This window comes from Humibacter antri (assembly GCF_054777235.1).
Genome location: NZ_BAAHAW010000028.1, coordinates 1 through 115343 on the forward strand (window position 1 = coordinate 1; position 115343 = coordinate 115343).

103 protein-coding genes (1 of these 103 running past the window's edge) are annotated in these 115343 nt (G+C 67.2%); 48 read left to right on the top strand and 55 right to left on the bottom strand.

The genetic code is table 11. From position 1 onward, the window contains the following. Positions 1 to 65 precede the first annotated feature (65 nt). From ACYVDK_RS12325 to ACYVDK_RS12340, 4 genes are all read right to left on the bottom strand, one after another. Complete coding sequence (locus ACYVDK_RS12325; protein WP_460522119.1) at positions 66 to 647, bottom strand: GNAT family N-acetyltransferase; 582 nt, start codon at positions 645 to 647, stop codon at positions 66 to 68. A 79-nt stretch (positions 648 to 726) separates the two neighbouring features. Then, the gene (locus tag ACYVDK_RS12330; protein ID WP_460522121.1) at positions 727 to 1416 is read right to left on the bottom strand and encodes a uracil-DNA glycosylase; all 690 of its coding nucleotides are present in this window, start codon (positions 1414 to 1416) and stop codon (positions 727 to 729) included. A 23-nt stretch (positions 1417 to 1439) separates the two neighbouring features. Beyond that, positions 1440 to 2219, bottom strand: coding sequence for a potassium channel family protein (locus ACYVDK_RS12335; protein WP_460522123.1), 780 nt, complete (start codon positions 2217 to 2219; stop codon positions 1440 to 1442). Between the two features lie 3 nt (positions 2220 to 2222). Beyond that, positions 2223 to 3005 carry an SDR family oxidoreductase gene (locus tag ACYVDK_RS12340; RefSeq protein WP_460522125.1) on the bottom strand — a complete coding sequence of 261 codons (783 nt, stop codon included), beginning with the start codon at positions 3003 to 3005 and terminating at the stop codon, positions 2223 to 2225. Positions 3006 to 3219: 214 nt separating this feature from the next. Here ACYVDK_RS12340 and ACYVDK_RS12345 point away from each other — a divergent pair, with 214 nt between their 5' ends. The 5 genes from ACYVDK_RS12345 to ACYVDK_RS12365 all read left to right on the top strand — a co-directional run bounded on the left by ACYVDK_RS12345 (position 3220) and on the right by ACYVDK_RS12365 (position 9140). Continuing rightward, the gene (locus tag ACYVDK_RS12345) at positions 3220 to 4548 is read left to right on the top strand and encodes an O-acetylhomoserine aminocarboxypropyltransferase/cysteine synthase family protein (RefSeq protein ID WP_460522127.1); all 1329 of its coding nucleotides are present in this window, start codon (positions 3220 to 3222) and stop codon (positions 4546 to 4548) included. Between the two features lie 157 nt (positions 4549 to 4705). Continuing rightward, the gene (metX, locus tag ACYVDK_RS12350; protein WP_460522129.1) at positions 4706 to 5911 is read left to right on the top strand and encodes a homoserine O-acetyltransferase family protein; all 1206 of its coding nucleotides are present in this window, start codon (positions 4706 to 4708) and stop codon (positions 5909 to 5911) included. Between the two features lie 218 nt (positions 5912 to 6129). Beyond that, the gene (locus ACYVDK_RS12355) at positions 6130 to 7296 is read left to right on the top strand and encodes a sensor histidine kinase (protein ID WP_460522131.1); all 1167 of its coding nucleotides are present in this window, start codon (positions 6130 to 6132) and stop codon (positions 7294 to 7296) included. Beyond that, a complete protein-coding gene (locus ACYVDK_RS12360; RefSeq protein WP_460522133.1) occupies positions 7293 to 8435 on the top strand; it encodes a hypothetical protein in 1143 nt (380 codons plus the stop codon). Before ACYVDK_RS12355 ends, ACYVDK_RS12360 begins: the two co-directional genes overlap by 4 nt. Before the next feature lie 48 nt (positions 8436 to 8483). Then, positions 8484 to 9140, top strand: coding sequence for a response regulator (locus ACYVDK_RS12365; RefSeq protein ID WP_460522135.1), 657 nt, complete (start codon positions 8484 to 8486; stop codon positions 9138 to 9140). A gap of 3 nt (positions 9141 to 9143) precedes the next feature. On the opposite strand, the gene ACYVDK_RS12370 is transcribed toward ACYVDK_RS12365, so the two are convergent. From ACYVDK_RS12370 to ACYVDK_RS12380, 3 genes are all read right to left on the bottom strand, one after another. After that, the gene (locus tag ACYVDK_RS12370; protein WP_460522137.1) at positions 9144 to 9473 is read right to left on the bottom strand and encodes a thiamine-binding protein; all 330 of its coding nucleotides are present in this window, start codon (positions 9471 to 9473) and stop codon (positions 9144 to 9146) included. Between the two features lie 64 nt (positions 9474 to 9537). After that, entirely contained in the window at positions 9538 to 10995 is a 1458-nt protein-coding gene (locus ACYVDK_RS12375; RefSeq protein WP_460522139.1) for a hypothetical protein, read from the bottom strand. A gap of 11 nt (positions 10996 to 11006) precedes the next feature. After that, positions 11007 to 11912, bottom strand: coding sequence for an ADP-dependent NAD(P)H-hydrate dehydratase (locus ACYVDK_RS12380; protein WP_460522141.1), 906 nt, complete (start codon positions 11910 to 11912; stop codon positions 11007 to 11009). 50 nt (positions 11913 to 11962) lie between these two features. Here ACYVDK_RS12380 and ACYVDK_RS12385 point away from each other — a divergent pair, with 50 nt between their 5' ends. After that, positions 11963 to 12577, top strand: coding sequence for an HAD family hydrolase (locus ACYVDK_RS12385; protein ID WP_460522143.1), 615 nt, complete (start codon positions 11963 to 11965; stop codon positions 12575 to 12577). 65 nt (positions 12578 to 12642) lie between these two features. Here the strand turns inward: ACYVDK_RS12385 and ACYVDK_RS12390 are convergent, their stop codons facing one another. After that, positions 12643 to 13680, bottom strand: a complete 1038-nt coding sequence (locus ACYVDK_RS12390; RefSeq protein ID WP_460522145.1) for a hemolysin family protein — start codon at positions 13678 to 13680, stop codon at positions 12643 to 12645. Continuing rightward, positions 13673 to 15142: a hemolysin family protein gene (locus ACYVDK_RS12395; protein WP_460522147.1), complete on the bottom strand. Its 1470-nt coding sequence runs from the start codon at positions 15140 to 15142 to the stop codon at positions 13673 to 13675. Before ACYVDK_RS12395 ends, ACYVDK_RS12390 begins: the two co-directional genes overlap by 8 nt. Positions 15143 to 15686: 544 nt before the next feature. Between ACYVDK_RS12395 and ACYVDK_RS12400 the strand changes: the two genes are divergently transcribed. Next, positions 15687 to 16643 carry a hypothetical protein gene (locus ACYVDK_RS12400; protein ID WP_460522149.1) on the top strand — a complete coding sequence of 319 codons (957 nt, stop codon included), beginning with the start codon at positions 15687 to 15689 and terminating at the stop codon, positions 16641 to 16643. A 371-nt stretch (positions 16644 to 17014) separates the two neighbouring features. Here the strand turns inward: ACYVDK_RS12400 and guaB1 are convergent, their stop codons facing one another. Then, positions 17015 to 18454 (bottom strand): GuaB1 family IMP dehydrogenase-related protein, encoded by a 1440-nt coding sequence (guaB1, locus tag ACYVDK_RS12405; protein ID WP_460522151.1) that lies wholly within the window; start codon positions 18452 to 18454, stop codon positions 17015 to 17017. Positions 18455 to 18612: 158 nt separating this feature from the next. Between guaB1 and ACYVDK_RS12410 the strand changes: the two genes are divergently transcribed. Continuing rightward, positions 18613 to 22566 (top strand): multifunctional oxoglutarate decarboxylase/oxoglutarate dehydrogenase thiamine pyrophosphate-binding subunit/dihydrolipoyllysine-residue succinyltransferase subunit, encoded by a 3954-nt coding sequence (locus ACYVDK_RS12410; protein ID WP_460522357.1) that lies wholly within the window; start codon positions 18613 to 18615, stop codon positions 22564 to 22566. Between the two features lie 55 nt (positions 22567 to 22621). On the opposite strand, the gene ACYVDK_RS12415 is transcribed toward ACYVDK_RS12410, so the two are convergent. The 3 genes from ACYVDK_RS12415 to ACYVDK_RS12425 all read right to left on the bottom strand — a co-directional run bounded on the left by ACYVDK_RS12415 (position 22622) and on the right by ACYVDK_RS12425 (position 23893). Further along, positions 22622 to 22828: a PIN domain-containing protein gene (locus ACYVDK_RS12415; protein ID WP_460522153.1), complete on the bottom strand. Its 207-nt coding sequence runs from the start codon at positions 22826 to 22828 to the stop codon at positions 22622 to 22624. Between the two features lie 106 nt (positions 22829 to 22934). After that, positions 22935 to 23180 (bottom strand): mycothiol system anti-sigma-R factor, encoded by a 246-nt coding sequence (gene rsrA / locus ACYVDK_RS12420; RefSeq protein WP_460522155.1) that lies wholly within the window; start codon positions 23178 to 23180, stop codon positions 22935 to 22937. Continuing rightward, positions 23177 to 23893 (bottom strand): sigma-70 family RNA polymerase sigma factor, encoded by a 717-nt coding sequence (locus ACYVDK_RS12425; RefSeq protein ID WP_460522359.1) that lies wholly within the window; start codon positions 23891 to 23893, stop codon positions 23177 to 23179. Before ACYVDK_RS12425 ends, rsrA begins: the two co-directional genes overlap by 4 nt. A 187-nt stretch (positions 23894 to 24080) precedes the next feature. Between ACYVDK_RS12425 and aroA the strand changes: the two genes are divergently transcribed. The 4 genes from aroA to bcp all read left to right on the top strand — a co-directional run bounded on the left by aroA (position 24081) and on the right by bcp (position 28515). Continuing rightward, complete coding sequence (aroA, locus tag ACYVDK_RS12430) at positions 24081 to 25463, top strand: 3-phosphoshikimate 1-carboxyvinyltransferase (protein ID WP_460522157.1); 1383 nt, start codon at positions 24081 to 24083, stop codon at positions 25461 to 25463. 16 nt (positions 25464 to 25479) lie between these two features. Next, positions 25480 to 26583, top strand: a complete 1104-nt coding sequence (gene rsgA / locus ACYVDK_RS12435) for a ribosome small subunit-dependent GTPase A (RefSeq protein ID WP_460522159.1) — start codon at positions 25480 to 25482, stop codon at positions 26581 to 26583. 118 nt (positions 26584 to 26701) lie between these two features. Further along, entirely contained in the window at positions 26702 to 28024 is a 1323-nt protein-coding gene (locus ACYVDK_RS12440; protein ID WP_460522161.1) for an alpha-L-fucosidase, read from the top strand. Beyond that, on the top strand, positions 28021 to 28515 hold the full coding sequence (bcp, locus tag ACYVDK_RS12445) for a peroxiredoxin (RefSeq protein WP_460522163.1): 495 nt from the start codon (positions 28021 to 28023) through the stop codon (positions 28513 to 28515). The genes ACYVDK_RS12440 and bcp overlap by 4 nt, the downstream gene beginning before the upstream one ends. Before the next feature lie 13 nt (positions 28516 to 28528). Here bcp and ACYVDK_RS12450 read toward each other — a convergent pair whose 3' ends face one another. Next, positions 28529 to 28966 (bottom strand): hypothetical protein, encoded by a 438-nt coding sequence (locus ACYVDK_RS12450; protein ID WP_460522165.1) that lies wholly within the window; start codon positions 28964 to 28966, stop codon positions 28529 to 28531. Positions 28967 to 29308: 342 nt separating this feature from the next. On the opposite strand from ACYVDK_RS12450, the gene ACYVDK_RS12455 reads away from it, so the two are divergent. Continuing rightward, positions 29309 to 29557 (top strand): WhiB family transcriptional regulator, encoded by a 249-nt coding sequence (locus ACYVDK_RS12455; RefSeq protein ID WP_146322482.1) that lies wholly within the window; start codon positions 29309 to 29311, stop codon positions 29555 to 29557. 280 nt (positions 29558 to 29837) lie between these two features. On the opposite strand, the gene ACYVDK_RS12460 is transcribed toward ACYVDK_RS12455, so the two are convergent. The 3 genes from ACYVDK_RS12460 to ACYVDK_RS12470 all read right to left on the bottom strand — a co-directional run bounded on the left by ACYVDK_RS12460 (position 29838) and on the right by ACYVDK_RS12470 (position 33508). Continuing rightward, positions 29838 to 31328 carry a sensor histidine kinase gene (locus ACYVDK_RS12460; protein WP_460522167.1) on the bottom strand — a complete coding sequence of 497 codons (1491 nt, stop codon included), beginning with the start codon at positions 31326 to 31328 and terminating at the stop codon, positions 29838 to 29840. Between the two features lie 195 nt (positions 31329 to 31523). Then, positions 31524 to 32771, bottom strand: a complete 1248-nt coding sequence (locus ACYVDK_RS12465; RefSeq protein ID WP_460522169.1) for an AAA family ATPase — start codon at positions 32769 to 32771, stop codon at positions 31524 to 31526. Beyond that, on the bottom strand, positions 32768 to 33508 hold the full coding sequence (locus ACYVDK_RS12470; protein ID WP_460522171.1) for a hypothetical protein: 741 nt from the start codon (positions 33506 to 33508) through the stop codon (positions 32768 to 32770). Before ACYVDK_RS12470 ends, ACYVDK_RS12465 begins: the two co-directional genes overlap by 4 nt. A gap of 227 nt (positions 33509 to 33735) precedes the next feature. Between ACYVDK_RS12470 and ACYVDK_RS12475 the strand changes: the two genes are divergently transcribed. Then, complete coding sequence (locus tag ACYVDK_RS12475; RefSeq protein WP_460522173.1) at positions 33736 to 34023, top strand: helix-turn-helix domain-containing protein; 288 nt, start codon at positions 33736 to 33738, stop codon at positions 34021 to 34023. A gap of 390 nt (positions 34024 to 34413) precedes the next feature. On the opposite strand, the gene ACYVDK_RS12480 is transcribed toward ACYVDK_RS12475, so the two are convergent. Continuing rightward, a complete protein-coding gene (locus ACYVDK_RS12480) occupies positions 34414 to 34905 on the bottom strand; it encodes a hypothetical protein (RefSeq protein WP_460522175.1) in 492 nt (163 codons plus the stop codon). Positions 34906 to 35098: 193 nt separating this feature from the next. Here ACYVDK_RS12480 and ACYVDK_RS12485 point away from each other — a divergent pair, with 193 nt between their 5' ends. Then, positions 35099 to 35587, top strand: coding sequence for an Rv3235 family protein (locus ACYVDK_RS12485; protein ID WP_460522177.1), 489 nt, complete (start codon positions 35099 to 35101; stop codon positions 35585 to 35587). Positions 35588 to 35946: 359 nt separating this feature from the next. Here the strand turns inward: ACYVDK_RS12485 and secA are convergent, their stop codons facing one another. The 6 genes from secA to mtrA all read right to left on the bottom strand — a co-directional run bounded on the left by secA (position 35947) and on the right by mtrA (position 45157). Then, complete coding sequence (gene secA, locus ACYVDK_RS12490) at positions 35947 to 38760, bottom strand: preprotein translocase subunit SecA (RefSeq protein WP_460522179.1); 2814 nt, start codon at positions 38758 to 38760, stop codon at positions 35947 to 35949. A gap of 320 nt (positions 38761 to 39080) precedes the next feature. Then, positions 39081 to 39782, bottom strand: a complete 702-nt coding sequence (gene hpf, locus ACYVDK_RS12495) for a ribosome hibernation promotion factor (protein ID WP_460522181.1) — start codon at positions 39780 to 39782, stop codon at positions 39081 to 39083. Between the two features lie 145 nt (positions 39783 to 39927). Continuing rightward, the gene (locus ACYVDK_RS12500; protein WP_460522183.1) at positions 39928 to 40668 is read right to left on the bottom strand and encodes a ComF family protein; all 741 of its coding nucleotides are present in this window, start codon (positions 40666 to 40668) and stop codon (positions 39928 to 39930) included. 262 nt (positions 40669 to 40930) lie between these two features. Beyond that, a complete protein-coding gene (locus ACYVDK_RS12505; RefSeq protein ID WP_460522185.1) occupies positions 40931 to 42655 on the bottom strand; it encodes a GerMN domain-containing protein in 1725 nt (574 codons plus the stop codon). After that, entirely contained in the window at positions 42652 to 44451 is a 1800-nt protein-coding gene (mtrB, locus tag ACYVDK_RS12510) for an MtrAB system histidine kinase MtrB (RefSeq protein ID WP_460522187.1), read from the bottom strand. The genes ACYVDK_RS12505 and mtrB overlap by 4 nt, the downstream gene beginning before the upstream one ends. 22 nt (positions 44452 to 44473) lie before the next feature. Further along, positions 44474 to 45157: an MtrAB system response regulator MtrA gene (gene mtrA, locus ACYVDK_RS12515; RefSeq protein WP_460522189.1), complete on the bottom strand. Its 684-nt coding sequence runs from the start codon at positions 45155 to 45157 to the stop codon at positions 44474 to 44476. Positions 45158 to 45359: 202 nt separating this feature from the next. Between mtrA and ACYVDK_RS12520 the strand changes: the two genes are divergently transcribed. The 5 genes from ACYVDK_RS12520 to ACYVDK_RS12540 all read left to right on the top strand — a co-directional run bounded on the left by ACYVDK_RS12520 (position 45360) and on the right by ACYVDK_RS12540 (position 51060). After that, positions 45360 to 46700, top strand: a complete 1341-nt coding sequence (locus ACYVDK_RS12520) for a hypothetical protein (RefSeq protein ID WP_460522191.1) — start codon at positions 45360 to 45362, stop codon at positions 46698 to 46700. Continuing rightward, complete coding sequence (locus ACYVDK_RS12525; RefSeq protein WP_460522193.1) at positions 46697 to 47413, top strand: DUF4129 domain-containing protein; 717 nt, start codon at positions 46697 to 46699, stop codon at positions 47411 to 47413. The genes ACYVDK_RS12520 and ACYVDK_RS12525 overlap by 4 nt, the downstream gene beginning before the upstream one ends. Continuing rightward, a complete protein-coding gene (locus ACYVDK_RS12530) occupies positions 47410 to 48579 on the top strand; it encodes a DUF4350 domain-containing protein (RefSeq protein WP_460522195.1) in 1170 nt (389 codons plus the stop codon). The genes ACYVDK_RS12525 and ACYVDK_RS12530 overlap by 4 nt, the downstream gene beginning before the upstream one ends. Before the next feature lie 152 nt (positions 48580 to 48731). Next, positions 48732 to 49721, top strand: a complete 990-nt coding sequence (locus tag ACYVDK_RS12535) for an AAA family ATPase (RefSeq protein ID WP_460522197.1) — start codon at positions 48732 to 48734, stop codon at positions 49719 to 49721. Positions 49722 to 49731: 10 nt separating this feature from the next. Further along, on the top strand, positions 49732 to 51060 hold the full coding sequence (locus ACYVDK_RS12540) for a DUF58 domain-containing protein (protein WP_460522199.1): 1329 nt from the start codon (positions 49732 to 49734) through the stop codon (positions 51058 to 51060). An 82-nt stretch (positions 51061 to 51142) separates the two neighbouring features. On the opposite strand, the gene katG is transcribed toward ACYVDK_RS12540, so the two are convergent. Beyond that, a complete protein-coding gene (katG, locus tag ACYVDK_RS12545; RefSeq protein ID WP_460522201.1) occupies positions 51143 to 53428 on the bottom strand; it encodes a catalase/peroxidase in 2286 nt (761 codons plus the stop codon). A 24-nt stretch (positions 53429 to 53452) separates the two neighbouring features. Continuing rightward, positions 53453 to 54025 carry a Fur family transcriptional regulator gene (locus ACYVDK_RS12550; protein ID WP_460522203.1) on the bottom strand — a complete coding sequence of 191 codons (573 nt, stop codon included), beginning with the start codon at positions 54023 to 54025 and terminating at the stop codon, positions 53453 to 53455. Positions 54026 to 54255: 230 nt separating this feature from the next. On the opposite strand from ACYVDK_RS12550, the gene ACYVDK_RS12555 reads away from it, so the two are divergent. After that, the gene (locus ACYVDK_RS12555) at positions 54256 to 55035 is read left to right on the top strand and encodes an MIP/aquaporin family protein (protein WP_460522205.1); all 780 of its coding nucleotides are present in this window, start codon (positions 54256 to 54258) and stop codon (positions 55033 to 55035) included. A 109-nt stretch (positions 55036 to 55144) separates the two neighbouring features. Here ACYVDK_RS12555 and ACYVDK_RS12560 read toward each other — a convergent pair whose 3' ends face one another. Then, the gene (locus ACYVDK_RS12560; protein WP_460522207.1) at positions 55145 to 56140 is read right to left on the bottom strand and encodes a stage II sporulation protein M; all 996 of its coding nucleotides are present in this window, start codon (positions 56138 to 56140) and stop codon (positions 55145 to 55147) included. Between the two features lie 45 nt (positions 56141 to 56185). Here ACYVDK_RS12560 and ACYVDK_RS12565 point away from each other — a divergent pair, with 45 nt between their 5' ends. Then, positions 56186 to 57112, top strand: a complete 927-nt coding sequence (locus tag ACYVDK_RS12565) for an RDD family protein (RefSeq protein ID WP_460522209.1) — start codon at positions 56186 to 56188, stop codon at positions 57110 to 57112. A 227-nt stretch (positions 57113 to 57339) separates the two neighbouring features. Here ACYVDK_RS12565 and ACYVDK_RS12570 read toward each other — a convergent pair whose 3' ends face one another. Further along, positions 57340 to 57573, bottom strand: a complete 234-nt coding sequence (locus ACYVDK_RS12570; protein WP_460522211.1) for a hypothetical protein — start codon at positions 57571 to 57573, stop codon at positions 57340 to 57342. 248 nt (positions 57574 to 57821) lie between these two features. Between ACYVDK_RS12570 and ACYVDK_RS12575 the strand changes: the two genes are divergently transcribed. Further along, positions 57822 to 58106, top strand: coding sequence for an SIP domain-containing protein (locus ACYVDK_RS12575; protein WP_460522213.1), 285 nt, complete (start codon positions 57822 to 57824; stop codon positions 58104 to 58106). Positions 58107 to 58322: 216 nt separating this feature from the next. On the opposite strand, the gene ahcY is transcribed toward ACYVDK_RS12575, so the two are convergent. Both ahcY and ACYVDK_RS12585 read right to left on the bottom strand, forming a co-directional pair. Continuing rightward, the gene (gene ahcY / locus ACYVDK_RS12580) at positions 58323 to 59876 is read right to left on the bottom strand and encodes an adenosylhomocysteinase (protein ID WP_460522215.1); all 1554 of its coding nucleotides are present in this window, start codon (positions 59874 to 59876) and stop codon (positions 58323 to 58325) included. Between the two features lie 78 nt (positions 59877 to 59954). Beyond that, on the bottom strand, positions 59955 to 60182 hold the full coding sequence (locus ACYVDK_RS12585) for a DUF3499 family protein (protein WP_460522217.1): 228 nt from the start codon (positions 60180 to 60182) through the stop codon (positions 59955 to 59957). 101 nt (positions 60183 to 60283) lie between these two features. Here ACYVDK_RS12585 and ACYVDK_RS12590 point away from each other — a divergent pair, with 101 nt between their 5' ends. After that, entirely contained in the window at positions 60284 to 60721 is a 438-nt protein-coding gene (locus tag ACYVDK_RS12590; RefSeq protein ID WP_460522219.1) for a metallopeptidase family protein, read from the top strand. A gap of 139 nt (positions 60722 to 60860) precedes the next feature. On the opposite strand, the gene ACYVDK_RS12595 is transcribed toward ACYVDK_RS12590, so the two are convergent. The 5 genes from ACYVDK_RS12595 to manA form a co-directional block, all read right to left on the bottom strand. Further along, positions 60861 to 62348 (bottom strand): DUF5719 family protein, encoded by a 1488-nt coding sequence (locus tag ACYVDK_RS12595; RefSeq protein ID WP_460522221.1) that lies wholly within the window; start codon positions 62346 to 62348, stop codon positions 60861 to 60863. Next, the gene (locus ACYVDK_RS12600; protein ID WP_460522223.1) at positions 62338 to 65571 is read right to left on the bottom strand and encodes a glycosyltransferase family 2 protein; all 3234 of its coding nucleotides are present in this window, start codon (positions 65569 to 65571) and stop codon (positions 62338 to 62340) included. The genes ACYVDK_RS12595 and ACYVDK_RS12600 overlap by 11 nt, the downstream gene beginning before the upstream one ends. Before the next feature lie 216 nt (positions 65572 to 65787). Continuing rightward, on the bottom strand, positions 65788 to 66111 hold the full coding sequence (locus ACYVDK_RS12605; RefSeq protein ID WP_460522225.1) for a WhiB family transcriptional regulator: 324 nt from the start codon (positions 66109 to 66111) through the stop codon (positions 65788 to 65790). Between the two features lie 174 nt (positions 66112 to 66285). Continuing rightward, positions 66286 to 67248 carry an NAD-dependent epimerase/dehydratase family protein gene (gene galE / locus ACYVDK_RS12610; RefSeq protein ID WP_460522227.1) on the bottom strand — a complete coding sequence of 321 codons (963 nt, stop codon included), beginning with the start codon at positions 67246 to 67248 and terminating at the stop codon, positions 66286 to 66288. Between the two features lie 259 nt (positions 67249 to 67507). Continuing rightward, complete coding sequence (gene manA, locus ACYVDK_RS12615; protein WP_460522229.1) at positions 67508 to 68731, bottom strand: class I mannose-6-phosphate isomerase; 1224 nt, start codon at positions 68729 to 68731, stop codon at positions 67508 to 67510. A 166-nt stretch (positions 68732 to 68897) separates the two neighbouring features. Here manA and ACYVDK_RS12620 point away from each other — a divergent pair, with 166 nt between their 5' ends. Beyond that, positions 68898 to 70076, top strand: a complete 1179-nt coding sequence (locus tag ACYVDK_RS12620; protein WP_460522231.1) for an acyl-CoA dehydrogenase family protein — start codon at positions 68898 to 68900, stop codon at positions 70074 to 70076. Positions 70077 to 70146: 70 nt separating this feature from the next. Here ACYVDK_RS12620 and ACYVDK_RS12625 read toward each other — a convergent pair whose 3' ends face one another. From ACYVDK_RS12625 to ACYVDK_RS12660, 8 genes are all read right to left on the bottom strand, one after another. Next, the gene (locus ACYVDK_RS12625) at positions 70147 to 71109 is read right to left on the bottom strand and encodes a GNAT family N-acetyltransferase (RefSeq protein ID WP_460522233.1); all 963 of its coding nucleotides are present in this window, start codon (positions 71107 to 71109) and stop codon (positions 70147 to 70149) included. 151 nt (positions 71110 to 71260) lie between these two features. Further along, entirely contained in the window at positions 71261 to 71713 is a 453-nt protein-coding gene (locus tag ACYVDK_RS12630) for a cupin domain-containing protein (RefSeq protein WP_460522235.1), read from the bottom strand. A gap of 45 nt (positions 71714 to 71758) precedes the next feature. After that, complete coding sequence (locus ACYVDK_RS12635; RefSeq protein WP_460522237.1) at positions 71759 to 73537, bottom strand: ABC transporter ATP-binding protein; 1779 nt, start codon at positions 73535 to 73537, stop codon at positions 71759 to 71761. After that, complete coding sequence (locus ACYVDK_RS12640) at positions 73537 to 74424, bottom strand: ABC transporter permease (RefSeq protein WP_460522239.1); 888 nt, start codon at positions 74422 to 74424, stop codon at positions 73537 to 73539. Before ACYVDK_RS12640 ends, ACYVDK_RS12635 begins: the two co-directional genes overlap by 1 nt. 12 nt (positions 74425 to 74436) lie before the next feature. Continuing rightward, on the bottom strand, positions 74437 to 75444 hold the full coding sequence (locus ACYVDK_RS12645; protein ID WP_460522241.1) for an ABC transporter permease: 1008 nt from the start codon (positions 75442 to 75444) through the stop codon (positions 74437 to 74439). A gap of 148 nt (positions 75445 to 75592) precedes the next feature. Then, positions 75593 to 77137 (bottom strand): ABC transporter substrate-binding protein, encoded by a 1545-nt coding sequence (locus tag ACYVDK_RS12650; RefSeq protein ID WP_460522243.1) that lies wholly within the window; start codon positions 77135 to 77137, stop codon positions 75593 to 75595. Positions 77138 to 77171: 34 nt separating this feature from the next. Beyond that, positions 77172 to 77633, bottom strand: a complete 462-nt coding sequence (locus tag ACYVDK_RS12655) for a hypothetical protein (RefSeq protein ID WP_460522245.1) — start codon at positions 77631 to 77633, stop codon at positions 77172 to 77174. Positions 77634 to 77662: 29 nt separating this feature from the next. Continuing rightward, on the bottom strand, positions 77663 to 78136 hold the full coding sequence (locus ACYVDK_RS12660) for a cupin domain-containing protein (RefSeq protein ID WP_460522247.1): 474 nt from the start codon (positions 78134 to 78136) through the stop codon (positions 77663 to 77665). A 221-nt stretch (positions 78137 to 78357) separates the two neighbouring features. On the opposite strand from ACYVDK_RS12660, the gene ACYVDK_RS12665 reads away from it, so the two are divergent. The 4 genes from ACYVDK_RS12665 to ACYVDK_RS12680 all read left to right on the top strand — a co-directional run bounded on the left by ACYVDK_RS12665 (position 78358) and on the right by ACYVDK_RS12680 (position 82535). Beyond that, a complete protein-coding gene (locus ACYVDK_RS12665) occupies positions 78358 to 79263 on the top strand; it encodes a helix-turn-helix transcriptional regulator (protein ID WP_460522250.1) in 906 nt (301 codons plus the stop codon). A gap of 221 nt (positions 79264 to 79484) precedes the next feature. Then, positions 79485 to 80819: an O-antigen ligase family protein gene (locus ACYVDK_RS12670; RefSeq protein WP_460522252.1), complete on the top strand. Its 1335-nt coding sequence runs from the start codon at positions 79485 to 79487 to the stop codon at positions 80817 to 80819. A gap of 165 nt (positions 80820 to 80984) precedes the next feature. Beyond that, positions 80985 to 81200, top strand: a complete 216-nt coding sequence (locus ACYVDK_RS12675; protein ID WP_460522254.1) for a hypothetical protein — start codon at positions 80985 to 80987, stop codon at positions 81198 to 81200. Positions 81201 to 81218: 18 nt separating this feature from the next. After that, complete coding sequence (locus ACYVDK_RS12680; RefSeq protein ID WP_460522256.1) at positions 81219 to 82535, top strand: O-antigen ligase family protein; 1317 nt, start codon at positions 81219 to 81221, stop codon at positions 82533 to 82535. Positions 82536 to 82675: 140 nt separating this feature from the next. Here ACYVDK_RS12680 and ACYVDK_RS12685 read toward each other — a convergent pair whose 3' ends face one another. Further along, positions 82676 to 85012, bottom strand: coding sequence for a hypothetical protein (locus ACYVDK_RS12685; protein WP_460522258.1), 2337 nt, complete (start codon positions 85010 to 85012; stop codon positions 82676 to 82678). 280 nt (positions 85013 to 85292) lie between these two features. Here ACYVDK_RS12685 and ACYVDK_RS12690 point away from each other — a divergent pair, with 280 nt between their 5' ends. Next, complete coding sequence (locus ACYVDK_RS12690; protein ID WP_460522260.1) at positions 85293 to 86432, top strand: NAD-dependent epimerase/dehydratase family protein; 1140 nt, start codon at positions 85293 to 85295, stop codon at positions 86430 to 86432. Further along, positions 86429 to 87619, top strand: a complete 1191-nt coding sequence (locus ACYVDK_RS12695; RefSeq protein WP_460522262.1) for an acyltransferase family protein — start codon at positions 86429 to 86431, stop codon at positions 87617 to 87619. The genes ACYVDK_RS12690 and ACYVDK_RS12695 overlap by 4 nt, the downstream gene beginning before the upstream one ends. Before the next feature lie 9 nt (positions 87620 to 87628). On the opposite strand, the gene ACYVDK_RS12700 is transcribed toward ACYVDK_RS12695, so the two are convergent. Together ACYVDK_RS12700 and ACYVDK_RS12705 are read right to left on the bottom strand one after the other, a co-directional pair. Beyond that, complete coding sequence (locus ACYVDK_RS12700; protein WP_460522264.1) at positions 87629 to 88597, bottom strand: glycosyltransferase family protein; 969 nt, start codon at positions 88595 to 88597, stop codon at positions 87629 to 87631. Continuing rightward, positions 88594 to 89307, bottom strand: coding sequence for a glycosyltransferase (locus ACYVDK_RS12705; protein ID WP_460522266.1), 714 nt, complete (start codon positions 89305 to 89307; stop codon positions 88594 to 88596). Before ACYVDK_RS12705 ends, ACYVDK_RS12700 begins: the two co-directional genes overlap by 4 nt. Positions 89308 to 89444: 137 nt before the next feature. On the opposite strand from ACYVDK_RS12705, the gene ACYVDK_RS12710 reads away from it, so the two are divergent. The 5 genes from ACYVDK_RS12710 to ACYVDK_RS12730 all read left to right on the top strand — a co-directional run bounded on the left by ACYVDK_RS12710 (position 89445) and on the right by ACYVDK_RS12730 (position 93605). Continuing rightward, positions 89445 to 90389 carry a glycosyltransferase family 2 protein gene (locus ACYVDK_RS12710; protein WP_460522268.1) on the top strand — a complete coding sequence of 315 codons (945 nt, stop codon included), beginning with the start codon at positions 89445 to 89447 and terminating at the stop codon, positions 90387 to 90389. A gap of 116 nt (positions 90390 to 90505) precedes the next feature. After that, a complete protein-coding gene (locus tag ACYVDK_RS12715) occupies positions 90506 to 91237 on the top strand; it encodes a glycosyltransferase family 2 protein (RefSeq protein ID WP_460522270.1) in 732 nt (243 codons plus the stop codon). Continuing rightward, on the top strand, positions 91234 to 91626 hold the full coding sequence (locus ACYVDK_RS12720; protein ID WP_460522272.1) for a DUF2304 family protein: 393 nt from the start codon (positions 91234 to 91236) through the stop codon (positions 91624 to 91626). Before ACYVDK_RS12715 ends, ACYVDK_RS12720 begins: the two co-directional genes overlap by 4 nt. A 168-nt stretch (positions 91627 to 91794) precedes the next feature. After that, positions 91795 to 92754, top strand: a complete 960-nt coding sequence (locus ACYVDK_RS12725; protein WP_460522274.1) for a glycosyltransferase family 2 protein — start codon at positions 91795 to 91797, stop codon at positions 92752 to 92754. Next, a complete protein-coding gene (locus tag ACYVDK_RS12730; protein WP_460522276.1) occupies positions 92751 to 93605 on the top strand; it encodes a glycosyltransferase family protein in 855 nt (284 codons plus the stop codon). Before ACYVDK_RS12725 ends, ACYVDK_RS12730 begins: the two co-directional genes overlap by 4 nt. Positions 93606 to 93635: 30 nt before the next feature. Here ACYVDK_RS12730 and ACYVDK_RS12735 read toward each other — a convergent pair whose 3' ends face one another. After that, positions 93636 to 95600: a DUF6541 family protein gene (locus ACYVDK_RS12735; RefSeq protein ID WP_460522278.1), complete on the bottom strand. Its 1965-nt coding sequence runs from the start codon at positions 95598 to 95600 to the stop codon at positions 93636 to 93638. Between the two features lie 230 nt (positions 95601 to 95830). Between ACYVDK_RS12735 and glf the strand changes: the two genes are divergently transcribed. From glf to ACYVDK_RS12755, 4 genes are read left to right on the top strand one after another with little or no spacing between them, the layout of a single operon-like run. Beyond that, positions 95831 to 97003, top strand: a complete 1173-nt coding sequence (gene glf, locus ACYVDK_RS12740; RefSeq protein ID WP_460522280.1) for a UDP-galactopyranose/dTDP-fucopyranose mutase family protein — start codon at positions 95831 to 95833, stop codon at positions 97001 to 97003. Continuing rightward, positions 97000 to 97872 carry an ABC transporter permease gene (locus ACYVDK_RS12745; RefSeq protein WP_460522282.1) on the top strand — a complete coding sequence of 291 codons (873 nt, stop codon included), beginning with the start codon at positions 97000 to 97002 and terminating at the stop codon, positions 97870 to 97872. Before glf ends, ACYVDK_RS12745 begins: the two co-directional genes overlap by 4 nt. Beyond that, entirely contained in the window at positions 97856 to 98608 is a 753-nt protein-coding gene (locus ACYVDK_RS12750; RefSeq protein ID WP_460522284.1) for an ABC transporter ATP-binding protein, read from the top strand. The genes ACYVDK_RS12745 and ACYVDK_RS12750 overlap by 17 nt, the downstream gene beginning before the upstream one ends. A gap of 26 nt (positions 98609 to 98634) precedes the next feature. Further along, positions 98635 to 100692 (top strand): glycosyltransferase, encoded by a 2058-nt coding sequence (locus ACYVDK_RS12755; protein ID WP_460522286.1) that lies wholly within the window; start codon positions 98635 to 98637, stop codon positions 100690 to 100692. A 58-nt stretch (positions 100693 to 100750) separates the two neighbouring features. On the opposite strand, the gene rfbA is transcribed toward ACYVDK_RS12755, so the two are convergent. Continuing rightward, the gene (rfbA, locus tag ACYVDK_RS12760) at positions 100751 to 101620 is read right to left on the bottom strand and encodes a sugar nucleotidyltransferase (RefSeq protein WP_460522288.1); all 870 of its coding nucleotides are present in this window, start codon (positions 101618 to 101620) and stop codon (positions 100751 to 100753) included. Positions 101621 to 101622: 2 nt separating this feature from the next. Continuing rightward, a complete protein-coding gene (locus tag ACYVDK_RS12765) occupies positions 101623 to 102231 on the bottom strand; it encodes a dTDP-4-dehydrorhamnose 3,5-epimerase family protein (RefSeq protein WP_460522290.1) in 609 nt (202 codons plus the stop codon). 71 nt (positions 102232 to 102302) lie between these two features. On the opposite strand from ACYVDK_RS12765, the gene rfbB reads away from it, so the two are divergent. The 4 genes from rfbB to ACYVDK_RS12785 are packed head-to-tail and all read left to right on the top strand — an operon-like array spanning position 102303 to position 106105. Next, positions 102303 to 103298 carry a dTDP-glucose 4,6-dehydratase gene (gene rfbB / locus ACYVDK_RS12770; protein ID WP_460522292.1) on the top strand — a complete coding sequence of 332 codons (996 nt, stop codon included), beginning with the start codon at positions 102303 to 102305 and terminating at the stop codon, positions 103296 to 103298. A 2-nt stretch (positions 103299 to 103300) separates the two neighbouring features. Then, positions 103301 to 104167, top strand: a complete 867-nt coding sequence (gene rfbD, locus ACYVDK_RS12775; RefSeq protein WP_460522294.1) for an SDR family oxidoreductase — start codon at positions 103301 to 103303, stop codon at positions 104165 to 104167. Beyond that, the gene (locus ACYVDK_RS12780; RefSeq protein ID WP_460522296.1) at positions 104142 to 105278 is read left to right on the top strand and encodes a glycosyltransferase family 4 protein; all 1137 of its coding nucleotides are present in this window, start codon (positions 104142 to 104144) and stop codon (positions 105276 to 105278) included. The genes rfbD and ACYVDK_RS12780 overlap by 26 nt, the downstream gene beginning before the upstream one ends. A gap of 44 nt (positions 105279 to 105322) precedes the next feature. After that, positions 105323 to 106105 carry an HAD family hydrolase gene (locus ACYVDK_RS12785; RefSeq protein WP_460522298.1) on the top strand — a complete coding sequence of 261 codons (783 nt, stop codon included), beginning with the start codon at positions 105323 to 105325 and terminating at the stop codon, positions 106103 to 106105. On the opposite strand, the gene ACYVDK_RS12790 is transcribed toward ACYVDK_RS12785, so the two are convergent. From ACYVDK_RS12790 to ACYVDK_RS12805, 4 genes are all read right to left on the bottom strand, one after another. Then, on the bottom strand, positions 106074 to 107330 hold the full coding sequence (locus ACYVDK_RS12790; RefSeq protein ID WP_460522300.1) for an acyltransferase family protein: 1257 nt from the start codon (positions 107328 to 107330) through the stop codon (positions 106074 to 106076). The genes ACYVDK_RS12785 and ACYVDK_RS12790 overlap by 32 nt on opposite strands. A gap of 200 nt (positions 107331 to 107530) precedes the next feature. Next, positions 107531 to 108202: a transcriptional regulator gene (locus ACYVDK_RS12795; protein WP_460522302.1), complete on the bottom strand. Its 672-nt coding sequence runs from the start codon at positions 108200 to 108202 to the stop codon at positions 107531 to 107533. Between the two features lie 11 nt (positions 108203 to 108213). Further along, positions 108214 to 109422: a sensor histidine kinase gene (locus ACYVDK_RS12800; RefSeq protein WP_460522304.1), complete on the bottom strand. Its 1209-nt coding sequence runs from the start codon at positions 109420 to 109422 to the stop codon at positions 108214 to 108216. Next, positions 109419 to 110084: a DedA family protein gene (locus ACYVDK_RS12805; protein ID WP_460522306.1), complete on the bottom strand. Its 666-nt coding sequence runs from the start codon at positions 110082 to 110084 to the stop codon at positions 109419 to 109421. The genes ACYVDK_RS12800 and ACYVDK_RS12805 overlap by 4 nt, the downstream gene beginning before the upstream one ends. 307 nt (positions 110085 to 110391) lie before the next feature. Here ACYVDK_RS12805 and ACYVDK_RS12810 point away from each other — a divergent pair, with 307 nt between their 5' ends. The 4 genes from ACYVDK_RS12810 (at position 110392) to ACYVDK_RS12825 (ending at position 114063) form a co-directional block, all read left to right on the top strand. Then, positions 110392 to 111324, top strand: coding sequence for a glycosyltransferase family 2 protein (locus ACYVDK_RS12810; protein WP_460522308.1), 933 nt, complete (start codon positions 110392 to 110394; stop codon positions 111322 to 111324). Positions 111325 to 111488: 164 nt separating this feature from the next. Further along, positions 111489 to 112628 carry a DegT/DnrJ/EryC1/StrS family aminotransferase gene (locus ACYVDK_RS12815; RefSeq protein WP_460522310.1) on the top strand — a complete coding sequence of 380 codons (1140 nt, stop codon included), beginning with the start codon at positions 111489 to 111491 and terminating at the stop codon, positions 112626 to 112628. 53 nt (positions 112629 to 112681) lie between these two features. Continuing rightward, positions 112682 to 113620, top strand: a complete 939-nt coding sequence (locus tag ACYVDK_RS12820; RefSeq protein ID WP_460522312.1) for a Rossmann-fold NAD(P)-binding domain-containing protein — start codon at positions 112682 to 112684, stop codon at positions 113618 to 113620. After that, positions 113620 to 114063 carry an acyltransferase gene (locus tag ACYVDK_RS12825; RefSeq protein ID WP_460522314.1) on the top strand — a complete coding sequence of 148 codons (444 nt, stop codon included), beginning with the start codon at positions 113620 to 113622 and terminating at the stop codon, positions 114061 to 114063. The genes ACYVDK_RS12820 and ACYVDK_RS12825 overlap by 1 nt, the downstream gene beginning before the upstream one ends. A 49-nt stretch (positions 114064 to 114112) precedes the next feature. Here ACYVDK_RS12825 and ACYVDK_RS12830 read toward each other — a convergent pair whose 3' ends face one another. Together ACYVDK_RS12830 and ACYVDK_RS12835 are read right to left on the bottom strand one after the other, a co-directional pair. Next, the gene (locus tag ACYVDK_RS12830) at positions 114113 to 115069 is read right to left on the bottom strand and encodes a Gfo/Idh/MocA family protein (protein ID WP_460522316.1); all 957 of its coding nucleotides are present in this window, start codon (positions 115067 to 115069) and stop codon (positions 114113 to 114115) included. Continuing rightward, positions 115069 to 115343, bottom strand: partial view of a DegT/DnrJ/EryC1/StrS family aminotransferase gene (locus ACYVDK_RS12835; RefSeq protein WP_460522318.1) — the 3' portion only. It continues 817 nt past the right edge of the window; the window shows 275 of its 1092 coding nt (coding positions 818-1092); its start codon lies off the right edge, out of view — the gene reads right to left on this strand; it ends in the stop codon at positions 115069 to 115071. Before ACYVDK_RS12835 ends, ACYVDK_RS12830 begins: the two co-directional genes overlap by 1 nt.

Below are 115343 nucleotides of genomic sequence, written 5' to 3' on the forward strand. Positions count from 1 at the left end.
TCCCACTCGGAGGTTCTCGTTCGTTCAACCAGGCTCGCCGCCACCAACGTCCTGGCCGGGTACAACTAGTCCTTGAGGCTCTTCTGCATCAGAATCGTGCCCAGCCACCGGCCGAACTTGTAGCCGACGTGGCCCATGCTGCCGATCTCCTTGAAGCCGAACGCCTTGTGCATGGCGATGGAGGCATCCGCTCCCTGATCGGCGATCACGGCGATCATCTCCTTGAGCCCCGCCTGTTTCGACCGCTCGATCAGCGCCTGCATGAGCACCGTGCCGAGCCCCTTGCCGGTGGATGCCTGCCCCAGGTAGATCGAGTTCTCCACCGTGAACCGGTACGCCTTCTTCTGCTTCCACGGCGTCACCAGTGCATAGCCGAGGATCTGTCCGTTCGGCGACTCCGCGACGAGGAAGGGCATGCCGAGCTTCGTCAGGTAGGCGTACTTCGACTTCCACTCCTTCAGCGACATGACGTCTTCGTCGAAGGTGACCGTGCTGTTCGTGACGTAGTAGTTGTATATCTCACGTACGTGCGGAAGGTCGACGGGTCGCGCATCGCGGAGCGCGTAATCGAAGGACGACTCCGGCGGCACAGGCTTGCGCAGATGCTGCGGGAGCACGCGCCTGGCCTGGTATTCCTCTTCCAGCACGGCGACTAGCGTAACCACGACGTGTTGCGCAGTTGTTTCGTGCATCGGATGACGGCCGCGGTCGACGTCGGAAGCGGGATCAGCCCAGCGACCAGTCCACCGGCCGCCCGGCCTGGCGCACGAGCAGCTCGTTCGCGCGGCTGAACGGCTTCGAGCCGAAGAATCCGCGATCGGCGGAGAGTGGACTGGGGTGGGGCGACGTGATGACCGGTGTCGTGCCGAGCAGGGGTTGCAGATTCGCGGCATCCCTTCCCCACAGGATGGCCACGAGGGGCGTACCGCGCGCCACGAGAGCCCGGATCGCGTGCTCCGTGACCCGCTCCCACCCGGCACCGCGGTGCGACCCCGGCGCTCCAGGGCGCACGGTGAGCACGCGGTTGAGCAGCATGACGCCGTGCTCGCTCCACGCCGTGAGATCGCCGTGGTCAGGCGTGGGCAGACCGATGTCGCTGCGCAGCTCCCGGTAGATGTTCTGCAGACTGCGCGGTACGGGCCGCACGTGCCGCTCGACGGCGAACGAGAGGCCGATCGGATGCCCCGGTGTCGGGTACGGATCCTGTCCGACGATGAGCACCCGCACATCGGCCAGCGGATACCGGAATGCGCGCAGCACGTTCGCCCCCGTGGGCAGATACGGTCGCCCGGATGCCACCTCGCCGCGCAGCCAGTCGCCCATCGCACCGATGTCGGAGGCGACCGGCTGCAACGCCTGGGCCCATCCCGGATCCATCGCGCCGTCAGCGGCCAGCTCGACGAGCGTCTTCGCCATCTACCGGATGCTCCTCGCCTTGGTCACGCCTCATCCTGCCGCCCCGGGCCCTTCTGGCGATCGATCGGCTCGGGTTCGGCGCCTTCGCGATCGATCGATTCGCCATCGGCGCCCTCGCGGTCCTCCCCGCCAGGGGCATGGCGCCGGATCGTGTCATTGAAGTACGAGACGACGGTGGCCGTCGTGACACCGACGATGACGATACCGCTCAGCATGAGCATGATCGCCAGCACTCTGCCGAGCGTCGTGACCGGAACCATGTCGCCGTATCCCACGGTCGCCATCGTCACCACCGCCCAGTAGATGGCGTCGCCCAGGTTGAGGATCGTTGCCCCGTGTGCGCCGCGTTCGGCCGCGACCTCGGTCACCGCGATCGTGTAGAGCCACAGCACCACGAAGAGCAGCGCGTACGTGACGACGCGGGCGCGAACAGCCGTTCCGCTGCGTTGCCGGAAGAACGGGATGCGCCGGAGTTCGCGCAGTGCACGGAACGGCCGGAAGATCGGCAAAAGCGCCGCCAGCAGGTCCGTCACATTGGCTCGAACGAACGGCCACTTCTGCGGCGACAGCAACAACCGCCCGACGTAGTCGGCGATGAAGACGGCCCAGATGACGCCGAGCACGGTGGCCAGGATCGTGCGCTCGACGAACGGAATCGTGGGGTCGAGGCAGCGGATGCTGTACACGACGATGAAGACCAACGACAGCACCAGGAACGGCCAGGTGCTGATCCGCTGCCAGCGCTGCACCGCACGAGCGCGCCGCGCGGAGTCGCGCGTCGAACGTTCGCCGGCCGCGGTCATCCGTCAGTCCTTGCCCGCCACGCGCAATGGACCGCGGTGAAAACGGTGCGAGGCGGCCTGCGCCACAGGTTTGACGACGATCAGGTCGAGGTCGACATGCGGCGGCCGCTCGAGTGCGTCGACGATCGTGTATGCCACGTCGTCGGCCGTGAGCGGCTCGGGCACGTTCGCGTAGACGGCATCGGCTCGCTCCCTGTCTCCGCCGAAGCGCGACAGCGCGAACTCCTCGGTCTGCACCATTCCCGGTGCGACCTCGATGACGCGCAACGGCTCGCCGTTCAGTTCGAGCCGCAGCACCTCGGTGAGCGCTCGCTCGGCGAACTTCGCCGCGTTGTAGCCGCCTCCGCCGACGTAGGCGTTATGACCCGCGATCGACGTGACGTTGAGGATGTCGGCGTGACCGTCGGCATCCGCGGCCTCGCGCAGCAGCGGGAGGAATGCCGAGATCATGCGCTTGGTGCCCAGCACGTTCACCTCGTACATCCACGCCCAGTCCTGAACGGACGACTTCTCGACGGAGTCGAGGCCGCGTGCCCCGCCCGCGTTGTTGACGAGCGCGTGCACACCGCCGGCGGATGCCACGTGATCGCGCAGCGCGTCGACGTCGGCCTGCACCGTGATGTCGGCGGCGAACGCTTCAGCGCCGGTCGCTTCGGCGAGGGCATCCAGACGCTCGGCGCGCCGCGCGACGGCCACCACGTCCCATCCGTGCGCGCGCAGCAAGCGCACCGTCGCCTCGCCGATGCCCGTGCTCGCTCCCGTCACCACTGCCCGTCTGGATGCCATGTGCACCATTCTGGCGGCCGGGCGGCACCGCCGTCGACCTACGGGCCGCTTCGCTCCTGCGCGCCGTTACGCCGTGTTGCACTCCCCTTGGGCGCCGGATGCGGCGCGCCTAGCCTGTACAGATCGACGGCGCGCCAGGCGTGCCGAACCTGAAGCAACAGAACCCATCACGACGTGCCGATGGCACACCCGAGTACCGATCGGAATGAGAATCATGACCGACGCCGCCACGTGGCAATTCGAGACCAAGCAGATTCACGCGGGCGCCGCCCCCGACCCGGTGACCAACGCCAGGGCGACGCCGATCTACCAGACCACCTCGTACGTGTTCAACAACTCGGACCACGCGAAGAACCTCTTCGCCCTGGCCGAATTCGGCAACATCTACACGCGCATCCAGAACCCGACCCAGGCCGTGGTCGAGGAGCGGGTCGCCGCGCTCGAGGGTGGAACCGGAGCGCTGCTGCTGGCGTCGGGACAGTCCGCCTCCACCTTCGCCGTGCTCAACATCGCCCAGGCCGGCGACCACATCGTCTCGTCGAGCTCGATCTACGGCGGCACCTACAACCTCTTCAAGTACACGCTCGGAAAGCTCGGCATCGAGACCACGTTCGTGGAGAACCAGGACGACCCAGAGGAGTGGCGGCGCGCCATCCGCCCGAACACGAAGCTGTTCTTCGCCGAGACGGTCGGCAACCCGAAGGTGAACATCCTCGACATCGAGACCATCGCCGGCATCGCACACTCCAGCGACGTTCCGCTGATCGTCGACAACACGATCGCCACGCCCTACCTCATTCGCCCGTTCGAGCACGGCGCCGACATCGTGCTGCACTCGGCCACCAAGTTCTTGGGCGGCCACGGCACCACCATCGGCGGCGTCATCGTCGATGGCGGGCACTTCGAGTGGTCGAAGCACGTCGACAAGTTCCCCGGCCTCACCGAGCCCGACGAGTCGTACCACGGTGTCAGCTACACGCAGGCGGTCGGCGACGGGCTGGCGTACATCATCAAGGCCCGCGTTCAGCTGCTGCGCGACCTGGGTGCCGCGATCGCACCGAACAGCGCCTGGCTGCTCATTCAGGGCATCGAGACGCTGTCGCTGCGGGTCGAGCGTCACGTGCAGAACACGCAGGAGATCGCGGAGTTCCTGGAGAGCCACCCCGATGTCGCGTCGGTGAACTACGCCGGGCTGCCGACCAGTCCCTGGTACGCGGCAGCGAACAAGTACGCGCCGAAGGGTGTCGGCGCCGTGCTGTCGTTCGAGCTGAAGGGCGGAGTGGATGCCGGCCGCGCGCTGGTCGACAACCTCACCCTGTTCAGCCACCTCGCCAACATCGGCGACGTGCGCTCGCTCGTCATCCACCCCGCCTCGACCACGCACTCGCAGCTGTCTCCGGAGGAGCAGCTCAGCGCGGGCGTGACGCCCGGCCTCGTGCGCCTCTCGGTCGGACTGGAGAACATCGACGACCTGAAGGCCGACCTCGAGGCCGGCCTCGCCGCAGCCCGCGCCGTCGCGCAGGCCGACACGGTCACCGCCTGATCGCACCGTCGACGCGAAGGGACCCGGCTCGCGCCGGGTCCCTTCGCTCGTCTCACCCCGACGCCTGTTCAGTCGGAGGATTCCGACGGGCGCGGCGCTGAACCGTGTCGTAACACTGCGCGGTCGAGACTCCGGCACGGGCGAGAATTGAGCCACCATGGACTGGCAGACCTCCGAAGACACCGTGCCGTCGAGCTTCATCACCGACGCGCAGGCGCGCTCACTGCTCGGCAAGCCCCGCGCGACCGGCGCATGGCGCGAGGGCGACCCGGTCGGCGAGCGCCGGTTCGCCCGGATCGGGCCGGTGTCGTTCGAAAGCGGCCGAACCGTCTCCGGCGCCGTCGTGGCGTACGAGACGTGGGGCACCCTCGCGAAGGACCGGAGCAACGCCGTGCTGGTGCTGCACGCGCTCACCGGGGACAGTCATGTGGCGGGCGAGGCCGGGCCGGGGCATCCGACCTCCGGCTGGTGGAACGGCATCGTCGGGCCGGGGCTCGTCGTCGACACCGACAAGTGGTTCGTGGTCGCGCCGAACATGATCGGCGGATGCCAGGGGTCGACGGGACCGGCATCTCTCGCCCCCGACGGCCTCGAGTGGGGTCCCCGCTTTCCGTTCACGACCATCCGCGACCAGGTCAACGCGCAGGCGGCGCTCGCCGACGAACTCGGAATCGCCCGGTGGGCTGCCGTGATCGGCGGTTCGATGGGCGGCATGCAGTCCCTGGAGTGGGCGGTCGCCTTCCCCGAGCGCATGGAGCGGGTCGCAGTGATCGCCGCTCCCCCGTTCTCCACGGCCGACCAGATCGCCCTCAACTCGGTGCAGATCGAGGCGATCCGCACCGACCCGTTGTTTCGTGCCGGACGGTACTACGACGCCGACGACGGCGACGGTCCGCATGCGGGGCTCGCTCTGGCGCGCCGCATGGCCCTCCTGAACTACCGCAGCGCGAACGAGCTGAATGAGCGTTTCCAGCGCAGCTGGCAGAGCGGAATCAGCCCGCTAGGCGCAGGAGGACGCTTCGCCGTGGAGTCGTACCTCGACTTCCACGGCAACAAGTTCACCCGCCGCTTCGACGCCAACAGCTACATCACGGTCGTGAACGCCATGACCTCGCACGACGTCGGGCGGGGCAGGGGCGGCGTGGATGCCGCGCTCGCCCGTGTCACCGCACGCTCGCTCGTGCTCGGCATCGACAGCGACCGGCTGTACAGCGTCGAGGGCCAGCGGATCATCGCGGCGGGCCTGCCGAACAGCATCCACGGCGCACATCCGATCGTGATCCATTCGCCGTTCGGACACGATGCCTTTCTCATCGAGGACGACCTCATCGGGGCGCCCCTGCGACGCCTGCTGGAGTCCTGAACAACGCCTGGCGCTGTTGTATGCGCGCCCGCCGCTGTCCTGGGCGCGCCCGCCGCACCGGCCCGTGCTCGCAGGGGAGACCCGGGACGAGCCGGCATCTCCCCCGGTGTCCTAATCTGTCTCCAGGGTCGTGTTTCACGACACGGACGAGCGCCCGGTCGCGTAACGGGCACTGTCGGGTGTTGCGCATCTCGGGCGCACCCCAACCGGAGGGTCTTGTGACGCGCACCGTCGAAGAACGCGACCGCATGCTCGGCTTCGCGTCGAGCACGGCGAGCGCTCTCACCGCCTCCGTGGCGCTCGTGTGCTCGCTTGTTCCCGGTGCGCTGGGCGACATCGAGAACGAGGCCTGCCTGGTGGCCCTGTGCCTGCTCATCGTCGCTGCAGCGTTCGCGATGCAGCGACGCACGTCACCGATCCCCGTCGTGGTCACCCTCGCCGCCTCGGTGGTCGGCATCGGTGTCGTCGGACTGGACGGCGCGGCCGACGGTCTCGCCGCGACGGCCGTGGTCTCGATGCTGGCCGCGGCATCGGCAAGTAGCGCCTTCCTCCTCGGCGCCGAGCCACGCCGGCGAGTCATCCTCGGCATCGGGTTCGTCGTCGTCATCGCGGTACTGGTGCCGACCGTGCTGACGGTGCGCGGTCAACTCGTGACGGCTCTGCTCATCGCCACGGGCAGCTGGGCGTTCTGCACGGGCATCTCGGTGTGGGTGGCGCGCATCGTGCCGCAGACCGTCGACCGCATCGAGGGCATGAGCGATGCGTACCGCACCGAGCGTCAGGCGAGCGAGTTGGAGGCCCGACGCAGGCAGAGCGCGCGCCTGCTGCACGACACGGTGCTGGCCACTCTGACGCTGCTCGCGCACTCGGGTCGCGGCGTCGGCGAGCAGGCGCTGCGCGCCCAGGCCGCAGAGGATGCCGCACTGCTGCGGCAGCTTCGGCTCGGCTACACGCCCGATCCGGCGGCATCCGGCGACTATCGCCTGCGTCAGGTTCAGGAGTCAACGCTGGGCAACACGCTCGAGACGGTCAAACAGCGCTTCGAGCGCATGGGGCTCGATGTCGCCTGGCACGGCACCGGCCACGTGCTGCTGCCTGCCGAGACCCTGGACGCCTTCCTTCTCGCGCTCTCGGAATGCCTCGAAAACGTGCGCAGGCACTCCGGAGAGACACAGGCTCACGTCACCATCACCGACGACGATGTGACGGTACGGGCCATGGTCACCGACTCGGGCGTGGGCTTCGACATGGGAAGCGTGTCGCCTGCCCGGCTCGGGTTCACCGAGTCGATCGTGGCCCGCGTGCGCGACGTGGGCGGCAACGCCCGTCTCTTCAGCGCGCCCGGCTCGGGCACCACTGTGGTGTTGGAGGTACCGAAGGCATGAGCACGCTCGATGCCCGCGCCACTCACGTCTACACCGGCGTCGGCCGCCTCAAGGTGGGCACGTTGGTGATCGCCGACGTGCTGGTGGCCGCTTCGGTGCTGCGATTCCTGTCGTGGGGCGATCTGTATTCGGTGATGGGTCTCGGGATCGCCGCCGTCGTGCTGCTCGTCGTCGTCGCCGTGCTGATGTGGATCGTGCCGGCCGCACGCGAGGCGCAGATCGAACAGGGCCGATTCGCCGGGTTGATGGCAGCCTGCGCGATCATCGTCGGGCTCGACCTCGCCGGGTCGTTCAACCCCGGATCCACCATCGCGCTCCCGGTGACGTGCATCGGAGTCGGCGGCCTGCTGGCCGCTGCCGTGACCACCCGACCGCCGCGAGACATCCTGCTCGCCACCGCAGTCTTCGCATTCGTCCTGATCGTCGTGCTCGGACTGCAGGTGCGAGAACCGCTGGCCATCGCACCCCGCCTCGCGTTCGTGGCGATCGCCTGCGCTCCGCCGCTCGTGGGCGTTTCGCTGGTGCGCTCGTTCCGCTCGATCGTGCAGTTTCATTCCGAGATCGCCCAGACGCAGAGCACCACGACCAGCGACTACTCGATGGGGATGCTCGCCTCGGAGGAGCTCGAACGACTCGACTTCGCCGCCGAACGGCTGCTCGACGACGTCGCAGCGGGGCGCGCTGAACTGCCGCTCGACCAGGCGACGGCGGCGCGGGCATCCGCCCTGGCCACGCAGCTACGGCTGCACCTGGTCGAAGATCGAAGGCAGACCTGGCTACACCACGCCGTCACGGAGTCGGCGGTTCTCGACCCGGTGACCCGGATCGACGACGCCGACGGCCTGGCCGCCTCACTCTCGTCCTGGCAACGGGACGGACTGTTCTCGGCCATCTGGTTGCTCGTCGGGAGCTCGGCGAAGGCGTCGTCGCTCGTGATCCACATCGCCAGGGGCTCGGATGCCGGCCCTCACGTGCACGGTCTGCAGATCAGGATCCAGGCCACGGGCATCCCGCGACGGCAGATCGACCCGGCGACGTGGCAAGCTATTCGCAGAGTGGGGCGGTACACCGAGACCGGGCAATCGGCTATGGTGCGCATTGAGGTGGACTGCCTTGTCGACGCCTCGGCCGATCGATGAGGTCGCTCATCGATCGAGGCGCACGACGAGTCGAAAGAAGATGCCAAGGTGAAGCAAACCGAAGAAGACCCGATCACGATCGCCATCGTCGACGATCACCGGATGCTCCTGGCCGCGCTCACCGAATGGATCAGGAGCGCCGCCGATGACATCGAGATGGTCGCCGCCGTGCCCACCTGGCCCGAGCTGCTCACTCACGAGCGCTTCCCGGTCGATGTCGTGCTGCTCGACCTCGACCTGAAAGACAACATCCCCGTCTCCATCAAGCTGCAGGCCCTCAAGGCCGCTGGCGTGCGCACCATGCTGATGAGCGCGTACTCCGACCCGAACGTGGTGCGGGAGGCCCTTGCCGCCGGGGCCCAGGGGTACATCGTCAAGAGCGAGACGGCCGACATGATCGTGGAGGCCATCCGCACGGCGATGCGCGGCGACTCGTTCATCTCCGAGGAGCTCGATGTCGCCCTCAGCCAGACCACGACGGGCTCGCCGAAGCTGAGCGCGCAGGAACGCCGTGTCATGGCGTTGTACGGCGCAGGCGAGCCGGTGAAGTCGGTCGCGTTCAAGCTCGGCATCTCCGACGAGACCGCGAAGAGCTACCTCAAGCGCATCCGCGAGAAGTACCGGGTCGCCGGCTTCGACGTCGGCACCAAGGTGGCGCTGCGCAAGCGCGCCATCCTCGACGGAATCCTGCTGCAGAACGACTGACGTTCAGCGTTCCTGCGACTGGAGCGCGGCTTCGAGCCGTTCGACCTTGCCGGTCAGCTCGCCGGTGCGACCGGGACGGATGTCCGCCTTCAGCACCAGCGCGACGCGCGAGCCGTACGCGCCGACGGCATCCGTAGCGCGCTTGATCACCTCGAAGACTTCGTCCCATTCACCCTCGATCGTGGTGAACATGGAGTCGGTACGGTTCGGGAGTCCGGACTCGCGCACGATGCGAACGGCGGCCGCGACCGCGTCGTGCACCGAGTCGTCCGTGCTGCCGGCACCGCCGGCGGCGGGAGCACCGCTTGGGGCGACGGAGAATGCGACGAGCATGATGTTTCCTTTCGCTTGACTTCGACAAGTCGCTCGGCCTGAGCCGGGCACTCGGCGGAACAGGTCACTTGCCCTGCTCGGGGAAGAGCTCCTCGACAGGCGGCGGAGCGGGCGACGCATCCGGCGCAGGCGCCTCCACGCCGTCGGCGAGGGGCCATGAGCCGGTTCCCGATCCGCTGGCGGCGACGGCTTGCGCGGGCTGCCGCCGGGCAGCCATCGTTCGCGCGCTTCCGGTGCACCACAACGCGACGACGGCCCAGCCGAGCAACACGAACAGCATGACGTTGCGCGCCGTGACGGCCGCGATCATCCAGGCGTTGAGATACAGCACCTGCAGGTACAGGTACGGGTAGAACAGCTGGGTGAGCGCCGCCGTCACCCCGACCAGCACAGCCGGCGTGCGGAAGCGCCTGCCTGCCGTCAGGATGCCCAGGATGACCGGCACGGCCAGCCAGTCGATGTACTGCGGCGACCCCACCTTGTTGAACGCGATGAGCGCCGTCACGATCGCCAGTGACAGCTGCGGCAGCACGAGGGCCGACGGCGCCTTGCGCACCACGGCACGCACACCGATCAGGGTCACGACGATGACGGCGATCGCGAGGGCGGGCGTCATGGCCGCGCTCGCGGCGGTGATCCAGCGGCTTCCGGTGAGCTGGAACGTCAACAACTGCTGGTCGTAATAGACGATGATGCCGGGCGCGTGCAGCGCTGCCGCCCACAGCCACGGCGCACTGATCGGCGCCTCGATCTGAAGACCCCGCCCCGTCTGCTGCGTCACGAAGCCGAACAGATCGGATGCTCCGCCGAACGCGATCGCCACGATCGAGATGACGGCGCTCGTGATGAACACGTAGCCGACCACGAGCCAGCGCCGCCGCATCGCCACGACGGCGGCCAGCACGATGCCGGCCGGCCACACCTTGATCCACATGGCCACCGCGAGCAGCACGGATGCGACGCGCGGTCGGGCGGCAAGCCAGACCACCGCGACGATCGCGATCGCCACCGACACGGCATCCAGCCGGCCGACCGCGATCGGACCGAGCAGCAGCAGGAACGCGAGCCACCACCATGCTGCCGTCAGAGCGCGACCGTGCCCCCGAGCGGTCAGCACCACGAAGGCGACCACGTCGACGATGGTCACCATCGCGAGCCACGCGACGACGTAGCCGCCGGCACCCGCGATCAGTGGGATGAGCACAGGCACCATGGCCAGAAGCGGATACACCCACGGAGCGGTGACACCCATGAAGGCATAACCGTGCTGGGCCAGTTGCGCCCACGGCAGATACACGATGGTCACGTCGCCGAGCGGCATGCCGTCGCCGAACAGGGCGAGCAGCCACAGCACCACGTGAACGAGCAGGAACGCACCCCAGAGCGCGTACACATTGCCCCTGATCCGTAGCAGCGACTGCCCCGGGTTCAGGCGTTGCGACGGTGCTCCGCCTTGCCGCTCATCGCTCTGCGCCTCGGTGGCGGCGGGGCCTGCGGCATCGGTCGCGGTGTCGGTCGCCATAGTGATTCATGCTATCGATCCGAAGCGTGCCGGCCCCCAGGATCCCCTCCGCGCAGCGTTCGGCCCACGACCGCCGGCAGCGCTTCGGCGAGGTCGAGTGCCATCAGCGGCCCACCGTCGCGGGCTCCGGTCACGGCCTTCGCTGCGGCTCCGTGCAGGGCCGCGGCCGTTGCCGCGAGTGCGGCGAGCACGTCGTGTCCGTCACGGGCGATGGCGGCCGCGTGCGTCGCGACGAGAGCGCCGAGGATGCCGCCCAGCACGTCGCCGCTGCCCGCGGTGGCCAACCATCCGGCGCCCGGCCCGGTCGAGACGTCGATCGAGTCGCCGCCGGGAGCGGCCACGTGCGTGATGTGTCCCTTCAGCAGCACGGTGGCGCCGGTGGCGCCGGCAGCGCGAACGGCCCAAGCGCGGGCATCCGCCGAGACCTCCTCTGCCGACGCCGTCACGCCATGCGCCTCGAGCACCCTGGCGAGCTCGCGGTAGTGCGGGGTGATGACGACAGGGCCGGTCGCCGAGCCGATCAGGTCGAGAGCGCCGGCGTCGACGACGACGGGAACATCCTGCTCCAGCGCCGCGTGCAGTCGGTGCGTGTTGGCGCGGTCGCGGTGCGCGGCATCCATTCCCGAGCCGAGAAGCCACGCCTGCACACGCCCCGACGCGGTCACCGTCTCCGGCCTGCACTGCAGCACGAGGCGCGCCGGAACCTCGTCACCCAGGTAGCGGACCATGCCGACCCCGGTTCGGGATGCCGCTTGCACGCCGAGGACCGCGGCTCCCGGGTATTCGTCCGAACCGGTGACGACGCCGAGCACGCCTCTGCTGTACTTGTCGGCATCCGCGCCGGGAACGTCGATCCACTGTTCGCAGTCCGGGAGGGTCCAACGCTTGCCGGGCACCGATTCCCCGTCGTCGCTCATGCCTTCACGATAGGTTGGCAGGCGTTCGAATGAACCCGAAGGAGAGCCGAGTGTCCCTTTCCCTTCCCGGCCGAGTGGTCATCTTCGACTATGGCGAGGTCATCTCGCTCACGCCGACCGCGGCGGATAGGGAGGCGCTGATCGAGATCGCCGGGGTCGATCGTGACGCGTTCTGGCCCTCGTACTGGAAGTACCGCGACGAGCTCGACCAGGGCACGCTGAGCACCCACGATTACTGGCGACGCGTTCAGGCGGACACCGGAGCGCGCTGGTCGGAGAGCACACTGCATCTGCTCTGGGTGACGGACTTCCGGGGCTGGCTCAGCGTGGACACCGGCACGATCGACGTGCTCGTCGACCTGCGCGACGGCGGCACGCGCCTGGCCCTGCTCTCCAACGCCGGAGCCGACTTCGGCAGCTATTTCCGGCGGGGGCTCATCGGGTCTCTGTTCGAGCGCGTGTTCGTCTCCGGCGAGCTGCTGCTCGTGAAACCGGATGCCGCGATCTTCCAGCACGCATTGGATGAACTCGGCATCGCCGCCGCGGACGCCGTGTTCATCGACAACAAGCCGGAGAATGTCGAGGGCGCCGAAGCGCTCGGCATCACCGGTCACGTCTTCACCGGTGCGAGCGGTCTGCGCGCGTTCCTCGAATCACTCGCATAGGCGGGAGCAGGGCAGGCATCCGCGGTCGTCGCCTCCGCACACGGATGCCGTCTCGCTCGCTTCGCTCACGACCGCCGGGTCGCGTCCTGCACTTCCCCCACGAGCTCTTCGATGATGTCTTCCAGGAACACGACGCCGAGCGTCTCGTCGTCTTGTCCGATCGTGCGACCGACGTGTCCGCCTGAGCGACGCATGATCGCGAGCGCGTCTTCGATGTCGGATTCGGGCTTCAACGGCAGGAGCCGGTGGAACCGCCAGGCGGGAATGGGCTCGTTGTACCCGTCGAGTTCGAGGTCGAGAACGTCTTTGAGGTGCACGTACCCGATCGGCTCGCCGGTGGAATCCACGATCACATAGCGGGAGAAGCCGTGCTTCGCCACGGCGCGATCGACGTCGGACGGGGTCGCTGTCTCGGGGAGGCACACCAACGTCTGCAGATCGAGTGCGACATCCGCCACCTTCTTGGCAGAGAACTCGAAGGCATTGCTGAGCGTGCCGGTGCGGTCGGTGAGCACGCCCTCCCGAGTGGACTGGTCGACGATGGTGGCCACCTCGTCGAGCGTGAACGTGCTGACGGCTTCGTCGACGGGTGTGACGCCGAAGATGCGCACGATGCCGTTCGAGAGGGAGTTCAGGGTGACGACGATCGGCTTGAAGACGCGCGCGATGCCGACGAGCGGCGGTGCCAGCAGCAGTGCCGCGCGGTCCGGGAGCGAGAACGACAGGTTCTTGGGCACCATCTCTCCGAAGACGACGTGCAGGAAGGTGACCAGCACCAGGGCGATCACGAACGCGATACCTGCGATCCAGTCATCCGAGAGTCCGGTGAGCTTCAGCGGCTCCTCGAGCACGTGGTGGATGGCCGGCTCGGAGACGTTCAGGATCAGCAGCGAGCAGACGGTGATGCCGAGCTGGGTCGTGGCCAGCATGAGCGTGGCGTGCTCCATGGCCCAGAGCGCGGTGCGGGCGGCGCGGCCGCCGTGCTCGGCCTGCGGCTCGATCTGCGAGCGGCGCGCCGACATGACGGCGAATTCGGCACCGACGAAGAACGCGTTGCCCGCCAAGAGCACGAAGAGCAGCACGATGCCCACCCAGTCAGGCACGATCAGCCTCCCGTCCGTGTTCCGGAGCTCGGTCAGCGGGTTGCTCGGCCGTTCGGTCGGTAGGGTGCTCGGCGCCTCGCCCGGCGCGTGACTCCCTGATCGCGTTCTCGCCGGGCTCCTCGGCGCGCACGGCAGCATTTCGGCGCTCCGTGTAGCGAGCCGGATCGGTGCCGGGGTCCGGCGTGAACCTCAGCTGGTCGACGCGTCTGCCCTCGAGTCGCTCGACTCGGAGCGTTCCTGAATCGACGCGCACCTCGTCGCCGACCACCGGCAGCCGGTCGAGCTCGTTCATCACGAACCCGGCGACCGTCTCGTACGGTCCTTCCTCGGGAATCTCGATACCGGTGCGATCCTCGAGTTCGTCGGGCCGGAGCATCCCGGAGATCGTTATGGATCCCGCGCCGCGCACGATGTCGGCTCGAGCATGATCGTGCTCGTCGGCCACGTCGCCGACGAGCTCCTCGACGAGGTCTTCGAGGGTGGCGACGCCCGCCGTTCCGCCGTACTCGTCGACGACGACGGCCATCTGATAGCCCTTGCCGCGGAGCTCCCCGAGCAGGGTGTCGAGGGTCATCGTCTCCGGCACACGCACGGCATCCGTCTGCAGAGCGGATGCCGGCACCAGCGCCCTGCGCTCGATCGGCACCGAGACGGCCTGCTTCACGTGCACGATGCCGACGATGTCATCGAGGCGACCGTCGATCACCGGAAAGCGCGAGAACCCTGTGCGCCGCGCGAGCGCGAGCACCTCCGTCGCCGGATCGGACCTCTGCACGCTGGCGACGCGTGGGCGCGGGGTCATGACGTCGGATGCCGTGTGCTCGGAGAACCGGAGCGTGCGGCCGAGCAGTGTGGCCGTGTCCGACTCGAGAAGCCCGGCGCTGGCGGAGCGCCGCACGAGGGATGCCAGCTCTTCCGCACTGCGTGCGCCGGACAGCTCCTCCTTGGGCTCGACACCGAACAGTCGCAGCACCCCGTTCGCACTCGCGTTCAGCACGAACACCGCAGGCCGGAACACGGTCGTGAAGGCGGCCTGGAACGGGATGACGACCTTGGCCGTCGCCCGCGGAAGCGCCAGCGCGAAGCCCTTCGGCACGAGCTCGCCGAGGATCATCGACACGAGCGTGGCGATGAGGATGCCGATGATGGTTCCGATCGCCGGCACGGCGCCGGACGGAATCCCGACCGAGGAGAGCGGCCCGGCCAGCAGCGACGAGATGGAGGGCTCCATGAGATACCCGGTGAGCAGCGTCGTGAGCGTGATGCCGAGTTGCGCACTGGAGAGATGCGTCGAGGTGATCTTGAGCGCAACGATCGTCATGGCGAGCCGGGTCTCGCCGCGATCGCGCCGCGCCTCCAGGTCGGCCCGGTCGAGGTTCACCAACGCGAATTCGCTGGCGACGAAGAACCCGGTGCCGATGGTGAGCACCAGCCCGGCGGCGAGCATGAGCCATTCCGACACGGCCGTCACCGCCTCCGACCGCGCCGCTCACCGGCGCTCGACATCCGGTGGCTCGAAAACGTGGGCGAACTGGCAGAAGGAGGGTCGTCCATTGTCCTCGAAAGTATACCGGCGGGCGTCCGGTGCACCCCGTGCGCGTCCCGGACGAGGCCGCGCTACGCCGTCCGTGCTGTCCGCATTGTCCCCTTCTGCGCTGTCCCGGCTCCCGTTGTGCCCATCCACGCGGACCCGGCGCGCACGGTGCCCATCCATGCGGACCCGGCGCGCACGGTGCCCATCAGTGAACCGCTACCGGAATCGACATCCGCTACACGAAAAGCCTGTGGCGAACGCCGATAGATGTAGCGGATGCCGATCCATGTCACGGTGGCGGGCGCCGAAGCCTAGCGCGGATGCCGATTCGTGCAGCCTCTGGCCAGGATCCATCCCCCGGGGGTGCGCCTGGTGATCACACTCGCCCTCCCCAGCCCAGCGAAGTCGCTCCACATCCACAGAGCGACGTCACGCAATCTGGGACGGCACGGCCCTTGGGCACCATATGCGTGTGTCCCTTACCGAACCGAACAATCTGACGATCGTGCGACGACGCGACCAGCTCGATCTCACCGACGACCGACGACGCCGGCGATCGATTGCGTCGGGCGCCTGGGCTCGGATAGCCGCGGGCAGTTACGTACGGACTGCCGAGTGGAGGGCGCTGCGGCCCATCGAGCAGCATCGGATACGCGTGGGCGAGGCACTACGACGCATCCGGCCGGGTGCCGTGATCTCCCACCGAGCGGCGGCCGCACACCACGGCATCGACGTACTCGGCGCCTGGCCGGACTTCGTCGACGTCATCGTCGACCACGCATCCGGCGGTCGGTCGACCGGTGCGATTCGCCGGCACGCGACGGGGCTGGCAGGCGTTCGAACGGAACCGATGGGCGAGCACGAGGTGACCGCTCCGGCCCAGACAGCACTCGACCTGGCTCGCACACTGCCGTTCGTCACCGCAGTGACCGCAGTCGACCAGGCGATCTGGACCGGGCGATCCGGCGGTCCGCTGACGACCCTCGGCGAGATCGTCGAGCTTCTGGATGCCGATGGGCCACGGCGCGGGGATGCAAAGGCCCGCCGCGTGCTGGAGTTCGGCAATCCCCTATCCTCGAATGTCCGTGAGTCGCAGAACTTCGTCGTCCTTGTGGCACTGGGCTTTCCTCGACCGATTGTGCAGTACCGGCGCGTTTTGCGCAGCGGCCGGCTCGCGATCGCCGACCTCTACTTCGAGGAAGCGGATCATTGGAGCGAGATCGACGGCCGTGGCAAGTACCTCAGCCCGGAATTCGGCGCTGAACGCGATCCCGGAGAGATCGTGATCGATGAGAAGAACCGCGAGAACGAGATCCGCCGCGAGGTTCGCGGGTTCTCCCGGTGGGAGGCGACCGAGGCCGACCGGCCGCGTGCCATCTACGACGTCCTCACGCAGGACGGGCTGCGCTCGTCCAAACCCCGTCCGTGAGTGCACCACTCGGTCGCGGTCCTGCGCACTCGTCTCGCGTACGGACGTCGTCCATCACTCAGCATCGAGTCCCCGCTACACGAATCGGCGTACGCCACAGAAGCGCGACCGTCTCCCGCCACAGCAATCGGCATCCGCTACACAGATCGGCACCCGCCATAGGAACAACCTGTCGCGGATGCCGATCGGTGTAGCGCAAAGCTCTCGCGTTCGTCCCGCGCACTCTGACGAGAGGAGCACCGAGATCGCGCGGCCGAGCGGAGCGAGTCCGGCGGCCGGGCGGAGCGAGTCCGGCGGCCGAGCGGAGCGAGTCCGGCGGCCGGGGCACAAAGCCCGCGATCGAGCGGCACGAAGCGCTCGACGACGCGGTGTCACCAGCTGACGGGGAGCGCCTTGCCCTCCTCATAGCCGGCCGCGGACTGGATGCCCACCAGCGCGCGGTCATGGAACTGCTTCAGCGTGCGCGCGCCCGCGTACGTGAACGAGCTGCGCAGCCCGGTCGTGATCATGTCGAGCAGGTCTTCCACCGAGGGGCGCAGCGGGTCGAGGTAGATGCGCGAGCTGGAGATTCCCTCTGCGAAGAGCTCCTTGCGAGCGCGCTCGTAGGGGTCGAGCCGCTCGAAGCGCTGCTGTACGGCCTTGGTGGATGCCATCCCCCAGCTCTCCTTGTAGAGCCCGCCCGTCTCATCCGCCTGAAGTCGCCCAGGCGCCTCGACCGTGCCCGCGAACCACGACCCGATCATGACGGATGCCCCGCCCGCCGCCAGCGCGAGCGCCACGTCGCGCGGATACCGCACGCCGCCATCCGCCCAGACGTGCGCACCGAGCTCGCGCGCCGTCTCCGATGTCTCCAGCACGGCGGAGAACTGGGGCCGGCCGACCGCCGTCATCATGCGTGTCGTGCACATAGCACCAGGGCCGACGCCGACCTTGACGATGTCCGCCCCCGCCGAGACCAGATCCCGCACCGCCTGGTCGGTCACCACGTTGCCGGCAGCGATCGGGACGCCCAGTCGAAGCTTCGCAACGGCGTGGATGGCCCTGCGCATCGCATCCTGGTCGCCGTGCGCCGTATCGAGCACCAGTACGTCCACGCCCGACGACACGAGCGCCCGTGCCCGGCCGGTGACGTCGCCGTTGATGCCGATCGCCGCGGCGATGCGCAGCCTGCCGTGCGCGTCCAGCGCCGGCCGGTAGATCGTGGAGCGCAGCGCGCTCGTCCGGCTCAGGGTGCCGACGACACGGCCGTGGTCGAGAACGGGCGCGAAATCCAGATCGGCCGCCTCCAGCAGGTCGAACGCCGCACGGGCATCCGGAACGTCTTCGGCGTCGATCGACGGAAGCGAGCCGTGCAGCAACTCGCCCAAACGGGCGTCGGGAAGCGCGCCGGCGAGGTCGAGGGCTGCGAGGCAACCGATGTACTTGCCGGTGTCGTCGTGGAGCACGATGCCGTGACCGGGCAGCGGCGGAACGACGGCCAGCGCCTGCTCGACGGTCTCGTCGGGGCTCATCGCGAACGGCGAGTCGAAGATCGCCGGCTGCGCCTTCACCCAGTCGATGGCCGCTTCGAGGTCTTGCGGATGCATGTCCTGCGGCAGCACCGCGAGCCCTCCGCGTCTCGCGAGGGTGGCCGCAAGGCGCGGCCCGGTGACGGAGTTCATGTTCGCCGAGACGATCGGGATGCTCGCACCGGTCCCGTCTTCGGGAGCGAGTGAGACATCCATACGGCTTGTCACATTCGAGCGGCTGGGCACCAGGAACACGTCCGAGTAGGTCAGGTCGTGCGTCGGGGCCGTTCCATAGAACTGCATGAGGCCAACGTTACGTGTCTCATTGCCGCGCGGGCAGACACGGTACGGAGACGATTCGATTAGGCTTGATCCCTGGCCGGAACGGCCGTCACCTGTGCCCTCAGCGACCGTCGTTCCGATGCAGATTGCCATCAACGAAGAGAGTGGGCGAAACGGCTGTGTCGAGCCAGTTGACCGGTGTAGGAACAGACGAGGGAGCGTCGGGAGAATTCGGAGCCAACGAGTGGCTCGTCGACGAGTTGTACGAGCAGTACATCGCCGACAAGAACTCGGTGGACAAGTCCTGGTGGCCCATCCTCGAGACCTACACGCCCGGCAAGACCGCCGCGGCCGCCCCTCCGGCCGAATACGCCGGGCCCACTGAGACGGAGCAGGCGAAGGTCCCCGCTCCGACCCAGCAGCCTGCGACTCAGCCGCCTGCGACCCAGCAGACGGCGACCCCGCAGGCTCCCCCCGCACCCGCGGCGCCTTCGACCCAGCAGGCTGCAACCCTGCAGGCCCCACCGGCACCGGTGGCGCCTCCGCCCGCGGCACCGGCAGAACCCGTGGCACCGGCAGCCCCCGCTGCATCGGCAGCCCCCGCTGCATCGGCAGAATCCCCGGCTCCGACGGCACCCGCCACGCAGCCCGTCGCCCGCACCACCTCCATCGCGCCGCGGCCCGCGCCCGTGCCCGCCGATGCTCCGGTCACCGCCCCGCAGGGGGTCGTGCGTGATGGCGAGAAGGCTCCCGACGAGCCGAAGCCGGTCGTGACGCCGCTTCGCGGCATGGCCAAGACGCTGGCCGGCAACATGGATGTCAGCCTCACGGTTCCGACGGCGACGAGCGTGCGCACCATCCCGGCGAAGCTGATGATCGACAACCGCATCGTCATCAACAACCATCTCGGGCGCACCCGCGGCGGCAAGGTCAGCTTCACCCACCTCATCGGCTGGGCGCTCGTGCAGGCGCTCAAGAACTTTCCGAGCCAGAACGTCTTCTACGACGTGGTGGACGGCAAGCCGTCGGTGGTGTCCCCCGCGCACATCGGCCTCGGCATCGCCATCGACATCCCGAAACCGGACGGCTCGCGAGCCCTGCTCGTCCCGGCCATCAAACGCGCCGAGTCCCTCACCTTCGGCGAGTACCTGGCGGCGTACGAAGACCTGGTCAAGCGCGCCAGAGCCAACAAGCTGACGGCGGATGACTTCAGCGGCGCCAGCATCTCGCTCACGAACCCCGGCGGCATCGGCACGGTGCACTCTGTTCCGCGTCTGATGAAGGGTCAGGGCTGCATCATCGGTGCCGGAGCACTGGAGTATCCGGCGGAGTTCCAGGGGTCGTCCCTGAAGACGCTGACCACGCTCGGCGTCGGCAAGACCATCACGCTCACCAGCACGTACGATCACCGTGTCATCCAGGGCGCCGGGTCTGGAGAGTTCCTGAAGATCGTGCACGAGCTGCTCATCGGCCAGCGCGACTTCTACGAAGACATCTTCGCGGCGCTGCGCATCCCGTACGACCCGATCCACTGGGCTGAGGACATCAGTGTCGACCTCGCCAGTTCGGTCGACAAGACGGCGCGCGTGCAGGAACTCATCAACGCGTTCCGCGTGCGCGGTCACCTGATGGCCGACATCGACCCACTGGAGTACAAGCAGCGCACGCACCCCGATCTCGACATCGCCACTCACGGCCTCACGTTCTGGGACCTCGACCGGCAGTTCGTCACCGGGCGCTTCGGCGGTGACAAGCGCACCATGCTGCTGCGCGATATCCTCGGCGTACTTCGCGACTCGTACTGCCGCACCGTCGGCATCGAGTACATGCACATCCAGGATCCGGCCCAGCGCAAATGGGTTCAGGATCACGTCGAGGTGCCGTACGAGAAGCCGACGCACGACGAACAGCTGCGCATCCTGGGCAAGCTGAACGAAGCCGAGGCGTTCGAGACGTTCCTGCAGACGAAGTACGTCGGGCAGAAGCGATTCAGCCTCGAGGGCGGCGAGTCCACCATCGCGCTTCTGGATGCCGTGCTGCAGGAGGCCGCGCAGGACGGACTCGACGAGGTCGCCATCGGGATGGCGCACCGCGGCCGGCTCAACGTGCTCACCAACATCGCAGGCAAGACCTACGGCCAGATCTTCCGCGAGTTCGAGGGAACCCAGGACCCGCGGACCGTCGGCGGGTCAGGCGACGTGAAGTACCACCTGGGCACCGAGGGCACCTTCACAGGCGCGAACGGCGAGGAGATCGCCGTCTACCTGGCCGCCAACCCGTCGCATCTCGAAGTGGTCGACGGCGTGCTGGAGGGCATCACCCGCGCGAAGCAGGACCGCCGGCCGGCCGGCACGTTCCTGACGCTGCCGATCCTGATTCACGGAGATGCCGCGATGGCAGGGCAGGGCATCGTCGTCGAGACGATGCAGATGTCGCAGCTGCGCGCGTACCGCACAGGCGGCACGATCCACCTCAACATCAACAACCAGGTCGGATTCACCACGCCGCCGAGCGAAGGCCGCTCCTCGGTGTACGCGACCGATGTGGCGAAGGCGATCCAGGCGCCCATCTTCCACGTGAACGGCGACGACCCCGAGGCCGTCGTGCGGGTGGCCCAGCTGGCCTTCCAGTTCCGTCAGGAGTTCAAGAAAGACGTCGTCATCGACCTCATCTGCTACCGCCGCCGCGGGCACAACGAGGGCGACGACCCGTCGATGACGCAGCCGCTGATGTACAACCTCATCGAGGCGAAGCGCTCCGTGCGCCGTCTTTACACGGAGGCGCTGGTCGGCCGCGGCGACATCTCCGAGGAGGAGTACGAGCAGGCGCACAAAGACTTCCAGGAGCGTCTGGAACGTGCGTTCGCCGAGACCCACGCCGCGCAAACCGGTTCGATCCCCGTCGTCTCCGGCGACCCGGAAGCCATCAACGACCTGGAGCGCCCCGATTCGCAACAGGATGCCGCGCGTGGCGAACTCGCGACGACCGGCGTCTCCGATGCGGTCATCCAGACCATCGGGCAGGCGTTCGACAACCCGCCGGCCGGTTTCACGGTGCACACCAAACTGCAGCAGTTGCTCGCCAAACGCTTCGAGATGACCAAGAGCGGCGGCATCGACTGGGCGATGGGCGAACTGCTCGCCCTCGGATCGTTGCTGCTGGAAGGCACCCCGGTGCGTCTCGTCGGCCAGGACTCGCGCCGCGGCACGTTCGTGCAGCGCCAGGCGGTTCTGCACGACCGGGTGAACGGCCAGGAGTGGCTGCCGCTGGCCAACCTCAGCGACAACCAGGCCAAGTTCTGGATCTACGATTCGCTGCTCAGCGAGTACGCCGCGATGGGCTTCGAGTACGGCTACTCCGTGGAGCGGCCGGATGCCCTGGTGGCGTGGGAGGCGCAGTTCGGCGACTTCGCCAACGGCGCGCAGACCGTTATCGACGAGTTCATCTCGTCTGCAGAGCAGAAGTGGGGCCAGCGCTCCTCGCTCGTCCTGCTGCTTCCGCACGGCTACGAGGGCCAGGGACCCGACCATTCGTCGGCGCGTATCGAGCGCTACCTTCAGCTGTGTGCCGAGGACAACATGACGGTCGCGCGTCCCTCGACGCCGGCGTCATACTTCCACCTGCTGCGCCGGCAGGCATACGCCCGCCCGCGCCGTCCGCTGATCGTGTTCACGCCCAAGGCCATGCTGCGTCTGCGCGGCGCGACGAGCGACGTGGCCGAGTTCACGTCTGGCTCCTTCCGTCCGGTGATCGACGACCCGCGCGCCGTGGACAAGAACGCCGTGAAGCGCGTTCTGCTCATGGCGGGCAAGGTCTACTACGACGTCAAGGCGGAGCTCGAGAAGAACCCCGACGACCGCGTCGCACTGGTGCGGGTCGAGCAGTACTACCCGTTCCCGGGTGACGAGCTGAGGTCGGTTCTGGCGTCGTATCCGGGTGCCGAGTTCTTCTGGTTGCAGGACGAGCCGGAGAATCAGGGCGCCTGGATCTACATGGCGCTGTCGGCCGCGCAGGCCGGACTGCCGCCGTTCGGCGTCTTCTCGCGGGCGGCATCCGCATCCCCCGCCACGGGTTCGGCGAAGCGTCACGCCCAGGAGCAGTCCGACCTGATCAAGCGCTCGGTCGCCTTGTAACGTGAATGCCCGCTCGGCAACGGGCGGGCTTTCACGTTACTCGACGCGACGTCCGCTACTCGACAGGAACAAGGAACGCCTGGTCGTCGTGCGCTTGGGCCAGTCCGGCATCCATGGTCGCCAGAACCGCAACGGGTCGCCCCGATGCCAGGGCCACGAGATAGGCGTCGGTGACCTGGCGGTGACCCGTCACGGTGTTCAGGGCTGCGTCGACGTACGACACGTCATCTGGCCAGAAGACGCAGCGGGGATGCTCGCGCACGGCGCGCCTCATAGCTGAATCACGCATGATTCAGCGGAGACCGCTCCCTCGGACGGGATCCCCGCGCACCCGACGCCTTACACTTCGGCCGGTCCGGCCGACGCGTCTACAGATGAGTCGACTGAATGCTCCGCAGTCGCGCCAGCACCTGCACGCGCAGTTGCTCGGGTGCCGTCTCTTTGCACGCCCGCTGCACGACCTCGGTGAGCACCATGCCCACGTGCACCTCGCCCTGGCAATCGCTGCAGTTCTCCAGGTGCTCGCGGATGTCGGCGGCATCGTCGGCCTGCAGCTCGTGGTGCAGGTACTCCTCGATGTCCTTCTTGGCTTTGTCGCAGCCGCAGTCGCTCATGTGGTGCTCCCGGTGTTCTGCACGGCGTCGGCCTTCTGACGGGCATCCTTCTCGGAGGCCCGAACGGCGCTGTCGTTACTCACAGCACCGCCGTTCCTCACAGCACCGTCGTTCCTCACGGCCCTGAGGCCGCGCTCGTGCGCGTAGTCCGTCAACAGCTCCCTGAGCATCCGCCTGCCACGATGCAGACGGCTCATCACGGTGCCGATAGGGGTCTTCATGATGTCAGCGATCTCCTGGTAGGAGAAACCCTCGACGTCGGCGAGATACACCGCCAGGCGGAAGTCCTCGGGGATCGCCTGCAGCGCGTTCTTCACGTCGGAGTCGGGAAGGTGGTCGATCGCCTCCGCCTCAGCTGAACGTGATGTCACCGACGTGGCCGATGCAGCGCCGCCGAGCTGCCAGTCCTCGAGCTCATCGATCGGGTTCTGGTAAGGCTCGCGCTGCTTCTTGCGGTACGTGTTGATGAAGGTGTTCGTCAGGATGCGGTACAGCCAGGCTTTGAGGTTGGTGCCCTGCTTGAACTGACCGAACGCCGCGTACGCTTTGACGAACGTCTCCTGCACGAGGTCCTGCGCATCTGCTGGGTTGCGCGTCATGCGCAACGCCGCCGCGTACAACTGGTCCATGAACGGGATCGCCTGCTCTTCGAACAGGGCGGCGACGTCCTGGACTGATTCGTCGCGAGTGTTTTCCTCGTGTGGAGTCGACATCACGGCCCAGTCTAGGACGGGCATCTGCACGATCCGTCCGGGACTCGAGACGTCGATCGCGGCACGCATCCGTTCATCGGTGGCGGAACACAGCGACGGAGTCGTCAGCGGGGCTTCCAGCAGCGCCTGCGCCATCCGTGCATTCACCTCCGCGATTCATCCGGCCGATCGATACTCTTGACAAGCGATGTTGATCTCGAAATATTCCGCACCGGACTTCGATCCCTACGGTGACCAGAAGCCCGAGGAGCCGGATGCCCTCTGGGCGGCCCCCACGGCCTCCGGCCCCCTGAGCGCGCGCCTCGCACTGCCAGGCTCGAAGTCCATCACGAGCCGGGAACTCGTGCTGGCGGCCCTTGCAGATGCCCCTTCGCTGCTGCGTGCCCCGCTGCGCTCGCGCGACAGCGCGAACATGATCACCGCACTGCGCGCCCTCGGCGCCCGTATCGAAGAACGAGACGGTGCAGGACAGTTCGGTCCCGACCTTCTGGTCACGCCCGGCGAACTCACCGGGAGCACCACGATCGACTGCGGGCAGGCCGGTACGGTGATGCGCTTCGTGCCTCCGGTCGCGGCGTTGGCGCTCGGTCCCACCACGTTCGACGCCGACGACTCCGCACGGGGGCGCCCGATGGGCGGTGTCGTCATGGCGCTACGCGCCCTGGGCGTCGACATCGACGACGATGGCCGCGGCGGGCTCCCGTTCACCGTGCACGGCACGGGCGGGGTGAACGGGGGCGCGATCGAGATCGATGCGTCGGCATCCAGCCAGTTCGTCTCGGCTCTGCTGCTGTCGGCCGCGCGATTCGACGAGGGCCTCCGGCTCACGCATGTCGGCGACCGGTTGCCGAGCCTTCCGCACATCGAGATGACGATCGACGCGCTCACCCACCGCGGAGTGGCGGTGCAGAGCACCCGTGCGGGCGAATGGGTCGTGGAGCCGGCCCTCATCGGCGGCCGCGACGTCGACATCGAGCCCGACCTCTCCAACGCTGCACCGTTCCTCGCCGCAGCCCTAGTGACCGGAGGCAGCGTCACGGTGACCGGGTGGCCGGATGCCACGACGCAGGTCGGTGCCGACCTGGCGGGCATCCTGCCGGCGTTCGGTGCCACCGTGGAGCATTCGGACGGCACGCTGACCGTGCGCGGCGGCGACGGCATCCGCGGCGTGGAACTCGACCTGACGACCGGCGGCGAGCTCGCTCCGACCGTCGCGGCCCTCGCCGCACTGGCGGACTCCCCCAGCACCATCACCGGCATCGGACACATCCGCCATCACGAGACGGACCGGCTCGCGGCGCTCGGCACCGAGATCCGCGCACTCGGCGGCGAGGTCGACGAGCTGGAAGACGGGCTGAGGATCACGCCGCGACCTCTGCACGGTGGCGTCTGGCGCAGCCATGACGACCATCGCATGTCGACCAGCGGCGCCCTCATCGGGCTGGCCGTGCCGGGCATCCGCATCGAGAACATCGAGGCGACGCACAAGACGCTTCCGCAGTTCACCGAGCTGTGGCAGGGGATGGTCGGCCGTGCCATCGTCTCGGACGCACGGCCGGCGACGACGTGAGCGGAGTGCACGCCGCGTGAGCTGGTGGGACACCGACGACGACGACGAGCCGTACGGCGAGTACGACGAGTCGTCGGTACGGGTTCGCCCCAACCCGAAGGGCAGTCGTCCGCGCACGAAGACCCGCCCGGAGCACGAGGACGCCGTCGTCGGCCGCGTGCTGGGCGTCGATCGCGGACGCTACACGGTGCTTATCGACGAGAGCACGACCGGCGAGCACGAGGCGATCGCAGCCCGGGCGAGCGAACTGCGCAAGCAAGCCGTCGTCACCGGCGACCGCGTCGATCTGGTCGGCGATGCCAGCGGGGAGGAAGGGACGCTCGCCCGTATCGTGCGCATCCGCGATCGCAGCACGCTGCTGCGCCGCAGCGCCGATGACACGGATGCCGTGGAGCGCGTCATCGTCGCGAACGCCGACCAGATGCTCATCGTGGTGGCCGCAGCGAACCCCGAGCCACGCACAAGGCTCGTCGACCGCTACCTCGTCGCCGCGTACGACGCCGGCATCTCTCCGCTACTCGTCGTCACGAAGACGGATCTCGCCGATCCGGCAGCGTTTCTCGAGAACTTCGCAGGGCTGGACCTTCCGGTGTTCCTCAGCTCATCGGCCGGGGAACGCGACCATGCACGCGGCGCACCCGCAAGTGCTGCGCAGACCAGGGCCACCGCCGACGGCATCCCACTCGATGAGCTGTTCCACGCACTGGCCGGCCACGACACCGTCGCCGTCGGGCACTCCGGCGTGGGCAAGTCGACGCTCGTCAACGCACTCGTGCCGGGGGCAGACCGTGCCATAGGCCACGTGAACGAGGTGACCGGAAGGGGCAGGCACACATCGTCCTCGACCGTATCGCTGCGCATGCGCTCGCCCCACGGCGACGGCTGGATCATCGACACCCCCGGCGTGCGCTCGTTCGGGCTCGGTCACGTCGCCCCTGCCAACATCCTGCGCTCGTTCACCGACCTGGCCGCGATCGCAGAGAACTGCCCGCGCGGCTGCACCCATCTACCCGACGCGCCGGATTGCGCGATCGTCGAGGCTGTGGATGCCGGTGAGCTCGGCGAGCGCGGCCACGCGCGTCTCGACTCGCTGCAGCGGCTCCTGGCCACGTTCGCCTGAGCAAGCATCCGCAGATTGGCAATATGTCTGACCAATAGTGCATCGGATTGCGATCAGGCCGCGACGTCGTGGCAGGATTGGGCTTAAACATCCGACCAATCTTCACGTCTGGAGTGTCATGCACGAGCGCTTCGCCCGTTCCGAGTGGTTCCGTCACGACCGGTTCGGCCTGTTCATCCACTGGGGCGCATACGCCGTTCCGGCACGCGGCGAGTGGGTGCGCTCGTTCGAGCGGATCAGTGTCGAGGACTATCAACGGCACGTGGACGCGTTCCAGCCCGACTCGTTCGATCCCGGCGCGTGGGCCGATGCCGCGGTGGCCGCGGGCATGAAGTACGCCGTGCTCACGGCCAAGCACCACGACGGATTCTGCCTCTTCGACTCGCAGCTCACCGACTACAGCACCGTGCACAACGGGCTCGGTCGCGACGTCGTGGCCGAATTCCTCGATGCATTCCGCTCGCGCGGCCTCAAGGTCGGGCTGTACTACTCACTGCTGGACTGGCACCACCCCGACTACCCGGCGTACGGCGACGCGCATCATCCGATGCGCGAGGAGGCCTCGTGGAAGGACCGCACGTACGACTTCGACCGCTATCTGGAGTACCTGCACGGCCAGGTGCGTGAGTTGTGCACACGGTACGGGCAGCTGGACATCTTGTGGTTCGACTTCTCGTACGACGACATGACGGCCGAGAAGTGGCGGGCGAAGGAGCTCGTCGAGATGGTGCGCGAGTTGCAGCCGAACGTGCTCATCGACAACCGGCTGGAGGCATCCGGCTCGCAGAAGGGCAGCATCGTCACGGATGCCCCCACGCCGTTCAGCGGAGACTTCGCGTCGCCCGAGCAGATCATTCCCACCGATGGCGTGCGCACCGACAGCGGCGAACCCGTTCCGTGGGAGGCGTGCGTCACGCTGAACAACCACTGGGGGTACAACGCGTTCGACTCGCTCTGGAAGCCGTCTGAGCTGGTCGTGCGCAAGCTCGCGGAGTGCGTCTCGAAGGGCGGCAACCTGCTCCTGAACGTCGGACCGGATGCCCGGGGCCGCTTCCCGCAGCCGGCCGTCGACGTCCTGCGCGAGGTCGGCGCATGGCTGCGCGAGAACGGCGAGAGCATCTACGGAGCGGGCGCCAGCGCGTTGTCGAAGCCGGAATGGGGCCGCTACACGCAACGCGACGGCACCGTGTATGCGCACGTGCTGGAGGCGCCGGTCGGCCCCCTGGCGCTCAGCCCGCTGCGTCCGGATCAGGTGGCGGACATCCGCCTCGTCGCCGACGGCACCGACCTTCCGCTGGCCGGCGGGTGGCACTCCCCTGAGCTGAACGAGCACGCGATGGTCGCGTTCGGGCCGGACCAGACCGCCACGTACCCGCTGCCCGATGCCGTCGACACCGTTCTCGCCATCGGCACGACGGGCGTTGATACCGTGAAACCATGAGCGACGCTTCCACCACCCCGTCTCCCCGACTCGCCGCAGGCGAGACCGCGCCGGACTTCACGCTTGAAGACCAGGACGGGGCCGCGGTGTCGTTGCACGACTATGCGGGTCGGAACGTCATCGTGTACTTCTACCCGGCCGCGATGACGCCAGGCTGCACGAAAGAGGCGTGCGACTTCCGTGACAACCTGAACTCGCTGGCGGCGGCCGGCTACCAGGTGCTCGGCATCTCCAAGGACGCCCCTGCCACGCTCGCGAAGTTCCGCGAGCGCGACAACCTCAACTTTCCGCTGCTTTCCGACACGCACCTCTCGGTGCACAAGCTGTACGGCGCATACGGCGAGAAGTCGCTCTACGGCAAGGTGGTCACCGGGGTGCTGCGATCCACGTTCGTGGTCGATGGCGATGGGAGCATTCGCCTCGCGCTCTACAACGTGAAGGCCACCGGCCACGTCGCCTCGCTGCGCAAGAAGCTCGGTCTCGCCGCCTGACAGGTGGCGATCGTCAGTTCTTCTTGCGGTCGGACGCCTGCGCGCGCTTCGATGACACCTCCGTCGAGGGCCCGTTCGCCGGGTCGTCGGCAGCCGGCGCAGACTCGCGCGCCGTCACCCGTGTCACCTGAGGGGCCACCACCAGGCCGATGCCGACTGCGGCGACCACCAGCAGCCCCCAGCCGGCCTGGGGCACCGCTGTGACGCCCGTGAAGCATCCGACGGCGATGGCCAGCACCAGCAGATGCCAGGTGATCACGGATGCCCGCATCCACGACCTCCTGCGTGCCGCTGCGACCGTCGTGAGCACGAGCCACACGGCGCACAGCGCGGCGATGATGAGGAGGGCGATGCCGCTCGCGATATCGCTTGCCGTGGCCTCCGCGGCCTGCGCCGCAAGCCAGATCACGAGCGTTACCAGGGCCAGCGACTCCAGCGCGAGAAGTGCCACGAGGCATCCGAGCAGCGCCGGAAACGACTTTTCGGGCCGGTCAACGCCGATATCAGCGATATGTTTCCGGTCTGTGTTCACAGCGTTATCCCAATCGAAACCCTTGATTTGCCACTACCAGTATGCGAGCATTTCTTGGTCGAGTTGTCGCTCACAGGGTGGTGGGCAGGTGTCCATCTGAAGAGGAACACAGTCCACCAGGCGCAACGGTCCGCTAGGAGCCGAGCCCGTCGGTACGGGGTCCGCCAAGATCATCACCCTGACTCGTCGCTTACCCGAATTCACGACCATTCGGTCATGCCCGGGCGTCGCACGACGCACGCAACCTAAAGGAGCACCCCCATGGATTGGCGCGACAAAGCCGCCTGCCTGACAGCCGACCCGGAACTCTTCTTCCCGGTGGGCAACACGGGGCCGGCTGTCGAGCAGATCGAGAAGGCGAAGGCCGTCTGCGCCCGGTGCACCGTGACCGAGACCTGCCTGCAGTACGCCCTGGAGACCGGCCAGGACTCGGGCGTGTGGGGCGGTCTCTCCGAAGACGAGCGGCGCGCTCTCAAACGACGCGCCGCGCGAGCGCGCCGCGCGAGCTGATTCAACCGCCGGCCGAGACGAGCGGCGGCGCTTGGTCCCCATCGGCGGTTCCGAGCGAGCTCGAGCAGCGGATCGATCGGCTCTGCGATCGCTGCGCTCGGGAGCGTTCTGCGATCGGGAGCGTCAGGGCGAAGGCCGGAAATGGCCTTCGCTCCAAACTCCAGCGTGCGGCGACACACACCCGCCGCGAGCTGAAGCGGCCGCATCCGCGCGGGTTGAGCCTGCCCGGCCCTGAGCGTGTCGACGGGTCGAAACCGGCAGCCTGCGCAGTCTCCCGATGTCAGGCCTTGCGCAAGTAGCGCAGCGGCATCTCGATCGTCACCTCGGTGCCCGTGCCCACCATGGTGTGCCAGTCGATAGTGCCGCTCAGTTCACCCTGAATGAGCGTGCGCACTATCTGCGTGCCGAGTCCGTCGCCGACCTTGCCTTCCGGAAGGCCGGAGCCGTTGTCCTTCACCTTCACCGTCAGCATCTCGGGCGATCGGTGCGCGATGATCTCCACCTCGCCGGAGCGCCCGGCGAGTCCGTGCTCCACGGCGTTCGTCACCAACTCGGTGAGCGCCAAAGCCAGCGGCGTGGCGTACTCGCTGGGCAGCTCGCCGAAACTGCCCGACGACTTCGGATGCACAGTCGTGTTGTGCGTGCTCGCCACCTCCGCCACGAGCAGCAGCACCCGGTCGAAGACGTCGTCGAAGTCCACGATCTGGGCGAGGCCCTCCGAGAGCGTGTCGTGCACGACCGCGATGGCCGAAACCCGGCGCATCGCCTGCCCGAGGGCATCCCGCGCCTCCTCGGAGTGCGTGCGCCTGGCCTGGATGCGCAGCAGGGATGCCACGGTCTGCAGGTTGTTCTTCACCCGGTGATGGATCTCGCGGATCGTCGCATCCTTGGTGATGAGCTCCTGCTCCTGGTGGCGCATCTCCGTCACATCGCGGCACAGCACGATCGCTCCGGTGCGTTCGCCGTGCGTGCGGATCGGAATGGTGCGAAGCGACACCGTCACTCCGCGGGCCTCGATGTCGGTGCGCCACGGCGCGCGTCCGGTCACCACCAGCGGCAGCGACTCATCGACGACCGAGTTGCCGGTGAGGAGCCTGGTGGTGACCTCGGCAAGGGATTCCCCCTCGAGCTCCTCGGTGAAGCCCATGCGGTTGAAGGCGGAGAGCGCATTCGGGCTGGCGAACGTCGTCACCCCATCCACGTCGAGGCGAATGAGCCCGTCGGATGCCCTCGGCGCACCTCTACGGGGGCCTGCCGGTGCTCCCAGGTCGGGAAAGTCACCGGTGGCGATCATGCCGAACAGGTCGTTCGCGCAGGCGTTGAACGTGAGTTCCTGACGACTGGGCGTGCGAGCCTCGCTGAGGTTGGTGTGCCTGGTCATGACGGCGATCGGCGCCGGCACCACCCGGGCACTGGATGCCGACACCCTGCGGAACACCGGAACGGCACGCACTCGAGTGGGCATCTCCTCGTACCAGTCCGGGGCGTGCGAGTCCACGATCGCGCCCGCTTCGAACGCCTCGGTGGCAAGGCCTCTCCATTCAGAGCGGATCGACTGGCCGACGAAGTCGCGATAGAACAGCGTGGCCGCACTGGAGGGGCGCGAGTGAGCCACCGCGATGAACCCGTCGTCCGTGGGAACCCAGAGCACGATGTCCGCGAACGCCAGGTCGGCCAGCAGCTGGCAGTCGCCGACCAGCAGGTGCAGCCACTCGATATCTTCCGGGGTCGAACGACCGTGCGCGACGACGAGATCACTGAGCGTGGACATCGCTTCAGTCTATGAGCGCGCTGGGGCTGGGAGAGACGGCCCGGTGAACCGTCGCCGCCGGCACCTCTCGTGCGGCCGTCACCCCGCCGCGAACACAGGCAGGAATGCGCTTGCCCCACGAGAACAGGCAGAATCTGCCTGTTCTGGATGTGTCTGCCTGTTTTCACCGACGGTCGATCGGGAGGATCGGCGTACCTACGCAGGCTCCGTGACCGGTCGCGGCCGCGCCATATGCCGGCGGCGGCCGTGCAGCGGTTCGGGTTCGGGCGCAAGCTCCCGCTCGACGAACCTGCGTACGGCCGCACGCGCCGGTGACTTCGGCGAGGCATCCCGCAGCGTGCGCCCGGTGAGCACGGCGAGATCGAAGCCGGCCGGGTCGTCCGGGATCAAGGCTGCGGGTTCAAGGCCGCCGAAGCGCCGCAGGGTGGCGGCGACCTGCACGAACGGATTCGCTCCCACTGCAGATGCCCGCACCCGGTTCACGAGCGCGTACGGGGACGCCTCCGGCGCCGCTTCGACGAGGTCGCCGAACGAACGGAGAAACCGGGAGAGCCCGACCGGGTCGGCCAGACCCAACGCGACGACGTCGTCGGCACCGTGCAACACAGCCAACGTCGCCGCGTTGCGCCTCGGCGCGAACATGTCACTCGTGATCTCTTCGTCGGTCTCGAGGTTGAAGCCCACGTCGACGACCGTGTAGTCCACCCAGGTTCGGCACTGGGCGAGCACCCGCTCCACACGCTCCGAGGTGAGCTCCGGCCAGCGCGTGGCACGGCCGATTCCGGTCAGCACCCAGAACGCTCCACGCGGGCTCGCGTATCGCTGAGCGACGCGCACCAGCTCGTCGTGCGTGAGCGAGCCGGATGCCGCGAGACGGCAGGCAGCGGCGAAGCCGGGCGCCTCGTCGAGCAGGCCGAGCGCCGGCGCCGTGGCGCCGCCGTAAGGGTCCGCATCGGCGAGCGCCACACTGTGCCCGAGGGCCGCGAGCTCAGCGGCGATCGTGATCGCGACGGACGTACGTCCCGGCGCGCCCGACGGCCCCCAGACGGCGATGACGCGTGAAGCATCCTGTGCACCGAGTGGACCACCGGCACGGGACGGAATGGCCCGTACGCCGCGCAGGCTCGGCTCCAGTTCGGTCCAGTCGGCCGTGGCGTCCAGAGAGTCGTACACACCGAGCGCGAGGGCGTGCCTCCGCTCCGACTCCCCCACGGCCAGAACGACGAGCCGGATGCCGGCGCGATCGCATGCAGCGACGACCTCGGCTGTAAGGCGCCCGCGTCCGGCACCGACCACGGCCACGTCGATCTCACGGGTGGCCAGCGCCGAAAGGAGTTCCTTGCCTGCCGTGGTGCGCACGGTGACCAGGTGCCCGGATGCCGTCGCCGCAGCGCTCACGCGCTCCTGGGTGCGACGGTCGAGGCAGAGAGCGATGGAGGTCATCCGTTGCCTCGCGCAGAGCTGTGAGGTGCGGCATGGTCCGTCCCGCCTCCGGCATCGGTCGGCTCCGGTGTGCTCGGCTTCGTCGGCGCCGAGCGGGAACCTGCGGGACCGGGACTCGCCGCGTCGGCACTGGCCGGCACCACCGAGATCACTTGTCCGTCGGCGATCGCCTGCAGGATCGACGCGACCCTACCGGCCGGAACACGCAACTCGACGGAGACGGAGCCGCGGTCGGCGACGAGGGCCTCGTCGTGCACGATCGAGACGACGATGGCGCCGGAGACGAGCACGGCCGGTGGTGTGTAGTTCTTGTCGTTCGCAGAGTGGGCGGCCCAGACATCCGCCGTCGTGCCCGCCGCGACCGCCGCCGCCACCGGACCGGATGCCTTCACCACCACGCTCGTCAGCGAGGCGTCCGAAGCGCGACTGAGCGCCGATACCGGAACGAGCTCACCCTTGGGCACCGAGCGCACCACCACCTCGTCGGACTGCAGTCCGCCTGCGGCGAGATAGCGATCCGACCGCGGCACACGCACACTCACCAGCTCCACGTCGCCCGGAGACACCCGGTCTCCGGTCACGAGCGTGGCGCGGGCGACGTACACCTGAACGCTGCGGTTCTGCGCGCTCAGCAGAAGGCACACGCCCACCACCGACGCGACGATGAGCAGGATGCCCACCGCGAACCTCGGGTCGAACCAGAACCTCCTGGCCTTGCCATCCGCTGCCGCGACCATGCGCCTCCTCGCTTCCGCTCTCTCGTTTCGCTTTCCTGCGCGCCTCCCGGCGGCCGAATCCACCGCGTTTCCCACCTGCGGAGCACCGCGGTCCTGAACGCCTTCTCAGTCGTCCGGGCCGCGTTTCTGCGGCAGCGCGTGAGTCCATCGTGCCGATCCTGGACAAGTCGTAGGAAAGTTATCCACACCGTCGGGGCGGCAAAGCCGCTCCCGCCATAATCGAAGGCATGACCGCCGCCCGATCGGATGATGTGACGCGTTTCCTGACGGTCGGTGACGCCGCCGAACTGCTCAACGTGGCACCGGGCGATGTCGTCGGCCTGATCGAGACCGGCGAGTTGCCCGCCATCCGGGTGGGGCGCCCGGGAGCGTGGCGCATCGAACGCGTGCAACTCGAGGCCTACATCACCGCGATGTACGAAGAGACGCGCCGGCGTGCACTGTGGGAGCAGTCCGATCTGGCTTCGATCCCCGAGCTCTCCGGCGGTCGCGTCATCTGGCCCGATCGGGACTGACACCGCACGACCCGCAGAGTTCGGCCCACGGACCTTCACCCCACGCGCTTTCGGCTAACGACGTGCCGGCCCACTGAGTTCCGGCCACTGAGTTCAGGCTCACGGAGTTCTGGCTCACGGAGTTCAGGCTGACGGAGTTCAGGCTGACGGAGTTCAGGCTGACGGAGTTCAGGCTGACGGAGTTCAGGCTGACGGAGTTCAGGCTCACGGAGTTCAGGCTGACGGAGTTCAGGCTCACGGAGTTCAGACGCGCACCAGGATCAGCGACGCCATCGGGACGATGCGGATGCCGCGCACATTACTGGGCCGCCGCGGCGACCCGGGATCGTGCAGCGCCAGGTCGAAGTGATCCCTGGCCACTCGATCGATCGTGCCGTGCAGCACTCCGGATCAGGTGGTGACCGTGAGCGGGCTGCGTCGCCTGGAGAGGTCCCGCAGCGCGAAGGCGAGGCCGAGCCTGTCGATGAGGCGCGGCGCGGCATCCGGCGTGTGAGCGGCATCCGGGTCCGGCTCGGCATGCAGGCTGTCCGCGAGCTGATCGTCGTCGAGACCCACGGAGGAGATGGCGTGCAGCGGCACGAGCGCCCGGGCGGATGCCGCAGGCACACCGGTCTCCTGGCGCTCATGCGTCGCGAGATCGCCGGACACCCAGTCCCGGCCGAACGTCGCCGGAATCAGGCGCGCGGTGCTTCCGTCTGCCAGCCAGAGGCGCAACGGAGCGTGTCGCCCGTGGTCGACACCGGAAACCGCGCGCAGCCGGTTGCGCAGCGAAAGGCGACCGAGTCTCAGCCGCTCCTCTTCGACACGGAGTTCGAGGTCTTCGACACCGAGTTCGTGTTCGAGCTGGCTCTCCAGATCGTCGAACAGGTTGTCCCAGCGCATGAGGAGCCAAGATAGCGCGGCCGAGTGCCCGAGCGAAGGGATTATCAACAGGGCACGAACGCCGTGGACCGGATTGTCTGGCCACTGGTTGAGTGACATCCCAAACACCCCCGAAGGCGGGGGTCAGGCGCATCCGACGGGTCGTCTCACCCGCCTTCGTGATCACCACGGCATCCGACCGCAGGGAGTACCGATGAGCCAGGCAACGCTGCCGCTTCCGCCGAACGACGGGTCCGAGAATGCGTGGCGGGCGTCAGCGAGCGCGGCGACGCACGGTCGGGTGGCCCTCAGCCACGGGCTGGGCGACGACTTCTTCATGGCTCAGCCGTCGCGCAGCGCCGAGTTGCCCGATCCCGAGCCGCTGCTGACGAACCTCGCGCGATGCATCCTCGAGGTGCTGGCAGGCGCGCGCGAGCTGGATCAGCTGAACCGGTGGGTCACCGACGAGGTGTATGCGACGCTCCTGCACCGCACAGTGCTCGCCGAACGGGCGCGGCGGGTGAAGGGACTGAAGGCGGTGCGGCCTGCGCTCAGCGTGTTGAGCACGCACATCAGCGAACCACGCGACGGCGTGGTCGAGGCGACTGTGGTCGTGCGCAACCCGGTCAGGGTGCGCGCCGTGGCCATCCGTCTCGAAGGTCTCGACCGGCGCTGGCGCGCCTCCGCCGTCAGCGTGCTCTAGCCGTCAGCGTGCTCTAGCCGTCAACGTGCTCTGAGCCGTCAGCGTGCGCTGAGCCGCCAGCGTGCTCTGAGGCGTCAGCGTGCTCCGAGACGCCACCGCTCATCAACGTCTTGCCCCTACCCTCGGCGCCAACATGACGTTCGCCCCGCAACAGGACAATTCGGCATGTTTCCGGCATGAGAGCGCGATCTGTCATGTTAGGCGCGAGTGAGAACTCCTGCCGGAAGCACACCCGGGCATCCTGTCGGCCAGCGCCGGCACCGGGCATCCTGTCGGCCAGCGGCGGCACCGGGCACCCTGTCGGCCAGCGGCGGTACCGGGCACCCTGTCGGCCAGCGCCGGCACCGGCGCCCCGCCCGTCAGCGACGGCGGCGCTCCTGGGCGCGACGCTCAGCGCGGTTCATCGGCTCCGCCTCCGCCTCGGCGCGCTGACCGAACGCCCCACGTGAAGCGCTCTGCTGCTGTTGCTCGACGACAGCCTCGTCCTGAGCGGCGAGCTGGCGGCGACGAGCGCGCTCCGCACGCTCGGTGGCGGCCTGCTCCACCTGCCCCCGCTGGTTGCGCACCTCGACGCTTCCGTCGTCGCTCGGAGCCGAGTAGCTGAGACGCTGCTGCTCGTCAGCGGCAGGCGCCAGGCCCTTCGCCTCCACCTCGGTGACCTCGCCGGCTGCCTGCGTCACCTCGACCTCGAGATTGAACAGGAATCCGACCGACTCCTCGCGGATCGCACCCATCATCTGCTGATACATCGCGAAGCCCTCGCGCTGGTACTCCACGAGCGGGTCACGCTGCGCCATGGCGCGCAGGCCGATGCCGTCTTTCAGGTAGTCCATCTCGTAGAGATGGTCACGCCAGCGGCGGTCGATCACCGAGAGCACGACCCGGCGCTCGAGCTCGCGCATGGCCGGAGAGCCGAGCTGTTCCTCGCGGCCCCCGTAGGCGAGCCGGGCGTCCGAAAGCACCTCGCGCTTCATGTATTCGCGGTTGACCCTGCCCTTGTTGCCCACCTCGGCGATGACCTCGTCGATGGTGATCCCCACCGGGTAGAGCACCTTGAGGTCGGCCCACAGTGCGTCGAAGTCCCAGTCATCGGCGTTCGCGTCCGCCGTGTGCTGATCGATGACCTCGGTGATCACATCGTCGAGAAACTGCTGCACTCGCTCGTGCAGGTCGTCGCCCTCGAGGATGTGCCGGCGGTCGTTGTAGATCGCCTCGCGCTGGCGGTTGAGCACGTCGTCGTACTTCAGCACATTCTTGCGGATCTCGGCGTTGCGCGCCTCCACCTGTGCCTGGGCGGAGCGGATGGCGCGGCTCACCACCTTGGATTCGATCGCAAGATCGTCCGGCACGGTGCTGCGCCCCATCAGGTTCTCGGCGGCACCGGCGTTGAACAGCCGCATCAGGTCGTCGGTGAGCGAGAGGTAGAAGCGGCTCTCACCCGGGTCTCCCTGGCGCCCGGAACGTCCGCGCAGCTGGTTGTCGATGCGCCGGGACTCGTGCCGCTCGGTGCCCAGCACGTAGAGTCCGCCGACTTCGATGACCTTCTCGGCCTCTTCGGCCACAGTGGCCTTGACGCGCTCGAAGACGGCATCCCACTCCGCCTCGTACTCCTCCGGAGTCTCCACCGGGTTCAGGCCGCGGGCGTTCATCTCGGCGACCGCGATGAACTCGGCGTTGCCGCCGAGCATGATGTCGGTTCCGCGGCCGGCCATGTTCGTGGCCACCGTGACGGCGCCGAGCCGTCCGGCCTGAGCCACGATCGCGGCCTCACGGGCGTGGTTCTTCGCGTTCAGCACCTCGTGCCGCACGCCCTTCTTGGCCAGCAGGCGCGAGAGGTACTCGCTCTTCTCGACGCTCGTCGTACCGACGAGAACGGGCTGCCCCTCCTTGTTGCGCTCCTGGATGTCTTCGGCCACCTGGAGGAACTTGGCCTCCTCGTTCTTGTAGACGAGGTCGGACTGGTCCTTGCGGATCATCGGCTTGTTCGTCGGAATGACCACGACGCCGATCTTGTACGTCGACATGAACTCCGCCGCCTCGGTCTCGGCGGTACCGGTCATGCCGGAGAGCTTCTTGTAGAGACGGAAGTAGTTCTGCAGCGTCACCGTGGCGAGCGTCTGATTCTCCGCCTTGACCGGAACGCCCTCCTTCGCCTCGATGGCCTGGTGGATGCCTTCGTTGTAGCGCCGCCCGACCAGGATGCGGCCGGTGTGCTCGTCGACGATCAGCACCTCGTCGTTCATCACGACGTAGTCCTTGTCGCGCTTGAACAACGCGTTCGCCTTGATCGCGTTGTTGAGGAACGAGATCAAGGGCGTGTTGGCGGACTCGTAGAGGTTGTCGATGCCGAGGTAGTCCTCGACCTTCTCGATGCCCGGCTCGAGCACGCCGACCGTGCGCTTCTTCTCGTCGACCTCGTAGTCGGTCTCCGGCTGCAGCCGGGTGGCCAGCCTGGCGAACTCGTTGAACCACCGGTTGGCCTCACCGCTGGAGGGACCCGAGATGATGAGCGGGGTGCGCGCCTCGTCGATGAGGATCGAGTCCACCTCGTCGACGACGGCGAAGAAGTGGCCTCGCTGCACCATGTCGGATGCCTGCCAGGCCATGTTGTCGCGCAGGTAGTCGAATCCGAACTCGTTGTTCGTGCCGTATGTGATGTCGGCCAGGTATTGTTCGCGGCGCTCGTCGGGCGTCTGCCCGGCCAGGATCACACCGGTCGTCATGCCGAGGGCGCGAAATACGCGACCCATCAGCTCGCCCTGGTAGCTGGCCAGGTAGTCGTTGGTGGTGATGATGTGCACGCCGCGGCTGGCGATGGCATTGAGGTAGGCGGCGGTCGTGGCGACGAGCGTCTTTCCTTCACCCGTCTTCATCTCGGCGATGTTGCCGAGGTGCAATGCCGCCCCGCCCATGATCTGCACGTCGAAGTGCCGCATACCCAGAGTTCGCACCGCGGCCTCGCGCACCGCGGCGAACGCCTCCGGCAGCAGGTCGTCGAGCGACTCGCCGTTGCCGTACCGCTCGCGCAGCTCTGAAGTCTCGTTGCGCAGATCCTCGTCGGTGAGGGCTTGGAAGTCTTCTTCGAGCGCGTTCACAGCACGGGCGTATGCCTCGAGCCGCCTGAGCGTGCGGCCCTCGCCGACACGCAGCACCTTTTCGAGAACTGAGGCCACTGATGCGCTCCAAGTGTGTTCGCGGCGAATGCCGTTCGAGGCATCCGTCGTCCCGGGTTGACGGTGCCGTCCCGCCGGACGGCAACGCCACTCATGTTACCGGGCTGTGACCTCGCGATGCCGGATACCATCTGCACGGTCGCTGGAGGTTCGCCCCGACCCGACCGTGGGCGGATGCACGCAGACGCGGGTTGAGCTCGTCGAACCCCGTGTCTGCACGGGACGGGGTTCCTCATCCATGGTGCACGGCGGTCACGTCGCTGAATCGACGCGCCGGAGCCGGCACCAAGGCCCAAGCTCAACCCGCGGTGGTCGCGCGCCTACGCGCGACCCAGCTTGCGCGAGGCGGTGGCGACCTCCTGCAGCTCATCGGCGTTCTCGTCGAGTGCGATCACACCGTAGTCCCAGCCCTTGCGGCGGTACACCACGGAAGGGCGGCCCGACTCCTCTTCGATGAAGAGGTAGAAGTCGTGCCCGACCAACTCCATGTAGTAGAGCGCATCGTCGACCGACATGGGAACGGAGGCGAACACCTTCTTGCGGATGACAACGGGGCAGTACTCTTCGGCTTCCTCCGCCGCAGCAGCCTCCTCCACAACGGGGACGGAGCCGGTGCGCACCTGCTCGAGAACCGTGACCGGGGCGGGCGTGACATCCACTCGGCCGAGGCCGACCGTCGACGCCTCGCGCACCGATGGCGGCCTGTGCAGCCCACGGTGGATCTTGCGGCGGTCCTTGGCGCGTCGCACGCGCTCCAGCAGTCGTCCGATCGCCAGGTCGAACGCCGCGTACTTGTCGGCGGCTGTGGCCTCGGCGCGAACGACGGGTCCCGGGCCGACGAGCGTCAGTTCAACTCGATCGTCGCCGTTCTGACCTCCGGACTTCTCGTTGTGGCGGGAGATCTTGATCTCCAGCGAGAGCGCTCGCTCAGCGAGCGAGCCGACCTTGGCGGCTTTCTCCGTCGCATATTCGCGGAAGCGATCGGTGATGCCCACGCCGAGTCCGAAGATGTTGATTTCCATGGCGACCTCCTGCTTCCAGTGCGGCCGTCACCCGTACGTAAGGGGCGGCTGGACCGACACCTTTTTCCCTACCGTAGACCGGGCCCCTGCAGATGTCACGAGCCACTTCGCGGGTGTCCGCCATGCTCATGGATTCTGCCGACGATCAATCCGCCGGCGACCTCGGAAGGGCCCGCACGCTCTCGCGAGATGGGTGGCGACGCGGCGTCCTGGCCAGCACTGCGGCACCGATGACGTGGGCGCCGACGGATGCCAGTGCCCGCCTCGCCTCCAGCAGTGTCGCCCCTGTCGTGAGGATGTCGTCTACCAGCAAGACGCGACGACCCCTGACCCAGCCGCGCGGCTCGAGCCACGCGGAGCGATTCCGAAGGCGCGATTCCGCCGTCAGTCCCGACTGGTCTGCAGCCTGGCGTCTCGCCCGAAGCGCCGGCTCCGCCCGGAGCCCCGCGTGTGCCAGCAGCAGCCCGACCGGGGTGTAACCGCGAGCGCGGAACGCTGTCCGCGACGATGGAACCGTCACCAGGTGGAGCGCCTCCTGCACCTTCCCGTCAACGGGGTCTGCTCGCGCGCCGATCGACGGATCTGCGACATCCAGCGCGTTCGCGATCGCCGACGCGAGGGACGGCGCGAGGCGCGAACCGGCATCCGTTCGTCCGCCGTCCTTGTAGGCGGCGAGCGCGGAGCGAACGACGCCGTCGTAGTCGTGAGCGTAGGCCACGCGTAGGCCGTCGAGGTCGATGGCGCGCACGAGCGGACGCAGAGCCGCGTCGCACGCGTCGCAGAGGGAGCGGTCGTGCTCGCCGCAGCCCGCGCAGGTCGTGGGCGCCACGACGGCGAGTGCATCGAGCAGAGCGGGCCGCAGTCTGCCCGGGGTGTGCGTAAGCATCCCTCCACTGTGGGCCGGTGGAGACAGCGCGCACGGCCCATCGGCCATCGCTGTGGATTCCGCCTCACGGGATCCACCTGTACCCGGAGAGAGTGCCCGCCCCGCGTACGGACGCGGGCACGGACACGGAATTGCGGTCCCCTTCAGTCGCTTCGCCGTGGGCATAGGGAACAGATGGGACAGCAATTCGCCGGGCGAGGTGCCGAGCTGGAGGAGCTGCCGGAGGTGCCGAGCGGGCGGAGCCGCCGGGTCGCCAGGCCGGCTACTGCGGCTTGCCGAGCTGCTGCCCGATGAACTGCACGCCGTCTGCACGCTGCTGCCAACCGGTTCCACGCGGCCACTGCAGCGAGCCGCTGGAGGTGAGCACCCAGTAATACGGTGTGGAGCCCACCGGACCGATGCTGGCGCCGTTGCTCGGTCCGGGAGCCGGCTGCGAGGCACCACCGACCGCCTGCACGTCGATGGAGCTCTCGCCGCCGGGTCCGGTGGCCAGGGCACCGAGCGTCAGGTCGTCTAACCAGCTGAGGGAGGTCGCCGACCCGCCGGCCACCGGCCCCAGATCGATCGGGGTGGATACGCTCTCCGGCCGGCCGCTGGAGGTGCGCACCACACCGGCCACCATGATGTGGGTTCCCGAGTCGATGCGCACGAGTGCGGCCAGACGCGTGCCGTCGCGCGACATCGCGATCGCCACGAGCGAGCGGGCGTCCGGCCAGGTGGCCGTCAGCGTCACCGGTGCACCCGATGCGCCCAGCACCACGAATTCCGACGGCGATCCCGTCGTGGCGCTCCAGGCGTAGCCGTCCGGATCGAGCGTGGGAGCCACGAGGCCTGGCCTGGCGTCGAGCTCTATCGGATCATTCGCGTCGGCACGCACCACCCAGCCGGCGTTCGCACCCAGCACGACGGCCGTGCGGTGGTCGGCGGAGAGCGTTGCGGCACGCGGGGCGAGCTGTTCGACCTTGGGCGAGACATCCGGAATCTCCGTGACACCCGCGCCGGAGAGCAGCCCGAACTTGCCGCCGCGCAGCACGAGCGCGTTGGAATCCACCGCCGGGTTCTGAATGGGCTGCGGGGAGAGCACGTTCGACGCCGGTCGCTGCACACCCTCGATCGAGATGCGCACGTCGTTGATCCCGGCCACCGACGACAGCGACTGCGAGAGCTGGAGCTGCATGCGGGCGAGAGTGATGGCATCCACCGCTCCGGCCGTGCTGTTCAGGTCGACATCGGCCTCACCGCCGTTGACGGTGACAGAGTCGGAGGTGAGCTGCGATCCCTGCGGGAACGCGCTGACGTACGCGCCCGACAACCAGCTTGCCGGTCCCTGCACGAGCTCCTTGACCACGCGGGTCTGCAGCGAAGCCGGCGAGTTCGGGAACCACCGCTCGTCGGGCACGAGATAGGTGAGATCGGGACTGAAGAAGTAGAGAGCGTGCGGCGCGAACACGCTCGGGAACCGGGAGCTGTCGATGATGACCCCGTTCGGCGCCTTCGAGATTCGCCACTGCCCGTCGCTTTTGACGAAGGTGTACTGCTGCTGGATGCCGGTGGACGATTCGGCTCTGCTGTAGGTGCCGTCGGAGTCGACGAACGCCACAGGGGTGAGCGTGAGCATGATCTGGTTGCCGCCGGCCGGCTCGTAGTCGCGGTCGGAGCCGGTGTCCACCGTGACGGAGGCGTCGGCGTTCCACCTGCTGCGGAAGTTCGTCGCGAGAAAGTCACGGGCCACCTGGTAGTCGTTCTGCGGCGACACCTGCGCCTGAATGAATCCCTTCAGGATTTCGTCCTGTGTCGCCCCTGGCTGCGGACCGCTGGGGAGGAAGTCGACCTGGCCCAGCCCGTCGTTCTGCACGCTGATCGGGCCGACCTCTTTCACGGCGCTGGTGCGCGGTATCTGCGCGCACCCGGCGATGAGTGCGAGCACGGCCATCGCGACGACGGATGCCCGCAGCCCGCGACTGCGCTTCGCCCTGTCGGCTCTCATGCTTTCGCCGCCCCCTCGCGCCCGTTTCCTCGTCCGTCGCGCCCGGTTCCGCGAGCGTCCTGCTTGCGGCCGTCACCGCGCCACCAGGCGTTCCGCCGGTCACGACCGGCTCCCCGCCCGTTTCCCCGGGTTCCAGACGCTCCGTTCCCTGTGTCGTCGTCGTGCTGGGCGCCGATCAGCTCGTGACCGATGGGCCGGTCCTCGGCGTCGCGCGGGGCATCCGAGGGTGCGAGCGGGATCGGAGACGACGCGATCGGTTCGCCGGGCACGCGAGGAACGGTGAGGCGGAAGTTGGACCCCTCGTGGGGGCTGGACCAGACATCCAGCCATCCGTCGTGCTTCGCCGCGTCTTCGAGCGAGATGGCCAGTCCCAGCCCCGTTCCGCCTATGGTGCGCTTGCGCGACGGGTCGGCGCGCCAGAACCGATCGAACACGTGCGCGACCTCGCGCTCGGTCATGCCGAGGCCATAGTCGCGAACCGAGAGCGCAAGGGCGGATTGGTTGCTGTCGACGGTCACGACGATCTGTTTACCCTCACCGTGCTCGATGGCGTTGCCGAGAAGGTTGCGCAGCACGCGGCGAACGCGTCTCGGGTCCATCTCCACCTCGAAGTAGCCGCCCGGCGCATCCAGACGCACCTCGGAACCGTTCGTCACGGCGAGGGGCCGCATGTCTTCGACGGTGTCTTCGGCAAGGCGCACCAGGTTGGTGGGCTCCAGTTCGAGCACCACGGATCCCGCGTCGTACCTGCTGATCTCCAGCAGGTCGGAAAGAAGCCGGTCGAATCGCTCCACCTGCGCGTGCAGCAACTCCGCAGTGCGGGCGGTCGCCGGCGGGAAGTCCTCGCGCTGGTCGTAGATGACGTCGCCCGCCAGGCGGATGGTGGTGAGCGGAGTACGCAGCTCGTGCGAGACGTCGCTGACGAAGCGCTGCTGCAGCTGCGAGAGCGTCGCGAGCTGGGTGATCTGCCGTTGCAGGGCGTCCGCCATGCCGTTGAACGAGCGGGCCAGTGTCGCGAACGCGTCTTCGTTGGCGATCGGCATGCGCACCTCGAGGTCACCGTCGGCGAGGCGCTGACTGGTCTGCGCGGCGACTCTGATCGGGGTGACGATGAGGCGAACCACCAGGTAGGTGATGCCCGCGATGAGCAGCAGCAGCACGAGGCCGACGATGAGCAGGGTGTGCTGGACGAAGAGCAGAGTCTGCTCCGAGTCGGAGAGGTCGTAGCCGATGTACAGTTCGTAGCGGCCCGCGGTAGGCAGCTGCAGCTGTGATCCGACCACGATTCCGGGGTCTGTGGATCCGTTGGACGATGGCAGTGCGACGGACTGGGCGAACACCGAGTGCGGCGCCGATTGCACCGCCTTGCTCAGGTCCTTGGTGATCACGTCACGACCGGAGCCGAACGTGGAAACGCCGACCGGCGCTGCGGCGTCGATGCCCTGGCCGGGAACGCGGAAGGATGCGACGAGACCGCTCGTCGTCGAGTTCTTGATGTCGCCGAACACCTGGAGGAACAGGTTGTCGATGGCCTCGGGATCGGTGGCGTCGGACGCATCGAGCTTCTTCTGCGCCTCGGTCGTCGCGCGGGCCGAGTCGTGATAGGCCTGCTCGAGACGCGATTGATAGAGGCCGTTGCCCACGATGAAGGAGACGAGGAACCCGGCGACGAGTACGGCGGCTCCGGTCAGCGCCACGGTGAGCAGCACTGTGCGGAACTGCAGCGAGGTGCGCCACACGTGTGCAAAGCGGGCAGGCCACTCCCGCCACCGCCGCCAGTCGACGCCGAAGAGCATCAGGTGCTCGCTCGGTCGTCTGTCACGGGGTGGCGCCGGCGCGGTAGCCGACGCCGCGAACGGTCATGACGATCTTGGGGTTGTCGGGGTCTTCCTCCACCTTCGCCCGCAGCCGCTGCACGTGCACGTTCACGAGCCGGGTGTCGGCCTTGTAGTGGTAGCCCCACACCTGCTCGAGCAGCATCTCGCGAGTGAACACCTGCTGTGGCTTCGAGGCGAGTGCGATCAGCAGATCGAACTCCAGCGGGGTGAGATTGATGCGCGAGTCTCCCCTGCGCACCTCGTGCGCGGCCACATCGATCTCGATGTCGCCGACGCGCAGGGTGTCGTCTGCGGGAGTGGCGGCATAAGGCCGCAGCCTGGTGCGGATGCGCGCCACCAGCTCCTTCGGGTTGAACGGCTTCACCATGTAATCGTCGGCACCCGACTCCAGGCCTTTGACCACGTCGGCCGTGTCGGACTTGGCCGTGAGCATGATGATCGGCACCCCGGATTCGGATCGGATGTGCGAGCACACCTCGATGCCGTCCATTCCGGGCAGCATGAGGTCGAGCAGGATGAGATCGGGTTTGGTCGCATGGAAGCTGTCGATCGCGATGGCGCCGTCGGCGCAGAAGCTCGGCTCGAAGCCCTCGGTGCGCAACACGATGCCGATCATCTCGGCCAAGGCGGTGTCGTCGTCGACCACCAGGATTTTCGCGTTCATGCCAGTCAGGGGTCCTGATTCCTCTTGTGTGCTCGCGGTAGGCGACCACGCGGGCGAGACCATGGCACAAGAGTAGTCGACACGGTGCAGCGGTTCGCCGGAGCTCGCATCGGGTCCCCGGGTTCGAGTCCGTCGCCCCTGTTCGGGCGTTGTGCCAGGATGATGGGATTCCAGCATCGACTTCGGCGACAGGTAATCAGCGGTGAGCGACTCCCACGACCCGGTTGCGCCCGATGCGGACGATCAGGGGCCGCGGGTGCACGGCGAATCGCAGCCCGCGTGGACAGCGCCCGCCTCATGGGCACCTCCGGTGGTGCCCCCGGCATATCCACAGCCGCCCGAGTGGCGGCAGCCCGGTTGGCAACAGCCGACGTGGCAGCAACAGGGCTGGCCGGAGCAGGGCTGGCCGGAGCAGGGCTGGCAGCAGAGCGCGTGGCAACAGCCCGCGTGGCAACAGAGCGGCTGGGATCAGCAAGGTCGGCAGCAAGTCGGATCTGCCGCCTGGACGCCCCCGCCGAAGCCCGGACTGTTCCCGCTGCGTCCCCTCCCGTTCGGAACGTTGTTCGGAACCCCGTTCAGGGTTCTGCGGCACAATCCGCGAGCGACCGTGGGCGGCGCGCTCATCGTGCAGCTCATCTCCACGTTCGCGACGGTGCTCGTCGTGGGGCTTACGGCGTTCTTCGCCATCCTGCGGATCTCGACGACCGATCAGAGCTCTCCCTCCGACGTGCAGCTCGTCACCGCCGGAAGCATCGCGATGCTGATCGCAGCCCTGCTGGTCTCCGTGGTGATCTCGCTGATCGGCACGGCGCTGGTGCAGGGGCTGGTGGCATCCGAGGTGTCGCGGGGAGCGCTCGGCGAAAGGCTGACCCTGCGTGCGCTGTGGCGGGCGACCCGAGGTCGCCGGTGGCGCCTGATCGGCTGGACGGTGCTGCTCGCGGCGGCGGTGACGGCATCCTTCGCGCTCGTCGCCGCGGCGGCCGTCGCATCCGCCGCGGCAGGCGGCTGGCTGGCGACGGTGCTCTTCGTCGTGTTCGCCCTGTGCGGGCTCGCCGCGGTCTGGATCTGGATCGGAACCAAGACGGCGCTGACCCCGAGCGTCATCGTGATCGAGAAGGCGACAGTTTTCGCCGCTGTCGCCCGCTCCTGGCGGCTCACCCAGCGATCGTTCTGGCGCACCTTCGGCACACTCGCCCTGGTCGCCGTCGTGTGCGCGGTCGCCAGCTCGGTCGTCACCATTCCGCTGCAGACCATCTACTACATCGTGATCTCGGTGATCAGCCCGACCGGGTCGATCCAGGCGGGGAACGCGATAGTCGTGACCGTCGTCTACTACGTGATCTCGCTGATCATCGGAACGCTCATCGGCTCGGTCACCGCCGTGGTCGAGGCCGCGACCGCGACGACCGTGTACCTCGATCTGCGGATGCGCCGCGAGGGGCTCGACGCTGATCTGCGCCGGGTGGTCGACGAGCGCGCTGCAGGCATCCAGGATGCCGGCGACCCGTTCTCGACGCCCGTGTGGGCCGCAGCCCGGCCGTGATCGACGCCATCATGCAGTTCGTGCCGGCCGCGGTGCTGGTACGGCTTGCGGATGCTCCACCGCTGAACCCGGACGGACCCACCGCACAGCAGTGGCTGCGGCGCGAGCTGGCGAAGCCGGAATACCAGGCCGCGAAGCCGACCTGGTTCGATCGACTGGCCCAGCAGATCGCGGAGTGGTTCAACTCGCTCGGATCGAACGTGAGCGGCAACGCGGGCTGGATTCTCGCCGGCATCGGCATCGCCGTCATCGCGGCGCTCCTGGTCGGCGCGTTCGTCGTGTTCGGGCTTCCGCGGCTGCGGCGGCGAACGACTGCTCCCATCGGGTTCGATGAGGATGACGGCCGCAGCATCGCCGACCTGCGCAGGGATGCGGCCGTGGCGGCGAACGGCGGCGGTTACGAGGCGGCGGTGCGCGACCTTTTCCGTGCCATCGCGCGCTCCCTCGGCGAACGCACCATCGTGCTGCTGCTACCGGGGACCACCGCACAGGAGCTCGCCGTCGAAGCCTCGCGCGCGCTGCCCTCGTACGCTGAGCGGCTGCACGGCGCCTCGATGCTCTTCGACGGCGTGCGGTACCTGGGCCGGCGGGCCCGCGCCGAGGACTACAACACGCTCGTCGCGCTGGACCACGACCTCGCCAGGGCCGCCCCGGGGCTCACCGCCCCCATGGGTTCGGGCCGGTCGGCCGAAGCACCTGGGGCCCGACGATGACGACCACGGCGCTCTCGCGCACACCACGGCAGAGCCTGAAACGGGCGCGCGGCTGGATCGTCCTCGTCGCCATCCTCGTGATCGGTGCCGGGATCGCGGCGGTGGTTCAACTCTCACTGGCGTCGACGTCGACGGACCCGATGGGCGCCTCGAACCCTGCACAGCAGGGTGGCCAGGCGCTCGCCCGGGTACTGGCCGAGCAGGGCGTGGACGTGCGCCCGGCGGGCTCGCTCGCCGCGGCGCGACAGGCGGCGTCCGGCAGGGGCGACACCACGGTGCTGCTCTCGGATCCGAACGACATCCTGGATGCCTCCCAGCTGCGCTCCGTGCTCGCACTCGGCTCCGACCTGGTCGCCATCGACCCCGGATACCAGCAGCTGACGACGATGGCGCCGGGCGCGTCGCCTGCGGGCGAACGGGCATCCGTCTCGAGTTCGCCCCATTGTTCCGTCGCGGCGGCGCAGAACGCCGGATCGGTCTCGGGCGTTCGCGCGGCGTTTCGCGCAACGGGCGCTGCGGTGGGATGCTTCCCCGTCGGCGCCGGGGCATCCGCCGTCGTGCAGACCAGCACTGCAGGCACCACGGTCAGCGTCGTCGGCGCCGGGCTGTTCGACAATGAGGGCATCGCGCGGTCCGGAAACGCGGCGCTCGCGATCGGGCTGCTCGGCCAGCACCACACTCTGGTCTGGTACCTGCCCTCCGAGGCGGACGCCGGCGCCGCCGGGCCACCGACCCTCGCGGAGTTGACGCCCGGCTGGCTGACTCCGGCGATCGTGCTGCTCATCGCGGTGACGGTCGGCGCCGCCATCTGGCGCGGGCGGCGCTTCGGCCCGCTGGTGATGGAGAACCTGCCCGTGGTGGTGCGCGCGGGCGAGACCGTTCAGGGGCGGGCGCGGCTCTATCGCACGGCATCCGCCCGCACACACGCTCTCGATTCGTTGCGCGTCGGTGCGCTGCGCCGCATCGCGTCCCTGTGCGCACTGCCGCGGAGCGCGCACGCCGACCAGGTCGCGGCATCCGCCGCAGCGCTCACCGGATGGCCCGCCGAACAGGTGCGCGACGTGCTGCTCGACGGGCGCCCCGAGACGGACTCCGCCGCCCTCGACTACGCGACACGCCTGGCCGACCTCGAGCAGGCGGTGCGCGCTGCGGTCCGCGCGGCCTGAGCCAACGTCTCACCGCCGTCTCATCCCCCGTTCAGGTCGCGAACTGCGCCCTTATCGAGCTCCACAGGGGCCCATTTCGCGACGTGAATGCGTTCTGACATCCGCGGCTAGGCTCACAACGGAAACGCCCGACCATCGTGAGAGAGACACGGATGACCGATCCGACCATTATCAGCGCCGACACCGCGGCAGGCGGCGAGACGCGAACCGCGTTCGCCGCTGTGCGCACTCAGGTGGCGAAGGCGGTCGTCGGGCAGGACGACGCGGTCACGGGTCTGCTCGTAGCGCTCCTCACCGGCGGACACGTGTTGCTGGAGGGCGTGCCCGGCGTCGCGAAGACGCTCCTGGTGCGCGCGCTCGCCGCATCGCTGTCGCTCGACATGAAGCGGGTGCAGTTCACGCCCGATCTGATGCCGGGCGATGTGACCGGGTCGGTGGTGTACGACGCGAAGTCGGCCGCCTTCGCCTTCCGGCACGGGCCGGTCTTCACGAACATCCTGCTCGCCGACGAGATCAACCGAACACCGCCGAAGACACAGGCGGCCCTGCTGGAGGCCATGGAGGAGCGCCAGGTCAGCGCCGACGGAGAGACCATGCCGCTGCCCGACCCCTTTCTGGTGGCCGCGACCCAGAATCCCATCGAGTATGAAGGCACGTACACGCTTCCCGAGGCCCAGCTCGACCGGTTCCTGCTCAAGGTCGTGCTCGAGATGCCCGATCGCGACGCCGAGTTCGAGGTGCTTCGACGGCACTCGGCCGGGTTCGACCCCCGCGCGCTGGCGGCCGCGGGCATCCGCTCCGTCGCAGACGCCGACGGCGTGCTTCGGGCGCGTGCCGACGTGCGCCGCGTGGAGGCCGGGGCCGACGTGCTGGCCTACATCGTCGATCTGGCCAGGGCGACGAGGCGGAGCCCTTCGGTACGGCTCGGCGTGAGCCCGCGCGGCGCCACGGCACTGCTGGCCGCAGCGAAGGCGTACGCCTGGCTGAGCGGATACGCCGGTGTCACCCCCGACCACGTTCAGGCGATGGCGCCCGCCGCGTGGCGGCACCGCATGCAGCTGCAGCCGGAGGCTGAGCTGGAGGGCGTGACGACCGACGGCATCCTGCGCTCCGTGCTGCAGCAGGTGCAGGTTCCGCTGTAAGGCGAAACAGATGGCCATCACCGGGCGCTTCGTCGCCCTTCTCGTCGTGGGACTCGTTCCCGTCGTATTGCTCGGTGCGAGCGCACCAGGCGCATACCTCGCGCTCGCGTGCTGGCTGGTGTTCTGCTGCATGCTGGGCGCGATCGACCTGGCGGCTGCATCCTCCCCCCGCCGCGTGCTCCTTGCCAGGATGCTGCCGGCCGGTGTGCGGCTCGGCGAGACCGTGGTGGCGCAGCTGCTGGTGACGAACCTGGGTTCGCGGCGACTGCACGGCAGGCTGCGCGACGGTTGGGATCCGTCGGCGGGTGCATCGCCCACGCGACTGGGCCTGGATGTTCCGCCTGGCGAACGACGGATGCTCACCCTCGCCCTCACCCCGCACAGGCGCGGCACACGCCGTGCGGCGTTCGTCGCGATCCGTGCCGCCGGCCCACTGGGGCTGTGGTCGCGGCAGGCCACGCTCGCCTCACCCGCTGAGCTGCGCGTGCTGCCGCCGTTCCATTCGCGCAGGCACCTCGCCTCCCGCATCGCGCGGCTGCGCGAACTCGAGGGGGCGACGCCTGTCATGGTGCGCGGTGAGGGCACGGAATTCGACTCGCTGCGCGAGTACGTGGCAGGCGATGATGTTCGGTCGATCGACTGGCGTGCCACGGCGCGCACGCCGACCGCAGCCCGGGCCGGCTCCGGCATCATGGTGCGCACGTGGCGTCCTGAACGCGACAGGCGCATCGTGATCGTGATCGACACGGGGCGGGCCTCGGCCGCCCGCATAGCGGACGAGCCCCGGCTCGACACGGCCTTCGAGTGCGCGCTGCTGCTGGCCGCTCTCGCCGATCGTGGCGGCGACCGCGTCGACGTGGTCGCTTTCGACCGCCGAGTGCGGGCGCGCGTGATGGGCGCCAAGGGTGCGCCGCTGCTCTCCCGGCTGGTGACCGCGCTGGCCGATGTGCAGCCGGAGCTGATCGAGACCGATTGGTCCGCCGTGCCGGCTCAGGTGCGCGCGATCACGCACCGGCATGCGCTCGTCGTGCTGCTCACGGATGCCTCGGCGCCCGGCTCCTCCTCGGGCCTCCTCGCCGCCCTCCCGCAACTCACCGCAACGCACACCGTTGTGGTGGCATCCGCGCGCGATCCGCGAGTGGCGGAGCTCGCCGCTGAGCGCGACGGCGTCGAGTCGTTCTACGGCGCTGCCGCCGCCGAACGCGCGCTGCTCGACACGGCGCGCGTGGCGGAGGCGGTCCGCCTCAGCGGAGCGGACGCCATCAGCGCACCACCTACCGAGCTGCCGCCCGCTCTGGCCGACCGGTATCTGCAGCTGAAGGCATCCGGCCGCCTCTGATCGTGCGCCTTCACGGGTTCACGCGGATCGCCTGCGCAGGCATCCTCTCGAGTGTCTGCGCAGGCGATCCTTCGACTGCGCCCTATCGCTCCAGGTCGAAGCGATCGAGCTCTGCGACCTTGGCCCACGCCGCGACGAAGTCGTTCACGAACTTCTCGGCCGCGTCGTCTGCCGCGTACACCTCGGCGACGGCACGCAGCTCGGAGTTCGAGCCGAACACGAGGTCGGCGCGGGTGCCCGTCCATCTCCGCTCACCGGTGGCCAGGTCGCTGCCTGCGAAGGCGTGCGATCCCGGATCGATCGACGCCCACTCGGTGCCCATGTCGAGAACGTTGACGAAGAAGTCGTTCGTGAGCACGCCGGGGCGATCGGTGAACACTCCCAGGTTCGATCCGTCCCAGTTGGCGCCGAGGGCGCGCAAGCCGCCGACGAGCACCGTCATCTCCGGTGCCGTCAGGTTCAGCAGGCTCGCCTTGTCGACGAGCAGCGCCTCCGCCGGCAGGTCGGATGCCGCCGCCAGCGGACCGACGTAGTTGCGGAATCCGTCTGCGATCGGTTCGAGATAGGCGAAGGAGTCGACATCGGTCTGCTCGGGCGTGGCGTCAGTGCGACCGGCGCTGAACGGCACGACGATGTCGAATCCGGCATCCTTCGCGGCCTTCTCGACCCCCGCGTTTCCCGCAAGCACGATGAGGTCGGCCAGCGAGACCCGTTTGCCGTCCGCGTCGTGCGCATGCTCGAAGTGCTCCTTCACGCTGCGCAGCGCCGTCAGCACCGTGGCGGAGCGCTCGGGGTTGTTGGCCTCCCAGTCCTTCTGCGGTGCAAGGGCGAGGCGTGCGCCGTTCGCGCCGCCGCGCTTGTCGCTGTTGCGGTAGGAGGCTGCAGAGGCCCACGCCGTCGCGACGAGCTGCGACACCGTCAGACCGGAGGCGAGGACCTCGGCCTTCAGCGCCGCCGCATCCGCCGCATCGATCAGCACATGGTCGAGCGCCGGAACCGGGTCCTGCCAGATGAGCTCCTCCTTCGGCGCCAGCTTGCCGAGATACCGGCTCGATGGTCCGAGATCGCGGTGCGTGAGCTTGAACCAGGCGCGGGCGAACGCGTCGGCGAAGGCCTCAGGATCATCCTTGAACCTCTTCGAGATCGGCCCGTAGACCGGGTCGAACCGCAGCGACAGGTCGCTGGTGAGCATGCGCGGCTCACGACGCTTCGACGGGTCGTGCGCCATCGGAACCATGTCTGCCCCTGCGCCGCCCTTCGGGCGCCACTGCTTGACGCCCGCGCCGCTCTCCATGAGCTCCCACTCGTACGCATACAGAATGTGGAAGAACTCGTTGTCCCAGCGGGTGGGGTGATACGTCCAGGTGACTTCCGGACCGCCCGCGGTCTGGTCGTCGCCCATGCCGGTGCCGTAGGCGTTCTTCCAGCCGATGCCCATCTGCTCCATCGGGGCGTCTTCGGGCGCGGGGCCGACCAGATCGGCCGGCCCTGCGCCGTGCGTCTTGCCGAACGTGTGGCCACCGCCGATCAGAGCGACGGTCTCCTCGTCGTTCATCGCCATGCGCTGGAACGTCTCGCGGATGTCGCCTGCGAGTTCGAGCGGGTCCGGGTTGCCCCCGACGCCCTCCGGGTTGACGTAGATCAGGCCCATCTGAACCGCGGCCAGGGGAGTCTCCAACTCACGTTTCCGGCCGGCCTCGTAGCGTTTGTCGTCGGCGAGCCACGTGTTCTCCGAACCCCAGTACACGTCGTCGTCCGGTTCCCACGAGTCCACTCGCCCACCTGCGAAGCCGAAGGTGGCGAACCCCATCTGCTCGAGGGCGACATTGCCGGCGAAGATCATGAGATCGGCCCACGAGATCTGCTTGCCCCACTTCTTCTTGACCGGCCACAGAATTCGACGGGGCTTGTCGAGGCCCGCGTTGTCGGGCCAGCTGTTCAGCGGCGCGAAACGCTGCTGACCGCTGTTGCCGCCGCCGCGGCCGTCGGTGACCCGATAGGTGCCTGCACTGTGCCAGGCCATCCGGATCGCCGAGGGACCATAGTTCCCGAAGTCGGCCGGCCACCAGTCCTGGCGACTGGTCAAGACCTCTTCGATGTCTTTGCGCAGTTCGTCGAGGTCGACGTTCTCGAAGTTGGCACGGTAGTCGAAGTCCTTGTCGAGCGGGTTGGTCTCTGCACTGTCCTTCGCGAGGATGCGCAGGTTCAGCCGGCTCGGCCACCAATTGCGTGCACTTGATCCGCCTGCGCGGCTCACACCGTGCGCGACAGGGCATGTCGCCTCATCCGCCGCTATGGTCTGCTCCTCGCGCGTGGGGGCGTCGATGACTCCCTCCGGCTCCTCGATGACGTTGTCGGTCATATTCATCCCTTCTCCGTGATGATGGACATCTCAGTCAGCGGTTGCGGCTGTGTCTGTGCCTGCGGCTGTGCCTGTGCCTGCGGCTGTGCCTGTGCCTGTGCCTGCGGCTGTGCCTGTGCCTGCGGCTGTGCCTGTGCCTGCGGCTGCGGCTGCGGCTGCGGCTGCGGCTGCGGCACAGTCGGCGCACATCCCCCAGAACGTGACCTCGGCCTGCTGCACGAGGAAACCGTGGTCATCCGACGGCGCCAGGCACGGGGCCTCGCCGGTCACGCAATCGACGTCTTCGACCCGACCGCACACCTGGCAGACGAGGTGGTGGTGGTTGTCACCGACACGCACCTCATACCGGGCCAGCGAGCCGGCGGGCTGGATGCGCCGCACGAGCCCGGCTTCGGTCAGGGTGCGCAGACCGTCGTAGACGGCCTGGTGCGACACGTTCGGCAGCTGGGAGCGGGCAGCGATGAGGATCGTCTCGGTGTCCCCGTGCGGATGCGATTCCACGGCCCTGAAGACGGCGACACGCGGTTCGGTCACGCGCAGCCCCAACGAGTGCAGGGCACTTTCGAGCGCTTCGTACACGTCAGGATCGACTGGTGAGGACATCATCGCCTCCGCGTTGTTTTGATTGATTCAGGATAACACTCGGACTCAGTCGGACTGGTCGACCGATCGGCCCGGCCCTGGCTCCCGGTCGCGAATTCCAACAGGTGTGCAACATGCGGCCGAATCGACGCGACCGAACCTGGGAAACCCCTTAGCGTCGCTGTAGGCGCCGGGACGCATGTCCTCGTGCAGAGTCTGCCCGGCATATCGATCCGCAAAGGAAAGTGAACATGTCTGAGTCAACTCCCGCGGCGGCCTCACCGGAGGCAGCCGTCTCACCGTCCATGGGCGCCCGCCTCGCGGCCGAAGCCTTCGGGACGTTCCTGCTGGTCTTCTCCGTGGTCGGCACCGCGATCTTCGCCGCAGGCTTCGAACAGGGCAAAGGCGGGCTGAACGTCGGATTCCTCGGCGTCTCGATCGCACTCGGCCTCTCCGTCGTGGTCGGCGCCTACGCATTCGGGCCCATCTCCGGCGGCCACTTCAACCCGGCCGTCACGCTCGGCATGGCCGCCGCGAAGCGCCTGCCGTGGCGCGACGTGATCGGCTACCTCATCGCCCAGTTCGTCGGTGGCATCGTGGCATCCAGCATCATCCTCTGGATCCTCGCAGGAGCCAAGGGCGCCAAAGGCGACTTCCTGACCGTGCAGTTCAAGGGCGCCTCCACCGGCTACGGCGTGCTGTCCCCCGGCGGCTACGGGTTCTGGTCGGTGTTCATCATCGAGATCGTGACGACCGCGTTCTTCCTGTACGTGATCATCGGCACGACCCACGTGCGCGCGGCCGCCGGCTTCGCACCCCTTGCCATCGGCCTCACGCTGACCTTGGTCGCGCTGATCGCCATTCCGGTGTCGAACGGTTCGTTCAACCCGGCACGTGCGCTGTCCACCGCGATCTACGGCGGGCCGGATGCCATCGGTCAGGTGTGGGTCACGATCGTCGCGCCCATCATCGGCGCCCTGATCGCCGGATTCACGTTCAAGCCGCTGTTCGACGGCCTGCTGAAGCGCTGACGAACTCCGGCGGCGCATCCAGACTGCACGCCCGCCCCGAAACTGCGGTGTTCATCGGCTGTTTCGGTGCGGGCGTGCAGTCTCGCGATGGATCGCGTGCTCTCGAGACTCAGCCGGCGACGAGGCGGCGAGTGCCGGCATCCGCGTCGTCGAGGTCGCCGGTCTCCCCGGCCAGAACGGCACGACGGCCGAGCACCAGCATGTAGACGAGGAAGGCGGCCAGCGCCAGAGCGCCGATCGCGATCTTCAGCCACACCGGTAGCGCGGACGGCGTCACGAAGCCCTCGATGAGCCCCGAGCAGAACAGGCTGATCGCCGTGCCGACCGCCACCGCGAACAGCGCGCGACCCTCCTGGGCGAGGGCCTGACCGCGGGTTCTGACGCCCGGTGCGATCCACGCCCAGAAGATGCGCAATCCTGCAGCGGCGGCGACGAACAGTGAGGTGAGCTCGAGCATCCCGTGCGGAAGGATGTACGAGAACAGCACGTCTGTGCGGTCATAGTGCACGAAGATGCCGGCCGCGACCCCGAGGTTCACCGCGTTCTGCAGCAGAATGTACGGCACGTACACGCCGAGGATGCCCGTGGCAATGCTCTGCGCCGCCAGCCAGGCATTGTTCGTCCAGACCTGGCCTGCGAACGACGCAGCGGGGTTGCGCGAGTAGTAGTCGATGAAGTCGTGGTTCAGGTACTGCTTCAGGTCCATCGTGCTGCCCACCGCGGCGAGCGCGCGCGGATCGCCCACCAGCCACCACGCGGCCAGGGTCGCCACCAGCACGGTGCCCAGAGCGACGCACAGCGTCACCCAGCGCACCCGGTACAGCGCAGCGGGCAACGAGATCACGAAGAATCGCGCGACTGAGCCGGCCGCGCCGGACCTCGCCCCCGTGAAGCGCAACCTCGCCCGTGCGATCACGGTGGCGAGTCGGTCGGTGTGGGCGCTGTCGCCGTCCGCGGAACTCAGCGCCGACAACTGCGTGGTCGCCACCTGGTACGCGGCGATCAGCTCGTCGGACGCCTCGCCATCGAGCCGCCTCCGACGCGCGAGCGCGCCGAGCCGATCCCATTCGGCGCTGTGGGCTGCGGCGTACGCGTCGGCATCCATGCTGGTTCGATGCTAGCGATCACCGGGCGAGCGATGACTGTTTAGATGGAAGCCATGACGGGCGAGGTGGCGGGCACGCCGGATGACACCGGCCTGGCACCGGGGCATGCCACCGCGCTCCTGCCGGAGCGTTACACCGACACAGCGCTGGCGCAGTACGGTGACGACGATCGGCAGCTCATCGGCGAGGCCGTCGGCGTGGATGCCCGCGCTGCGAGCTTCGTGCTGCGCGCAGCGGGCCTGATCATCGACGTGATCGCCACGTACGCCGTGGTGCTGCTGTTGTTCTGGGCACTGTACGCGGCCGGCAATGTGCTCGACACGGCGGCGACGGCGGCCATCCAGGTCGTGATCGTCGCCGTCATGTTCGTCGTCGTGCCCACGACCGTCGAGACGCTCAGCCACGGCCGCAGCCTGGGCAAGCTCGCCATCGGCGCACGCATCGTGCGCGACGACGGCGGCGCCGAGCAGTTGCGGCACGCGTTCGTGCGCTCGCTCGCCGGATCCATCGAGATCTACCTCACGTTCGGCGGCATCGCCGCCGTGACCGGGCTGCTCAGCCCGCGCTCGAAGCGCATCGGCGACCTCCTCGCCGGCACCTACTCTCAACTCCAGCGGATGCCCGCCCCGCCGCCTGCACCGCTTCCGCTGCCCGGGCACCTGACGGGCTGGGCCACGGTGGCCGACGTCGCCGCTCTGCCACCACGGCTCGCCCGGCGCATCGCGGAGTTCCTCCGGCATGCCGCAACCCTGACCCCGGATGCCCGTGCCCGCGTCGCCACGGACCTCGCCCGCGAGGCTTCCCGGTTCGTCTCCCCGCTCCCGAACACCGATGCGGAGTCTTTCCTCGTCGCGGTCGCCGCACTGCGCCGCGACCGCGAGTACGCCGCACTGATGGGCGAGCGCGCGCGGCTCGCGCGCCTCGAGCCGGCCCTCACCGCCCTCCCGCCCGGCTTCCCGCACCGGGACTGACGCCCGAGCGGTCTGCGGTTGATCCAGAGCCCCGGTTGATCCAGAGCCCCGGTTCACCCAGCGCCCCGGTTCACCCAGCGCCCCGGTTCACCCAGCGCCCCGGTTCACCCAGAGCCCCGGTTCACCCAGAGTCCCAGTTGGCCCAGAGCCGCGGTTGACCCAGAGCCCGGGTTCACCCCGAATCGCGGTTCGGTCCGCGCGTCGCCTCGCGGTACGCCTATCGGCATTCACGACAGGAGCTTCCTGGCGTCGATGCCGATCTCGGCGACGAGTGCCGTTCCCTGCAGCGCATCCGCTCCCGTGGCGGCTGCGACGCCTGCGGCGGATGCGGGCTCCGGTGGCGCGAGCGACTCGGCTTCGCGGGCGATCGATCCAGGGGCTGGACCGCTCGCCTCCTCCTGGGTTAGGGTTACCTGCGTTAGGTAAGCCTTACCTACTACTGGAGATCGCGCCCCGGCCACGGGCGACGGCTCCGACGAAACGGGCACCGCCGCCCGACGGCCGGTTCGGCGGCCGTCTCTCGGCGGGCATCCGCGTGGCCGTCGGCCGCGCCCGCCGATCCTTGCGACCCGCCAGCCCTGACCCGGCTCACGCATCCGGATCACCCGACCCGAAGGACCCCGCACCCCGACGACCTCGCCGCCCCGGCCGGCCTTGATGTCAGGTTCTCGGCCCGTGCGGGCGCGCCGGGCGAGCGCTTGCCGCCGCGGTGTGCCAGTCTTTTCCGCGGCGCACCGGTGGCGCCGCGACCGGCGGCGCGGAGCGTGACGACGGCGACATCGAGACAGAGGTGCTGTGGGAGGTTCCGGGCGCCGACCCGCTCACCGGCGGCCGCATCGGCGGCGACGCGCGACGGGCATCCGCCTACGTGTGGCTCGCCGGTGAGGCCGCGGCGATCAAGCGCATCCGCCGTCACCTGGTGCGCGAGGTCGGCTTCGACCGCCAGGCGGTCTCGTTCATGGGCTATTGGCGCAAAGGCCGCGCCGAGTACTGACGACGCCGGTCCGCACGGCGGACGATTGCGCCAGGTTCTCGCAATTGCGCCACAACGAGTGGCGCAATCACTGAGAGGTGGCACGGTCGCGACCTCGATCACCAGTGTTCGCGGGCGCGCCGCGGGCCAAGTCGTCAGTGATCGCGGGCTGCGCCGCTCAACTGACTCCATCGGCTCGGCCATGCGAGCAAGCTCGCATTGCTCTCACCTCAGTCGTCAGTACCGGTACTGATCGGGCTTGTACGGGCCATCGACGGGCACGCCGATGTATGCGGCCTGCTCAGGCGTGAGCGTCGTCAACTCAACCCCTAGGGAATCCAGGTGCAGCCTCGCCACCTTCTCGTCGAGCGCCTTCGGCAACGTGTGCACGCCCAGCGGGTACGCGTCGCGATTCGTGTGCAGCTCGATCTGCCCCAGCACCTGGTTCGTGAACGAATTGCTCATCACGAACGACGGATGCCCCGTCGCGTTCCCCAGGTTCATCAGCCGGCCCTCGCTGAGCACGAGCACGCTGCGTCCGTTCGGCAGCCGCCACTCGTGCACCTGCGGCTTGATCTCGACCCGCTCCGCACCCTCGAGCGACTCCAGCGAGGCCATGTCGATCTCGTTGTCGAAATGTCCGACGTTGGCGACCACGGCGAGGTGCTTCATGGCCAGCAGATGCTCGAGCCGCACGACATTCTTGTTGCCGGTGCCCGTGATCAGAATGTCTACCTCGCCGATCACCGACTCCAGTCGCGAGACCTGGAATCCGTCCATCGCCGCCTGCAGCGCGTTGATCGGATCGACCTCGCTGACGATCACGCGTGCACCCTGGCCGCGCAGCGCCTCGGCAGCTCCCTTGCCCACATCGCCGTAGCCTGCGACGAACGCGACCTTGCCGCCGATCAGCACGTCGGTGGCCCGGTTCAGACCATCGGGCAACGAGTGACGGATGCCGTATTTGTTGTCGAACTTCGACTTGGTCACCGAGTCGTTGACGTTGATCGCCGTGAAGAGCAGCTTTCCGGCGCGCTCCAGCTCGTAAAGCCGGTGCGCGCCGGTCGTCGTCTCCTCGGTCACTCCGACGATCTCGCCCGCGATGCGGGTCCACCGGTCGGAGGATTCAGCGACGGATGCCCGCAGCACGTCGAGGATGACGCGATACTCGTGCGAATCGTCGGGCGCGGCATCCGGAACCCGCCCCTCCCGCTCGAACTGCGCTCCGAGGTGCACGAGCAGCGTCGCGTCGCCGCCGTCGTCGAGGATCTGGTTCGGCCCGATGAAGTCCGCACCCGCCGCATCGGCCTCCGCGCTCCAGTCGAACACGCGCGACGTGCACCACCAGTACTCCTGAAGGCTCTCGCCCTTCCACGCGAACACCGGAACGCCCTGCGGATGCTCCGTCGTGCCGTGAGGCCCCACGACCACAGCAGCGGCGGCTTCGTCCTGGGTGGAGAAGATGTTGCAGCTCGCCCAGCGCACCTGCGCGCCCAGCGCCACGAGCGTCTCGATCAGCACGGCCGTCTGCACCGTCATGTGCAGGGAGCCGGCGATGCGTGCCCCGGCAAGCGGCTGCGCATCCGCGAACTCCGCCCGAAGGGCCATCAATCCGGGCATCTCCTGCTCGGCCAGGCGCAGCTGGTGACGCCCCGCTTCGGCGAGCGCGAGGTCGCGCACCTTGTATTCGAACGGCGTGGTCCCGGTCGGGAGCGACTCGGTTACTGCCGCCGCGTTGTGCGTGTCGACGCCGGCAGCGGGCTCGGTGCCGAGGGAACTCAGGGAAGTCATGTGCACCATTGTCGCAGGCGGCCGGGTCGTTGCCTGGCCCCCGACTATGTCGCACGCGCGACGTCGTGCGGCCCGTGTTCAGAGCCCGCCGAGACCCTGTGGTTCGCCGATCACCTGGTGACGCACCACTTGCCAGCCCTGCGGAGCGGACATCCGGTCGGCGTGGATGGCGCACAGGTCGTACGTGTGCGGCTCGTGCGCCAGCGATAACGGTCCCAGCACGACCATGGAGTCGGCGTAGTCGTACGTCAGGGTCGCCACGGCATCACGCGAGCACGCGACCTTGGAGCACGTTCGGGCCGTCATCAGGGCACAACACTACTCGCCGGCAGACACAGGGCGCTGCTTCAACAGCGGCGATCCCAGCCGCGATTCCGGCGTCGGGCAGACACCCTAATATTGACGACATGCCTCGATCCCGGCCGGTGCGCTACGCGACGGCGGTACGCCGCTCGGACCGCCACGGGCGAGGCGCGCGGGGCCCGGTCACCGGGCCGCACCTGCCTCTCCTGCAGGACCGCATCGACGTGTTCGAGATGACAGTGGCGAGCGCCGCCGACTTCCTCAAGGGGCTCTGGCCGGAGCAACTGTCCGACATGCGCGTGCAGATCGCGGCGGCACCCGCCGGCGCGCTCGGCTACGACGTGGTCGAGCGCTGGGGCGTCGACCACGCGCACAAGGCGATCACGCTCTACCGGGTGCCGATCGAGCGCCTGGCCAAGCTGCACCGCGACGACGATCTGCACCGCAAACTGCTCGTGGAGAGCTGCGTGTTCCGCGCGGTCGCGGAGTTGCTCGGCCGTGACCCGTGGGACCTGGCGCCCGGCCACTTCGGCCACTTCTGACAGTCGTCCCCGAGAGCGCCCGGCTACCACCCGCCCGCAGAGACACGGGGCAGCGGGAGCGGCGGAGGGACGGCGCAGCCTCGGTGGAGGTCGTCGGCCTCGCAGGCCGGACATGGCCGACGCTTTCAGCTCGGGCGCGCTACTTCGGGTAGACGGTGATCGGCTGGGCGAGCGGTCCAGCCGGGTTCAGCGCGAACGACGACGACGAGGCATCCGCCGTCAGACTCACGGATGCCCGCAACCCGTCGACCCCGTCGAGAGTGTACGAGGTTCGCGCGGCCAGCGGCACCGCCACGGCCTTCCCCGCGGGAACGGACACCGTCGTGGCCGCCCCGTGCTTCGGCGTCACCGTGACGGAGGCATCGGTACGCCCACCGTTCGCCAGGTGCAGAGTCGGTGCCGGTCCGGACGGGACGGCCAGCAGTGCCTTCTGCGGGAGCGGCTCACTGGCCACGAACCAGGCGAAGTCCTGCGTGGCCGCCTCGGCCTGGGCGGTCGCGGACTCGCCGGCGCTCGGAGCGGCTGCGACGTCGATGGTGCGGGCGGCGGCGACCACCGGGGTGTCCGAGGTGATCTGCACCGTGTAGGCGCCGTCGATCAGATGGTCGAACGTCACCTCGCGCACCGTGCCGCCCTGCAGCGTGATGCGCGAGGTGGCACCGACACCGGCGGTCGTCTCCGACGTGGCGGTCACCGTCACGTGCGCGACCGTCGTGCCTGGGGCGAGAAGCCGCACGGCCGGCAACTGGTTCGAGCCGCCTTCAGCGCCGCCGGAGAGGCGGGCGGTGTTGGCCACGGTCACCCCTGGGATGACGAGGTTCTGCGCCGGCTCCGCGGTGGGCCCGACCAGCTCGACGCCTTGCGGCGCCAGTCCTTGCACGCTGCTCTGCTGCAGCGACGCGTAGACGCTGCCCCCTCCGGCCTGCACGTGCACGACGGATGCTTGCGCATTCGGCACGATTCCCGCCAAAGGCACCACGAGTTGCGAGCCGGCACGCACGATGAGGCCGCGTGCTCCTGGCGCCTCCGCGCGGCCGCCCTCGGTGTAGACGGTCAGGTCGACCGTCGCCTGCACCTTCGACGGGTTGCTCAGCAGCACCAGGCTCGTCGATCCGAGCGTCGTCGCTCCGGCGACGAGCCAGCTGTCGGAGGTCGCCTCGCCGCAGGCCGCGGCTGCAAGTCCCGCGACGTCTGACGCGCTCGCCTTCTGCGACTGAGCACCTGCTATCAGTGGTCGCCTCGCGGATCCCTCCGTCTGTGCACCGTGCGTCTGTGTGCCGATCACGCGCGGCGCTCCGCCACCGCCGTGCACGCTCGGCGTCTGCAGGCTGCGCTGCTGAACCGGCGTGGTGGCCGTCGTCGCCATCGACGGCGACCCGATCGAGCTGAGCGATGAGGCATCCGTCGCGTCTCCCAGGTCGAGCAGACCGCCCGGGCAGACTCGCTCCTGGTCAGCCGGAACAGGCGTGATGGTCTGTGCGGGCGGTGCGACGTGCCAGCTCGGCAAGGGCAACAGGGCTGCGCCTGCGAGCGCGATGACAGCGACGCCGACACCGATGGCCCCGGCGAGGACGCGCACGCTGCCGCGGGCGATCGCCCGCGTGTTGCGGGTGCGGTCAGCGGACATCGCGGCCTCCTTCGAAGCCGTCGGCACCCGAGTCGGAGGACACCGCCGGAGCGTACGGCCCGGTCAGCACAGGAGGTCGTTCGACCGTGATCTCCTCGATCCCGTCGCCGGCTCGCTCGCCGCCCTCGCCGCTCGTATCGCCGAGTCCCGCGCTCGTATCGCCAGATTCCGCCTCCGTTTTCGCGGGCACCCCGCCCGTTTCCGCGGATGCGTCACCCGGCTCCGCCGACGCGTCACGCGGTTGCGCGGACCGGTCGCTTCCGTCGGCGACCGGTGCGGCATCGGCCGCGTCCTCTCCCGGATCCGGATCGCTCGGAACCGGAGCGCTCGGATCCGGATCGCTCGAATCCGCGGGGCGCGTCCCCTCACCACCGGCATCGCCCGTGGGCGCTCCGCGACGCTTCGCCTGTCTGCCGAGCACCTCGGCCGCGGTCGGCCGGCGCAGCGTGCCGCGCTCCGCGCGCCCGGTGGGCAGTGCGAGCAACAGCGTGAGCCCGAACACGACGCCCAGCACGATCAGCGCGACGAGGCGTTCCCAGCCGCCGGCATCCGGTGGAATCGGCACGCTGTGCGTCTGCGCCGGAACGCTCCACAGCACGGCGTCGTCGGTCGACGCCACCTGCGTCAGTAGTGGATTGCGCTCCAGCGCCGTCTCGGCTCGCATCTGGGTAGCCGACGCCGGGGACAGCCCCTCGCCGGCCGCCGTCTGCAGCAGCACGAACGAGACGCCGAAATGCTTCAGCAGCGGCGAGGCGTCCAGGCCGCTCGTCGAGGTGAGGTTGCCAGCGAGGCTCGCCAGCCGCCGCTGATCGGCGGTGAGCTGACGGCTGGTGGCGCTCAGCGTGCTCTGGTCGTCGAGTGTCTCGCCTTGACCGTGCAGAAGCTGCGCGCTCAGCGAGCCGTCGGACTGCGGTGAGAGCCGCAACGTGCCGATACGCGGATGCGTCTGCGCCTGAGCCGTCGCATAGGCGGGCAGCGCCGTCGCGGGGCCCGGAACGAGTGCGGATGTCTGCAGCGGCACCGCGATCGCCAGCGGCGCGATCGCGATGGCCACGAACGCCACGGTCACGGTGGCCGGCACCGTCGCGAATCTGCCGAGCGCGACGAGCGCCATCGTGGCTGCAGCGATAAGGCCGAGCCAGTACAGGCTGAGCGCGGTTCCCGGCCACAGCGGCACGGCCGCCGATCCCTGAGTGGAGAGCGACACATGCGTGGCGATGATGGCCGTCGCGAACCCCAGCAGCGCACCGATGAGGCACAACGTCGCCCGGATCGTGCCGCGCAGGAACAACGACAGCAGCGCCAGGATCGCGACCGGCGCCATCAGAATGGGCACCACGACCGACGGGATCATCCCGCTGAAGCCGAACACGCCGGCCAGTGTCTGCCAGCCGCCGAGGTCGCCGTCCGAGAACCCGAGGGCGACATGCAGCGGATGCGCCGCAGCGGCCGCAACGGGCAGTCCAGGGTCGGCGAACACCGCCAGTGGCGTTCCGCGCATCACCTGTTGCACCACGAGCGGGGCGAACAACGCCAGCGCCGGGATCGGAACGAGGAGTACGCGCACGACGCCGCGACCGGCCAGTGCCGATCCGACCACCCACACCACGATCAGCGCCGGAGCGAGCATGGGCGCGCAGGCGAGCACCGCCGCCGCGAGGATGCCCGTGGTCGCCGCGGCCGCCCAGGACCGCCTCGCCGCGGTGCCTGCGAAGAAGAGCCAGGGCAGCAGAAGATGCACGATGACTGCCGCAGGTCGTCCGTGTTGCAACGCGTCGAACAGCATCGGCGCCAGCGCCCACACGATCGCGAACGTGGCACGCAGCACCGCACGATGCGTGAGCCGGGTGGAGAGGAACCATGCGCCGAGGGCGGCCAGCGGAAGGGCGGCGAACCAGAGCAGCACGATCGCGAACGACGGCTGCCAGAACGTCAGGGAGCCGAGCACCGCGAGCACGGCGGCGAACGGGTCGGCCGCGCCCGCGAAGCCGATGCCGATGTCGCGCCATCCGTAGCCGAGGTTCGCCCACAGCGTGCCGACGTCGTTCAGCGGCAGCAGTCCTCCACCGCCGAGCTGCGACGTGCCGAGCAGCGGCGCGAACAGCGCGACGCTCATCAGCGCGGTCGCCAGCACCACCCACGCTCCACCGCCGGTGAAGAAGTTGAGCTCGCGTCGCTCTCCGTGCTGGCGAACGAGGCTCGCCTCGCGACGCAGTGCGCGCATCCGCCGCACCTCGGCGCGCGGGACGCGCAACGGCGCGATCGCCTTCCATTTCACCGTGCGCACCCGTTTCAGCGCGCCTCTCGCCTGACCGATGCGGCTGCCACCGAACGCGGTTGCGAACGCCGCGGCGAACTCGCCGCCGATAGCGCCCGGCTGCTTGCCGAGCAGAAACCCGAGCGATCGGACGACCGCCAGCGGCACCAGCGAAAGCCAGTGGAAGACGAGGGCGAACGCCGCAGCGTACGCGAGACGCCGGTGCAGTTGCGCGCTACGCCGCAAACGGTGCTGCTTGCGCCGCTGCCGACCTCGCGGCGTTCGAGGTTGAACGCTCACACCGTCGCCTGCAGAGGCGACCCTGGCCCCCGGCACGATGACCACACGATGGCCGGCCAGGCGTGCTCGAACACACAGGTCGAGTCCTTCGTCGAACGCGGGCAGCGCCGGGTCGAATCCGCCGAGCCGTTCCCACACCGAGTGCCGGATCAGCATGCCCGCGGCGGGAACAGCGAGCATGTCGCTCGTTCGGTCGTGCTGCGCCTGGTCGAACTCGTCCTCGACCATGACGATCGTGGCCCCGAGCCGGGTCATCGACAGTCCGAGCTCGCGGATCACGGATGCCTCGTCCCAGTCCACGAGCTTCGGCCCGGCTACGGCGACCGAGGGCGAGACCGCGACGGTGTCGATGAGGTGGGCCAGGGCATCCGGCTCCGGCGCCGTGTCTTGGCCGAGGAACCACAGCCAATCGTCATCGGATGCCGCGGGCGGCACGACCCGGGCTGCGACGCCGAGCGCCGTCGGGAACGGCAGCTTCTCCGTGGATGCCAGCAGCTGGTCCGGCGAAACCGCAGCCGCTTCCGCCACCGTCGCGTCGTCGGAGGCGACGCCGATCACCACCAGCGAGTCGACGGGACGGGTCTGGGAGGTGAGGGCATGCAGGCTGCGCCTGAGATGCTCGGTGCCGCGGTGCGCGACGAGAATGGCGGTGACTGTCGGAGGCATCGCGGACAGCCTAGGCAGGTGCGTGCGGATTCCCGGGCACCGGCATCGCGTGCTCCGCGAATTGATTGCTCACTCGACACGACCGAACGCCGAGACTACGGCCGGACGCGCGCCCCCGTCGCCGGGTCCGGACCAGGCACGAAGCCGATCGGCCGTCCGGCGACAGGGAGCGTCACCGCGAAGGCCGGAAACGGCCTTCGCGTGCAGTTCCGGCGCTCAGCCCGCGCGCTTGCGCAGCTTGCGACGTTCTCGCTCCGAGAGCCCGCCCCAGATGCCGAAGCGTTCATCGTTCTGCAGCGCGTATTCCAAGCACTGCGCCCGCACCTCGCACGAGGTGCAGATCTTCTTGGCATCCCGCGTCGATCCGCCCTTCTCAGGAAAGAACGCCTCGGGGTCGGTCTGCGCGCAGAGCGCATCCGACTGCCACGACAATGCGCCGTCTTCGTCTTCTTCGACCGATCGAACCCCCGGCACCCCAAGCCGTACAGGATCGATGAACCAGTTTTCGGGTACCCCCGGTCGATATTCGCTTATCGCCATATCGATCTCCCCACCTGTGTTGCCCCGCCTTCCGTACCGAGTTCCTTGCACGGGGCGTTTCACTAATTACACCGGTGTAGTTCGATCGCGTCAAGTCGCGAATCGTAAAGGCTCAAGCGGCGCTCGAGGGTTCGCGACGCGCCGAAGATCGACAACGATTTGGGCAGCGGCGAATCAGGATGCCTGCTGCCGCGCCCGCCACGCGCTGTCGACCATGTCGGCGAGGGTGTGACGCATCCGCCAGTCCAGATCGCGTGCGGCGAGCTCACCCGATGCCACGATGCGAGCGGGGTCGCCCGGGCGTCGCGGTGCGATCTCCGGGGCGAATCGGATGCCTGTCACCTCTCCCACGGTCGACATGATCTGCCCGACCGAGACGCCGTCGCCGCTGCCGAGGTTGTACGCGGACTCGAGCACATCGCCGTCGTGGAGCCGCTGCGCGGCCACCACGTGCGAGCGCGCGAGGTCGGAGACGTGCAGGTAGTCGCGCACGCAGGTGCCGTCGGGTGTCGCGTAGTCGTCGCCGTTGATGCGCGGAGTACGACCGGCGATCAGCGCGTCGAACACGAGCGGAAAGAGGTTGTGCGGGCTGGTGTCGTAGACATCCGGGTAGCCCGAACCGACCACGTTGAAGTAGCGCAGGCTGGTGTGCCGCACGCCACGCGCGACGCCCTGGTCGCGCAGCAGCCACTCTCCGATCAGCTTCGACTCGCCATAAGGCGATTCAGGCGCCTTCGGCGTGCTCTCGGTGACGAGGTCGACGTCAGGAGTTCCATACACGGCCGCGCTGGAGGAGAACACGATCGCCTCGATCCCCGCCTCCTCCATTGCCGACAGCAGCGTCGCCGTACCCGTGACGTTCTGCTCGTAGGTGTGCAGTGGCCGTTGCACGGAGACGCCCGCGTACTTGAAGCCTGCGATGTGCATGACACCGTCGATCGCGAATCGGGAGAACATGTCGGTCAGCAGTGTGCCGTCGAGGATCGTGCCGTGCACGAACGGCACGTCCGGCGGCACGAAACTCTCATGCCCGCTCGAGAGGTCGTCGATCACGACGGCGTCGATGCCCGCCTCTGCGAAGGCGCGCACCACGTGCGCGCCGATGTACCCGGCGCCGCCGGTCACCAACCAAGCCATGCCATCCAACCTATCGGCGACTGAGGCTCGGCAGAGAACGCTTGCGGTCTCTGCCGAGCCGACTGAGCCGATGAGCGGCGCAGCCGCGATACAGACGATTGAGGTTCGGCCGAGGGAGCTTGCTCACTCGGACGAACCGATTGAGTCTGTTGAGCGCGAAGCGCGAACATCGGCGACTGAGGCGAGCGCGATGCGGGACGCATAGTCCCGGCGCCGGGGAATGTGCCGGGGCGCCGCGACGGGGCGACGCTCGCGTCGTTCAGCGGTTGTCGGTCGCGATGAACAGCACCCCTTCGTTGAGCGGCGCGAACCGCAGCGTGCCCTCGTCGGGCGAGACGAAGACCGCGTCACCGCGCGAGACCTCGACGCCGGCATGCTCCCCCGCCACCGACGCCGAGCCGGCCGTGCACAGCACGATCGCCGGTCCGGTCAACTCGAGCGAGGCATCCGCCGTCACGTGCGCGAGCTTGAAGTCCGGCACGTCGGGGGTGAAGAGCTCGAGCGCGCCGACCCTGGACGGCGCGAGGAGCGGCGCGGGTACCGGCGTGAAGTCGAGCACGCGCAGCAGCTCGGGCACGTCGATGTACTTGGGCGTCAACCCGCCGCGCAGCACGTTGTCCGACGCGGCCATCAGTTCGATTCCGGTGCCGTTCAGGTACGCGTGGATGTTGCCGGCCGGCAGATAGAGCGCCTCCCCCGGTGCCAGGGCGACACGGTGCAGCAGCAGAGCGAGCACGACGCCGGGGTCGCCGGGATAGGCGTCCGCGAGCAGCCTGACGATGTCGAGCTCGGGGAGGCCTTCCCCCTTCGGCGAGCACGCGATCGCGGTGGCCTGGGCCACGATCTCCTCCGTGGCCTCCCCGCCGCCCAGCAGCAGCCCGACGGTGGCCCGCAGCGCGGACTCATCGTCCTCTCCGGCCGCGAGGATGCCGCGCAGCACGTCGAGCTCGTCGTGCGGCATGCGCATCGCCCGCCCGGTGGCGATCAGACGATCCAAGACGGCGATCGACGTGCCCACGCTGCGGAATCCGCACAGTGCGTCGAACGGCGTGACCGCGTAGATCAGTTCGGGCTTGTGAAAGGGGTCCTTGTAGTTGCGCTCGGACGCATCCAGCGGAACGCCCATCGCGTTCTCGCGATCGAAGCCGGCCCGCGCCTGCTCCGACGAAGGATGCGCCTGGATCGACAGCGGACCGGCGGCCGAGAGCACCTTCAGCAGGAACCCGAGGCGTGGCGCTCCCTCGTACGAGTCGCGCTCGCGCCAGTCCGAACCGAGGGTGGATTCAGGCTTCTCGGCGATCAGTCCGCCGAGCGTGCCGGCGGCGTCGACCGATTCACGCAGGAGGCTCGGCGACCCCGGATGTGCACCCAGCCACAGCTCCGCCTCCGGCCCTCCGGAGGCGGTCCGGCCCAGCAGGTCGGCGATGCCGTGCGAGGAGCCCCACGCGTAATCGCGAGGAACGTTGTCGATGCGCACAAACATCCGCGCCCGCCCTTTCTTCCGGTTAGTCGCAGAGTACCAACGGCCTTGGGGCGAGCGGATGCCGCTGCCTAGGCTGGCCGGCATCCCGACGGCTCTCTTGGCCCGACAGCGCCCGCTGCTCCGGCATGTGCCGTACGCGATCCGAATCACCAGTGACGGAGCAGACATGGCATTCGAGCCTCTCGCGGCAGACTTCTACGGCTTCTCGAACGAGCTCACCGACCAGGAAAAGGGGGCCATCGCGAGCTTGCGCGAGTACCTCGAGACCGAGGTGAAGCCGATCGCGAACGAGTACTGGGAGCGGGCGGAGTTTCCGAAGCAGATCATTCCCGACCTGCACCGCCTCGGCGTGGCTGCGTTCGCATGGGACGAGACGAAGCCGTTCCCGAACTCGGCCGTCTTCCGCGGTTTCCTCGCCCTGGAGCTGGCCCGCATCGACGCATCCGTCGCCACGTACGTCGGTGTGCAGAACGGCCTGGCCGCCGGCTCGCTGAGCGCGTGCGGCTCGCTGGAGCAGCGCGTGCAGTGGCTGCCGAAACTGGCCTCCGGCGAGATCATCGGCGCCTTCGGACTGACCGAACCGCTCTCTGGATCCGACTCGGCGCAAGGCCTGCGCACGACGGCCGAGCGACACGGCGACGAATGGGTCATCAACGGCGCCAAGCGCTGGATCGGCAACGCGACCTTCAGCGACATCACGATCATCTGGGCGAAGGATGTCGCCGACGGCCAGGTCAAGGGTTTCATCGTTCCGACCGAGACACCGGGTTACCACGCCACGAAGATCGAAGGCAAGCAGGCGTTGCGCGCCGTACAGAACGCCGACATCACGCTGGAGAACGTGCGCGTGCCCGAGTCGTTGCGCCTTCAGAACGCGAACTCGTTCCGCGACACGGCCCGCGTGCTGCGGGCCACCCGCGCTGAGGTGGCCTGGGCGGCGGTCGGAGTCGCGGTCGGCGCCTACGAGGCGGCCGTGAAGTACGCGGGCCAGCGCATCCAGTTCGGCAAGCCGATCGCCGCGCACCAGCTCGTGCAGAATCTGCTCGCCGAGTCGCTGGCGAACATCACGTCGTCGCTCGCGCTGGTGGTGCAGGTTTCCCGGATGCTCGACGCCGGCACCCAGCGCGACGAACACTCCGCGCTCGCCAAGGCGTTCACCACCTCCCGCATGCGCGAGACCGTCGGCTGGGCCCGGGAGATCCTGGGCGGCAACGGCATCGTGCTCGAGTACGACGTCGCCCGGTTCTTCAGCGACGCGGAGGCGCTGTACTCGTACGAGGGCACCCAGGAGATGAACACGCTCATCGTGGGCCGCGCGATCACGGGCCTCGGCGCCTTCGTGTAGTTCGGCGCCAACCGCGCGTCGAGCCTGTCGAAACCCTGACGCCAAGTGCCGATCCGTCGGCCGACGGTCGTCATGGCCGCCGGAAGACGGCCGGCCTGCGCTGCCACTCGGTGACGGCCGGCCGGTAGCCGACGCGTGACCAGAACGGTCCCGATCGGGGGTTGGCTACGGCGTAGCTGAGCATCGTGTACGGGGAGCCGCACGCGTCGAGTGCGCGGTGTGCGACATCCACCAGTTGAGCGCCGATGCCCGATCCGCGTTCGCCGGGATCGAGGTACATGACGACGAGGTTGTGGCCGCCGGTGACAACGAGCCTCGGCTCGTCGGGTTCTGGCGATTCGTCGTCGGGCATGACATGCACGAACCCGGTGACCACATCGTCACGTTCGAGCACCCACGTGGTGTTCGGCGCTCGCACGAGTCGTTCGCGGTATGCCTGTGCGAAGGTGGCCGCGGCCCCCGGCCGCTCGACGACCGTGGCGAACTGGGCATCCAGCGCGAGAAGCCGGGCGTCCAGCTCGCCGAGGCGATCGGCGTCGTGGAGGGTCGCGATTCGCACCACCGCCCCGCCCACCTCGATGGGCAGAGCGAGTGGGCGCCGCACGACGCCCCGCGGAAGCAGCCGAACGGCGCGAATCTGCGTGGGCGCGAAGCCGCGCGCGAAAAGCGAATTCGCCAATTCGGCGTCACGAGTCGGAACCACGAGCTTGGCGGATGCCTCGGCGTCGCCTGGTTCTTCCACTTCAGCGATTCGCCGCAGCCACTCGTCGAGCACCGTGTCGAACGCCCTCACGCGGTCGACGCCGTCGCCCGCGAGCCGCACGTCGGCGGTGTGCCTGCGCAGGGTGCCCCACACGGCGTTCGGTTCCGTCTCGTCGACGACAGTGAGCCCGAAGAGCGCGGCTGCTCCCGCTCGGCCGATCCGCACGCGGAGCACGTTCGGCTCGTCATCCGATTCGAACGAGGCGAGTGGTGCCAGCAGCGGATCCAGCGCGCGCACGCGGTCGTTGTGGGCGTCGGTGATGGCAGACATCCGTGATCCTCTCTTGCGTCAGGTTCCTGCTCGGAGCGGACATGGCCCGTGCCGAAGGCGGCGCCTGTGAGAACCTGTGCCGAAGGCGGCGCGCCTGAATACCGGTGCCGAAGGCGGCGCACCTGAACGAGCGGCGCCGCCTTCGGAGACCTCAGAGGTTGACCGCCTCGTAGTCCTGGCCGAGGAACAGCGAGATGAACCGGAAGGGGCGCTCGACACTCTCCCAGCCGAGCGGGCAGTGCGGCGTTCCCCGGGGGATGAACACGGAACCGGTCGTCGTGATGATGTGCTCTTCGCCATCGATCGTCATGGTCAGCCTGGCGCCGAGATCTTTCGGATTCTCGGGGTCGTTCCCCATCCAGAGGAGCACCTCGTCATGGTCCGGGTGAACGTGCGGATGAACCCAGAGAGCGGGCTCGTCGGTCGGGTTGATCCAGCAGTAGCCCATGTGCACCTGCGCGGCGGGAACCTCGGCCGGCCGCATGAGGCCGAGGGATGCGCCGAGGTTCGCCGGCTGCTCCTCACCGACCGCCTCGCCCTCCGCGGTGAACGACGCGCTGCTGTCCCACAGCTCCTTGACGAAGAGCTGGTCGTGCTTTCCCATCGTGTTTCTCCTTCTGATCCGGTCTTGTCGAAAGTCACCCGGTGGTCACCGGGCCATGGCCACAGGTACGTCGAGGGCATCGGCCAGCAGGCCGCGCGTGTACGGGTCGGCGGGCGCGTCGAGCACCGATTCCGTCGCGCCGCTCTCGACCGTCATCCCGTTGTTCAGCACGAGCACCCAGTCGGCCAGGCTGCGCACGACGGCCAGGTTGTGCGTGACGAAGAGCATGCTGAGCCCCTCGGCGAGCAGACCCCGCAGAAGCTCGACGACGGCGGCCTGGACGGAGACGTCGAGGGCGGAGGTCACCTCATCGCAGATGAGCACTCGCGGCTCGCATGCCAGAGCCCGGGCGATGGCGACACGTTGCCGCTGCCCGCCGGACAGGTCGGCCGGGTACCGGTCCGCCACGGCCGCGGGAAGCTCGACACGGTCAAGAACCTCGCCGACGCGCTTGTCGCGCGCCCTGCCGGTCAACCCGAAGAAGTGTGTGAGCGGCACGGCGAGGCTTGCGCCGATGGTCGCCCGCGGGTTCAACGAGGCGTACGGGTTCTGGAACACGTACTGCACCTGCCGGCGCTGCTGCTTCGTTCGCGCGGATGAAACCGCTGCGAGCTCGGAGCCGTCGAGGCGCACCGTGCCGCTCCAACGCTCCTGAAGACCGGCCAGGCACTGGGAGAAGGTGGTCTTGCCGCTGCCCGACTCCCCGACGATCGCCACGCACTCGCCAGGGAAGACGGCGGCTGAGACGTCGAACAGCACCTGCCGATCGTCGTATCCGGCCGCGAGATCGGTGATCTGCAGCAGCGGAACGCGGTCGTCGGCGCGGTCTTCGACGCGAAGCGCAACGTCGGCGCTCTGCCGCGCAGAGGCATCCAACTGCTCGGAGAGCGCACAGCGCACCCGTCGGCCGGAGCCCCAACGATCGGGCAGGGCAGCCAGCTCAGGTGTCGCATCGCGGCACACCGCGGTGGCCAGTTCGCACCGCTCGGCGAACCGGCATCCGTCATACGGCGGTGACGGCACCGGTGCACGCCCCGGAATGGAGCGGAGCCGGGTGCGTTCCCGCGTGCTCGGCACCGACGCCAGGAGGGCACGAGTGTAAGGGTGCGCGGGAACGCTCACCACATCGGCACACCGCCCGATCTCCACGAGCTGCCCGGCGTACATCACGGCGACGTGGTCGGCGACCTCCGCGATGACCGCGAGGTCGTGCGAGATGTAGATCGCGGCCATCGAACGCGCCCGGCACAACTCGGCCACGAGCGCCAGCACCTTCGCCTGGGTCGTGACGTCGAGTCCCGTCGTCGGTTCGTCGAGCACGAGAAGGTCGGGCTGGCCGACGACTGCCATCGCCAGTCCCACCCGCTGCTTCTGGCCGCCGGAGAGCTCGGACGCCGAACGCGCGAGGAACGCATCATCGGAGGGCAGGCCGACCGCCCCCAGCACGGAACGCACCGCGGCCCGCCGACCGGATCGCGTTCCCCCGATCGCCTCTTCCAGCTGCGTGCTGATCTTCAGCACCGGGTTGAGCGCTGCGGCCGGGTCCTGCGGCACGTACGCGACCACCCGCCCGCGTGCGGCTCGCATCTCACGATCGGAGAGCGCCAACAGGTCGGTGGTCCCGATCCGCACCGATCCGGCGCTGATCGCGGCACCGGGCCGTGCATGGCCGAGCAGTGCGAGCGCCAGGGTGCTCTTTCCCGAGCCGGACTCCCCCACGATGCCCAGCACGCGTCCCGATTCGACCTGGAACGAGACGTCGTCGACGAGTCGGCTCCCGTCGGAGAGGGTCACACGAAGGCCGTCGACCTCGACAGCTGCCATCAGTTCGTCTCCTCCGTGCGCCCGATCACGCGTGCCGCGCCCTCCGCGATGAGATTGCCGCCGACCGTGAAGACGACGATGCAGATCATCGGCGCGACGACGGCCCACGGCTGGCCGGCGAGTCCGTTGCGGTTCTCGCTGACCATCAGGCCCCAGTCCGCCTGCGGTGGCTGGATGCCGTACCCGATGAAGCTCATCGACGCCAGCACGCCGACCGACCACATCAGCCGCATGCCCAGTTCGACCATCAGCGGCGATGCCAGGTTCGGCAGGATCTCCCTCGTCAGGATGTACCTGCTCGGCACGCCCACCGCACGCGACCAGCGCACGAACTCACGGCCGCAGAGCGGCATGGCCGCGCCTCTGATCACCCGGGCCACACCGGGGACCAGTGCGATCGTGACCAGGACGACCAGAAGCCAGGGCGCCGGGCCGATGACCGAGACGAACAGCAGCGTGAACAGCAGCGCGGGGAACGCGAGCAAGACATCCATCAGCCGCATGAGCACGACATCCACGGCCCCGCCGTAGTACGCGGCGACGATGCCGATCGCCGCGCCGATCGCGACAGTGGCCACGGCGCTGAGTGGAGCCATCCACGCCAGATTGATGCCCCCGGCCATGACGCGGGAGAGCACGTCCCGTCCGAGGTAGTCGGCGCCGAGCGGCAGTCCGTGCCCGGGCTGAGCGAACGGCAGTGCGATCGTGCGGTTCGGATCATGCGGGGTCAAAAGCGGCCCGAGCACTGCGAACAGGAGCATGACCACGATGAGCACGAGTCCGAGCCGTACCTGAGCGGAGTGCAGCAGCCTGCGCATCCCTCTGGCGCGGCGTGGCGCGGGTTCGACGACCTCGATGGCGGTGGTTGCCGGTGACGCCTTCTGCATGATGACCCGCCCTCAGCGCTTTCCGACCCGTACGAGATCGGCGATGAAATTGAAGACGAAGTAGACGCTCGCCATGATGAGCACGATCGCCTGGATCGTCGGAATGTCGCGGGCTCCGATGGACTGCAGAAGCAGCACACCCATGCCCGGGTAGTTGAAGAGGTATTCGGTCACCACCACGCCGCCCACCGTGAACGCGGCCACGAGGCTCGCGGCCGGCACTGTCGGCCCGAGTGCGTTCGGCAGCGCGTGCACGAAGAGGATGCGCCAGCGGGAGACGCCCTTGAGACGCGCCATCTCGACGTACTCGCTCGAGAGCACATCGATCACCGACACCCGCACGAGTCGTGACAGGTACATCACCCCGCCGATGACGAGCGTGGCGACGGGCATCACGAGCTTGGCCGGGAAGTCCCACGGATGACTGCCGATCGGAATGATCGCCACCGGCGGGAACCAGTGGAAGACGGTCGTGCCGAACAGGAAGACCAGCAGTGTGCCGATGATGAAGTCGGGCAGCGCGTTGGCCAGCATCGACGATCCGAGGAAGAGCTTGTCGAACCAGGAGTCCTTGAACTGTGCAGCCAGCACACCGAGCACGAGCGCGATGGGCAGGATGAACGCGAAGGCGATACCGGCGAGCACGAGACTGTTCGTCGCAGGTCCTGCGATCAGCTGCGAGACGGGTTCGCCGTTGGCGAGCGAGACGCCGAAGTCGCCGTGCAGCACGCCGCCGAGCCATTTCCCGTACTGCTCGTACAGGGGCTGCGTGAGGCCGAGCTGCTCTGACAGTGCTCTGACCCGATCCGGTGTCGCGTGTGTTCCCAGCAGCACGGCCGCGGCGTTGCCCGGCATCACCTGCGTCGCCAGGAACACGCACACGGACACGAGGAGCAGCGTCACGATCGCCTGCACGGCCTTCGCGACCGCCAGTCGCAGCCAGCGGAGTCGCCGTCTGCTGCCCGGTCGGCCCGGCACCGCGTGCGGTGCCGACAACTCGGCGTCGGTGATGATTGCCACTCCTCGCATCCCTTCTGTGCTGTCACGGAGCTTCTGTGCTGTCACGAAGCTTCTGTGCTGTCACGAAGCTTCTGTGCTGTCAGGGAGTCCCGCTTCGTGCTGCTGCTGAGTCCCGTGCCCTGCCCGCGCTCAGCTGGTCAGCCACCCGTCATCCGACGGTGACGCCGCCGAACGTTCTCGACGTGCGACCGAACGGATCGGTCTGCAGCCCGTGCACCCGTGAGCTGTGCGGCGTCAGATCCAACGGGTACGCCGCGATCAGCGACGGCACGTCGTCGTGCTGGATCTTCTGCATCTGCTGCTCCAAGGAGCACTGCTGGGAGGCATCCGTCGTGTTGAACAGGGTGCCGGCCAGCGAGTTGAACTGGGCGTTGTTCCAGTGCGACGCGTTGTCCTGACCACCCGGCAGCGAGTGGTCGGGAACGCCGGACAGGTAGTCGGCCGTGACCACGTTGACCACGAACGGCCACTGCAGCCACTTGTCGAGCATCGAACCGGTGTCCATCTTCTTGACGTTCACGGTCACGCCGATCTGCGCGGCGTCCTGGCTGAGCAGTTGCGCGGTCTCCAGCATTCCCTGGAAGGCACCGTCGGTGACGAGGTCGACACTCAGATGGGACTGGCCCGCCGCGGCCAGCAACTGCTTCGCCTTGGCGAGATCCTGCTTGCGCTGCGTCACGTCGGGCGCCGCGCATCCGCCGCCCAGGTCCATGTCGTTGCCGACCTTGCCATACCCGTTGTAGGCGGTCTTCACCACGGCTTGCCTGTCGATGATCAACGCCATCGCCTCGCGCACCCTCGGGTCGTTGAAGGGCGCGATGTCGGTGCGCATGTCCAGCGAGAGGTGGGTGGCGCTGTCGCTGGTCAGAAACTGGATGCCGCTGGCCTTGAGCGAGCTGACGTTGGCCAGCGGAACGGCGTTAGTGAGGTCGATCTGGCCGCCCTGGAGCGCGTTGACGATCGCCTGCTGGTCGCTGAAGAAGTAGACGTTCAACGTGCGGAATCCCGGCTTCTTGCCCCAGTAGCCGTCGAAGCGGGTGAGCGTGGCCTGTCGGTTCGGCACGAACGACTTCATCGTGAACGGTCCTGTGCCGTCGGGGTTCTCAGGAGTCCAGTCGTGCCCCGTCATGTAGAGCTGCTCGTAGGACCAGGCGTTCGGAAAGACCCCATACGGCTCCTTGAGCGTGAAGCGCACGGTGAGGTCGTTCACCTTCGTGATCTGGTCGGGATCGACGAACGGCGAGATCTGCGTGATCGCTCCGAATGTGGACTTGAGCTGGAACATCCGCTTGACGCTGAAGATCACATCGTCTGCGCCGAACGTGCCTCCGTCGTGCAGCTTGACGTTCGGGCGCAGCTTCACCGTCCACACCTTGTTGCCGTCGCTCGGGGTGAACGACTGGGCGAGCCCCATCTGCAGCTTGCCCTTGTCGTCGAGGTAGGTGAGCAGGTCGTACATGTTGCGCCAGATGGCGCCCTCGCCCACCGACGCTTGGGAAGCGTACGGGTCGACCTTGTCGTTGACGCTGCCGACCAGCCCGAGGTTGAGTGCGTCGGCGCTCGATGCGCCGGTACTTCCGGCGGCGTTCGACGTGCCGGAGGAACAGGCTGCCAGCGCCGCTACGACCGCGAGCGCCGCGACGCCGGCCAGTGCCCGGCGCAGGAACCGCGATCCCGGGTGTCCTGTGGACATGTGATCTTCTCCTTGCTTTCCGTCGTTCGGCTCGTCAGGCGCCTACGCGCTCGTGGGAGGCGTAGGTCGGGCTGAGGGTGATGGCGATGAAGGTGAAGGGGCGGTCGACGCTCTCGAAGCCGAGCGGGCAGTGATACGTGCCCTTGGGGATGTAGACCGCTCCCGTCGTGGACACGACGTGGCGTTCGCCCTCGATGGTCATGTAGAGCTCGCCGCCGAGGTCGCCCGGGTTCGTGGGGTCGTTGCCCATCCAGACGAGGATCTCGTCGAAGTCGTCGTGCACATGCTCGTGCACCCAGAACACCTCTTCGGTGCTCGGAAAGACCCAGCTGTAAGCGCCGAACACCGTCGACTCCGGCACGTCGAGCGCGCGCATGATGCCGTACGGCACGCTCAGATTCGGCGGAAGACCGCGCCCGGCGGCCTCGCCCTCGTTGACCATGTCATCGGCAACCACGTTCATGTCGGTGATGAACAGCTCGTCGTACTTCGCCATGTGCTCATTCCTTCTCTCTGCCGGCGGCGTCAGTTCTTCGGGACGTTCTCGTCGGAGCTGTAGTCGCCGTCGCCGGAGAGGGAGATGGCGTTGAATCGGATGGGCCGACGCACAGTGCCCCAGTCGAGTGGGCAGTGCCGAGTTCCCGCCGGAATGTAGACCGCTCCTGAGGAGTCGATGGTGTGTTTCTCGCCCTCGATCCAGAGGTAGGCCTCGCCTCCGAGATCGTGCGGGTTCTCGGGGTCGTCGCCGAGGAACACGAGAACCTCGTCGTAGTCGTGCTCGTGCTCGTTGACCCAGTGACTGCCGGTCTCCGTGGGGAGGATCCAGGAGTAGGTCATGTGCATCTTGGCCTGCGGAACGTCTTCACGGCGCATGAGTGCGAACGCGTCACCGATGTGCGAGGGTCGCGGTTCACCCGTCGCGACCGCTCCCTCGTTCACGAGGTCGTCGCTCGCGTCACCCATGTGCCTGACGATGAGGTGCTCGTACTTTGCCGCCATTGCTGCTCCTTCGCATCCGTTTCACCAGTCGGTGGATGTCGACGTTAGGCGCCGGGGCGGCGGGACTCGATGGACGGAATACGGGTGACCTGGTACTTCGCTCGCACGGTCTGCTGCGCGTTGGCGCCGAGCGCAGCCGGCATGACGTTGCGCGCACGATAGTTATTCGCCTAGGTCGTGCACTCTTGTCTCGGACGTCTGACGCGCGTCGAATGTGAGGCATGGATTCAACGTCGATCCGTCATCGTGGTGCCCGTGTTCACCCGCAGAGTCGCCGCCGGTCGGGAATACCCCGGTTCGCCATCGAACGCGGCCCCGCCACCTTCGACGGGGCGATGCTGGTAGGGCCGTACGACCTGTTCGGGCCCGGACCGCACTCGGCCATCCCGCACCGCCACGACTTCACCGAACTGATCTGGGTGCACTCCGGCGCAGGGCTCCACCACATCGACGACACGACGCACACGATCGCACCGCACACCCTGCACACGATCGCCAGAGGACAGGTGCATCGCTGGGACCTCGCGCATCCAGAGTTCGAGGGCACACTGGTGCTCTTCCGCGAGGAGTTCCTGGCCGGACCGGGCGGAATTCCGCGTCCGGCCTGGCAGGGCGGCGTCTGCAGCCCCGACCCGGTCACCTGCTCGCGGATCGACCGCATCATCGCCGAGCTGGAATTGGAGCTGGATGCCCGCGCCGAGGGCTGCGAGTTCGCCGTGCGGTCGCTGCTGTCGGCGCTTCTGGTCGTGTGCTCGCGCTCTGCACACGTGCCGGGAACCCCCGCAACGCACCGAGCGCCGCCCGCGAGCCTTGTCGGCAGGTTCACGGCGTTCGTCGATGACCATCCCCGAGCGACGCTCACCGTGCGCGAGTGCGCGAAGGAGCTGAACGTGACGACCAGCCACCTCTGCGACGCCGTGGCCGCCGCCACGGGCCGCTCGCCGGGTGAGATCATCCGTGCTGCGATTCTGCTCGAGGCCGAGCGGCTGCTCACCTCCAGCGACCTGACCTGCGCGCAGGTGGCGACGAGCCTCGCGTTCGACGACCCTTCGTACTTCTCCCGGTTCTTCCGGCGTGAGGCCGGGATGACGGCCTCCGAGTTCCGCCGCGTCCGTCTCGCCGCCTGAGCCCGGTCTCGCCGCCCCGGCGGCGAGACCGGGCTCAGGGCTCAGCGGCTCAGGGCTCAGCGGCTCAGTGCTCAGCGGCTCAGCGCTCAGCGGCTCAGCGCTCAGGGCTCTGTGGCTCGAGGCTTGTGGCTCGAGCGGCTCAGTGGCTCAGCGGCTCGGGTCGGGCCGACCACGCGAGCGAACTCGCCTGCCGCTCCCCCGATCGCCCATAAAGTAGCCCCATGACGCAGACCTCGCCGGCGACGGCACCTCGCACCGTGCCGTCCGGCCAGGGCTGGATGCTCGCGTTCGCGGGCTTCACATTCTTCGTGCTGTTCGCGCCCGACTTCTTCCGCAACGCGATCAGCTGGTACGGCTGGGGTATCGCGGTGCTGCTCTGCCTGGCCGGCAGCATCGTGTTCCTCGCGCGTGCGCGGCCGCGCGTGCCGATTCGCAAGTGGCCGAAGACGCTGCTGCTGTTCCTGCTGCTGTGCATCGTCTCGATAGCGTGGTCGTCGTACCGTCCTGAGACCGTGATCGCCGCGATCGCGCAGCTGGCCACGACGACCGGGGCCGCGTTCTTCGCGCTCTGCCTGAGCTGGCAGCAGATTCTGCGAGCGCTCGGCGCCGCCTTCCGGTGGATCATCGGCCTCTCGCTCATCTTCGAGCTGATCGTCTCGCTGATCATCCGGCACCACATCCTGCCGATCTTCACGACCTATCAGTACCCGTCCGGCAAGCTGCCGAATGCGTTCTACTGGAGCCGCGACCTGCTCTTCCACGGGGGCCAGATCCAGGGAATCGTCGGCAACAGCGACATCCTCGCGATGATCACGCTGTTCGCGCTCATCGTGTTCGGCGTCCAGCTGGCGGATCGCACCGTGAACCGCACGGCCGGCATCGTGTGGCTCGTTCTCGCCGGGATCACGTTCCTGCTCACCCGCTCGTCGACCGTGGTCGTCGCGCTCGCGGTCGTCGTCGTGGTGCTGCTGTTCGCCTGGTGGGGGCGCAGTGTTCCGCAGAGCAGACGCGTGCCCGTCTACTCCACGGCGGCCGCCGTGATCGTGGTGGGCGGGGCATCCGTCATCCTGTTCTGGGGAACGATCACGAAGCTGCTCGGCAAGAGCGCCGACCTCACCGGGCGCACCGACATCTGGGACAAGGTCATCCACCTGGCGCAGCAGAAGCCGTATTTCGGCTGGGGCTGGATCAGCTACTGGGCGCCCTGGGTCGAGCCGTTCAAGGGCCTTGCGGTGCGCAACAAGGTGGAGTATCTGCAGGCGCACAACGCGTATCTGGATGTCTGGCTGCAGCTGGGCATCCTCGGTCTCGTCATCTTCGCCCTGCTGGTGCTCACGGTCTTCGGGCGCTCCTGGTTCAAAGCGGTCGACCGAGCGCCGTTCGACGCGCAGGGCGTCGTGCGAGCGGATGTTCCCTACACGGCGCTCACGCTGCTCCCGCTGCTCTTCATGGCCGCACTCATCGCGCAATCGTTCACCGAGAGCAGGCTGCTCATCGAGGCCGGCTTCGCCCTGCTGGCGATCTTCAGTATCAAGACGAAACTCGAGCGGCCGTAGCTTCACCGCTGGTCGAGCTTGACCGCTGGTTGCACTTCACCGCCGGTTGCACTTCACCGCTGGTCGAGCTTCACCGCTGGTTGAACTTCACCGCTGGTCGAGCTTCACCGCTGGTCGAGCTTCACCGCTGGTCGAGCTTCACCGCCGGTTGCACTTCACCGCTGGTTGAGCCTGTCGAAACCAGGCCTCGGCGGTTTCGACAAGCTCAACCAGCGGGATTGCGCCTGCCTCGGCGGTTTCGACAAGCTCAACCAGCGGGATTGCGCCTGCCTCGGCGGTTTCGACAAGCTCAACCAGCGGGATTGCGCCTGCCTCGCCGGACCCCGGACGACCCTCGACGTTACGATGAACCATGCCCGCCTCGACCACCGCCGCCTCTGACCGCGGATCCGCCGCGCGGTGACATCCACGACACGGCACGTGCCGCGGTGGTTCGCCCTCACGAGGGCGCTGTTCGAGTCGGCGAAGTTCTCGCGTGCGCTGTCGTTGTGCATCGTCGCATCGGCATTCCTCACCACGGCGATCAAGGACGTCATCGGGTGGCCCGGCCTCATCGGCGTGCTCGCCGCGGTCACGGCCGTGACCATCTGCTCGTTCATCGCGCACTGGGACGTGATCGAATGGCACGGGCTGCTCCCGGTGTCGCTGCTCGTGTTCGTGGGTTGGTGCGCGATCTCACTGGTGTGGAGCACGTATCAGTGGGCGACGCTCGCTGCGGTGATCTACCAGTGGATCTTCACGTTCCTCGCCCTGTACCTGGCGCTGGTGCGGGACGCGATCCAGATCGTCCGCGTGATCGGCGACGTGCTCCGGGTGCTGCTGACGGCATCCCTTGCTCTCGAGCTGTTCAGCGGACTGATGATCGACGCGCCGATCAAATTCCTCGGCATCGCCGGCAACCTCGCCGAGGGCGGGCCGATCTCGGGACTGTTCGGCAGCCGCAACCAGTTGGGGCTCTTCGCGCTGATCGCGATCGTGACCTTCTTCATCGAATGGCGCACCCGCTCGGTCTCTCTCGGCATCGCGGTCTTCTCGGTGGCGATCGCCCTGCTGTGCCTCGCCTTCGCGAACTCGCCGGTGATCGCGATCATGATCGTCATCATCCTGCTGGCTGCGGCCGCGCTTTTCGGCATCCGGCACATCCGACGCGAGCGGTGGAAGTTCGCCGTGCAGGTCTCGCTCGGCCTCGTCACCCTCGCTCTGGCCGTGCTGGCGTTCATCTTCCGAGCCCCGATCATCGACCTGCTGCACGGCCGCTCGGTCATCACCGTGCGCTACGAGGTGTGGCTGCAGATGTGGCACCTGATCCCGGTGAACGAGCTCCTCGGCTGGGGCTGGATCGGCTTCTGGCGCGGATCCCTCCCTCCGTACTCGCTGATCAACGCCCTGACCGGAGCTCCGCACGCGAACGGGCTGAACGCGTTCCTGGATGTCTGGCTGCAGGTCGGCCTCATCGGCTTCCTGCTCTTCCTGCTGCTGCTCGGACTCGCCATGGGCCGTTCCTGGCTGCTCGGCTCCAACAAGCGCAGCGTCATCTACGCCTGGCCCCCGCTCATCCTGATCGCCCTCATCGGCACGGCGATGGCCGAGAGCACGATGCTCTACGAGAGCGGCTGGATGCTTGCCGTCATCTGCACAGTCAAGGCCTCGCAGGGCATGTCGTGGCGACAGGCGCTGCCTGCGGTGCCGGAGCGGGCCGGCGAACCGGATCGCTGATCAGGGTTTTGGGTGTGGGCTCAGAGCGCCCGTTCCGTGCGCTCCATGCCTCGCAGACTGGCCAGGATCGGCCCAGAGACGCGCTCCGACGAGCCCGCCAAGCGTCGTCGCGAACCGCTCGAAGCCTCCGAAGCTGCGCCTCATGCCGACGCGTGAGGGTCACCGCCGCGTCCGGACCCACCGTCGACCGCACTGGGGAATCCACCTCCTGGCACGGGTTCCGTTCCGAAGATGGGGCTTTCCGCATCCAAGCCTTCCAGGGCGCTCGATTCGGGTACGTCCTCGCCCCGGCGGGAGCGGAGCACGTAGACGAACTGGTAGAGCACCATCGCCAGCATTCCCGCACCCGCGGACGCAAGGCCGAGGCCCAGGCCGGGCACCGCATGTCGAATCTCGACAGTCCCCTCCACTCCAGCCGGTATCCCGACCGTCATCAGGCCGAACGGCCCCTGCTCGATCTTCAGAGGGGTATCGCCGATGCTTGCCGTGTACCCAGGCCACGGGAGCCGATCCACGAGGGCGCTCCCACCGCTCGTGGATGTGACGCGGAAGGAGAGATCCTCTCCGTTTTCCCGAGCATCGCTGATGTCGACATCGCCGATCGCGTGCAGAACCGGGTGGCTCAGCGGCCGATCTCGCACGAGCACGACACTCCAGGGCGTCTCCGAACGAACGTGCCAGCCCCTGGCGAGGCGGCTGAGGTCCGCGATGTCGCTTCGGTTCTTGGCCACGACGACGGTGTCCACTCCTAGCGCGTCCACGACAGGAACATGTATTCGCGGAGCGACGCTGCCGAAGAAGTTGCTCAACGGAACACCCTGCGCGACGGATCCTCGATAATCGAGACCCATCGCATTGGCGAACTTGAGAAAGTCGATGCCGGTGTACCGATTGATCGAGTTGATGCCTGCGGCCGCCCGGACATTGCCGAATGAGAGCGCGCCAGAGGCAACGGCGCCCGTGCCACGCAGTGAGGCAAGATCTGCGATCTGCAGTACACGGCCCTCGAATGACCGGCCTGCCTCACGGACCGTCGACAATGAGGTCGGCGGGGGCTGATCCGCAGCCGCCGTGACGTTCTGACGATTCCATCCGTAAAGCGAACCCTGTGCGGCGGCGAATACGATCGTGCCGACCACGATGACGGCTGCCGCTCCGTGGAGCTTCCAGCGCCGGTAGGCGAAAGCGAGCACGACCATCAGCGCCAGCACCAGTCCTGCGGCGACGAAATGCCCAGGATTCGGCGTCGAGGACCATGACATGTACGCTCCGGCGGCGACGATGACAACCGTAAGGATGCCTTTCAGTCGCGCGTGCCGTCGATCGAAGCCCCTTGAGAGCAGAACCCCCATCAGCACGAAGACGGCGGCATACAGGTACTCCAGGAACCGGAGCGGCCAGCGGAACAGCCAGACCTGGTCCGGGCCGAGTGTGAGCAGGAGGTAGATTCCGCCAAGTGCGTAGAGGCTGAAGAGGCGCCGCCACTCCCGCAGCACGCCGTAGCGCAACCAAGGGACGACGGGCAACACGAACCAAGACAGATACGTCGAAGGTACGAAGTCACCGCGGTTGAACCACGCGTTGAACCGCGGAAGATAGGTCGGCGCCGAGAAGGCCGACATGTCCGAGAGTGTGGGGGTGAGGTAGTTGTCGTTCGAAAAGAATTGTCCGCTGACCTCGCGAACCGTGTATGGCAACGCGTAGATCAGCGCCACATAAGCCAGAACGAGGACGGCCCCGACCGCCGCTCCGACGGCGACCAGCCCGGCAAACCGACGGATGTCGCGACGCAGGAGCACCTCGAATCCCACCGATACCAACACCACGACAACGCCGATCGTCGCGTACGGGCTGCCGAGAAGCGCCGCGAGTGCGCCGAACACGAACGGCACAATCGGCCCGATGCGCCGCCGCGCAAAGTTGTGCGCCGCCCACCAGAAGTGCATCGTCCACACGATCGAGAGCAGTCCAGTGAGCCAGTCACCCGCCTCATAGAACAGGGTGAAGCCGGCGAACGGCGCGACACACCCGACGATGAGAGCCGCCGCCCGTCGTGCTCCATAACTCCGTGCGACTCCGTAGATGCCCCATCCGAGCAACACCATCGTCTCGACGGCCACGAAGAAGCCGGCGACGTTCAGGTTGTCGAAGAACGATATGAACACGGCGTTCGCGGCGGTAACGGGGTTGAACAATTCGTAGGCGGCTTCGCCCACCATGTTCGCCGCTCCCCAACCGTTGTGGTCGAAGAGGAACGGCTGTCCCTGCCGGATCGCGCTTCCCCACATGTGCCAGAGCGGCAGGAACGACTCGGCATTGTCGCCCCAATAGGTGAACCCACGCCAGAGCAGCTTCACGCACACGGCGCCGATGCCCGTAGTCAATGCGAGGATCGAAAGGTCGAGGAGCAGAACACGAACCCGGAGTCCCGTGGCCCGTCGGTTGCGGTCGCCGTCACGGCGCACTCCGGTGGACATCGACGAACGAGGATCAGCAGGAACCGATGTCAACGATGCGACCAATAGGGCCTCTATTCTTCGTTCTTGCGCGAGCGCGGGCTGTACGGTCGACGTCGCCTCGGATTCTACCGGCGGCCGGGACCGGCCCAGGATTCGACGGTGCGGCGGGCCGACCGGTTCGCGCTTCGCCCGCCGAGCCGAAGACCGCGTAGCGGCGGCGTTACGATCGTTTGGGCACCGGCGAACTCTCGCGGTGTGCCGTCTGTGCCTCGAATCTGTGCTTTGAAGGAGTACCCGCGTGCCTCAATCCGTGCTGATTACAGGAGGGGCTGGATTCATCGGCTCCCGACTGACGAAGCGGTTCGTAGACGCCGGATACTCCGTCACGATCCTCGATTCGTTGAGCACGCAAGTGCACGGCGACAATCCGGACTCCACCTCGTCCCTCCTCGCCTCCGTCTCCGGCATAGCGAACGTGGTCCGCGGGTCCGTCACCGACCCGGAGGCCATCGAGAAGGCCGTCGAGGGCAGCTCGATCCTCGTGCATCTCGCCGCCGAAACCGGCACCGGACAGTCCATGTACCAGATCGATCGCTATGTCGAGGCGAACATCGGGGGAACCGGAAAGCTGCTCGATCACCTGACCAACCACGCGAACATCGTCGAGCGCATCGTCGTGGCGTCGTCCAGGTCCATCTACGGGGAGGGCGCGTATCTCCGCTCTGATGGATCGGTCGTGTACCCGAGGCATCGATCAGGTGAAGATCTCAGCGCCGGCATCTTCGAGGTGAAAGACGCGGACACAGGCGAGACGCTCACCATGCTGCCCACTCGCGAGACGGCGAAGTTGCACCCCTCGTCGGTGTACGGCATCACTAAACAGGTGCAGGAGGCTCTCGTCATGACTGTGGCACCGGGCCTCGGTATCGAGCCGGTATCCCTGCGATACCAGAACGTCTATGGGCCCGGCCAGTCGCTGAAGAATCCCTACACGGGCATCCTCTCGATCTTCTCGACCCTCATCGCGCAGGGCAAGGAGATCAACATCTTCGAAGACGGCGAGGAGAGCCGCGACTTCGTCTACATCGACGATGTCGTGGAGGCCACGTTCCGCTCCGCGACGCACCCAGCTGCCGCGGGCTGCACGTTCAATGTCGGCAGTGGCGTCGCCACCACCGTGCTCGAGGTGGTCGAGGCGCTTTTCACCGCTTTCGGGCGCCGGGTGCCGACGCGGGTATCCGGCAACTACCGGCTGGGTGATATCCGCCATAACATCGCAGACACCACTCTGCTTCAGGAGCGACTCGGGTTCACGCCGCAAGTCGACTTCGCTGAAGGGGTCAGGCGCTTCGCCGCTTGGGTGCAGACTGAGACGATCGAGGACAGCGGGTACGAACGCTCGCTCCGCGAGATGTCGGAACGCAACCTGCTGAAATGAGCGACGTCGTCTGGCTGCGCTTTCGACCGTTCCCCTCCCGCCGGAACAGTATGAACATGTTCCGGCTCATCTTCGCCGCCATGGTGCTGTTCGCCCACAGCTGGTACACGGCGGGTTTGGGCACCGGTCCGTCCTTCAACAACGAGAACCTCGGAGGGTGGGCGGTCGCCGGGTTCTTCGTTCTCAGCGGGTTCTTGATCACCGGCAGTCGCATGTCGCATACGGCCGGTGAGTATCTCGTTCATCGCGTCGCCAGGATCTTTCCCGCGTTCCTCGTGTGTCTCGCCGTGACCGCGTTCGTGTTCGGCCCGATCGCGCTGTACGCGCAGCACCACACGTTGGCCGGCTACTTCTCCACGGGCCCGACTCCGCTGAACTACATCTGGTCCAACGTCGGTCTCCATATCAACGACTACGGCATCGGACACAGCCTCGACACGGTTCCCTATAAGGATGTCTGGGACGGCTCACTGTGGACGCTGTACTACGAGTTCCTGTGCTATCTCATCATCTGGATCATCGGCGGCCTCCTCGTCGTGCGCAGATCGGTCATCCCCGTTGCGATCCTCTGGGCGCTTTCGGTCGCAAACTACGCGAACCTCGGCTTCGCCACTCGCCTTGGACTCGACCAGGACTTCATGCTCCTCTCGCGGCTGCTCCCGTTCTTCCTGGGCGGGTCGATCGTGTTCTACATAGTGCGGCGCTGGGGCGTCAGCCCGGTCATCGGGATAGCGAGTGTGGTCATCGCCGCGTGCTGCATCTGCTTCGTCCCCAATTTCGGAGGGCAGGCATCTGCGCCGTTCCTGGCCTACGGCCTCATCTGGCTCAGCACGGTCATTCCGCAACCCGCCTTCATCGCTCGCAACGACATCTCGTACGGGTTCTACATCTACGCGTGGCCGATGCAACAACTCGTGACGGTCTTTGCCGGAGACAGGCACGGCATGTGGCTCTATTGGCTGATCACAGCTGTGCTGACGACCGGACTCGCGCTCGGCAGCTGGTATCTCGTCGAACGGCCAGTCCTTCGACTCGTGAAACGGGGTCGGGTTGAGATCCCGATCGGGGAGGGCAGCCCGGAACATCCGGTGCGAACCCGCCCGAACGGTGCCGTCGTCCCCCCCACCGCTGTCGATCAGCCAGCGACGATCGCGGGCGCGACGGATACCGGGAATTCCGCGCTCTGAGGCCGGGACTCAACGATCGGATTCCGACTGGGCGCCCGACCTATCCGACGACGACTGCTCGACCGGCGAAACACGCCACGAGATTCGCGAGGCGAGAAGCTGCGCGGGCTCGGGGATCCGACCCATCCGGCGGCGGCGGCCCGCCCGGCGCCCGGCAGCGAGCAGACGAAGCATGTCGCCACGTGGTCGCGCGAAAGCCAGCACCAGCACGAGGTGAATGAACCACTTCGCCGCATCGCGGGCCAGCTGAGAGCGCTCGGTGGAGCCGAACATCTCCGCCAGAGCCACCCGGTTGCGCGCCCGGTAGTAATAGCGGAATGGTGAACTGAGGCTGGTCGTGAGCGCCTGCCCCCGCAGCCGAACACGCATTCCGAACACCGACAGGGGGTAGGAGCGACCCAGCTCGTGCGGAAGGTCGAGGTCGACAACCGCGAACGTCTCGAATCCCAGCGACCTTATGCGGAACCAGTAGTCCGCATCGACGAGATCGATGAAGAACTCCTCGCGAAAAGGTCCTGCGCAGGCAAGCACCGCGCCGGAATAGAGAGTTCCCGACTGGATCGGCTCCCGCGCTCGCTCCCCGACGGCCTGAAGCTCTCCGGCGAACCTCGCAGGCGAGACCGATCCGACCCTGCGAGCTTCGCAAGTCAGGGCATCCCAGCGATTCACCAACGCAGCGACGAACGCGTCGGGCACACGAGAATCCTGATCGAAGGTGACGAGCAGGTCTTCCGCACGTGGGGCAGCCGCCTCGACGCCCGCATTCAGCGCCGCGGCTATGCCCGAGTTGTGCGAGCGCCGCACGACTGAGACCCCGTTGGAAACGAGCTCCCCGAACAGACGGTCGAACCCGGGCCCGCTTCCGTCGTCGACGACGACGACGGCATCGACTTGCGAGGCGATGCGGGAAACATTCCCGACAATCCCGTCCGATGGTCGGAAGGCCGTGACGATGGCCATAACCCGGCGGCCGGTCATCGTATGGCCGCCGCGGAGCGGCGCACCCTGCGCGACAGCACGAGGATGCTGCGAAGCAGCATGATTCGCGCCGCAAGCACTCGGGGCAGTGAGCGCGGCCGGAGCGGCGTGGCATTGTCGCCATGCAACCGACGTTGGAGCGTCGGCTGTTCCAGGATCGAAATCGAATGCGCGATGTTGCCGGCCAACGCGACCCACAAATCGTGCGATTCGACGAGGAAATGCGGAAATGGCAGGATGACGCGGACGAATTCGCGCCGCAGGCCCATGCCGCATCCGTAGTAGCCGCTGACACCGGCGACGATCCGGAGCACGTTCCGACGCCACTGCCGCGCGGTCGCCGCACTCATCCACCACCGCGGCCGTTCTCCCGAACCGAGGATCGTCATGTTGCTCGCGACGACGGCGTGCGTTCCCAGGCCCGTGAGCATCGCATCCACGCGACCGGGGACCCATACGTCGTCCTGATCGGCAAGAAGAACGTACTCCCCACGGCTGCTGGAAATGGCTTCCTGGAACGTCGCCACATACCCTCGATTCTCCTGGCGAGCGATCAGCTTCACCCTCGCATCCGCGATTGCTTCGACGGTTCTGACGGTGCCGTCCGTCGAGGCATCGTCGATCACGATCACCTCGTCGTGCTCGTTCAGCTCGGCCAGAATCGAGTTGAGTTGGGCGGTCACATATCGCTCGCCGTTGTATGTCGCCATGCAAACACTTACCCGAATGTTCTCCGGCACGCATCTCTCCTCGCCACCTCGATGGTGTCGGCCATGCCCGTCGCGACACACCTCACCATCTTCGCGGATGTGAAACGATGGTTGCTGTTCATACGAGGGGGAGCAACGTGACCTTCGACATCATGATGCCGTTCTATGGCCGCGTCGACCACTTCAAGGCCGCCGTCGACGGCGTCCTGACCCAGACGGACGGCGATTGGCGTCTCGTCGTCGTCGACGACGTCTATCCCGACCTCTCGGCGGGCGAGTGGCTGCAGGCCCTGGGTGATCCACGCATCACCTACATCCGCAACGACGTCAATCTCAAACCGAGCCGCAACTACCGCAAAGCCGTTGACATCATGTCAAGCGAGTTCTCCATGCTCATGGGTTGCGACGACATCATGTTGCCCGGCTTCCTCGCACGGGTGAAGCAGCTGACGACCGAACACCCGGATGCCGCGGTCGTCCAGGTGGGCGTGCAACCCATCGACGCCGACGGCGTTGCGCATCTCCCGCTCGCCGACCGGATCAAGTCATTTGTGGCACCCCGCGGGCCGTTTCCACGGGTTCTCGAGGGCGAGGTCCTCGCGAGAAGTCTCCTGCGCGGCAATTGGACGTATTTCCCGTCGATCGTCTGGCGCGTCTCGCAGATACGGGATCCGGGTTTCCGGGTCGACCTCGATGTCGTGCAGGACCTGGAAATGCTCCTGCGAATCGCGGAGCGCGGTGGAAAGCTCGTGGTCGACGACCAGGTCGAGTTCCAATACCGCAGGCACAGCCAGAGCTACTCCGCAGTCACGGGACCAGATGGATCCAAGTTCGAGCAGGAGCGAACTGTGTTCGCGGAGGCTGCGGCGGCCATGCAGATTCTGGGATGGCACCGCGCAAGGCGCTCCGCTCGAATGCATCTGACATCACGACTGCATGCCCTGGCAGAATTGCCGGCGGCCGCGAGGGCCCGCAACGCTGCTGGCTTCGCCTCTCTGGGCCGACACGCCTTCGGACCGACCTTCAGGGCTGATCCGGACCGGGTCGGGCGCGACGTTTCGGGACCTCCAACGAGCGGCTGACGCCGAGTGCAAGCCGACCGGGGCCGACCCACGCACGAGGAGCAGGGATCCCGGCCGGGGTCGCCCGGATGTCTCTTGTCGAGCTGCGCTGATTTACCGCAACTTAGGATTGTCACATGCCCTCGCCCCTTCAGCGAACGCTTATCGTCATGCCCGCACTGAACGAAGCAGCCAACGTGGGCGCCGTCGTGTCAGAGGTCATGAACGCACTTCCCGGCATCGGATGCCTCGTCGTCGATGACGGCTCCACCGATGCGACGGCGCGAGCCGCGGCACTCTCCGGCGCGAAGGTCGCCCAACTGCCGTACAACCTGGGGGTCGGCGGAGCCATGCGCCTTGGCTTCCGCTACGCCGTCGACAACGGCTACGACAATGTGGTTCAAGTCGACTCAGACGGCCAGCACGACCCGCGGTACGTGCCCGAGTTGGTGAACGCACTTGCAGAGGCCGATATCGTCATCGGTGCGCGATTCGCGGGCCGCGGATCGTACCGGGCCCATGGGCCGCGCCGGTGGGCGATGGTCCTCCTTTCGACTGTGATCAGCCGGATTGCAGGCACGAAGTTGGCAGACACCACATCGGGATTCAAGGCGATGGGGCCGCGAGCGGTCGCCCTCTTCTCCACGAACTACCCCGCCGAGTACCTAGGCGACACGATCGAAGCCTTGGTCATCGCTGCGAAGGCCGGGCTCGTGATCAGACAGGTTCCGACGGAAATGCGCGAGCGGGCCGGCGGCTCCCCATCGCACAACCCGATGAAGTCCGCCGTCTACCTTGCCCGCGCGGCACTGGCACTCCTGGTCGGGCTACTCCGACCGGCGACTCCGATTCGGGGAGATCAACTATGACCATCGCCAGTTACGCACTCGGCGTCGTATCGGCCCTGCTGGTACTGATCATCGTGATTGAGATGCTGCGGCGCCGTCGGCTGCGCGAGCGACACGCGTTGTTGTGGCTCATCGCGGGAATCCTCGCGCTCATCGCCGGCGCGTTTCCCGGCACGTTGGTGTGGGCCGCTTACGTGGTAGGGGTGAAACTCCCCACAAACCTGATCTTCTTCGTCTCCATCGCGATCCTGTTCCTGGTCTGCCTGCAACACGCGGCGGAGCTCACCGGCGTCGAGGGCAGAACTCGCACGCTGGCAGAGCAGGCAGCGCTGCAGGAGCTGCGCATTCGGGAACTCGAGCGCCAACTCAATGGACGTGACCGGCTGACCGCTGAACGCGACGAGACCTGATTCGGGCACGTCCGGCATCCGGGTCAGCCTGCGACGCGCACCACAGCAGCGGATTGCAAACGCCCTTCGTGCGCACGAGCCGATCATCCAGCCAGTCCCGGTAAACTCGCCCGATCGCCGTGTATTGCAGCGCATCGCGCTCAACCCCTCCAGCGGCGCCTCCTGCTCATGACGAAGGGTCGAAGTGTGCGCGTAGTCGCGGTGGTCGTCGCTTACAACAGGCGCGAGTTGCTGCTGGAGTGTCTCGACGCTCTTCGACTGCAGACGCGATGCCTGGAGGCGACCGTGGTCGTCGACAACGGGTCGACGGATGGAACATCGATCGCGGTGGGCGGCCGATTCGCCGAGGTCGACCTCGTTCGTCTCGAGGCCAACACCGGAGGCGCCGGCGGATTCGCGGTCGGCATCGAACGCGCAGTGACGACCCAACGGGCCGACCTCGTATGGGTGATGGACGATGACACGATTCCGACACCGACCGCGCTCGAGGAACTTTTGATCGCACGATCCACGGCGCGTTCGACTCCGGCCATACTTGCGTCGCGCGTGGTGTGGACCGACGGCCTCGACCACCCGATGAACACCCCTCGACACAAGCCCTTTGCCGGAGCATCCGAACGACGCGATGCGGTCGACGCGGGTGCGGTGCCCGTGCGGTCGGCTTCGTTCGTCTCGATGCTCGTCAGCGCCGATGCAGTACGAGCCGAGGGCCTGCCGGTTGGCGAGTACTTCATCTGGAATGACGATTTCGAGTTCACTTCCCGCATTCTCCGCACGCGTCGCGGCCTCTTCGTCCCTGGCAGCGTCGTCGTGCACAAGACAAGAGCCAGAGCGAGCACCGACGCGGATCCTGGTGAGCGCTTCTACTACGAAGTACGGAACAAGCTCTGGCTCTTTCGCGCCTCGAAGGCCCTGACCTGGTACGAGAAGCCGCTCTACGCACTCGCCGCGGCGCGGCGGTGGATCCGCACCTATCAGCGCTCCACCAATCGTGCGACCATCGCGCGCAGCTTCCGCTCCGGATGGCGTGATGGCTCACGTACGCTTCCTCGCAGGAATCGCGACTATCTGGCGTCATTGGGCGTCGATGGGAGCCGTGTCGACGCGTTCGAGAGCGCCGCACGATGACCGCCTTCCCCGACTTCTCGCTGCTGTTGCCCGTCTACAACGGCGACTCTGCCGCATTCCTGCTCCGGGCATTCCGGAGTTCGGTCATACAGCAGACATTGGGTCCGGCCGAAGTGGTACTCGTGCAGGACGGACCGGTGTCCGCCGCCCTGGTAACGGCGATCGCCGAACTCGACCAGTCATCGCCCGTACCGTTGAAGATCGTCATCTTGCCGGAGAATCGCGGGCTCGCGGAAGCCCTCACCGTCGGCCTGGCTGAATGCAGCCACGACGTGGTAGCACGAATGGATGCCGACGATGTCTCAGAGCCGCGCCGATTCGAGGTACAGCTCGGGTTGATCGCCCAAGGATTCGAACTCGTCGGAAGCGGTCTCCACGAGTTCTCCGAGACGGAGTCCGGCGAGGAATTCGGCCCCATGCGGATCCCTCCAATCGATCCCGATCAGATCGCCCAGTACGCCCGGTTCCATGATCCGTTCAACCATCCGACGGTCGTGTACACGAAGAATGCGGTCGATCGCGCTGGCGGATATCAGCCGATGGGCCTGATGGAGGACTACTGGTTGTTCGCCCGGATGCTCGCCGCGGGGGTGCCCGCCACCAACTCGCCCGAGCCGCTGGTCCGCTATCGCGTTTCATCCGGCGCGTACAAGAGACGTGGGGGCCTTCGCCTGTTCCAGAGTGAATGGATGCTGCAACGGGCGTTCCGCAGGAGCGGCTTCACTACTCGCTCCCAGTTCCTGCGAAACATCGCGGTTCGCGGCGGCTACCGGTTCGTGCCGGAGAGCATTCGACGTCGGGCCTACCAGGCGGTCATCCTCGGTCGACGACACACTGCGGCGCCCGAATGACGCGCACAGCTCCGATGACCCATCACAGCCTCAATGGCACCCGGTGACACGGTAGAGGGCGGCATCCCCCACCCGGTCGACGAGGGTCACTGAGGTCGACGTGCTCAAGTGGTGCACCCCGGGATACCCGTTCTTCGTCGGGCCGAAGATCCCATTGGTGCCGAAGTCCAGCGCGTATGTCACTCCCGACTCCGCGATCGCCCGGCACACCGGCGAACCCGGAGTCGCTGTTCGCAGCGACTTCAGGATCAACGCAGTCGCCGGCGTGTGTTCGACGTAGATGTGGGGAACGAGAACACGCCGGTCCGACAGGGCCCACGCCAGGGCCGTACCCGTCCATGGATCACCCGCAATCACCGCCCCGGAGGGAACCTCATGAGGGAGCCTCTTGAGCAGAGTGATCTTGTCCGGCGTCAGCAAAGGCGAATCGGGGCCGATCGAGTAGGGGTTCTTGGCGAACAGTGTCGCGAGAACCATGGGTGATTCGAACTGGGCGACCGCGGCGAGCAGCAAGACGAATACGGAAGACGCCGCCACAACACCGGGCGAGCGCGGACTCATCCCGCTTCGGCTGAACCGACGCAACTGCGCGACGACGATGCGAACGAGCCAGCCCACGCCGATAGCAGCCAATGGCACGTACACGAGCGGCACCTGCGCGAGGATCCTGTTGACGTCGCTGTACCAAGTCCCGGTGAGAAGGTGCCGCACGTACCCGTACGGAAGCGTCGCGGCGAAGAAGTACAGTGCTTCGACGAAGACGAATGAGACGACGAGCCATCGGTTCCGGCGGGCGACGAAGGCAGCGACGATGCCGACCGCTGCCAGCAGCGTGATGACGATGGCGGGCTCGTCACCGAACTGCGAATTGGACGGACCGACGAGGAGTGCCTTGGGAACGTCGTAGATCGGCCCCCAGGTCGCCGCGGCACCCGGTGGTCGCACCACCTTGAAGATGGCCGCGCCGACGATGAGTGCCACTGCGGCGATCGCCACCGCGATGACCGTGCTACGTGGCCGACTCTGCCTGACAGCGCGGAACCACCGCCACCAGCCGACGCACATCACGGGCAACCCGATGACGAGCAGAGACACGAACGCATTCGGGTGTGCCAGGGCGATGCCCGGTAGCACGCCGACGAACGATACCCATCCCAGCACGGGGCCGAGTCGCGGGACCCTCGCCATCTTCATGGCGAGAACGATCGTGCTCAGGCCCGCCGGAATCAGAGCGATCCCGAGCAGATTCGGATACAGCACGCCATACGTGATCAGCAGCACAGGGAATGCCGCAAGCCCGACGGAGAATAACCCGGCGGCGAGCAACTCGATGGGCTTCGGGCCGACGAGCTGCCGCACGAACACGACGCACCCGAGCGGCCAGATGACACCGCCGATGACCATGCTCAGCGCGTTGGCTGTGACGGGGATAGACGCCCCGCTCGATTCGGCGACGAGGCTCGCAACCGCGTGCCAGAGGTTCGGGTAGAACCCACCGAGGCCGTTGTAGGCGAACTGGAGATCGGAGAACGTCAGCGGATTCGCGTCGCCGGTGTCGATGATGTACCGCACGCCGTTGAGGTGGAAGTTGTTGTCGAACGTCTGCGAGATGGCATCCGGCGAACCGAAGATGGCCGCGAAACGGATGCAGATGGCTGCGAATGCCAACAAGGTTCCGGCGAGTGCGATCCAGCCGATCAGCCTCGGGTCCCGCCCCAGATTCTTGGCCGGGAACCTGCGCAGGAGTGTTCTCGTCAGAACGACGACGATGGCGACGAGGATCGCGGTCGCGAGCGCGACCGTGCCGATGTTCCAAGGCAGTCGTGACACGCCGAGCACGAGTGCGAGCACCGTGTACACGGTCATCGAAAGCGCAGGCGCCAGCCCCCATGCGGTGATTCCACGCGCAGTCGCCGCGTACGCGATGACGAGCCCAGGGGCCATGACGAGAATGATTGCTGCGATCACCGGGGGCACGATCGCCCACCAGCTCATCGAAACCCCTCGCTTGATGTCGTGCTCCGCGTGCACCGAAGGCAGCTGAGTGAGGAGTGATGCACGCCGAAACGATAACATCGGCCCGTATGGTGTCCTGCCAGGGTAGAGCACCTCGGTCGCCGGTGCCGCTTGTCGCTGTCGGGGCTCCCAGCCGTGGTCACGTACACTGTATGGCTGGTCAGGCATGCCGTCGCTGGGCCGACCCCACCCCTGAAGGACATGATCACGTGAACCCAGATCTCATCGTCGTCGGCTCCGGCTTCTTCGGCCTCACAATCGCCGAACGGGTCGCCGACGACCTCGGGCTGCACGTGTTGGTCATCGATCGTCGATCGCATATCGGCGGGAACGCTTACAGCGAGAATGACCCGTCGACCGGCATCGAGGTGCACTGTTACGGTGCCCACCTGTTCCACACGTCGAACCTTCCGGTGTGGGAGTATGTGAACCGGTTCACGGAGTTCACTTCGTACGTGCACAGGGTGTACACGAACTACCGCGGCGAGGTGTACCCGCTGCCGATCAACCTCGGCACGATCAATCAGTTCTTCCGCTCCGCGTACGCGCCGAACGAGGCCCGAACGCTTGTCGCCGAGCAGGCGTCCGAATTCTCTCCTCGTGATGCCGCGAATCTCGAGGAGAAGGGCATCTCACTGATCGGACGCCCCCTCTACGAAGCGTTCATCCGCGACTACACCGCGAAACAGTGGCAGACTCCGGCGAATGAGCTGCCTGCGGAGGTCATCAGCCGCCTGCCCGTGCGCTACACGTACGACAACCGCTACTTCAACGACAGGTTCGAGGGTCTTCCGGTCGACGGCTATACCGCCTGGCTCGAGCGCATGGCGAGCCACCCGAATATCGAGGTGCGCCTGAACACCGACTTCTTCGACGAGTCGCAACCGGTGAACAAGAGGGCCACTGTCGGACGAGTTCCCGTGGTCTACACGGGCCCAGTCGACCGCTACTTCGATTACAGCGGTGGGACCCTTTCGTGGCGCACGCTCGATTTCGAGCGAGAGGTGCTGCCCGTCGGCGATTACCAGGGCACTTCCGTGATGAACTACGCGGACGCGGGTGTGCCGTACACCCGCATCCATGAGTTCCGGCACTTCCACCCCGAACGCGAGTATCCGTCTGACAAGACCGTCATCATGCGGGAGTTCTCACGTTTCGCGAACCATGACGACGAGCCCTACTATCCGGTGAACACCCTCGCGGACAGAGAGAGTCTGATCGCATATCGCCAGTTGCAGGCCGAAGAACCCGAGGTCTTCTTCGGCGGCCGTCTCGGCACATACCAGTACCTCGACATGCATATGGCCATCGGCTCAGCTCTGTCGATGTACTCGAACAAGGTCAAGCCGTTGCTGGCGGGCGGAGAAGGCCTGACCCGGTGAGCCGCATCCTCGCAGAAGCGACCCGCAGCGAGTTCGTCCAACCAGGGCACGGTGCCGGGCTCCTCGATGTCTTCAAACGCCGCTACCTCCTGGGGCTGCTCGTGCGCAAGGAGGTACGCGTACGGTACCGCGGGTCCGTGCTCGGGTGGCTTTGGTCGTACGTCAAGCCGCTCACACAGTTCGCCGTATTCTTCGTAGCGCTGGGAATCTTTCTTCAGCAGAACCGCAGCATCGTCAACTATCCCATCTACATGTTCAGCGGCCTCGTCGTCGTCAATCTGTTCAGCGAGGCTTTCAGCAACGGCACGCGGTCCCTTGTCGACAACGCACCCCTGATCAAGAAGATCTATCTTCCACGCGAGATGTTCCCCGTGGCGTCGACGTTGGTGGCGTTCGTGAACTTCCTGCCACAGGTCGTCGTCCTGTTCGGCGTCTGCCTCGTCGTCGGGTGGCGTCCGGACCCTGTCCAAGCTCTCGCGTTCCTCCTAGGCACCGTCATCATTCTTTTGTTCGCGACCGGGCTGGGTATGCTCTTCGGCTCTGTGAACGTTCTCTTCCGCGACGCCCAGAACTTCGTGGAGCTGATCGTCCTCGTCGCGACCTGGGCCTCGCCCGTGCTCTATCAGTGGCAGATGGTTCAGAAGGTGCTGCCGCCGTGGCTCTTGTTCATCTACCAGATCAATCCGCTGACGGCGGCGGTCGAGTTGTTCCACGCATCCTTCTGGTTCCCCACGACGAACGGCGCGTCAGCCATGCCGCCGAACCTCGCTCTGCACGCGATCATCTCGCTGCTGATCGCCATCGTCGTCATCTTCGCCGGCCAGCTCCTGTTCCGCCGCTTGGAGGGTCGATTTGCCCAGGACCTCTGACCCAGCTCCAGACGCACGTATCGTCGTCGACGCGGTACGGAAGACGTTCAAGCTCCGGCACACGCACTCCCTCAAGGAGACATTCATCGCGGCCGCCCGCCGCAAGCAGATCTCGTCGACGTTCAACGCCCTCGACACGGTGTCGTTCACGATCCATGAGGGTGAATCGGTTGCACTACTCGGATTCAATGGCTCCGGGAAGTCGACGATGCTCAAGCTCATTTCCGGCGTCTTCCAGCCTGACGCCGGCCGGGTGCGCACGCGCGGCCGTGTCGCCGGGTTGATCGAGGTAGGCGCCGGCTTCCATCCGGACCTCTCTGGACGCGAGAACGTGTTCCTGAACGCAGCCATCCTCGGCATGTCCAAAAAGGAGATCGAAGCGCGCTTCGACGAGATCGTGGCGTTCTCCGAGATCGAGGAGTTCATCGACACCGAGGTGAAGCACTACTCCTCGGGGATGTTCCTGCGGCTCGCGTTCTCAGTCGCCATCCACACCGAGGTGGATATCCTCCTCGTTGACGAGATCCTCTCGGTCGGCGATGAGCCGTTTCAGCGCAAGTGCCTCGCCAAGATCCGCGAGCTCCACGCCAAGGGAAAGACCCTGGTGGTGGTCAGCCATGACCTCGACATGGTGGCCGATCTCTGCGAGCGCGGGATCCTTTTGCAGAAGGGACAGTTGGTGTTCGACGGTGGCTCTCACAAAGCCGTCGAACTCATGCGCTCCGGCGAGATCTGAATTCGAGACGATTGCCGAAATGACGGATGACTGACACGGAAGACGGAATGAACGACATTGTGAGCGCGACGAACGCCGGCACCCTACTTCAGCGAGTCATCTTCCCGGAGCACGGCGACCCCAAGGCGCTGCCTCTGTACCTCGATCCCGAAACGTGGGGGTGGTCGTACATCTCTGACGACGAGAGCGACACACTCGCCAAGATCCGCGGCGTATTCAACCCAGGAGGCAACCGCCTCGCCTCCCGCCTGACCGACCGGGGCGGCCTGGCGTGGCTGCGGGGCCGCAGGGGCCTGGCGCTACCACCTTTCAAGAAGGTCTCCCTCGCGACGTACTTCAACGCCTTTCCCGCCAGCTACTGGAAAGCGTGGACGGGACTCCAGCAGGTCGTGCTGAAAGTCACCACCCGCGGCACCGGGGCGATCGTGCTGTTCCGATCGAATGCCCGTGCCGTGGTGCAACGTGTGGACGGCATCGAGGTGTCGAGCACCTCTGAAGTCACATCGACCTTCACGGTTCCGCTCATGTCATTCCTTGACGGCGGGTGGCTGTGGTTCGACCTGTACTCGTTCGACGGCGAGTTCGAACTCGTGCAGGCGGACTGGCTCGCACCCGTGGGGCATCAGCCGACTACCCACGGCACAGGTACGGTCTCGATCACCACGCTCAATCGCCGAGAGTACTGCACGACGTTGCTCGCTGAGATCGGTAGCGACGAGCAGACGCGCGCATCGCTCGACCGCGTCATCGTCGTCGACCAGGGTACGCAGAAGATCGTCGAGGCCGACGGGTTTGCGGCGGCCGAGGAGGCCCTGCAGGGACTGCTCACCGTGATCGAGCAGGCGAACATCGGCGGCTCGGGCGGTTTCTCGCGCGGGATGCTCGAGGTCGTGGACCGCGGTGAATCGGATTACGTGATTCTGCTCGATGACGACGTCGAGGTCGAGCCGGAAAGCATCAGACGCCTCATCGTATTCGCCAACCACTGCACGAAGCCGGCGATCGTCGGCGGCCACTTCTTCGACATGTACGACAAGGCAAGGCTGCACGCGTATGCCGAGGGCATTCGCTGGAGCCCCTTCATGTGGGGGCCGTTCACGCCTAGCGCCCATGACCTCGGCAGCTCGAACCTGCGCCAGACCCCGTGGATGCACCGACGATACGACGTGGACTACAACGGCTGGTGGATGTCGCTCATCCCGGTTTCCACGATCGAGGAGATCGGGCTCGCGCTGCCGGCATTCATCAAATGGGATGACGCGGAGTACTCCCTCCGAGCACGTCAACACGGTGTTCCGACGGTCAGTTTCCCCGGAGCAGCCATCTGGCACGTGTCCTGGGTCGACAAGGACGACTCACACGACTGGCAGGCGTTCTTCCACGCCCGAAATCGCCTGGTCGCCGCACTGCTGCACTCCCCCGAGAAGCGCGGTGGCAAACTATGGCGATCGAACCTCGCCGGCGATGTCAAGAGCCTTCTCACCATGGACTACTACACCGTGGCCATGCGTATGGACGCGATCCGCAACGTGTTCGCGGGCCCGGCGCAACTGCACAAGGACATGCTCGACCGGCTCCAGCGTGTGCGCGAACTCGGGGCACAGTTCACCGAATCGACGATCATCAGCGATGCCGACAAGATCCCCCACTTTCCTGCTCGAGAAATCATGGCGGTTACGACGGGAAAGTCCGATCCCGGCCCTCGAGGGCCGGCATTCGCCATGTGGCTGCTGCGGCAGGTCGTACGTCACAGCCGTAAGGTGACGACTGATGTCAGCGCGCCACACGGACACCTCGCGTTCCAGGACGCTCGGTGGTTCGAGGTGCCGAACTGGGACAGCGTTCTGATCAGCCGTGCGGAAGGGTCCGGCGCTACCTGGCACGTACGCGACCCGCGCAAGTTCCGAAAACTGCTGCGCGATGCCATCAGGCTGAACCTCCGCTACCGCCGCGAGTGGGATCGCCTCGCCGCCGACTACAGGCGCGCCCTGCCGGAGGTCACTTCGGCCGCGACCTGGAGAGCGACGATCGACCAGACCAAGACCACTGCGACCGCGAAGTCGAGGGCCGAGAACCCGGCGTAGGTCGCAGCGGAGGCCGGCTCCAGTCCTGTCGTCGCCGCGGGCCGGTGGTCGCGGCGACTCAGGTGTTCTCGGCGACGAGCCGTTCCAGGTACATGCCGTACCCGCTCTTCACCAGCGGGGCAGCCAGTTCCCTCAATCGAGCAGTGTCGATCCAACCGGCCCGCCACGCGATCTCCTCGATGCAGCCGATCTTCGTGCCTTGGCGGTCCTCGATGACGCGCACGTACTCGGATGCCTGCATCATCGACTCGAACGTTCCGGTGTCGAGCCACGCAGTTCCGCGGTCGAGCACCTGAACGTTGAGCCTGCCGGCCAGCAGGTACCGCTCGTTGACCGTGGAGATCTCGAGCTCTCCGCGAGCGCTCGGCTCGATCGTCTTCGCGATCCCCACGACGTCGTTGTCGTAGAAGTAGAGACCTGGAACCGCGTAGTTGCTCTTCGGGTGGTCGGGCTTCTCCTCGATCGAGACGGCCTTGAATCCGTCGTCGAACTCCACGACCCCGTACGCCCGCGGGTTGCTCACGTGATACGCGAAGATCGTTGCACCCTCGTCGTTCGTCACATGCCGCAGCGCCGTGCCGAGGCTTGTCCCATGGAAGATGTTGTCGCCGAGAACCAGCGCGACCGATTCGTCGCCGATGAACTCCTCACCGATGATGAACGCCTGCGCAAGACCGTCAGGCGACGGCTGCACCGCGTACTCGAGCCGAACCCCCAAGGCGGACCCGTCACCTAGGAGTGCCTGGAACTGCTCGTTGTACTCCGGCGTCGTGATGATGAGAATCTCGCGGATGCCCGCCATCATCAGTGTGGACAGCGGATAGTAGATCATCGGCTTGTCGTAGATGGGCATCAGCTGCTTCGAGATGCCCTTGGTGATGGGCCACAACCGGGTGCCGGAACCTCCGGCCAGGATGATGCCGCGCACTTCTAGTTCCCTCCGCTCAGTGAGGCGTAGAACGACCTGGCCGCCCCATACTCGGGCAGTAGGCCCTGCTCGCGCGCAACGGCGAGAGTGGGGGCATCCGTGTCCTTCGGCGATAGCAGGAGTTCCGAGGCATCGAGCGGGAACTCGAGGGCGATGTCGGGGTCGAGCGGGCTGATGCCGTGCTCGCTCGAGGGGTTGTAGACATCCGTCACCAAATAGCTGACCGTCGCGTCGTCGCTCAGAGCGACGAAGCAGTGACCCAGCCCCTCCGCCAGGTAGATGGCGCGGTGGTCGACGTCGTCGAGCAGCACGGTGTCCCACCTGCCGAACGCGGGAGAACCGGTGCGGATGTCGATCGCGAAGTCGAGCACTGCCCCGCGCGTGCACATCACGTACTTCGCCTGGCTCGGCGGCACATCGGCGAAGTGGATGCCTCGCACTGATCCCTTGCGCGACACCGACGTATTCGCCTGGCGCAGGTCGAGCGCGTGGCCGATCGTCTCTTCGAGCCGATCGAAGCGATACCACTCCAAGAACACGCCGCGGTCGTCCCGGTGCTGCACCGGGGTGATCTCGTAGGCGTCGGGCACGGACAGCTCGCGGATTTGCACCGAGCGAGTCTACCAATCGACCTTCGGTAGACTCGTCGGCAGTCTCACGACCAGAAAGCATCCCGGCACCCATGAAGATCCTCGTCACCGGCGGCGCCGGTTTCATCGGCTCGAACTTCGTCCACTATCTGGTCGAGAACACCGCTCACGTCGTGACGGTGCTCGACAAGCTCACCTACGCAGGCAACCTCGCGTCTCTGGATGGGCTCCCGGGGAACCGGTTCACGTTCGTCAAGGGAGACATTGCGGATGCCGAACTTGTCGATCGTCTCCTTGCCGAACACGACGCCGTCGTGCACTACGCGGCCGAGAGTCACAACGACAACTCGCTCGCCGAGCCAGAGCCGTTCGTGCACACCAACCTGATCGGTACGTTCACACTTCTCGAGGCTGCCCGCCGTCACGGCACGCGGTTCCACCACATCTCCACCGACGAGGTCTACGGCGACCTCGACCTGGACGATCCGGCCCGGTTCACGGAGTCGACACCGTACAACCCGTCGAGCCCCTACTCCTCGACCAAGGCGGGCAGCGATCTGCTGGTGCGCGCCTGGGTGCGTTCGTTCGGCGTGCAGGCGACGATCTCGAACTGCTCTAACAACTACGGCCCGTACCAGCACGTGGAGAAGTTCATCCCGCGCCAGATCACCAACGTGCTGCGCGGCGAGCGCCCCAAGCTGTACGGAACGGGCGAGAACGTGCGCGACTGGATCCACGCAGACGACCACTCCTCCGCAGTGCTCACCATTCTCGAGAAGGGCCGTATCGGCGAGACCTATCTCATCGGAGCCGACGGCGAGAAGAACAATAAGCAGGTCGTCGAGCTGATCCTCACCGAGCTTGGTCACCAGGCGGATGCCTACGACCTCGTCGCCGACCGCCCCGGGCACGACCTGCGTTACGCGATCGACTCGACGAAGCTGCGTTCCGAGCTCGGCTGGACGCCTCGGTACGGCGACTTCGCGGCCGGCCTCGCCGCGACGATCCAGTGGTACAAGGACCACGAGGACTGGTGGGGACCGCAGAAGCAGGCGACCGAAGACCGCTACGCGGCACAGGGGCAGTAGGCATGCGCTACCTGATCACCGGCGCGTCCGGAATGCTCGGTCGCGACCTGCAAGCTGTCCTCGCCGGCCGCGAGGTCACCGCTCTGTCCCGGACGGACCTCGACGTCACCGATCGCGGAGCCGTGGTCGACGCAGTGAGCGGTCACGACGTCGTGTTCAACGCTTCGGCGTACACGAAGGTGGATGACGCGGAATCGCACGAAGACGCCGCGTACGCCGTGAACGCCCTCGGCACGGAGAATCTCGCGCTCGCGGGTCGGGCGACGGGCGCGAAGCTCGTCACCATCTCGACCGACTACGTCTTCAAGGGCGACGCAAGCGCACCGTACTCCGAGGACGCGGCGCGCGATCCCCTGAACGCCTACGGCCGCACGAAGGCGGTGGGCGAAGAACTGGCGCTGGCCGCGCATCCGGAGGGCACCTACATCGTGCGCACCGCCTGGCTCTACGGGGAGCACGGGCCGAACTTTCCGAAGACGATGCTGCGCCTCGCCGCCACACATGACACGCTGACCGTGGTCGACGACCAGCGCGGCCAGCCCACCTGGACCTGCGACCTGGCCGAGCAGCTCGTCAGGCTGGCCGACTCGAACGCTCCCGCCGGTATCTACCACGGCACGGCAAGCGGCGAGACCACGTGGTTCGGCTTCGCGCGAGAAGCCTTCGAACACGCCGGTCTTGACCCGGAACGATTGCAGCCCACCACGAGTGGCGAGTTCGTGCGCCCCGCCGCCCGCCCCGCGTACTCCGTGCTCGGCCACGACGCCTGGCGTGCGGCCGGGCTTCCCGTGATGCGAGACTGGCGAGAAGCGCTGGCCGAGGCGTTCGACCGAAAGGCATTCGATGACAACCCTGCGGGTGATCGTTGACGATGTGCTCACGGACGTGCCAGACGGCATCTCCCGATACAGCCTCGAACTGACGCGCCAGCTGATCGCCACAGCCCCGCATGGTTGCGCCGTCGAGGGAATCGTCGCCGCGCGGGGCGAGGCGGATCGTCGCCGCTTGCAGCAGCTCGTCCCGGGCCTGATAGGTGTCCATTCGCTGCCGGTCGGCTCGCGGGAACTCGCATTGGCCTGGCAGATGGGTGTGAAGCTCCCACTAGGCGGCGGGCTCATCCATGCCCCGAGCCTGCTCGCCCCGCTCTTCAAGCACGACGCGAAGGACTCGCTGGATCAGACGACCGTCACCGTACACGATGTCTCCGCGTGGACATCACCGGATGCGGTGGGCGTGGTCGAAGCCGCGTGGCAGAAGTCCATGGTGAAGCGGGCGCGCAGGTTCGCGGATGCTGTCGTGGTGCCCACACATGCGGTCGCGGAGCAACTGGACGACATCGCGAAGCTCGGCGACCGCATCCGAGTGATCGGCGGTGCCCCGTCCGACGCCCTCCGCGTGCCTTCAGACGCCGATGCCCGCGCTGAAGCCCTTCGACTACCGCAGCGCTATATCGCAACGGTTTCCAGTCTCGACCCACGCAAGGGTCTACGCCCCTTGATCACTGCGATGGCCCAACCGTCGCTCGCCGGTCTGCCCCTCGTGGTCGCCGGACAGGATGAGTTCCATGGGGAGCGCGTGTCGACCGTGGCGATGGAAGCCGGTCTCCCCGAGGGGCGGGTACGCGTACTCGGAGCCCTCAACGACCCTGACCTCGCCGTGGTGCTCAGCCGTGCGGCGGTGTTCGCGTACCCGAACCTGTCGTCCGGTTTCGGCCTGCCCGTGATCGAAGCGATGCGCTTCGGCACGCCGGTCGTGCACTCCGACGATCCAGCGGTGAGCGAGGTCGCCTTCGGCGCCGGCGTCACGGTCGCGAAGGATGACCCCGAGCGCTACCCGGCTCGGCTAGCTGAGGCGATCTCTTCGGTGCTCACTGACGAGCCGCTCCGGGAGCGCCTGCGGTTCGCAGGAATGGACCGCGCCGCCGCGTTCAGTTGGCGTGCCTCAGCCGAGCAGGTGTGGCGCCTGCACGCGGAACTCTGACCATTCGACCGCTCCAGCACGACGTGCCCGACATTTCAGGACCCATGCCTTCGATCACCTACCGACCCCGTCTCGTCGCCTTCGACCTCGACGACACGCTCGCGGCATCCAAGTCGCCGCTCGACCCGACGATGGCGCAGCGCCTCACCGCACTGCTCGACGTCGTGCCGGTGTGCGTCATCTCCGGCGGGCAGTTCGGGCAGTTCTCGAAACAGGTGATCGACAGGCTGACGGATGCTTCCCCCGCCGCTCTCGAGCGGCTGCACCTGATGCCGACCTGCGGCACCCAGTACTACCGGTTCCAGAAAGGCGCATGGGCGAAGGTCTACGCGCAAGATCTCAGCGACGACGAGAAGACGCAGGCGCTGGACGCAGTCGAGTCGGAAGCCCGGCGGCTCGGCTATTGGGAGGAGCAGACGTGGGGGCCGATCCTCGAGGACCGGGGGTCGCAGATCACGTTCTCCGCCCTGGGCCAGTCCGCCCCGGTCGAGGCGAAAGCCGCCTGGGATCCAACGGGCGAGAAGAAGAACACCCTCCGGGCCGCCGTGCAGGAACTGCTGCCGGACCTCGAGGTGCGCTCGGGCGGTTCGACATCCGTCGATATCACCAGGCGCGGCATCGACAAGGCATACGGGATCGGACGGCTCTCCGAGCTGACCGGCATCCGATTGACCGACATGCTCTTCATCGGGGACCGCCTCGATCCCGACGGCAACGACTATCCCGTGCTCGCCCTCGGCGTGCCGACGCTCGCGGTCACCGGTTGGAAGCACACCATCGAGGTGCTGGACGAGCTCATTCCCCAGTTGGCGCCGCAACGGGGCTGAGCCTCGGCATAGGCGCGTCGACGCGTTCCGGCCGTGGCGTGACCGCGATGAGAGCGGCGGCGATCAGGACGAGGCCGACGACCCCTCCGACCACGGTGATACCCGTAGTGAGAAGGATCACGACGCCTCCGGCCGCCAGCACGGACGATGCGGATGCCGCCAGCACGCTTGTCGTGCGCTCTGCGCCCAGAGTCGGGGCGGCCTTCACTTCCCAGCGGCCGGCGGCGCGCGTCACCAGCGCAACAGCCGCGACCACGCAGACGAGCCAGATCGGCCGCGTCGTCCACCACGCGGCATCCAGCGCAACCGGCAGGTGCTCGCCCATGAGAAGGAGCGCACCGGCCAGCAGCACGAGCACCAGCATGTGCCAGAGGTAGATCGTCATCGCGCGGGCGTTGATCCACGCGCTGACCGCATGCACGACGCGCGCGTCGTGCACCGTCCGTAAAGCCGGGCGTAGGAGGCAGAAGAGCGCCAGCTGGCCGACGCCGAGAAGCACGAGCGCACCGCACGGAGGATTGAGATCGGCCAGCAGGTCGAACGAGTACGCCCCCGTTCCGCAGAGGATCGTGAGGAGCCCGAACGATCCGGCGGCGAGCATCCAGAGGCGCGTCCTGGAGCGCGGCATGCGTCCGTCCGCCAGCCAGAATCCGAGTTGCTGCACCAGCAGCCACACGAACCCGAGGTTGAGATAGCCGACGCCAGCCGCGCCCGTGGCGGCTCTGACGATATCGACGGCGATCACCGCGAGTGCGAGCGTGCACACCGTGGCGATCGGCGCACGGCGATGCACGGCGACCATCAACGGCACGAGAGAAGTGGTGAGGGCATACACGCCGAGGAACCACAGGGGTTGGCTGAGCCGGAACCCGGCGACCGCCACGATCTCCGTCGGCACGTGCAGGATGCTCAGCACGGACAGAACGACCACCATCGCGCCGATCGCAGCGACAGCAGGGCGCAGCAGCCTGCGCATCCGGATGCCGACGTATTCAGGTGCCGCCACACCGCGAGCGCTCAGCGCGGTCCACTGCGTGAAGGCGGAGAACCCGCCGAGCACGAAGAACAACGGCATGATCTGCACCACCCAGGTGAACGGTGCGAAGCCGGCCCAGCCCTCGAGCGCGTTCTGCAGAACGGGGCCGTGAGGGCCGACCCATACTCCGACCATGAGCGCGTGCAGCGCCACGACCATGGTGAGGCACCACGCTCGCGCGAGATCCACGGCACCGTCCCGCGCGCGTCGCGGTGATTGTCGTGCTGATCGCACCGAAGGCTGTACATCGACGGACACGGGCTTCTCCTCATCTGAGCGGCCGGGCTGGGCCGTCCAGCAGACGGTACGGAGAAGGCTTCGGGCACCGCGTCACCCAGGGGAGCCATCTCGCTCCCCTACCGCGGTACCGTCCGGGCGAAGCGGGCCGCTCAGGACGCGGGTTCGATCAGCCCGCTGTCGAAGGCGAGGATGACCGCCTGCACGCGATCCCGCACGCCGAGTTTCGTGAAGATGCGGCTCACGTGGGTCTTCACGGTCTGCTCGGCGATGAACAGCTCCGACGCGATCTCACCGTTCGAGAGTCCACCACCGATGAGCACCAGGATCTCCCGCTCGCGCTCGGTGAGATCGGCGAGCGCCTGCGCCCGGCGCGGCGCGGCCGGTCGTTGCGCAGCGAAGCGCTCCAGCAGCCGCCGGGTCACACTCGGCGCGAGCAGCGCGTCGCCTGCGGCGACGACCCTCACCGCCTGCACGAGCTCTTCCGGCAGCGCGTCCTTGAGCAGGAATCCGCTCGCCCCCGCAGCCAGCGCGTCGTACACGTAGTCGTCCGCGTCGAATGTGGTGAGCACCAGCACACGGGGAACGTGGGGCTCGCCACGGCTGGGGTTGACCAGCTCGCGAGTCGCCTCGATGCCGTTCAGATTCGGCATGCGGATGTCCATCAGCACGACATCCGGGCGCAGGCTCCTGGCCAGACGCACCGCTTCGGCGCCGTCCGCGGCCTGCCCCAGTACGTGGATGCCGTCCTGTGCGTCGAGAATCGCCGAGAAGCCGGCACGCACCATCGCCTGGTCGTCGACGACGAGCACGTTGATGGTCATGGGCGGATCCTTCACGGTCGGGAAACGGAGAGGAACGCACGCACGACGAAGCCGCCGTCGTCCGTGGGCACAGCCTCTAGCGTGCCACCGTGCAGGGCCACTCGCTCGCGCATGCCGCGGATTCCGTGACCCCCGGCATCCGCGACCACGTCGCTCCCCCGCGCCTCCGCTCCAGCGCCGTTGCGCACCTCCACGTGCACGGTGTCGCGAAGCCGCTCCAGCGTGATCATGACGTCCGCGCCAGTTGCATGCCGTGTCACGTTGCTCAGGGACTCCTGAACGATGCGGTAGATGGTGAGCGAGAGCACGGGGTCGAGGTCGGCGGTGCTCCCTCGCAGGAGCGGCGCGTCCAGCTGAATCCGCGAGCCCGTTCTCCCCGCAGACTCGACGAGTTGCGGAACGTCGGCCGCCGTAGGCTGCGGCACCGATTCGGCTTCCGCTCCGTCGCTGCGCAGAACCGCGAGGAGCGCCCTCATCTCGCTCATGGAGGTTCGCGCCAGCGCCGCTATGCCGTCGAATTCTTCAGCGGCATCTGCAGGAAGCGACGCGATCCTGTAACGCGCAGAGGATGCCTGCACCTGGATGGCACTCATGCCGTGCGCCACCACGTCATGCAGCTCCCGCGCGAGTCGGGCGCGCTCCTCGGCCGCTTGGCGACGTGCGAGCTCTGCCGCCGAGACGGCCTGCTCGCGCGCGAGCTGGCGACGCACCGTCGACCACTTACCCAGAAGAAGGCCGATCAGCCACGCCACACCCGCAACCGAGACGAAGACGACCAGGTCGGCCGTGGTCGCCCCGACGGATCCGGCCGGCACCTGGCGGGCCAGGGCGATGACCGTCGTGCCGAGTCCCGCCGCGACGAGAGCTGCGAGCCCTGTGAGCCAGCGGCTTCTACTGATCAGGAGGACGACGCAGGAGTGGGCGACGATCGAGGTCACCATCACAGGCCAGGGCCCACCCGGAGGGGTGACGAGGGCGAACGTGAGAACCGAGGCGACGCTGAGCGTGGCGGCCACGAGCGGCATCGTCAATGCGAACACCATGGCTGCCGCCTGGGCCAGCCCCAGCACGAGCGCGATTGCGACAGGAACTCCGAACGCCGCGGCCGAAAGGGGCGCACTGATCGAGAGCACGGCGACGGCCCCCGAGATCACGACCGCCCAGAGTGCGATGCGGCCGACCGACAGGCGTTGCGTGCCCGGATCAGGCGAATCGTTCATTCCGCTCCGATGTAGTCGGATTCCCGTGACTCGCTTTCAGCCGGCTCCGGGTCGACCCCGGCTTCGCGGGCTCTGGCATCCCGCCGCATGACGAGTCGCATCACCCGGTCGACGATCACCCCGGATGCGAGGCCTCCTGCGATCCCGACGAGCATACCGAGCAGGGCATTCCCGTGCAGCAGGTGCCCGGCGAGAAGCCCGATCGCCACGGAATACGCGGCCCAGCTCACGCCGGCGAGCACAGAGAGCAGGAAGAACTTCCGTCTCGGAAAACCGGATGCACCCGTCACCAGATTGACCGCGACACGGCCGACGGGGATGTACCGGGCCGACATCAGAAAGACAGCCGGCCGTCTGGCGATGCCGCGACCCGCCGAATCGAGGGCGGCGCGCAGGCGAGGCCGACGCATCCAGGCGTAGCGACCCAGGCCGACCTTGCGGCCGATGGCGAACGTGAGGTTGTCGCCGGCGATCGCACCCGCCGCGGCGCACGCGACGACGAGCGCGATGTTCGGCTGCCCCATCGACACGGCAGCGGCCGCGGCCGCGATCACGATCGATTCGCTCGGCACCGGCGGGAAGAACGCGTCGATGAGTACGGCCAGCACGATCACGATCGGAATCCACGGCGTGGAGACGACGGCTGCTATGAAGGCGTTCACGCTTTCGATGGTTCTCTCCCCTCGTCTGCCGCCTCTCGACGGCACCACGCCAGCCTTCGCGATCGGGGGCCTCGGCGCGTCACCCTGCGGTACCCGAAGACCCCTACCTCGGAGTGATTCCCGTCGACGATGCGAGAGGAGCTCCGGCCCCTTCTGCACCCGACCTCATCGCCTCGGAACCGCACTGCGTGGCTGGTACTCTCGGGGGGTTCGCCGTGAAACAAGGGCTGCGAGAAGCATTCGCAGCCGAAAACATCGACAGGAATCCGCCATCATGGCCGCCCATCATCCGAAGCTCAGCCTTGTAATGCCTGCGTACGAGGAGGCCGATTTCGCGAGCGAGATCGCCGACTTCTACCACGAGGTCTGTGAAGCGCTGCCGGAACTGGCGATCGAACTCGTGGTCATCGACGACGGTTCTCAAGACGGTACCGCTAGTGCATTGTCAAATGCGTTCGACGCTCGTGACGCTGTCAAGATCGTGCGGTTCTCTCGCAACTTCGGGTCGCACGCCGCAATCTCAGCGGGATTCGCCTACGCGTCCGGAGATGCGGCCATCACGTTGAGCGCCGATCGACAGGAGCCGTTGTCAGCGGTCGCCGAGATGGTAGCCGAGTGGCGCGCGGGTGCTGACATCGTCTGGGGTCTGCGGTCCATTCGAGCGACGAGCAAGGGCCTGAGCGACTCGTTCGCAACGAATTTCTCGAAGATCTACCAGGCGACCAGCGATGTGCCGAGCCTCCCGAAAGAAGGCCCCTCGATCGTGTTGGTGTCGCGGGCAGCTCTCGATGTCTTCAACAAGATGCCCGAGCTGAATCGCAACGTGATGGCGATGCTCGCATGGGTCGGCTTCGACCAACGAAGCGTCTACTTCGAGCAGATCCCGCGCCCGCACGGTGTGAGCAAGTGGACGCTCAGGCGCAAGCTGAAGCTGGTCGTCGACTCATTCGTCGAGTTCTCGCACGCTCCGCTGCAATGGCTGACCGCCGTTGGGATCGTCTTCGGACTGCTTGGCCTATTGGCCCTGCTGACCGCCCTGGTTCTCTTGTTCACACCAGCGAACGGCGGTGCCGGTGTGGCGCTGATCGCCGGATTGGTCCTTGCGGTCGGTGGAGTGAATCTCGGGGCCATCAGCGTGCTCGGCGAGTACGTGTGGCGTGCCGGGGACGATTCGCGCCGTCGCCCCGTCTATATCGTGCGCTCCGTCGAGGATCGTACGACCGACGAGAGCCAGGACTGAGCGACTCTGTGCCGGCAAGTCCGGTCGTGTCTGCAGCACGGATAAGTGGCGATCTGATCGCAAACACAACCGCATCCGTGTCTCGCGCCGCAGCGGCCGGCGATCGATCAGACGAACGAAACTCCGCCACTAGACTGATACCCACGACTCAGGAAGTAGAAGGAATGACGCGTCAGGTTGCGCTGGGCCAACCCACTGTGGGTGAGCAAGAACTCGAAGCGGTCGCGGAGGTTTTCGCATCGGGTTGGCTGTCAGGCGCCGGCCCTCAATGTGTGGCGTTCGAGCGTGAGTTCGCGCAATCGCTGAATGCGTCGGCAGCGCTCACCACAAGCAACTGCGGGTCCGCACTCCATCTCGCTCAGCTGGTGCTCGGGGTGAAGCCTGGTGACGAGGTGATCGTTGCGGACTACACATTTCCCGCCACGGGCCACTCCGTACTGTGGGCGGGAGCCAATCCTCGGTTCGTCGACGTCCGTCCCGACATCTGGTCGATCGATGTCGACCAGGTGGAAGACGCGATCACGGAACGCACCGTAGGCATAATCGCGGTTGATCCGTTCGGCCAGCCTGCGGACTTCGACGAACTCCGCACGATCGCCGACCGACACGGGCTCTGGCTCCTTGAAGATGCCGCATGTGCGTCAGGTGCAACGTACAAAGGGCGCCCCGTTGGCGGCATCGCGGACGTCGCAGCCTTCAGTTTCCACGGGCGCAAAGGGATAACCGCCGGCGAGGGTGGCGCTCTGGTTTCGCGTCGCGGAGAACTCGTCGAGCATGCCCGGAAGTTGCACACCTACGGAATCTCGCCGGCGATCGCTCGGGCCGGGGAGAGCGCGCTTCCCGTACCTTCCTTCGACGAACTCGGCTACAACTATCGGCTATCCGACGTGCAGGCCGCGATCATGCGCGTGCAACTCCGGCGAATGCCGGAACTGCTTGCTGCGCGTGCCCGCATCGCCAGCCTGTACAACGAACTCCTCGGGGACCTCGATCAGGTCCAGCTTCCTGTCGAGCTTGCTGATCGCACGCACACGTGGCAGTCGTACGTTGTGACGATCGCGCACGGGCTCGATCGGGGCGCAGTCGCTCTTGCGCTCCGCGATCGCGGGGTCGGATGCAACTTCGGGACGTATGCGAGTCACGTTCAGCCTCTCTATGGCGAGCAGAAGCCGCTCCCAGTCTCCGCCGATCTGTTCGCGCGTCACCTTGCGATACCGATGCACGCGAATCTGAGCGATGACGACGTCGAGCACGTCGCAACGGTTCTGCGCGATGTCGTTTCCTCCGCGTCGTTGAAGCCCTGACGCCGCGAACCACCCACCCTCGGAACCCCTCAAACCAAGGAGAACTCATCGTCATGTCGGAAAAGGGAACGATCTTCGTCGCGGGTGGCGCAGGCTTCATCGGCCTCCACGTCGTCGAACAGCTACTCGAGCGTGACTGGAGAATCCGGATCTTCGACAGCATGTGGCGGGGTGACCGGGACCGTGCGAACGAACTGGCAAAGACCGGGCTCGTCGACGTCGTCGACCAAGACATCCGGTCGGGTGCGGCAGTCACCGCTGCAATGAAGGGTGCGGACCGAGTGATCCATCTCGCGGCGGACTCGATCCACAAGAGCGTCGCCGACCCGTACAGCTCTGTCGACATCAACATGGTCGGATCACACAACGTCTTCTCCAGCGCCGCGGAGCACGGCGTGGCTCGTGTCGTCTATGCGTCAAGTGCGTCGGTATACGGAGATCCCAAGAAGCTTCCGATGCACGAGGATGACGAGCTGCATCCGCTCACGCCCTATTGCATCGGTAAGCGCACTGGCGAGGACCTACTCGCCTACTACGGCCGTCGAAGTGACCTCAGTTGGATCGCTCTCCGCTTCTTCAACGTCTACGGCCCCGGGCAGAAGACGACCGCCTACTACACTTCGGTCATCAACCACTTCGTGAATCGTCTGCGCAACGGCGAGCCGCCCATCATCGACGGAAAGGGCGATCAGTCGATGGACTTCATCCACGTGAAGGATGTCGCCCGCGCCGTGGTCCTCGCCGCTGAGGCGGAGAAGGGGAATGCAGCGGTCAACGTAGGCACGGGTATCGAGACGAGTGTTCGGGATCTGGCCAACATACTCATCGAGGCCATCGGGGCAGACGTGGAGCCGGAGTTCAGCCCCCGCGATGTACTGGTCAGCCGTCGTCGCGCCGACGTGTCGCGAGCCAGAGAGTTGATCGGTTTCGAAGCGGAGATTCCCGTGCGGGAGGGAATGACGGATCTCATTCGTTACGAGGCATCGCGCTGATGGACTCTCCATTCCCGGAGAACCCCTACCATCCGTTCTGTTGGATCATCGGCGACCCCCAGATCGGTGAAGGCACCTGGATCGGCCCCTTTACCGTCATCGACGGTTCTGGCGGGCTCACCATCGGTGAAGGTTGCGATATCGGCCCGGGCGCCAAGATCTACACGCATTCATCGGCCCACCGTTGCCTCTCGGGCCGAGCCTTCAACGAGATCGAGCGGGAGCCGACCGTGATCGGAAGCCGCGTCTTCGTTGGCAGCAACGTCGTGGTGTTCGCCGGTGTCACAGTCGGCGATGAGGTGATCATTCAGCCGAACTCGGTGGTGACCGCAGACGTGCCTTCGAGGACCGTCGTCTCCGGTAACCCGGCACGCATCGTCGCCGAGGTCGTCCCGGGTGATGAGGCCAATCCCCGCCCGCGATTCGGGCCGGTGCGCCGCTGATCGACACCTACGCTCAAGGGGCTCCCACCGGTGGGCGCCGTGCCGTGGCTCAGACTCTGCCCGCGAGTGCCTGAGCCACGATACGGTGCGCTGGGATGATCGACTCTCGCTCTGCGACCATGTCACCCCCGCCTCGGATGAGTTTCTGGAAGTACGCGAACTGCATCGCCAATGGTTCACCACCGGTGACTTCGGGAATCTCCATCTCGGTCGATTGGCGGAAGCCGGCGCCTCCTGACTCCCGCTCCTCGACGATCGCGTGCCGGAAGAGCGTCAGCGTGCGCCGAAGCAGGTCGATCTCGTACATCGTGTTCAGCGTCTGAACGGTGAGCGAGCGAACCTTCTTCTGCGCGATCCTGCTCGCCGAGACGGATGCGACACCGGAACTGAACTTCAGATTCGCTTCGACCACGTCTTCGGCGCCGGGAAGCGAAAGCGGATGCACCCGTGCGAGTTGAACCTGAGTCGACTCGGGATCGCCTTCGCCGAAAAGCTGAATGACGAGGTCGAGGTCATGCACGAGCAGATCCCAGGCCACCCCGGTCTTGATACGAGGCGCATACGGGCTGTGGCGCTCGGCACGGACATATACGGGATCCTCGATCATCTTCCGCGCCAACACGACCGCCGGGTTGAACCGCTCTAGCAGGCCGCACACGATCGGCACGTCTGCGCGCTCGGCCAGATCGAGGATCTCGGCCGTCTGGTCAAGGGAGGGACAAACCGGCTTCTCGATGAGGAGCGGCTTGCCATTGCGAAGAATCTGGGCAGCGATGTCGTAGTGGAACTCGGTCGACGCGGCAACGACGACCGCGTCGACATCGGGAAGATCGTCGACTCCGGCCACCCACTTCGCACCATATGATCGGGCGACCGGTTCGGCTGTTTCGCGGAACGGGTCGGCGATCGCGACCAGGGACGCATCCGGGCTCTCATTGATCACCCGGGCATGATTGCGTCCCATCGACCCTGCACCGACCAAGGCGAAAGTGAGTTTCGCGGCCATCAGCCAAGAACCTCACGGACGGCAGCGCCGACGGTGGCCACATCCGCTTCCGTCAAGTGGTGATGAACAGGAAGCGAGAGGCAACGCTGTGACGCCTCCGCCGCAACGGGAGTCTCCCCGATATGCACGTCCGAGCGTCCATGGTAAGCGGCGTAATCCGTCACCAATTTCGGATAGTAGACACCCGATCCGACACCCTTCTGAGCAAGGCCCGATGAGACTGCATCTCGATCGGTCCCCTCGGGGAGTAGCACGGTGTACTGGTGCCAGACGT

Coding starts and splice junctions, on each gene's coding strand:
- ACYVDK_RS12330 (WP_460522121.1), bottom strand. CDS start 1,416: ATGGCGAAGACGCTCGTCGAGCTGGCCGCTGACGGCGCGATGGATCCG.
- ACYVDK_RS12335 (WP_460522123.1), bottom strand. CDS start 2,219: ATGACCGCGGCCGGCGAACGTTCGACGCGCGACTCCGCGCGGCGCGCT.
- ACYVDK_RS12340 (WP_460522125.1), bottom strand. CDS start 3,005: ATGGCATCCAGACGGGCAGTGGTGACGGGAGCGAGCACGGGCATCGGC.
- ACYVDK_RS12345 (WP_460522127.1), top strand. CDS start 3,220: ATGACCGACGCCGCCACGTGGCAATTCGAGACCAAGCAGATTCACGCG.
- metX (WP_460522129.1), top strand. CDS start 4,706: ATGGACTGGCAGACCTCCGAAGACACCGTGCCGTCGAGCTTCATCACC.
- ACYVDK_RS12360 (WP_460522133.1), top strand. CDS start 7,293: ATGAGCACGCTCGATGCCCGCGCCACTCACGTCTACACCGGCGTCGGC.
- ACYVDK_RS12370 (WP_460522137.1), bottom strand. CDS start 9,473: ATGCTCGTCGCATTCTCCGTCGCCCCAAGCGGTGCTCCCGCCGCCGGC.
- ACYVDK_RS12375 (WP_460522139.1), bottom strand. CDS start 10,995: ATGGCGACCGACACCGCGACCGATGCCGCAGGCCCCGCCGCCACCGAG.
- ACYVDK_RS12380 (WP_460522141.1), bottom strand. CDS start 11,912: ATGAGCGACGACGGGGAATCGGTGCCCGGCAAGCGTTGGACCCTCCCG.
- guaB1 (WP_460522151.1), bottom strand. CDS start 18,454: ATGCAGTTCTATGGAACGGCCCCGACGCACGACCTGACCTACTCGGAC.
- rsrA (WP_460522155.1), bottom strand. CDS start 23,180: ATGAGCGACTGCGGCTGCGACAAAGCCAAGAAGGACATCGAGGAGTAC.
- ACYVDK_RS12425 (WP_460522359.1), bottom strand. CDS start 23,893: ATGTCGACTCCACACGAGGAAAACACTCGCGACGAATCAGTCCAGGAC.
- aroA (WP_460522157.1), top strand. CDS start 24,081: ATGTTGATCTCGAAATATTCCGCACCGGACTTCGATCCCTACGGTGAC.
- ACYVDK_RS12440 (WP_460522161.1), top strand. CDS start 26,702: ATGCACGAGCGCTTCGCCCGTTCCGAGTGGTTCCGTCACGACCGGTTC.
- bcp (WP_460522163.1), top strand. CDS start 28,021: ATGAGCGACGCTTCCACCACCCCGTCTCCCCGACTCGCCGCAGGCGAG.
- ACYVDK_RS12455 (WP_146322482.1), top strand. CDS start 29,309: ATGGATTGGCGCGACAAAGCCGCCTGCCTGACAGCCGACCCGGAACTC.
- ACYVDK_RS12460 (WP_460522167.1), bottom strand. CDS start 31,328: ATGTCCACGCTCAGTGATCTCGTCGTCGCGCACGGTCGTTCGACCCCG.
- ACYVDK_RS12465 (WP_460522169.1), bottom strand. CDS start 32,771: ATGACCTCCATCGCTCTCTGCCTCGACCGTCGCACCCAGGAGCGCGTG.
- ACYVDK_RS12470 (WP_460522171.1), bottom strand. CDS start 33,508: ATGGTCGCGGCAGCGGATGGCAAGGCCAGGAGGTTCTGGTTCGACCCG.
- ACYVDK_RS12475 (WP_460522173.1), top strand. CDS start 33,736: ATGACCGCCGCCCGATCGGATGATGTGACGCGTTTCCTGACGGTCGGT.
- ACYVDK_RS12480 (WP_460522175.1), bottom strand. CDS start 34,905: ATGCGCTGGGACAACCTGTTCGACGATCTGGAGAGCCAGCTCGAACAC.
- ACYVDK_RS12485 (WP_460522177.1), top strand. CDS start 35,099: ATGAGCCAGGCAACGCTGCCGCTTCCGCCGAACGACGGGTCCGAGAAT.
- hpf (WP_460522181.1), bottom strand. CDS start 39,782: ATGGAAATCAACATCTTCGGACTCGGCGTGGGCATCACCGATCGCTTC.
- ACYVDK_RS12500 (WP_460522183.1), bottom strand. CDS start 40,668: ATGCTTACGCACACCCCGGGCAGACTGCGGCCCGCTCTGCTCGATGCA.
- ACYVDK_RS12505 (WP_460522185.1), bottom strand. CDS start 42,655: ATGAGAGCCGACAGGGCGAAGCGCAGTCGCGGGCTGCGGGCATCCGTC.
- mtrB (WP_460522187.1), bottom strand. CDS start 44,451: ATGCTCTTCGGCGTCGACTGGCGGCGGTGGCGGGAGTGGCCTGCCCGC.
- mtrA (WP_460522189.1), bottom strand. CDS start 45,157: ATGAACGCGAAAATCCTGGTGGTCGACGACGACACCGCCTTGGCCGAG.
- ACYVDK_RS12530 (WP_460522195.1), top strand. CDS start 47,410: ATGACGACCACGGCGCTCTCGCGCACACCACGGCAGAGCCTGAAACGG.
- ACYVDK_RS12535 (WP_460522197.1), top strand. CDS start 48,732: ATGACCGATCCGACCATTATCAGCGCCGACACCGCGGCAGGCGGCGAG.
- ACYVDK_RS12540 (WP_460522199.1), top strand. CDS start 49,732: ATGGCCATCACCGGGCGCTTCGTCGCCCTTCTCGTCGTGGGACTCGTT.
- katG (WP_460522201.1), bottom strand. CDS start 53,428: ATGAATATGACCGACAACGTCATCGAGGAGCCGGAGGGAGTCATCGAC.
- ACYVDK_RS12550 (WP_460522203.1), bottom strand. CDS start 54,025: ATGTCCTCACCAGTCGATCCTGACGTGTACGAAGCGCTCGAAAGTGCC.
- ACYVDK_RS12555 (WP_460522205.1), top strand. CDS start 54,256: ATGTCTGAGTCAACTCCCGCGGCGGCCTCACCGGAGGCAGCCGTCTCA.
- ACYVDK_RS12560 (WP_460522207.1), bottom strand. CDS start 56,140: ATGGATGCCGACGCGTACGCCGCAGCCCACAGCGCCGAATGGGATCGG.
- ACYVDK_RS12565 (WP_460522209.1), top strand. CDS start 56,186: ATGGAAGCCATGACGGGCGAGGTGGCGGGCACGCCGGATGACACCGGC.
- ahcY (WP_460522215.1), bottom strand. CDS start 59,876: ATGACTTCCCTGAGTTCCCTCGGCACCGAGCCCGCTGCCGGCGTCGAC.
- ACYVDK_RS12585 (WP_460522217.1), bottom strand. CDS start 60,182: ATGACGGCCCGAACGTGCTCCAAGGTCGCGTGCTCGCGTGATGCCGTG.
- ACYVDK_RS12590 (WP_460522219.1), top strand. CDS start 60,284: ATGCCTCGATCCCGGCCGGTGCGCTACGCGACGGCGGTACGCCGCTCG.
- ACYVDK_RS12595 (WP_460522221.1), bottom strand. CDS start 62,348: ATGTCCGCTGACCGCACCCGCAACACGCGGGCGATCGCCCGCGGCAGC.
- ACYVDK_RS12600 (WP_460522223.1), bottom strand. CDS start 65,571: ATGCCTCCGACAGTCACCGCCATTCTCGTCGCGCACCGCGGCACCGAG.
- ACYVDK_RS12605 (WP_460522225.1), bottom strand. CDS start 66,111: ATGGCGATAAGCGAATATCGACCGGGGGTACCCGAAAACTGGTTCATC.
- galE (WP_460522227.1), bottom strand. CDS start 67,248: ATGGCTTGGTTGGTGACCGGCGGCGCCGGGTACATCGGCGCGCACGTG.
- manA (WP_460522229.1), bottom strand. CDS start 68,731: ATGTTTGTGCGCATCGACAACGTTCCTCGCGATTACGCGTGGGGCTCC.
- ACYVDK_RS12620 (WP_460522231.1), top strand. CDS start 68,898: ATGGCATTCGAGCCTCTCGCGGCAGACTTCTACGGCTTCTCGAACGAG.
- ACYVDK_RS12625 (WP_460522233.1), bottom strand. CDS start 71,109: ATGTCTGCCATCACCGACGCCCACAACGACCGCGTGCGCGCGCTGGAT.
- ACYVDK_RS12630 (WP_460522235.1), bottom strand. CDS start 71,713: ATGGGAAAGCACGACCAGCTCTTCGTCAAGGAGCTGTGGGACAGCAGC.
- ACYVDK_RS12635 (WP_460522237.1), bottom strand. CDS start 73,537: ATGGCAGCTGTCGAGGTCGACGGCCTTCGTGTGACCCTCTCCGACGGG.
- ACYVDK_RS12640 (WP_460522239.1), bottom strand. CDS start 74,424: ATGCAGAAGGCGTCACCGGCAACCACCGCCATCGAGGTCGTCGAACCC.
- ACYVDK_RS12650 (WP_460522243.1), bottom strand. CDS start 77,137: ATGTCCACAGGACACCCGGGATCGCGGTTCCTGCGCCGGGCACTGGCC.
- ACYVDK_RS12655 (WP_460522245.1), bottom strand. CDS start 77,633: ATGGCGAAGTACGACGAGCTGTTCATCACCGACATGAACGTGGTTGCC.
- ACYVDK_RS12660 (WP_460522247.1), bottom strand. CDS start 78,136: ATGGCGGCAAAGTACGAGCACCTCATCGTCAGGCACATGGGTGACGCG.
- ACYVDK_RS12665 (WP_460522250.1), top strand. CDS start 78,358: ATGGATTCAACGTCGATCCGTCATCGTGGTGCCCGTGTTCACCCGCAG.
- ACYVDK_RS12670 (WP_460522252.1), top strand. CDS start 79,485: ATGACGCAGACCTCGCCGGCGACGGCACCTCGCACCGTGCCGTCCGGC.
- ACYVDK_RS12685 (WP_460522258.1), bottom strand. CDS start 85,012: ATGTCCACCGGAGTGCGCCGTGACGGCGACCGCAACCGACGGGCCACG.
- ACYVDK_RS12695 (WP_460522262.1), top strand. CDS start 86,429: ATGAGCGACGTCGTCTGGCTGCGCTTTCGACCGTTCCCCTCCCGCCGG.
- ACYVDK_RS12700 (WP_460522264.1), bottom strand. CDS start 88,597: ATGACCGGCCGCCGGGTTATGGCCATCGTCACGGCCTTCCGACCATCG.
- ACYVDK_RS12705 (WP_460522266.1), bottom strand. CDS start 89,307: ATGGCGACATACAACGGCGAGCGATATGTGACCGCCCAACTCAACTCG.
- ACYVDK_RS12715 (WP_460522270.1), top strand. CDS start 90,506: ATGCCCTCGCCCCTTCAGCGAACGCTTATCGTCATGCCCGCACTGAAC.
- ACYVDK_RS12720 (WP_460522272.1), top strand. CDS start 91,234: ATGACCATCGCCAGTTACGCACTCGGCGTCGTATCGGCCCTGCTGGTA.
- ACYVDK_RS12725 (WP_460522274.1), top strand. CDS start 91,795: ATGACGAAGGGTCGAAGTGTGCGCGTAGTCGCGGTGGTCGTCGCTTAC.
- ACYVDK_RS12730 (WP_460522276.1), top strand. CDS start 92,751: ATGACCGCCTTCCCCGACTTCTCGCTGCTGTTGCCCGTCTACAACGGC.
- ACYVDK_RS12735 (WP_460522278.1), bottom strand. CDS start 95,600: ATGAGCTGGTGGGCGATCGTGCCCCCGGTGATCGCAGCAATCATTCTC.
- ACYVDK_RS12755 (WP_460522286.1), top strand. CDS start 98,635: ATGACTGACACGGAAGACGGAATGAACGACATTGTGAGCGCGACGAAC.
- rfbB (WP_460522292.1), top strand. CDS start 102,303: ATGAAGATCCTCGTCACCGGCGGCGCCGGTTTCATCGGCTCGAACTTC.
- rfbD (WP_460522294.1), top strand. CDS start 103,301: ATGCGCTACCTGATCACCGGCGCGTCCGGAATGCTCGGTCGCGACCTG.
- ACYVDK_RS12780 (WP_460522296.1), top strand. CDS start 104,142: ATGACAACCCTGCGGGTGATCGTTGACGATGTGCTCACGGACGTGCCA.
- ACYVDK_RS12785 (WP_460522298.1), top strand. CDS start 105,323: ATGCCTTCGATCACCTACCGACCCCGTCTCGTCGCCTTCGACCTCGAC.
- ACYVDK_RS12795 (WP_460522302.1), bottom strand. CDS start 108,202: ATGACCATCAACGTGCTCGTCGTCGACGACCAGGCGATGGTGCGTGCC.
- ACYVDK_RS12800 (WP_460522304.1), bottom strand. CDS start 109,422: ATGAACGATTCGCCTGATCCGGGCACGCAACGCCTGTCGGTCGGCCGC.
- ACYVDK_RS12810 (WP_460522308.1), top strand. CDS start 110,392: ATGCCTGCGTACGAGGAGGCCGATTTCGCGAGCGAGATCGCCGACTTC.
- ACYVDK_RS12815 (WP_460522310.1), top strand. CDS start 111,489: ATGACGCGTCAGGTTGCGCTGGGCCAACCCACTGTGGGTGAGCAAGAA.
- ACYVDK_RS12820 (WP_460522312.1), top strand. CDS start 112,682: ATGTCGGAAAAGGGAACGATCTTCGTCGCGGGTGGCGCAGGCTTCATC.
- ACYVDK_RS12825 (WP_460522314.1), top strand. CDS start 113,620: ATGGACTCTCCATTCCCGGAGAACCCCTACCATCCGTTCTGTTGGATC.
- ACYVDK_RS12830 (WP_460522316.1), bottom strand. CDS start 115,069: ATGGCCGCGAAACTCACTTTCGCCTTGGTCGGTGCAGGGTCGATGGGA.